Raw genomic sequence first — 109,618 nt, 5'->3', positions numbered from 1 at the left:
CGAAGCCCTGCTATGACGCCAACTCGGTCCAAGCCCCTGCCGGGACTGTCGGGCTCAGCAGTCAGCAATCCCTGGGCGACAGGGGACCTGGCGTCCCCAAAAGTGGATCAGCAGGCGCGATTTCCCCATAGCCCTCGCCCAACTCCCCCGCCGCTCCGGGCTTGTTCAACACCGCATTTCATCGGTGGGGGCTCCGTCTACCTGAGGCAGCCTCGCCCACGCCCCACCGACGAAATGCTCACTGTTTTCATCCTGCCTATCCTGTTCAGATGTTTTCCCGATTATCAGCTTGCTTCAGTCAAACTCAAGGGCTTGGAATGCCTCTCGGCAGGCCCCGAAATGACAAGAGATCAGCCAGGATGAAGGGGGTGAAGAGTGACTTCGAGCCCCGGATTGTGACTCGGGAAGGCTGATAACCTGGAAGATTTTCAACAGGATAGACAGGATGGCCAGGATGAAAGCAGAAGGATAATGGGCTGGCTGTAAAAGGGGCAATCACAATTCTTGGAAAAAAGGCTTACATAAAGCCAATGGCTTGCCTGGTAGAAACCAAAGGCACCAAGAACGAGGAAAAGAACGGAAAGAACAAGGATCTTTCTTGATCTTTTCTTCGAGTCTTGGTGCCTTGGCGGTGGCTCTTTTCAGCTCGCCTGCGCCTGCTGCACGAGCTTGAGGAACTTCTCGGGTACGAGGCTGGCGCCGCCCACGAGGCCGCCGGCCACGTCGGGGATGGTCAGCAGTTCTTCGAAGTTGTCGGGGGTCACGCTGCCGCCGTAGAGGATGGGGACCTCCTTGCCGGCTTCGCCCAGGAGGCGCACCACCTCTTCGCGGATGAATGCGTGGACCTCGCGCACCTGCTCAGGGGTGGCCACCTTGCCGGTGCCGATGGCCCAGACTGGCTCGTAGGCCAGCCAGAGGGGGCCTGCGCCGACCTCGGGGAGGATGGAGAGCTGCTGGCGCAGGACTTCCAGGGTCTGGTTGGCTTCCCGCTGGGCCAGGGTCTCGCCGATGCAGAGCAGGGGCAGGAGCTCGTTTTCGCGGGCGGCCCTGATCTTGGGAACCAGGGTGGCCTCGGTCTCGCCGTTGTACTGTCGGCACTCGCTGTGGCCCAGGATCACGCCATCACATCCGGAATCCTGGATCTGGGGCATGGAGACCTCGCCGGTGAAGGCGCCCTTGGCCTCGGCGTGGCCGTTCTGGGCGAAGACCTTCGCCCCGGAGGTGGCCACCCGGTTCTTGACGGCCCGGATCAGGGGGAAGGAAGGGGCGATGCCCACCTCCACCCTGCCCTTGGGCTTGTAGGCCTTGAGAAAGGCCTCGCAGAATGCCGCGGCATCCTTGCGGAGCAGGTTCATCTTCCAGTTGGCGACAACAATCTTCATGGGGACTCCTGTGATCAGAGGGCCAGGGCGGCGACGCCCGGGAGTTCGAGGCCGGAAAGGTATTCCAGGCTGGCGCCGCCTCCGGTGGAGACGTGGCTCATGCGGGGGGAGACCCCGGCCTTGTTGGCGGCGCTCACGCTGTCGCCGCCACCCACCACCACGAAGGCCCCCTTGTCGGCGCAGGTGGCCATGTGCTCGGCGATGGCCAGGGTGCCTGCGGCAAAGCAGTCCATCTCGAAGACGCCCATGGGGCCGTTCCAGAGGATGGTCTTGGCCTTGCTGAGTTCTTCAGCGAAGAGAGCTACGCTCTCGGGACCGATGTCCAGGCCCATCTGGCCCTCGGGCACCGTCTGGTCCTGGGTGATGGCGCACTGGGCGTCGGGTTTCAGTTCGGCGGCCACCACGTGGTCCAGGGGCAGGAGGATTCTGGTTCCCTTGGCCGTGGCCTCTGTCAGCAGCTGTGCGGCCAGATCCAGCTTGTCGTGCTCGCAGAGGCTTTTCCCGATGCCGATGCCCTGGGCCTTGAGCAGGGTGTAGCTCATGGCACCGCCAATGATGATGGCGTCGGCCTTACCCAGGAAACCCCGGATCAGGTCGATCTTGTCACTCACCTTGGAGCCGCCCATGACCGCCACCAGGGGCTTCTCGGGGGTGTGCAGGATGCGGCCCAGGGCCTTCAGCTCCCGTTCCAGGAGGAAGCCTGCGGCGGTGCGGTCCTTGGGGAAGTCCGCCACCATGCCCGCCACGGAGGCGTGGGCGCGATGGGCGCAGCCAAAGGCGTCGTCCACGTAGGTATCGGCCAGACGGGCCAGGGCCTGGGCGAACTCGGCCCTGTTCTTGGTCTCGCCCTTGTCGAAGCGGAGGTTCTCCAGGAGGAGGACCTGGCCCGGCTCCAGGGCCTTGGCCTCGGCCTCCACCGCTTCGCCGGTGACGCCACTTGCGAGCTTTACGTCCAAACCTGCCTGTTCTTTGAGGTAGGCCGCCACCGGGGCCATGCTGTAGGCCTCTTCATAGCCGATTCCCTCGGGGCGGCCCAGGTGGGAGGCCAGCACCACACTGGCGCCGCCCTCCAGGAGGTGCTTCAGGGAGGCCAGGGTCTCGGTGATGCGGGTGGCATCCGTGATCTTCCCTTCCTTGATGGGCACGTTGAGGTCGGCTCTGAAGAAGACGCGGTGACCCTTCACATCGAGTTCCTGCAAGGTTCTGAAAGCCATTGTTTCCTCCTCAAGATTGGACCCTGAAACCGTATCAGACCCGGGGCCTGTGGAAAATACCGATCCATCGGGGTGATGCGGTCGCGCGGAAGGGCAACCCATCATAGTCTCCCACTTCGCCGACGAGGGAAAGCCCGCAATCCCGGGCCATGGCCACCAGTTCCATCGGGTCGTAGACCCGTACGGATTCCTTCGCTTCCCGGATGTTCCCCGTGTCCAGGTGGGTCAGTTGGATGCGCTTGACGACTCTGGGCCCCTCCAGGTTGCGGCGGATGTGGATGCGGTAGCCGGACCGCTCCTCCCGTTCCTCCGGCACCAGATCCCGGCGCACGAGGTGGGCATTCATGAAGTCCAGGAGCAGGATGCCCCCGGGGCGGAGCAGGCGGGCGATGCGGGCCATGAGTGCTCGATTCTGCGCCTCGTCGAAGTACCCGAAGGGGGTGAACCAGAGGCAGACGCCCCACAGGCTCCCGTCCTTCACGGGAATGGCGCGCATATCTCCCCGCAGGAGCCAGCCCCGCAGCTCTTTCGGGGCCGCTTCCAGGAGGGTGGCGGAGAGGTCCAATCCGAAGGCCAGGGGGTTGTGCCTGCGCAGGGCCGCCAAGTGCCGCCCGCCGCCGCAGCCCAGATCCATGACTGGTCCTTTCCCCAGTTCCGGTGCGAGTCGCAGGGCTGTCTTCACGGCACGTACCGCCTCCCCCTCGTCGCGGTGGGCGTAGAGGGCTGCGTAGTCGGAATCGAACCAGCTGGAGAACCAGTCAGACATGGGGGGATTCTTTCACGATGCAAAGGAGGCTGGCTTTCACCTTTGTGTTTATCCTGCCAATCCTGTCCATCTTGTTTAATGCTGTTTTTGAACAGGATAGGCAGGATGCACAGGATGAAATGAAGGTTCTGGTTGAAGCTTGGAGTGCTGCCTGTCTGAAAACACTGCAGGCGCTAGGCGCCGCCCAGGGCCATCTCCTCCAGCAGGATCGACAGCCCGGCCTGGCTGCCGTACCAGCGGAGGTCGCTGCCCAGGGCTGAGATGCGGGTGAGGAAGTCCCGGAGGTTTCCGGCGATGGTCAGACGGTCCACGCTTTCCGCCAGTTCACCGTTCCGGATCCGGACGCCGCTGGCCCCCACGCTGAGATCGCCGGAGACGGGATCCACGGTGTGCAGCCCCATGATCTCGGTGATGAGGACGCCGTTCCCTGCCAGGGAGTAAAGCTGCTCCGGCGTCTGGCTCCCGGCCTTTGGGAAGAGGTTGAAGGTGGTCACGCCGGGGTTGCTGCCCAGGCCCCGGCCTGCGGTGCCCGTGGGGGCCACGCCCATCTCGGCGGCGGTCTTGAGGGTGTGGAGGTAGGTCTGGAGCACGCCGTCCTGGATCAGGACATTACGGCGGGTGGGCAGGCCTTCTCCGTCCCAGGGCTCGCTGCCCAGGCCCTCCGGGAGCCGTCCGTCGTCCACCAGGCTCAGGAGAGGAGAGGCGATCAGCTGCCCCAGCTTGCCCGCAAAGAGGCTTCGCTGCTTGAGGACGGACTCGGCGGAAAGCATCCCGGCGATGATCCCCAGGAGGTCCACGGCCACCTCGGGGTGCAGGACCACGGGGTATTTCCCAGCGGGGAGCGCCTGGGGACGGAGCTTGCGTTCGCCCTTGAGGGCGGCCTCGCGGCCGATGGCCTCCAGGCTGAAGGCGTCGGGGTGACGGCCCACATCGTAGTGCCAGGATGCCTGACGGTCGCCCTCCTCCTCCACGGCAAGCTCGATGGAGGCGCTGCAGGAGGAGCCCAGGTCGTAGGCCCGGACCCCGCGCTGGGTCAGGAGCAGGGAGACGCCCGCGCCATCGGACCAGGAGGCATCCCGCACGGCGCAGACCTTGGTGGATGCTTTCCGGGCTTCGGCTTCGAGGGTCAGGGCCCGCTGGATGCGCTCCTCGGAGCTGAGGGCCTCGGCCCGGGGATCATAGCGCTCGGGGAGATCGTCCACGCCGGAGGGATCCGCCTGCCGCAGCCAGGGATCGTTGTCCCCCAGGGCCGCCAGATCCCAGGCCTGCTGGAAGACCTCCCGGTAGTCGACCCGCTGGAGGTCCGTCGTGGTGGCGAGCCCGGCCCGGCCCCCCCGCAAGACCCTGATTCCCAGGCCGCCCCGCTTGCTGGACGTGAGGTCCTCCAGGACGCCGTTGCGGACCTTGGCCCGGCGGCTGCGGGACACGGTGAGGAAGGCCTCGGCGCCCTCGGCCCCCAGGGCCATGGCGTGGCGGATGCCCTCCTGCAGGCGATCTTCGAGGGAGGGTTGGATGAACTGGGCGAAGATAGGGTTCATGTTTTGAGCTCGAATCTGTTTGGTGAATCTTACTGGTACGGCTTCAGGTCTTTCCCGAATATCGGTTTTGCGCAGCCTAAAAAGACATGAGCTGGGATGTCCGGGATGAAAGGGATGAAAAACATCTGACAGGAGGTTCGGTGCTCTGGCCAGGTTCCGGAATGGCAAGGGGGCTATGGCATACTGGCGTGCCTCCGCCCCCTTGCCCTTCCGGAACGCGCGCGGCTTTGCCGCGCGCCCCCGCAAAGCGGGGCGGGCCAGAGCGCCTCCGTGGACCATCGTTGCCCGCTGATTGCTTTATCCTGTTCATCCATTTCATCCCAGCTGATTCTGTTTTTCGGGGCCCGCCAAAAGTCCTCCCAGCCCCTCGGCCTTGGCTGAAGCAATCCGATAACCGGGAAGTCTTTTCCCACATCACGGCAGCGCGGCCTTCAGCGCCTTCTGGTACGCCTGGAAGGTGTCCGTGTCGTAGCAGACCAGGACCACCTGATTGGGGTATTCGTGGCGATCCAGGAAGTTGAGGATGGTGCCCACGGCCACTGGGGCCGCTTCGTGGAGGGGGATCTGGGGCAGGCGTCCGGCGCCCAGGCTGGGGAAGGCAAGGCTGGACACGCCGCGCACCTCCGCCAGGCGGAGGGCGTTCTCGTAGCATGAGGCCAGGGCCTCGCGCTCCCCCTGGTTGCCGTCCAGCCAGGTGGGCGCCACGGTATGGATCACCAGTCTGGCAGGCAATCCGTGGCCGCTCGTGAGGCGGGCTTCCCCCACTGGGCAGTTACCCACCAGCTCGCACTCCATGGTGAACTCAGGGCCAGCGGCCTTGTGGACAGCCTGATGGACAGGACCTCCGTCCAGCATTGTCGTATCCGTGGAGTTGACGATGGCGTCCATCTCCATGGTGGTGATGTCGCCGAGCTGCAGCTTGAAGCGGATCATGACACCTCCAGGAGGGTAGATTCGATGACCCCGAGGGTATCTTCGTCGAAGGCTACCATCAGAATGCTGTCCGCATTCCATTCCGGGCCGTGAAATCCCGAACTTCCCGGATGGCGGCGATGTTGTGTTTCATCAAGCCTCTCCCTGGCTCGCGGTGCCTCCTACCACCAGGGCGGGGCAGAGGATCGTGGGCAGAGCGTCGCTGACGGGAACGCCCTGCCCATCCTTTCCGCAGGTGCCGATATCGAAGTGATTGAGATCGTTGCCGATGCGGGTGATGTCCCGGAGCACTTCGGGGCCGCAACCGCTGAGAGTGGCGTTCTTGACGGGAAACTGGGCCTCGCCCTTCTCCACCCAGTAGCCCTCGGTGACCTGGAAGACGAAGTTGCCGGTGACCGTGTCAACCTGGCCACCCCCCATGCGCTTCACCAGCAGGCCCTTGTCCAGGTCCCGGAGGATGCTTTCGGGGCTTTCGGTGCCAGGGGCCAGGAAGGTGTTCCGCATCCGGGGAATGGGCAGGTGCCTGTAGCTCTCCCGGCGACCGTTGCCGGATGGGGTGGTCGCCATCTTCCGGGCGGTCTTCCGGGACTGGAGATAGGCCTTGAGGACGCCATTCTCGATGAGCACCACCCGCTGGGCGGGCTGGCCTTCGTCGTCGATGGCGGAGCTGCCGCGCTTGTGGGGCAGGGTGCCGTCATCGATGATCGTGACGCCTTCTGAGGCCACCCGCTGCCCGAGCTTGCCCGCGAAGGCGCTCATGCCCGCCAGGGCCAGATCCGCCTCAAGCCCATGGCCGCACGCTTCGTGGATCATGGTGCCCCCGGCGCTGGAGCTGAGGATGACCGGGAAGGTCCCGGCGGGGGCCGGACGGGCGCTCAGGGCCTGGATGGCCAGGCGGGTGGCCTCCTTGGCGGTGTAGTCCACCGCATCGTCCGTGAAGAGCTCGAAGCCCCGGGTCTCCCCCAGGGGGTGGTAGCCCATCTGGAGGTTCTCCCCGTCGCCGGCGGTGACGCTCAGGCGCAGGACCCCCTGGGTGCGGCGATCCGAGTTCAGTTCGGCAAGCCACCCCTCGGGGCCGCAGTCCGCCGAGGCGATCCACACGCTCTGGGTGGAGTCCCCGTAGCCCACGGCCACCTGCTTGATGGCCCCGGGCTTGAGGGTTTCGCCGTGACTGCGGGCGATGGCTTCGGCGCGCCGCACCAGGGCCACCTTCTCGGGCAGGGGCACCCTGGAGGGGTCCCGTTCTACGGGGCTGGGGGTCGGGTGCTCCTTGATGGTCAGGGGGGGCAGGGAGGCCGCTTCGCCCTTTCCGGGGGCCGCCAGGGTCTGGGCGGCCTCCAGCAGCTCCTCGAAGCTGGGGGAGATGAGGTCTGCGAAGCGGGTGGCCTCGCCTTCCATCAGGCGCAGGCTCCCCCCGAAGGTCTCACTGGCCAGGACATCCTCCATGCGGCCGTCGTCCATGCCCAGGGCGCAGGCCCGGCGGTGCTCCAGGTAGAGTTCGCCGTAGTCTCCACCCCTGGACAGCAGGGCTCCCAGGATCTGGCCCATCTGCTCGGGGGTGAAGGGTGCGCTCATGCCGTGTCTCCAGCGTTCGGATCTTAGATGCTGCCAGTGTGACAGAAGCTCTGTCTCGGCCTTTTCGAGCTGTGGGGGCAGTTCCCGTCCATCGTTGAGGATGACGGCATCCGCATGGAGCGTCCGTTCCGCCGACTGCACCTGGGTCCGGAGGCGGCGGCGGGCCTCCGTCTCCTCCATCCCGTCCCGTCGGATCATCCGCTGGAGCCGCAGCTCCTCCGGGGCGTCCACCACCCACAGGGCATCGAAGCGGTGGGCCTGCCCGATCTCCACCCAGAGGGCGGCGTCCATGACTACCCCCAGCGTGTCCTCGGGCAGTTGTGCCGCCTCGGCCTCCATGTGGGCCAGGATCCGGGGGTGCAGGAGGGCTTCCAGGCGCCTCCGGCCCCCAGGGTCACTGAAGACTCTGGTTCCGAGGGCGGCCCGATCCAGGGCGCCCTCCGAAAGGATTCCCGGCCCGAAGGCCTCCACCACGGCCTTCAGCCCTTCGGAGCCTGGCTCCACAACCCGCCGGGCGGCTTGATCGGCGTCCAGCACCACCCAGCCCCGCTGGCGCAGGCGTTCCGAGACGAAGGATTTGCCGGAGGCGATGCCGCCGGTGAGACCAAGGATGGGGAAGGGGAAGCGCATACCTCAACTATCGCAACATTCGCTCAGATCCAGCGCTTCTTCCGGAAGATCACGATCTGCACCACGATGACCACCGCCAGCAGGCCCAGAAACTCGAAAAATGCCTTTTCGTTCCGGGAGCCGGGGATGCCGCCGATATTGATGCCCAGGAGTCCCGTGAGGAAGCTCAGGGGCAGGAAGAAGGCCGTGAGGAGCGAAAGGATGTACATGCGGCTGTTGAGCTGCTCTGAATAGCGGTGGGAGAGCTGCTCCTGGATGACCGCGGCCCGGTCCTTGAGGCTGTCCAGATCCTCCAGGTGCCGGATCAGGCGATCCATGGTCTCGTGCAGATCGGCCAGATTCCGGGTAGTGAGGAGGGGGCAGTTCCCGGATCCCAGTTTCATCAGGGCTTCCCGCTGAGGGGCCATGTAGCGGCGGAGCATGAGGGCTTGTCTCCTCATGGTGGAAATCCGGTTCCGGATCTCCGCGTCGCCTTCCTTTTCGACATCCTCTTCGATGGCTGTGGTCAGGTTGTCCAGATCATCCAGGGTGTCCTCAACCCGGGTCGTGAGGCGGTCCACCAGTTCGACGATGAAATCCCCAGGGCTCTTTGGCCCCCTGCCGTGCTGGATCTCAAAGGCGAGCTCCTCCACGGACTGAAGCTTCCTGCGCTGGGTGCTCAGGATCCGCCCCTCCTCGATGCAGACCCGGATGGAGACCATGTCCTCGGGATCGGCACCAGGGTTCAGATTGACGCCCCGGAGTGCCATGACGGCGCTTTCCCCCAGGAAGAGGGTTCGCGGGCGGGTTTCTTCGGCCAGGAGGGCCTCGGAGGCGATGCTGTCCAGCCCGCTTTCCTCCATGAGCCAGCGCTGGGCGTCCGGGTTCGTGTAGTCGAAGTGGAGCCAGATTACGCCCTGCTCAGGATCCCAATCCCGGATCTCGTCTTCCCCCAGGGCACGGGCGCCTCCCTTTCCATCCAGGAGGTAGGCATAGGCGGCAGCGGCCATAGGCTATCGCTCCAGGGTCTTGTGGGGCAGACTCTCGATCCTGCCCGCATGGGAGACCATGACATAGTTGAGCTTGCGCTGGAGTTCCCGGATGGTGTTGGCTCCGGCGTAGGTCAGGCCCGACCGCAGGCCGCCGACGATATCGGCGATGATCTCGTCCTCGTCCTCCCGGCAGGGGACGGTGGTGGCGACCCCCTCCGCCGTCTTCCAGCCGGTGAGGCCCCCCAGGTGATCGTCGGCGGCCTCCTTGCTGGCCATGCCCCGGTAGACCTTGCAGGGGCGGCCGTCCTTGCCGAGGACCGCCTCGCCTGGCGTGGGACGCGTGCCCGCCAGCATCCCTCCGATCATCACGAAGTCCGCGCCGAAGGCCAGGGCCTTGACGATGTCGCCGGGTGTGCGTATCCCGCCGTCCGCCACGATGGAGCGGTCCGCCCTGGCGCACTCCTGGATGGCCGTGAGCTGGGGCACACCGAAGCCTGTCTTGATGCGGGTGGTGCAGACGCTTCCGGGGCCGATGCCCACCTTCACGATGTCGGCCTTCACCGACGCCAGGTAGTCCGCCCCGGCGTAAGTTGCCACGTTGCCCGCCATGATGCAGGCCTCGGGGATCATCTGCCGGATGCGTTTGACCATCTTGCCGACGTATCGGGCGTGGCCATGGGCCACATCCACGCAGAAATAGTCGGCTCCCGCATCGCGAAGGGCCTCCACCCGCTCCATCTCGCCCTCCGCCGTGCCGACTGAGATGAAGGTGGGATGGCTGCAGCGCCGGAACATGGCCAGGTTCTCCTCTACGGAGCAGAAGCGGTGCAGAATGCCGATGCCGCCCTTCCCGCCGATGAAGTTGGCCATGGCGTCCTCGGTGACGGTGTCCATGTTGGCCGTCATCACCGGCAGTCCGAGTTTCAGCCTTCCGCTCTTGTCCGTCACGCTGGTGTCCACCAGCCTTCGGGATTCGTGATGGTTGTAGGCCGGGATCAGCAGGACATCATCAAAGGTGATCGCGGTCTCGGCCATGGGGCTCATCTCACGGGCTGGGGCAGGGGGATGGTGGGAAGAAGCTTCTCGCTGTATGGCACGCCGTTGTAGATCTTGATGTCGGTGGCCATATCCTGGCCCTCGGGCTGGAGATCGGTGCCCAGGCAGACCAGGAAGTAGGAATCCAGCTTGGTGTTGAAGCGCATGGCGGTGTTGCGGCCGTGGCGGACCTCTTCCGTGGGGCGCGAAACGAAGGCCCGGTAGTGGAAGGGGTGTCCCCAGGGCGTTTCCGGCACCTGCTCCAGGTAGTCCGGGGCCAAGACTTTCAGCTCCGTGGGGTACTCGCCGTGCTTCTCCCGGTAGCGGATGAGGGCGTCGGTAGTGCGCTTCATGATGCTGCGAACCTGCCTCTGGCGCTCCTCCAGTTCCCGCTTTACCTGGATCTCGATCAGGAAGACGTCCTGGTGGGCATGCTGGCCCGCAGGGGTGTCCGGGTACTTGGCCGAAAGCTCTTCCATCATGGTCTTGGCTTCCAGGAGCCTGCCCTGCTGGCTCATGGCCACGGCGTCGTCGTAGAGCTTCTGAGGGAGACGGGGATCCTCGGAGCTGCAGGCGGTCAGGAGGGCCAGGATGGCTGCGGTAAATAAGGGGCGCATGGCCGAACCATAGCACCAACCTGCCGCTGGAAAAAGGCTATGCCTTGTCTTCGGGGGCCTCTTTCGGTTCTTCCTGCTCCTCTTCGCGGTCAAAAACCAGGGCGATGTCACTGCGCAATCTGCACTTCAAAGCCTCCCGGCGAACCGGGCAGTAGCTGCAGATGGCCTCGCGGCAGCGAAGCACCTCCCGGCCGTCCGTCAAGCGATGCATTCGGATGCTTACCTTCATGAACCAGCTCCCGTGCTGACTTGGATGCCGGAGGGGCATTGGCGTTAAAGTCAAGGGATGCGACTGCTTGCCACCCACTCCCCCGGCTTCGATCCTGAGACCCCATGGGAGGAGCGCGATTCGAAGACCACCGCCGAATCCAGGCTCTTCAGCCAGATCGCCGCCCGGCGCAGTTCGCCCCACACTTCCCGGGAACATGTCTTCACCCGGCTCATCTGCCCGGACTGGGTCAATGTCATCGCCTTCACCGAGGAGGGGGAATTGCTGGTGGTGGAGCAGTTCCGGCATGGCATCGACGCCTCTACCCAGGAGATCATCGGGGGGGTCTGCGAGGCGGGGGAGGAACCCCTCTGCTCCGCCCAGCGGGAACTGCTGGAAGAGACCGGCTACGCCTCGGAGCGCTGGGTCAGCCTGGGCTTCTGCGAACCCAATCCTGCGGTTCAGAACAATCGCTGCCACTTCTTCCTGGCCCTGGGGTGCCGCTCCGTGGCTCCCCTGGACCTGGACCCCTCGGAGGAGCTGCGGGTCTGGGCCTACCGCTGGGAGGAGTGGCGGGATCGCATGCGTTCCGGCGGCGTCACCCATGCCCTGGTGCTGGCGGCCTTCCTCCGTCTCACCCTATGGGAGGGCTGGGAGGCATTCCGGCACGCTTCCCTGGTAGATTAGATCCATCCAGACGCTAGGGAGGACCGCATGGCCAGTGAATGCTCGTTTGATGTCGTATCCAAGGTGAACATGGACGAGGTGAAAAACTCCATCGTCCAGGCCATGAAGGAGATCGCCCAGCGCTATGACTTCAAGGGCTCCATCTCCGACATCGAGCTCAAGGACGACAGCGTCCTCGCCCTCAAGAGCGATGACGAGGCGAGGCTCACGGCCGTCATCGACGTGCTACAGTCCAAGCTCTTCAAGCGGGGCGTGAGCATCAAGAACCTGGAATACGGCAAGGTCGAGCCCGCCACCAAGGGGACCGTGCGCCAGGAGATCAAGATCCTCCAAGGGGTTCCCGGCGACAAGGCCAAGGCCCTGGTGAAGGTCATCAAGGATGCCAAGCTCAAGGTCCAGGCCTCCATCCAGGGAGATCAGGTGCGGGTCACCGGCAAGAGCAAGGATGACCTCCAGGAGTGCATGGCCCTCCTCAAGAAGAACGACCAGGGGCTGGAGCTCCAGTTCACCAACTTCCGAAGCTAGTGATGAAGAGAATCAGCCTTGCCCGCTACTTCGCCCCCATTCAGTCGAGGCTCTCGGCGGTGGAGGAGGAGCTCAAGCGCACGTTGCAGAGCGACGTGCCCCTGGTGCAGAAGCTGGCGGACCACATCCGGGAAGGACAGGGCAAGCGCCTGCGTCCCGCCCTGGTGCTGCTTTCGAGCCGTTTCTGCGGGCATGACTCGGATCTGGACGTGCGTTTCGGGGCGGTCTTCGAGCTGGTCCACACCGCAACCCTGATCCACGACGATGTGATCGACCACGCCGAGCTCCGGCGTTCCAAGCCCACCCTCAATGCCCTCTGGGGCAACACCTTGACGGTGCTTTTCGGAGACCTGCTCTATCTCCACTCCATGTCCAGTGCCATCCAGGCCAGGTCCTGGCGGATGATGGAGATCTTCGCAGAAGTCACCACCCGCATGATCGAGGGTGAGCTGATCCAGAACCATGTGCTCTTCCGCATGGACACCTCCCGGCAGGACTACTTCGACATCCAGGAGCGTAAGACGGCCCTCCTCTTCTCGGGCTGCACGGAGTCCGGAGCTGTACTGGCGCAGCGTTCCCAGGCTGATTGCGAGGCCATGCGCCACTATGGCCTGGAGGTCGGGCGGGCCTTCCAGCTGGTCGATGACCTTCTGGACTACACCGCCACCAGCGAACAGCTCGGCAAGCCCGCCTTCTCGGATCTGCGGGAAGGCAAGCTGACCCTCCCCATGCTCACCCTGTTGGAGCGGGTTCCCGAAGCCAGGGCCATTGTGGAGCGCATCTGGGCCGCCGGGGAATCCGCTCCCATCTCCCTGGCCGACGAGGCCGAACTCCGGAGCCTCATCCAGAAGCACGATGCCCTCTCCGAGACCCGCGCCCTGGCTCAGGCCGCCAGCCGGGCCGCCGTGGAGGCCCTCGCCGGGGTTCAAGGTGATGCAGGCATCCGCAAGCTCCTGGTGGAAATCCCGGAAGTGCTGCTGGAGCGGAGCAAGTAGGCGACGCTGGAATAAAACCGAAGAAATCCGGGAACGGGAAGGCATTGCGCCCATGATGGGGAAAGACCTGATCCTATGCGGACCGGTGTCGCCCAAGAGGACCTATGTCCAACGATAAGAAACCCAAAAAAGCCAAGCCTCCCGTGGTCCACGGAGCGACGCGAGGAGGAGGGGTCATGGACAGCAAATTGCTGGCACCTGCTGTAAAAACACCTTTAATGCCTGCCAAAAAGAAGAAGTGAACCCCGGATCGGGATGGCGTCCATGGATGGTTGAGGATGCCAATGTTTTGTTGGATGGTTTCCATCCTGTTTATACCCTTTATCCTGGCAAAAAATGAAAAGAAGAGCAGTGGCCAGGATGAAGGGGATTCAGGGGAAAAGGATTGCCAACAATCGATAAATCCAATGGCTATGTCCCCGTTGATCTGGGAACCTAGTGCCATGAATAGCCCAGCTTGATGGAGGCTTCGGCCTGGAGAGGCTCTGGTCGGCAGACCCTGCCGCCTGCGATGGCCTTTCTGTCTCCAGCGACTCGCTGGTGCAGGGCGCACCACGGATTCAAGGTGAATCCCCGCCCCAGTTCGAAGACCCAGCCGCCACCAAGGGTGGCTTGGATACTCTGGAGTCGCACTCTTTCCTGCCGACCTTCCGCTCGCAAACGCTCGTCCCACCGCTCAACCCCGCCGCCGATCCATGGGCCGACAAAGCCGGGGCGCAAGAAATGATCCACGAGGAGTGCTGTCGCCTGGGTGCGTGCCCCTTCCCAGCCCTTGGGTGCAAAGGTATCGGGCAAATGGACCTCCGCCACCACGCCGCGGAACCGCCAATGGCCCCTTCCTGCGGCAAGGGAGCCATACCAGCCTCCGGTTGCCACAGGCAGCACATCGACCTCCGTGCTCCATGAGAGCGGGGTTGGTGGCGCTTGGGCCGACAGGGTCAGGCCGAGGCTCAGGAGTAGCGTGGTGGTGCGACGGGACATTGGGATTCCCTTTCTGGTGAGTCACCAATTGGTGACATTTGGCCTGCGACGGGGCCTGTGAAGGAGGAGGGCAGCAAGGGCCAGATCACGGTCCATCAAGTGCATGAACAGGCATTCACGTGAGTGGTGCGAGGATCCGTGGCGGAACAAACCGGACTGCAAGGCTTATTTGGCGCCCCGATGCGTGCGTGGTTCGACTGGGAATATCCGCTCACAGAGAACATCCAGGGTGGCCTCCAGCCGCTGCCATCCCTCGGGAGAGCTGATGGGAATGCCACTGAAGACATTCACCGTGCGGGAGCGGAGCAGGAGGTGCTGCAGGCCTGCGCCGATGATGGCGGAGAGGGCCGGCAGATCGACTTCCGGGGAGAACATGCCGGTGGGGAGAGCAGCCATCAATTCCTCGGATCGGGTTTCGCGGATCCGCGCCAGAATGCTGGTCAAGGGATGGCGGGTCGTGGCCTCCCAGGCCAGCACCTCAAGGGTCTGGGGACGCTTGCGAAGGGCCTGGATGTGCCGTTTAAGCATGCCGGAAGCAAGGTTGGCGGCATCCTGCTCTGGCTCTTCCCCCAGGGTTTCCGCCACGGTGGGCCAGAAGTTGGGATCCTCCCCCCAGGCCTCCAGCAGGGCATCCATGCCGCCGAAGTACCGGTAGATGAGGACCTTGTCTACACCCGCTTCCCTGGCGACAGCATTCACCCCCAGGGCGCCGAAGCCCTCTCGGACCAGCAGGCGCCCCACCGCTTCAAGGATCAGGGCACGGGTGGCTTCCGCGTCTCGAGCACGAGGAGGGCTTTTCTTGGCTCGGGTTGACATGGGCATCTCCGTGTCTCGACCATAAGTCACCGTATGGTGACTTGTCAAGGAAATCGCCGGGAGGGATCCCGTCCACACCGGGTTCCGATGCCGAAGCGGTTAGGATCGCTGTAAGGCGGAATCATGAAGCTCGTGCTGGCGGCCCTTCACATAGAACCATCTCCCCGGGCCGTGCCCCTGGGGCCTGCCATGCTCGCCTCGGTGCTCAAACAGTCCCTGCCTACAGTCGAGACCCTGGTTCTGGACCTCTTTCTGGCCCAGCCCGCCCGCGAATGTGCTGAGCTGATCCTGGCCTCGGACCCGGAGGCCGTGGGGCTCTCCATCTACGTCTGGAACCGGACTCTCTTCCTGGAGATCGCGGCGATCCTGAAGGCCCGGAAGCCTGGCCTCGTCCTCTTCGCCGGTGGGGCCGAGGCCACGGCGGATCTGGAGGGGATATTGGCAGCTCCCGCCATCGATTTCGTGCTGCCCGGGGAGGGTGAGGCGCTCATCCAGGAGGCCATGGGAAGGCTCCTGGGTGGCGAGGAACTCCCGGTTTCCTTCAAGCCCGCGCCGGTGCCGGACCTGGCCGCACTGCCATCCCCCTACCTGGACGGAACCCTGGACCTGCGGAACTATACCGGGGCCCTCTGGGAACTCTCCCGGGGCTGTCCCTTCAAGTGCGACTTCTGCTTCGAATCCCGGGGCACCGCGGGCATCCGCCGGATCCCCATGGAGCGTGTCGAGGCCGAACTCTCGGTCCTCGCCGCCAGCGGGATCGGCGAAGTCTTCGTCCTGGACCCCACCTTCAACTTCCACAAGCCCCAGGCCAAGGCGATCCTGCGCCTCATTGCGGAACGGGCCCCCCACATCCACTTCTTCTTCGAGATCCGCAGCGAGTTCATCGATCAGGAGATGGCCGAGCTCTTCGCGGGGATCCGCTGCACCCTTCAGATCGGCCTCCAGAGCGCGCGGAACGAGGTGCTCCAGCAGATCAACCGCAGCTTTGATCCGGAGGACTTCGAATCCAAGCTCCTCCTGCTGCATCAGGCTGGGGTTCCCTACGGCTTCGACCTGATCTACGGGCTGCCCGGCGACTCCCTGGAGGGATTCTGCGCCAGTCTGGACTTCGCCATGAGCCTGGTGCCTAACCATCTGGACGTCTTCCGGCTTTCGGTGCTTCCGGGCACCCGCCTGGCGGAGACCGCCTCGAGCCTGGGACTGGAATACGAGGCCTGCAATCCCTACAGCGTCCTCGCCACGCCCGGCTTTCCGCCAGAGGATCTGGCCCGGGCCGGGCAGATCGCCCTGGGCTGTGATGCCTTCTACAACCAGGGCAGGGCCGTGCCCTGGTTCGGGCTCGTCCAGGAGGCCCTGGAGATGCCCGCATCAAGGCTCTTCGAGGCATTTGCCTTGTATATCGAAGGCCGGACTGCCGAGGATCTCACCCTGCTCCAGCGGGATTTCGTCCTCGCCCTCTTCGGGGAAAGGGGTGATGAACTCATGGGGGGGATCGCCGCTGACCTCATCAGCTACTTCGGTTACGCCGGAGAACTGATGGAATCACCGGAGCCCATCGATCGGATCGTGTTCTTCAACCACGATCCGCTGGAGCTCCTGGCCCAGCTCCAGGGTGGGGGGCCAAGCCTGGAGGAACTGGTCTTCAGTCTTCCGGCCCAGCGCTGCCGGGCCCGGCTTTTCGTGCAAGATGGAGAGGTGGACCTGGAGGTCCTGGGGGGATAGCCAGATCTATGGTGGACGAAAGCCAACCGCACAAACGACGGCCGCGCTACAAGGGCACCCACCCTCGTCGCTTCGAGGACAAGTACAAGGAGCTGGATCCCGCCAGCCATGCTGAGGAACTGCAGAAGGTGATGGAGCGGGGGCACACCCCGGCCGGGACGCATCGCTCCATCTGTGTGCAGGAGATCCTGGAGGTGCTGGATCCCAGGCCCGGGGAGATCGGCCTGGATGCCACCCTGGGTTTCGGGGGGCACACCCAGGAGCTTCTTGGGCGCCTCAGCCCCGGTGGGCGGCTCTTCGGGATCGATGTGGACCCCCTGGAACTGCCCCGCACCGAGGCAAGGCTAAGGGCCCTGGGATTCGGAGAGGACATCCTCACCGTCCGTAGGATGAACTTCGCGGGGATCGTGCACCTTCCCGCTGAGATCGGCGGTGGTTTTGACTTCGTCCTGGCGGACCTCGGGGTCTCCTCGATGCAGATCGACAACCCTTCCCGGGGGTTCACCTACAAGGCCGAGGGGCCCCTGGATCTCCGGCTGAATCCCCGGCGAGGTCAGCCCGCCTCGGCCCTGCTGCGAACAATCTCCCAGGAAGACTTGGCGGAGCTGCTCACCGAAAACTCGGATGAACCCTATGCGGAGGTCCTGGCGGAGGTCCTTCACGGGCAGGACATCGCCACCACCACCCAGCTGGCCAAGCTGGTCCGCCAGACCCTTCAGGACGAGTTCCCGGTGGAAGACCAGCAGGTGGAGATGCGCAAGGTCCTCCAGCGCACCTTCCAGGCCCTGCGCATCGCCGTGAACGACGAATTCACGGTGCTGGAGCAGTTCCTCTCCCTCCTCCCCACCTGCCTCAAGCCCGGTGGCCGGGTGGCGATCCTGACCTTCCACTCCGGGGAGGATCGGCGGGTGAAGAAGGCCTTCCAGGCAGGGCTCCGGGAGGGCCTCTATCGGGACGTTGCGCCCGAGCCCATCCGGCCTTCGGCGGAGGAGCGCCGGGCCAACCCTCGTTCGGCCCCGGCCAAGCTCCGCTGGGCAGTCAGAGCGTAAGTCGCTGTCCAGAAATAACCAGAACCAACATTCACAGGAGCGGCATCAGGGGCCGTCGCGGAATACCCCGTGCAGTTCGGGTTGTTCCGCGACGGCCCCTGATTGGTTACTCGCCCCCCCTGGGATCCCAGTTAATGTTGTTCCGCTTGAGGGTGGCGATGAAGCTCTCTTTGTCGGGGCACTTCATGTAGGCTTCAGCGGTGTCGATGGTGTTGCTGTGGATCAGGTCTACCAGGGCGTCGTTCATGAGCTTCTGGCCGTAGGCCCGGCCGGTCTGCATGGCCGAAACGATCTGGAAGGTCTTGCCATCACGGATGAGACTGGCGATGGCGGGGGTGATGAAGAGGCTTTCGATGGCCGCCACTCTGCCTCCGGTTCTCTTCTTCAGCAGGGACTGGCTGATGCAGGCCTTGAGGCAGTCCGCCAGCATGATCCGGATCTGCTGCTGCCGATCCGCCGGGAACTGGTCCACGATGCGGTCGATGGTGCCGATGGCGCTGTTGGTGTGGAGGGTGCCGAAGACCAGATGGCCCGTGATGGCGGTCTCCAGGGCAATGGCGATGGTTTCCAGATCCCGCATCTCGCCCACGAGGACGACATCTGGGTCCTCGCGAAGGGCCGCCCGCAGGCCGCTCTTGAAGCTCTCGGTGTGGGTACCCACCTCACGCTGGTTGACGAGGCAGTTCTTGCGGGGGTGGACGAACTCGATGGGGTCCTCAATGGTGAGGATGTGGTCCCGGCGGCGCTGGTTGACCAGATCGATGATGGCGGCCAGGGTGGTGGACTTGCCGGAACCCGTGGGGCCGGTCACCAGCACCAGGCCCTTGGCCAGGTCCGCGAGGTTACGGATGTGCTCAGGCAGCCCGAGGCGGTCCGGGTCGGGAATTTCATTGGGGATGACGCGACAGACCAGTCCAGGTCCCACACGGTCCATGAAGTAGTTGACTCGAAGACGGCAGTTGCCGCTTTTGAATGGGTAGGCGAAATCCGTGTCATTCAGGTCCATGAATCGCTGCCATGCGGGACCGGGAGCGACGGCTTCCATCATTTCCAGGAGCTGGGTGGGGCTCAGGATTCCGAAGTCCATCAGATCCTCCATGTCCCCATCGACTCGGATGATGGGGGCCTCGAAGGAGCTGCAATGAAGGTCCGAGCCCTTGTGGTTGAGAAGGGCTTGGAAAAGGCGCTCCGCCAGGGGGTGGGTGCCGCACTCCGGCTGGGTTTTGGCTGGAGTGGGAGAGGGGAGGGGGGCAGGCGCTGGGGCCGGGGGTGGCACAGATGCTTGGGTCACTGGGATGGACTCGGTGACAGGAGCAGCCTGGATGAAAGTCCCGAGGGGGGTGCGTCCCAGCTGGATGCGAAAGGTCTGGCTGCCCGTGATGTAGTCGAACGCAGCTTCGCCCGTCGTCTGCCAGGAAGCGAGTTCTGCCGCAGGCACCACTTCCCGGGCCAGGAGTTCGAGCATGGTGGCGGGGACGGGGTTGGCCAGGAGGGGGGACTGGATGCCCGATGGCATATGGAGCATGGGAGGTTTGTTCGCTTCCAGACGCAGGGCTTCTGCGCCCTTGGGCAGGATGTGGATGAGAAGCTTGTCCAGCTGGGCCATGTTTTCTCCATGGGGGAAACGAGTTGATTCTAGTCCACTGGGTGGCCTCTTGTCAGAATCCGATGCACGACACTGTCCGGATCGGCATCCCAGATCCTGGGGAGGGTGGGATGAACATTCACGAGTGGCAGGCCAAGGAGCTTCTGGCGGCCCATGGCGTGGCCATTCCCCGGGGCGGGCTCCCGGCGGACGCTGTGGAAGCGTCCGCCATCGCGGAATCCTTCGGAGGCAGGGCCGTGGTGAAGGCCCAGATCCATGCCGGAGGCCGGGGAAAGGGCGGTGGCGTGAAGCTGGCCGAGAACCCTGCCGAGGCGGCCGCGTGGTTCGACCGGATGATGGGCATGACCCTGGTGACGCCCCAGACCGGCCCCAAGGGGCGGGTGGTCCGGGCCGTCTACCTCTCGGAGGCCGTGGCGATCGACCGGGAGCTCTACCTGAGCCTCCTGGTGGACCGCGGCAGTTCCCGGGTGGCCCTCCTCGCCTCCACCGAGGGAGGCATGGAGATCGAGCAGGTGGCGGCCGAAGCGCCCCAGAAGCTCTTCCGACTGGCCATCGATCCCGCCACGGGCATCGGGCCCCACCACGCCCGGGATGTGGCCGCAGCACTGGGCTTCCACGGCGAGGTTTTCCGGCAGTTTCAGGTGTTTCTTTTGAATGTTTATAATTTGTTTATTAAAAATGACTGTTCTCTGGTGGAAATCAATCCGCTGGTGGTCACGAAGTCCGGTGAGCTCCTGGCCTTGGATGCCAAGATCTCCCTGGATGACAACGCCATGGCGAGGCATCCCGAGCTGGCGATCTACCGCGATCCCCACGAGGAGTCCCCGGAGGAGGTGGAGGCCAGCCGCTACGGCCTCAACTTCATCAAGTTGGATGGCACCATCGGCTGCATGGTGAACGGGGCAGGACTGGCCATGGCCACCATGGACATCATCAAACTCTGCGGGGGAGAGCCTGCCAACTTCCTCGATGTGGGCGGCGGGGCCTCGGAGGAGGCGGTGAAGAACGCCTTCGGGATCATTCTGCGGGACAGGGCGGTGAAGGCCGTTCTGGTGAACATCTTCGGGGGCATTGTTCGCTGCGATCTCGTGGCTCGGGGCATCATCAAAGCGGCCCGGGAGATGGATATCCATGTGCCGGTGGTGGTGCGCCTGGAGGGCACCAATGCGGATGAAGGGCGCCACCTGCTGGCCGAGAGCGGCCTGGATCTGAGGGTTGCGGAGGATCTGGGCGCCGCCGCCCGGATCGTCGTGGCATCCATCGCTTGAGGAGACTGGCATGAGCGTCCTGGTCGGCCATCACACCCGCCTGATCGTGCAGGGCATTACGGGCCGGGAAGGTCTCTTCCACGCCAAGGGCTGCCGGGACTACGGCACCCAGGTGGTGGGCGGCGTGTCGCCGGATCGGGGGGGATCGGAGGTGGAGGGCTTTCCCATCTTCGATACCGTGCATGAGGCCCGGGAGAAGGCTGGCGCCAATGCCTCCATGATCTTCGTGCCGCCGCTGGGGGCAGCGGACGCCATTCTGGAGTCCCTGGAGGCGGGCATCGAGCTCATCGTATGCATCACCGAGGGCATCCCGGTGCTGGACATGGTGCGAGTCAAGCGGGTGCTCATGGACTACCCCCTCTCCCGCCTCATCGGGCCCAACTGCCCCGGGATCATCACCCCCGGTCAGGCCAAGATCGGCATCATGCCGGGCCGCATCCACCGTCCCGGGCCCATTGGGGTGGTCAGCCGCTCCGGGACCCTGACCTACGAGGCCGTGGGCCAGTTGACGGCGCTGGGCATCGGGCAGAGCACCTGCATCGGCATCGGGGGGGATCCGATCAGTGGCACCAGTTTCGTGGATGCCCTGGTGCTCTTCCAGGAGGATCCCGGAACCCAGGGCATCGTCCTGATCGGGGAGATCGGGGGCAGCGCCGAGGAGGACGCCGCAGCCTTCATCCGCGCCCATGTCACCAAGCCCGTGGTGGCTTTCATCGCCGGACAGACGGCCCCGCCAGGGCGTCGCATGGGCCACGCCGGAGCCATCATCTCCGGGGGCAAGGGGACCGCAGCGGAAAAGGTGGAGGTTCTTCGGCTGGCCGGAGCGACCCTGGTGGAGAATCCCGCAGAGATGGGTCAGGCGATGGCCCGGTGCGTGCCCGGATGATCCGGGCCTTCAGTTCCTCTTGCCCGGATTGAAGGCGGCCGCCAGCATTTCGTTCTGGAGCCTGGCCAGCTCCGGCTGCCGTTTGTCCATGGTCTCCAGAGCCTCAGGGCTGTACTTCGACTGGAAGGCTTCGCGTGCCCTTTTCCTTGTTTCTGCGTCACCCGTGACCACCCCAGGGATGTAGTCGGCGATGATCCGAGAGATCTCCTGGTTCTCCGCCCTGGAAATCCCGGACTTGGCGATGGCCGATGCCTCCGCGTCCGCCACCCGTTTGACCCGCGGGTCCTTGGCCACTTCGGTCTCGATCTGCTTCTGATCGCCCCTGGACTTCTTCATGGCCATCAGGCTCACCTCCACGACGATTCCGGCCACGGGCATCATTTCCCTCTCGTACAGGATATGGCGGGTGATCTGGTCATCCGTGATGATGGGCCTGGGTGCCGGAGGCTCCACTGGGGCACCCTGGGGGAGTTGGCTGTTTTTTTTGACGGACTCCTGGGGCTTGGTGCTGCGATGGCCGCAGGCGGCGAGGAGAAGGGTGATCGAGAGTGTGAATAGCTTCTTCATGGTTGTGCGACTCCTTGGGCGGTGCGGGGCCATGATTGGAAAATCACTGATCAATATAGGCAAATGATTTGGTTTTGTACCCCAACGTGGCGGGATGAGTCCCGTTGGGGGTGGCCGATGCAATGATCAGAATATGGGAATCCCCTTGATGCCAGCCTGGGCCCGGGGATCTGGCTGGGTCCATTCCGGGAACCTTGAACCTAGGCGGCTGATCTATCATGTCGACATGCCTCTCCTCGCGATGCTCCTTCACGAACCCGCCGCCACTGTCGTGCGCGGGTGGTGGGATCTGCTGGAGCGGGAGTTGGGGCTCCAGGGGCTGCGCAGGGTGCCTTTCCCCCATGTCACCCTTCTGGGCTATTCAGGGTTGGACCACGGCCATTTCCGGAACGAACTGGAGGCCTGTGTGGAGCGCCTGGGTCCCATCACCCTGCGGACCTCGGGCCTCGGGCTCTTCTTCCAGCCCCATCCGGTGATCTACCTCCCCGTGGTCCGTTCCCGGGCCCTGACGGACTTCCACCGGGAGATGTGGGAATCCGTGGGAACCCGGGGGGGCCGCCTGGATCCCCATCATGCCCCCGACGCCTGGACCCCCCACCTCACCCTGGCCCAGGCCGACCTGACCCCCGAGAGCCAGCTTGATGCGGTCCGCATCCTTTCCCGCCTTGATCTGAGCCTGGAGTTCGAGGTGCGGAACCTCACCCTCTTCGAGTGGATCGGCCCCAGGTTCGAGCCCCTGGACCGGTATCCCTTGCTGGGGGAGAGGGCAGAAACTGTCGGATGAGGCCGCCCTGCGCCTTTCTCGCCGCGACTCCGGCTGAAGCCCTGTTGCAGGCGTTCAGGGCTCTGCCATGCTTTTCTCCCCGGGGGGAAACGCGATCCGTGGCTCTCGAACTGAACGCCCCGTTTTCTCCGGTATCCTGAAGGGCCTGTGGAGTACCCATGTCGGCCCTTGTCAAAGCACATCTGGATCATCGGCGCAGCTGGTGCCACTTCGATTACTGCTATCCCGTCATCTCCCGGCGCAGCAAGGGCGTGAGCCTGGGGGTGAACCTGAACCCCGACAAGGTCTGCAACTTCCATTGCGTCTACTGCGAGGTGGATCGGAACGCCCCGATCCGTCGCAAGGACGTGGACCTGGACCAGCTGGAGCAGGAAATGGCGGCCCTCCTGGATCTGGTGGCTTCCGGTGAGCTCTTCGGGACCTTTCCCTTCAGCTCCGCCCTTCCGGAGCATCGCCGCCTCAACGATATCGCCTTCTCCGGGGACGGGGAGCCCACCACCTCCAGGGGCTTCCGCGCCTGCGTGGAGCGTCTGGCGGCCCTGAAGCGGGCCCGGGGGATGGACGAGGTCAAGCTGGTGCTCATCACCAATGCCACCTGTCTCCAGGATCCGGAGGTGGTGGAGGGCATCGATCTCCTGATGGCCCATGGCGGCGAGATTTGGGCCAAGCTGGATGCGGGCACGGAAGCCTCCTATCGCACCTTCAACCGCTCCGCGGTGCCCTTTGCACGGGTCCTGGAGAACCTGAGCTTTGCTGTCTCCCGCTGGCCGGTCTTCATCCAGACCCTTTTTCAGGAGTGGCAGGGAAGGGGGCCTTCGGAGGAGGAACTGGCGACTTATGTGGAGCGGATCCGTGAGTTGCGCTCGGGCGGGAGGCTTCAGGGGCTCCAGGTCTATACCGTGGCGCGGCCCACGCCGGAACTGGCATCCAGGCCCTTGGGAGCGGCGACCATGGATGCCCTGGCCGAGCGCCTGCGGTCGGATCTGCCGGGCCTACCTGTGGAAATCTTCTACGGACCCGCCGCCTGATGCGCCGGGCTGTACTGTTCGCGACTGGGCTATTCCTCGCCCTGGGGTGTCAGCGCAAGGCGGCCCCGCCTCCTGCCTCTCCGGCCGCTCCTGTTGAGCTGCGACTGGTGGCTGTCGGGGACATCATGATGCACCAGGACGTCAAGGCGTCCGCCCAGGACGCTCCCGGGGGCTTTCCGGACCTTTGGCGGGACCTGGCTCCCCTCTTCCAGAAGGCCGATCTGGTTTTCGGCAATCTTGAGACGCCTGTGGCGCCCCGCAGCGGGGGGCCTGGCCGCCCCTTTCTGTTCAACGCCCCCGAAGTCCTGGTCCCGGCCCTCAAGCAGAGTGGTTTCCATATCCTGGCCACGGCCAACAACCATGCCTATGACCAGGGTCCCAAGGGGCTTGTGGAGACTCTGGAACGTCTCCGTCAGCAGGGCCTCCATGCCCTGGGCAGCGGTATGAGCCGCGCCGAGGCGGACTCACCCTGCATTCTCGAAAGGAACGGCCTTCGGATCGGCTTCCTGGGGGCCACGGATGTCTTCAACAGCAGGCTCAACCGCCAGGAGAGCGGGCCCTGGGTCAGCGCCCTGGACGAGGATCGGCTGGTGGAGACCGTCCGGCGCCTGCGCCCCCAGGTGGACGCCCTGGTGCTGAGCCTCCATTGGGGCAACGAATACCAGCACCAGCCCTCCCAAAGGCAACGGGAGATCGCCAGCCGTCTGGTGGAGGCCGGGGCAGACCTCATCCTTGGCCACCATCCCCACGTCCTCCAGCCCCTGGCCTGGGTGGAGGCGGGGGGGCGGAAGGGGGCTGTGGCGTACTCCTTGGGCAATTTCATCAGCAACCAGGACCGGACCTACGACCCGGGCTCCATGCCGGAGCAGGCCGGGGACAGCCGGGACAGCGTCGCCCTCATGGCGACCTGGGTCAAGGACGGAGCGGGAGCCCGCCTGGCGGAGGTCAAGGTGGAGGCTCTCTGGACGGAGAACAACTGGCGGAAAAGATCCGGTGATCGCGAGATCCGGGTGGTCCGGATCGGCCAGCAGGCGAATTCCTTGGCCAGGCTGCGGCAGCAGCGCATCCAGGCGACCCTGGATGGGCGTCTGCACACGGACACCTTCCGGATGGCGGCCTTCCGCCCCAAGCCCCGCCCCAAGCGGCGGCTGGCTCCTGTCACAGTTGAAGCGGAGCCGGTTGCCGAGCCATCTGTCGCGGTTCCGCCCCCTCCGGAGCCACAGCCATGAGCTTCCGGACCTGGACCCCCATCGCCCTCCTGGTGGTCTCCAACATCTTCATGACCTTCGCCTGGTACGGGCACCTCAAGAGCCAGCGCGACGCCCCCCTGATCCTGGCCATCCTAGCCAGCTGGGGCATCGCCTTCTTCGAATACGTCCTCATGGTGCCCGCCAACCGCATCGGCTTCGGCCGCTACAGCCTCCCCCAGCTCAAAGTCATCCAGGAGGTCGTGACCCTCTGCGTCTTCGCCGTCTTCACCGTCTTCTACATGCGGGGCAGGCTGACCCTCAACCACGCCTGGGCCGGGCTGTGCCTGGTGGGGGCGGTGTACTTCACGTTCAGGAAATGACAAGGCTTCCGGGTCAGCCCCCTCCGGAGGGAAAGTAAGGGGGTTGAAGGGTGCTAAAAAGGGTGCAAACTATAGTGCTAAGGGGTGTGCCCATGATCCCACGACTGGTTCCCATCACAGATATGAAACGCAATGGGGGTAGGATTCTGGATGCCCTGCGCCAGGACCGATCCCCGGTCATCATCACGGAGCATGGACGGGCTGCGGCTGTCCTGCTGGACGTGGCGAGCTATGAGGCGATTACGCGGCGTTTCGAGATCCTGCGAGGGATCGAGGACGGCGAGCGGGACATCGCGGAAGGGCGGACCCTAAGTTGGGAAGAAGCCAAGACTGAGCTTCGAAAATGGCGGCGCTGAAGCTGCATCTCACTCTCACAGCCTCCCGGCGGTTGGACGAGATCCTGGGTTTCATCGCCCAGGACAACCTGGAAGCGGCGGACAAGCTTTCAGAGACCATCGAAGCCGCGCTGGAGCGGGTAGCGGCTTTTCCGGCATCTGGAAGGCGGATCCCGGAGGCACCGGAGCGCCCGGAGCGGGAATTGGTGGTGCCTCCCTGCGTCCGGATCTTTTACCGGGTGGAGGGTGGGTTTCTCTGGGTCCCTTTCGCCACGCGGGCGGAGCAGGAGTTCCATGGCGAGGTGTTAGACGATTGATTCTGAGGGTGAGCGGACTTCCTCTCTTAGCCGCTATGAAAAGCAGCTCCCTGTCTATGTTTCAGAGGGAAAAGCGCGAAGAAATGCAGGAGGCGAGCCATATGCGGAAAACCGACTCATTGCAGTCGTCATCACCGCCACGGATGGTGGAATTGTCAGCAAGAGGTTCTATGCCCAACCCTTCCGATATTATGTATCCAGCCCAGGGAACTCCGGATTCTTGTAGTTACTCTACTGGATCGATAAAAAGTTATTCCGCATAAGCCAAGCCGCTTCGGCGTCGGGGGCATTCAGGGCCGTCAGGACCGACTGGCCCAGTTCCGCCGGAGCCATCGAGAGGCCCTCCTTTGCGAACAGCTCGACGGTGCTCTGGACCACCATGGACTCGAGCTGGCCCAGCAGTCCTATCTTGTAGTTCTTGCGGTGGACTCGGCAGGCTTCGTCATCCAGCGAGTGGTAGACCCGGCATTTGAAGGGGCGCACCTCATAGATCCGGCAGGCTCCCTCCTGGTCCATGAAGGTGCACTTCCTCTGGTAGTTCCTTTCCGATCGGCCCTTCGCGTAGTCTGCGTGGGCTTCCAGCTTCAGGATCCACTCACGGAGAGCCTCGTCCCCCAGGCTGCGCAGATGCTCTGCAATGCGGAGGGCTTCCATGGGGAGGGCCTCGACCCGGAACTCGCAACAGTGGGCGCAGCCCTTCCGGCACCTGAGCTTCACGCCATCAAGACAGGGCGTGACGATCTCGAGGAAGCGGTCGTTCAGGGCATACAGCACCTTCATGATCTCGACCTTGTTCGCCAGGGTGTGCCCGGCCGCGTTCAAGGCGTGGATCTGCCCGAAGGCCGTTTCCAGAGCCGTATTGATTTCAGCAACCATCTTCTCCTTGGTTGCTTCCAGAAGAACCGAATTGTCCACCGTGCTTCCCTGCGCCGTCCATCCCATCTCCCCCACACTCCGATGATCGGAGTTGAATCCCAGACTCGTACATCGACAGGAGAGGAAGAACTTGCGGACCCGCCAAGCCTTTCCAGATTGCCCTGGACCTTCTGAACGCGTCAATCCGGCGAATCTGCCTACCCGCCCGAGCAGATTCATGACAGCTTCTGTCGCATGTCCCGGCGGACAATAGGGGACTTCGCACCGCTCCGGCTCCCACGGGACGGGGCTTCATGTAAGAGTGGAGTGCCATGATCCACCTCGTCTTCAGCAACCACACTGAGCGGCTCCTCTCCCTCCTGGCTGGGGACCTGGCGGATTTCCGCGCACGGCGGGGGCCCTGGGAGGCCGCCCACCTGGTGCTGCCCAACCCGGGGGTGCGGCAGTTCGTGGAGAGCGGGCTGGCCCTCAGCGAGCTGAAGGTGGTGGCCAACCTGCGGATGAACTACCTGGAGGGCTTTTGGCGGCGCTTCCTCCCGGAAGGGGTGAAGCTCCTGGATCGCGCCTCCCTTCACGGCCTCCTGCTGGGGCTGCTCCAGGATCCGGACTTCCTGGCCCAGCCCGAACTGGGGCCCGTCCGGGCCTACCTCCAGGGCGAGCCCCGGGGCCTCAAGGCCCTCCAGTTCTCCGGGGCCATGGCCCGGCTCTTCGAGGCCTACCTCCTGGGCCGTCCCGGCTGGGTCCAGGGCTGGGCTGACGGCCTGGAAGTCGCCCAGGGGGCGCCTGCGGGGCTGGAGGTCTGGCAACGCAGCCTGTGGAAGGGCCTCAAGGGACGTCTGTCTGCGCTGCCGGAGCGCTGGCTCAGCCTCCCGGAGTTCTTCGCGGACCCCCTCTTCGACGCGGCGGCCTTTCCCGAGGAGATCTTCCTCTTCGGCCCCGGCCCCATGGCCCTGGCCTACCACCGGGCCTTCCATCGCCTGGGGCAGCGCAGTGAGGGCTTCAACGTCCACCTCTACGTCCACAACCCCTGCCAGGAGGAGTGGAGCGAACTCCGCCGGGACTGGGGGGGAGGGCAGGGGGAGGACCCCCTGGCCCTGGACACCCGCGCCCCGCTGGCGCTCCAGCGCTGGGGCAAGCCCGGCCGGGAGCACGTCTGCCAGCTCTGTGAACTGGTGGACTGGAACCTGGACATGGAGGGCGTGGAGTCCGAGGGGCGTGGTCTGCTCCAGGCCCTCCAGGACGAGATCCTGACCCTGGCGCCCACGGATCGCCTGGAAGCGGACGACACCCTGCGTATCCTGGCCTGCACCAGCCCCCGCCGCGAGGCCGAGGCCGTGGCCGACGAGATCTGGGAGACCCTGAGGCGCCACGAGGGGGCGATCCGCTTCTCCGACGTAGCGGTGGTGCTGCCCGAGGGGGTCAAGGCCGACTATCTCGATGCCCTGCGGGGGGCCTTTTCCGGGGCCCACGAGATCCCCTGGCGACTGGCGGACGAGGGGCCTCAGCGGGTGAAGGAGTTGGTGGAGGGCTCGCTGCTCCTCCTGCGCCTGGCCTTTGGCGATCTCAACCGGGCCGAGATCCTGCGGGCCCTGGGCCACCCGGCCTTCCGGCGTCGCTGGCCGGACCTGGCCCTGGACGAGCTGCCGGACTTCTGCGAGCGGGCGGGGATCGTGGCCCGTCTCGACGCCGGTGAAACCGAGGGCACCTACCTGGAGGGGGGCCTCTGGACCTGGGAACGGGGCCTCCAGCGGGCCGCCCTGGGGGCCTTCCTGGGGGAGGGGGCGCTGCCCCTGGGGGAACACGGCCTGCCTTCCGCTCCCCTCCCGGAGGGTGCCGCCGATCTGGCCCACCTCCTCCGGGCCCTCCTGGGGGACCTGCGGCGCCTGCGCTCGCTGCATCAGACGCCAGCGGCCTGGTGCGCCGCCTTCCGAAGCCTTCTCCAGGCCTACCTGGGCCAGCCCGAGGGGCGGGGGGAGGAGAGCGATCACCGGGCCATGGCGGAACTGTTGAAGGCCCTGGAACGCCTGGAGGCCCTGGAACTCCCGGGCATTGCAGCCCCCGCCATCGGGGGCCGGGAGGCCCTGGCCCTGGCGGAGGAGGCCTTCCAGGGGCTCACCCAGGAGGCCCTGGGCCCCTACGGCAAGGGGGTGGTGGTGGCCTCCCACGCCGCCCTCCGGGGGGTGCCCTTCAAGGCCGTCTTCTGTCTGGGCATGGGGGAGGGGGTGTTTCCGGGCGGCGATATCAAGGACCCTCTGGACCTGAAGGGCTTCCGCCGCATCCCAGGGGATGTGAGCCGCAGCGAGCAGGACCGCTACCTCTTCCTGGAGACCCTGGGCTCGGCCCGGGAGCGCCTGGTGCTGAGCTACACCTGCCGGGATCCCCTCTCGGGCGAGGAGCTTCAGCCCAGCCCCCTGATCCTGGACCTGCGGGACATCCTGCGGCCCAGCCTGGGGGAGGAGGGCTGGAAGGCCCTCTGGGTCCATCCCCCGCTCCACCGCCATGATCCGGAACATCCGGCCCTCCACACCCCCGAGGGCCGGGCCGAGGCCGAGGCGATGATTCTGGGACAGGCTTTGCGGGCGCGGGCGGGCCGCCCCGAGCTGCCGGAGGATCCGCGCCGCTGGGGGCTGTCCGGCCCATCTCTGGCGGCCCTGCAGGAGCGCCTCCACTTCTGCGGCCCCTTGGGAAGCGCGGGGCGGGACCACGGCGATCGTATCCTCCTGCGGGCCGGGGATCTGCGGAAGTGGCTGGAGTGCCAGATCCAGGGCGGCGCCAAGCTTCGCCTGGGTCTGCGCGGCGAGGCCGAGGGGGATCCCGCCGATCTGGCGGAGGAGCCCTTCGAGGCGGACTTCCTGGCCCAACGGGGCCTGGTGCGGGAGCTTTTCTGGGAGAGCCTCCAGGGCGGGCTCGATCTTGAGGAGGCCTACGAAGCGCGGGTCTGGGGCCTGCGGGAGGCGGTGAAGGCCCCGGCGGGCTTCCTGGGGGAGGGGGATCGCCGCAAGGCCTTGACCCTGATCGAGGGCTGGCGCTCCCTGCTGACGCCCGGAACTGAAGCGGTGGTCCATCGCTTCGGTTCGGACCGCTCCCGGGGCACCCTGGCCGCCGAGGCCCACCCCGCCATCTCCTGGCCCCTGGAGCTGGGAGGTCGCACCGTGACCCTGGTGCTGGAGGGGCAGACCGAGCCCCAGTGGGCTGAGGGAAGCCTCCTGCTCTCGGAGCGGAAGGCTCCGGGGAAGAAGGGCCCCGAGGTCAAGGACCGCCGGGAGATGCTGCGGGCCTGGTTCGATCAGCTCCTTCTGGCGGCGGCGGGGCTGAAAAGCGGCCCTCATCGGGCCCGGATCCTGTCCTGCTGCGATGACGCGGCCCAGGCCTGGCACGCGGATCTCCCCGAGGTGGATCAGGCTGCGGCCCGGGATTGCCTGGGTGAGTGGGTGCGGGAGGCCCTCCTGGAGCCCCGCTGGACCCTCATGCCCATCGAGGGCGTCCTGGAGGAATCGGCAAAGGACGGCGGCGATCTGGAGGACTGGGTCGAACGGCAGCAGGGCAGCGATCGCGCCAGCTTCAGCTCCCTTTACGGCCCCCTGAAGGGGCTGCTGGAGGCAGAAGTGGAGCCGGACTGGAAGGCCCTGGCCCAGGCCCGGTACGGGGACTTTCTGGAATGGAGCAATTCGTGGGGGGAAGGGCTGTGAACGGGCATCAGGCCGAATCTCATCCAAGGAACGCCGGGGAAAAAAGAGTAGGGGCCGGGGATGAACGGGGATGGACGGGGATGAAGGCATCCCTCCTGGGAAATTGCCGCACCCTCTTTTATCCCCGTGCATCCTGTTCATCCCCGGCCAACATGCTTTTCCTGATTCGGCACCCCCGCTTGGCGGGGTGTGAACACCCCCTCTCCCTTGCTGAACCAGCCCCAGGCGCCCAGGTAGACTTCTCTGATCTGTGTCCATCCCCACATCTGTGGTTGAAAACGTAATGAACAATATTGACAGTATTAGGGATAATAAATAGCAGCAAAGGATTAATTATGCGCATTATCAGACCAGTCTCGGACGGAGAACACTTAATGATAGTCCTGCTGGTAGCTAGATGGATTATTGTTTTCGCTAGTTATATTATTGGGTACTTTTTTAATGAAATATTTATAGGTATCGCATTGTTTGTCGGTGCTCCGTGGGCAATTATTTTAGAGCATATTCAGAAATATTGTCATATTCACATAAAGGCTAGCGAGAGGTTTTTGAATTTTTCTTTCTTATTACTATTCATTGTCATCTTGCCTGTTGCCATTGATTGGTTTGTATTTGCATTATACCAGTTTGCGAATAAGATGATAAATAATAGAAAACAGAGCGTGTAGTGTAATACTTTTATCTTGGTTTTACAAATGATTTGCCCCTGCGAAACCCTTGTCAAGCAACACGAAAGTTGACCCCCTTGGCGTGTGAACCTGTAGGGTGTCCACAGCGAAGGCCATAGGCCGAAGTGGAGAGCGCCCCACCGGGCGCGGTCGTCAACCGACCCTTTCAGGGCGTAGCACCGCCAGCTCGGCGTTTCTCTTTCAGGTGATAACTTTCACCCTTGATGGTTGATGTGATGGGAATATTTTTATTTTCTAGCCGGACATTGCCTGAACACAAGGATTGGAGTTGTGGTCAACATTGACTGAAACAGCTTTTGCTTTTCTCCCAGGAGAAAGCCCGATTCATGGCCCCCCAGCCATGATCCCCTTCCAGGTCCTTGCCGCATGACTCCTACGCAATCCTCCTCTTCAACGGCTGATCAAGTTTGCCGCTACCCCAAACCCGCCCTCCTGGCGGAGCTGCCCCCGCGCCGGGGCGTGATCCAGGCCAGTGCGGGCACCGGCAAGACCTATACCCTGGAGCGCATGGTGGTGGACTTCCTGCTCCAGGGCATCCCCCTGGAGCAGATCCTGGTGGTGACCTTCACGGACAAGGCCACCCTGGAGCTCAAGGCGCGGGTGCGGGCCATGCTGGAGACCCTGGCGGAGCTGGAGGCTGGAGAGGCCCCGGAGCCCTGCTGGGAGATCGGCCCCGGGCAGGCCAAGGCGCTCAGCCAGGCGCTGCGGGCCTTCGACCGGGCCACCATCGCCACCATCCACGGCTTCTGCCGCCGGGTGCTCCAGGAGAGCGCCTTCGAGGACGGGAGCCTCCTGCGGCGGGAGCTGACGGATGGCCGCGCCATCCTGGGCCAGGCCTGGCGGGAGCTGGTGCGCCAGAACGAGCACGCGGCCTTCCTGGAGGAAGCCCTCTGCCACGGCTGGAGCTTCGAGAAGATCGAGAAGCTCCTGTGGAGCGTCTACCAGGAGCGGGGTCGGCTGGTGCCGGGTCCCGAGGTCGATCCCGGGGCCCTGCTCCGGGATTTCGATCCGGCCTGGGGTGTCTTCTCCGATGAAATGGTCGCCGCCGGGGTCAAGACGGTCACCCGGAACAAGGACGAGCGGCGTTGGCAGGCCCTGAGCGCCCTGGTGGGCTCTGATCCTTCGCCCTGGGATTACTGGGGAGGCCATGTCCGGGAAAAGCTGGATGATCTGATGGAGGATTGCCTGACGGTGGATGGCGAGACCTGCCAGGCCCTGGGTTATTGGCTGGCGTCCCTCCGGGGCGCCAGCCAGCCCGAAGCCCTCCTGGCCCACCGTCTCCTGGGACCCCTCCGGGCCCGGGTCCAGGCCCTCAAGGCCGAAGAGGGGCTCTACGATCATGACGATACGGTGCTCCTGGTGCGGGAGGCCCTCCGGGGTCCCAACGGCCCGGCCCTGGCGGCGCGGCTGCGGGAACGCTACAAGGTGGCCCTCATCGACGAGTTCCAGGACACGGACCAGGTCCAGTGGGAGATCTTCCGCACCCTCTTCGGGGCCGCCCCCAGCCGCCTCTACGTCATCGGCGACCCCAAGCAGGCCATCTACGGCTTCCGGGGAGGGGATCTGGCCACCTACGAGGCCGCCAAGGCCGAGCTGACGGAGGGGGCCGAGGCCCTGGAGCTACGGGATAACTTCCGCTCGACGCCCGGTGTTATCGACGCCTACAACCACATCCTCAGGGGCTTCTTCGCCGATCCCGGCCTCTATCCGGAGGATCGGCAGGTGCGCTGCGGCAAGGGCGGGCTGCGCCTGGAGACCCGCTCCGGGGAGGCGGTGCCCCCGGTGCGCCTCCTCAGGCTCGAGCGGCTGGACGGCGGCAAGCGGCTCTGGCGGCGCATCGCCCGCCACCTGGCCCGGGAGATCCGGGACCTCATCGAGACCCGGGGCCTGCGCTTCGGTGAGACCGAGCTGCGGGAGCTGCACTACGGCGATGTCCAGGTGCTGGTGGGCAAGGCCAGCGAGGGACGCCTGGTGGCGGAGGCCCTGGCGTCCGCGGGCATCCCCTACGCCTTCTTCAAGCAGGACGCCCTCTTCGAGAGCCAGGAGGCCGAGGATCTCCTGGACCTCCTCCGGGCCATCCTGGAGCCCCGGGACCGCAGTTGCCTGGCCCGGGCGCTCCTGACCCCCTTCTTCGGCTACGGCCTGGAGGACCTGGATGCCCTGCCGGGCATGGCGGAGGACCACCCCGCCATCCTGCGGCTCCTGGACTGGCAGCGATTGGCCCGCCAGCGCCACTTCGTCCGCCTCTTCGAGGCCATCCTCCAGGAGAGCGGCCTTCTGCGGCGTCTGCGCCTCCAGACCGCCAGCGAGCGCGCCCTTACCAACCATCAGCACCTGGCGGAACTCCTGACCCGGGCCGCCCGGGAGGGTTCCCCGGATCTGGAGGACCTGATCCGCCTCTTCCGGCGCTGGCAGGCGGGTGATGAGAAGCCCACCGGGGAGGACGGCGACACCCAGCGCCTCGAAGGAGAGAAGCGGGCTGTCCAGATCCTCACCATGCACAAGAGCAAGGGCCTGGAGGCCCCGGTGGTGGCCCTCTTCGGCTTCACCCAGTCCGGGGGCGGCAACCTCCACCGCTACCATGAAGGCCTGGCCCGCTGCCTCTACCTGGGCAAGCCCCCGGCGGAGATCAAGGCCCGGGTGGAAGAGGAGGCCCTGGAGGAGTCCCGGCGCCTGCTCTACGTGGCCCTCACCCGGGCCAAGGCCCACCTGCTGCTGCCCTGCTTTGTGGTGGACAAGAAGACCAAGGAGGGCGGCCCCGATCATCCCAAGGGCAACTACGGGGTCCTGAATCCCCGTCTGCGCCAGGTCCTGGAGAGCGATCTGCGCCCGGAGTTCGAGGTGGTGGAGGTCACGGGGGAGCGCCTGGAGACCGCCGACGAACTGCCGTCCCTGGACCTGGGGGACTTCGAGGTGCCCCGCCCGGAGCCGATGGAATCCCTGGATTACGAGGCCTTGCGCATCGCCGCCCGCCCGGCCTTCACCACCTCCTTCACGGCCCTGAGCCACGGACGGGGCGAGGAGGGGCTCTCCCTGGACGGGGAGCGGGAGCGGCCCACGGTGAGCCTGCCCCCAGGGGCACTCCCCAAGGGGGCCCGGACCGGTCAGCTCATCCACGAGCTGATGGAGGACGTGGACCTGAAGAGCGCCGAAGGGGTTCCCTTCGAGGACTGGTGGCCCGGGCGACGGCCCTGGGTCGAGCGGGCCCTGGCCCGTCACGGCATGGACCTGTACCACGCCGAGGCGGCGGCCCGCATGATCCACGGCGGCCTGTGCCTGGATCTGGAGGGCGCGCCGCTCGCGGAGCACGACCATGCCCTGCGGGAACTGGGCTTCCTGAGCCGCTTCCTGGATTCGGAGGACCTCCTCACCGGAGCCATGGATCTGATCTTCGAGCGGGCGGGGCGCATCCACCTCCTGGACTGGAAGACCAATGCCCTCCCGGACTACGGCCCCGAAACCCTGGCGGCCTGCGTGGCGGAGGACTATCTGCTCCAGGTGAAGCTCTACCTCTACGTCCTGCTGGCCTATTTCGGCATCGAGGACGAGGCCGATTTCGAGGCCCGCTTCGGGGCCGTCCATTATGTCTTCCTCCGGGGGCCCGGGGTCTGGTCCCATCGGCCCTCCTGGGCCCAGGTCCAGGCCTGGCGCGAGGAGCTCTCGGCCCTGCACGCGGAGGTGGCCCATGCCTGAGTGTCTACTGCCCCCTCTGGCCGGTGTGCTCGGGGGGCCCGATGCCCAGCTGGAGCGCTGGCAGGGCACCCTTCAATCCCTGGCCCTGCCTGAAGGCTTCCTGGCCCTGGCCTGCGAGCTGGCGGGGCTGGTGCCCGGTCTTGACCCTGAAACCCGCCGGGAGCTGGCCCTCCTGCTCCTGCTGCTGCAGGTGAACCAGGCCCAGGGCCACGTCCTGCTCTCCCTGGAGGATCCCGCTCCTCTGTCGGCCTTCGGGGAGTCCCCACGGGACTGGCGCGGCCTCTTGGCGCGGGAGGAACTCCAGCTCCTCCTGGGGCCGGGGCGTCCCCTGGTGATGGGCGAAGGCGGGCTCTACAGCGGGCGCTTCTTCCGGGCCGAGGAGGGCGTGGCGCAGTCCGTGATCCGGCGGGAAGCCCTGGCGGGTTTCGAGGTGGCGGTGGACCCGGGGCTCTTCCAGCAGCCCGTGGCGCTTTCGGCGGAGCAGCAGGAGGCCGTGGAGGCGGCGGTCCGTGCCCCCCTGACCCTGGTGACTGGCGGACCCGGCACCGGCAAGACCTCCATCGTGGTGGCCATGTTGCGGGCTCTGGTGCGCAGTGGCCTCTCGCCGGAGGAGATCCTCCTGGCGGCCCCCACGGGCAAGGCCGCCCAGCGCATGGGCCAGGCCATCCGGGAGCAGCTGAACCGCCTGGGCGCCCTGGATGCCGTCGATCAGGCCCTTCTGGAGGCCGCCGAGCCCCGCACCCTCCATCGCCTCCTGGGCTGGCATCCCGGGCTGAACGGCTTCCGGCATCACGAGGGCAATCCCCTGTCGGGGAGGGTATTGATTGTTGATGAATCATCAATGATTGGCCTGGAGCTGATGGAGGCCCTCCTCAAGGCTGTGCCTTCCGGGACCCGGCTGGTGCTGCTGGGGGATGCGGATCAGCTGCCCTCGGTGGAGGCGGGACGGGCCTTCCGGGATCTGGCGGAGGCCCGCCCGGCGCTGACCCGCCGCCTGAGCCACAGCTACCGCATGGACAACCCGGCTTCCGGGGGACGCCACGTCCTCCTGGTGGCCCAGGCCATCAACGCCGGGGAGCCGGAGTGCCTGGGGCAGGGGGAGGCGGCGCTGGCCCTGCGGCAGAGCGTCAGCGAACTCTCCCGCTCCGGGGTGGAGCTGCTGGGGCCCGAGGCCCTGGAGGGCTTCCTGCAGGACTGGGACCGTCGCTGGATCCAGGGCCTGGGGGAGAGCCTCTACCTGCCCCTGAAGGCCGGACAGGACTGGAACCACGAAGCGCCCCGCATCCGCCGGATGGTGGAGCACTACGACCGGAGCCGGGTCCTGGCACCCCTCAATGAGACCGTGGAGCGCCTGAATGCCTTCTTCCACGGGCGGGCCCTGGAGCGCTCCCGAGGGCACCTGGAGCACGAGCTGGGCATCCTCCTGGGGGAGCCGGTGATGGTGCTGCGCAACGACTACCGCCGGGGCCTCTTCAATGGCGACCAGGGGGTGGTGCTCCTGGTGGAGCGGGAGGGGCAGCGGCGCCCAGAGGTCTTCTTCCCCCGGGGCCAGGGCTTCGTCAGCTTCCCCCTGGCGGCCATCCGGGACGATCTGGAGCTCTGCTACGCCATGACGGTCCACAAGTCCCAGGGCTCGGAATACCAGCGGGTGGCCCTGGTGCTGCCGGACCGGGATCTGCCCCTGCTCACCCGGGAGATCCTCTACACCGCCCTCACCCGGGCCCGGGAATCCGTGGTCATCGTCGGGGAACGGAGCATCCTGGATCTGGGCATCCGGAGGAAGACCGAACGTGCTTCGGGGCTGGGAGGACTTTTGGCAGGCCCCGAAAAGCAGAATCAGCTGGGATAAAAGGACCCGATTATCCATGTATCTCCGAAACCTCTGGGTGAGGCGGGTTTTGGACAGGATTTGTCGCGCCATGGGACCGAACCTTCGAGTCATGGAGGTGTTCCATGGCGATCAATCGGATCCAGTTCCAGAAGGGTCTGTCCTTTCGGGATTTCCAAGCCCGGTATGGCACAGAAGTGCAGTGCAGGGACGCAATGGTGAAGGCAAAGTGGCCACACGGGTTCCAATGCCCGAAGTGTGGTAGTGGCGGGGCTTACTTCTTGGTTCCTCGGCAGTTGTTCCAGTGCAAGGCTTGCCACCACCAGACATCTGTCACCGTGGGGACCGTCATGGAGTCCAGCCACCTCCCACTGAGGACCTGGTTCGAGGCCATGTACCGGCTTTCACACGGCAAACACTCGATTTCTGCCCTGGAACTCAAGCGTTATCTGGGTGTCAGATACCCCACTGCCTACTACCTGAAGCAGAAGATCCTTTGCGCCATGAGTGCTGCGGAATCGAGCCGGAAGCTCAAGGATCGGGTTGAGATCGATGATGCCTATGCGGGTGGAGCTACCCACGGAGGCAAGCGTGGCCGTGGGGCTCCCGGGAAGCAGCCCTTCCTGGTTGCGGTCCAAACAGCGATGGAGAACCACAGGCAGGTCATCTATACCGTGCTCAAAGCCGTGACGGACTTCAAAATTGAGACGATCGAGGCATGGGCCAAGAAGGCCCTGGACCCTGGAACTCACGTCGTATCGGATGGCCTTCACTGCTTTCGTGGCGTCGCCGCATCTGGAGCCTCCCACGAACCCATCAAAAGTGAAGGGGGTTGGAAGGGTTCCAAGATGGAGGCCTTTCAGGCCGTGAACACCGTCATCTCCAACCTGAAGGGCAACATCCTCGGCGTCTGTCGCTGGTGTAGCGCACGGCATCTGCCCAGATACCTTGCCGAACACCAGTTCCGTTTCAATCGCCGCTTCAACCTCCAGGCCATCTTCCCTGCCTTGTTCGCCGCAGTCACAAATACCCCGCCTCACCCTGTCCGCCTCCTGGTTTCGGAGGCATGTGGATAATCGGGTAAAAGGATGAAGCAGTCAGCGGACAACGATGGTCCACCAAGGCGCCCCGGCCCGCCCCGCGAAGCGGGGGCGTCCGGCTTTGCCGGGCGCGCTCCGGGAGGGTGAGCGGGTCATTCAGGCCAGAGGCTTTTCATCCCCTGTATCCATCCCAGCCAGCCTTTGCTTTTCTCTGCCATGAAAGGGGGGACCGCCTGCTCGCCGCGCTCGCGATGTCCCCCCTTTGACCCCCACGTGGTGGCCGGGCAAAGCCCGACCATCACGTCTGTGCCCTCTCTTTTGAACCTCTGTGCCCTCTGTGTTTACTCTTTTGCAAGCAGTTCTTTTCCATGGCAGGGGCCTTATGCTTACAAGAGCTGCTGGATTCCAAGTCCCAAGCGTTTCCCGTCGAAAGGGTGCATAGTTCCCTTTTCAACCTCCTCCGGAATGCTGCCCATGTCCAGACCCAGGCTCCTCATCGTGGATGACGATCCCGTCTCCCAGGCCGTTCTTGAACGCATCCTCGGGGACGCTGGCAATGAAGTCGTCCTGGCTTCGGACGGCCGGGCCGCCCTTGATGTGCTGGCGAGGGATCAGGGTTTCGACGCCATCCTCCTGGATCGCCAGATGCCCGGTATGAGCGGCATGGAGGTCCTTCGCTACTTGAAGGGGGTCGAGGCGCTCAAGGATATCCCCGTGGTACTCCAGACGGCGATGGACCGGGATGAAGAGATCCTGGGGGGCATGAGGGCAGGGGCCCTCTACTACCTCACCAAGCCCCTGGATGGCCGTCTGGTGCTCCAGGTGGTGGCGGCGGCGACCTCTGATTACGCATCCAGGCGGGCTGTCTGGGCTGAACTGGCCAGGATCCGATCGGCCATGGGCTTGATCGAGCGTGGCGTATTCCGCTATCAGACCCTGCAGCAGTGTCTTGATCTCGCCGCCCTGCTGGCCAAGGCTTCCCCCAACCCGAAACGTGCAGTCATCGGTCTTTCCGAGCTGATGATCAACGCCCTGGAACACGGCAACCTCGGGATCACCTACGAGGCCAAGAGCGCCCTCCTGGAGTCCCAGAACTGGAGGAACGAAATCGACCGGCGCCAGCGGCTTCCGGAGAATGCCGACAAGTGGGTGAGCGTCACCGTGGTGCGATCCGCCTCCAGGACCCGGTTCCGGATCCAGGACATGGGCCAGGGCTTTGCCTGGCAGGATTTCCAGGAGATCCATGCCGAGCGGATGTTCGATAGCCATGGCCGGGGGATTCTCATGGCCAAGTGGGAGGCCTTCGACCGGGTCGAGTATCAGGGGTGCGGCAACTGTGTGGTGGCGGAGATCGGCTATGCCAGCTCTTCTTCGCCTTCTTCCAAGGTTCCTGCTGCTGCGTCCGACAGGAAACGATCCACCGCCGCCAAGGTTAGCTGGTTCCCGTCTTGACGATGTCCGTTAAACGCCTGAACGAAGTCCGGCAGATCATAAAGAAATGCCTTCACAGCGTCGGGAGAGAACGCGTTGAACCGGCGACCGTAGCCCATTCGCTCCACCTGGGCTCCGTTCACGAATTGCTCGAATTGTCCGGTCAGGGGAAATGAGAGCACCGGCTTGTGGAGGTATACCGCCTCGCTGATCAGGCTGAAACCACCATTGGTCAGAACTGCCTTGCAGCTGGTCAGGTCGTCGATGAAACCCTCTTCGCTGAACGACTTCAGGACCACTTGGCCGTGAGCTTCGTTACGGTTGAAACCGTAAACCCGGAATTCTTGTCCCTTTACCTCCCTGAGCCCTTCGAGAAGGTCGCTTTGTGATGTGGCGGTCTGGTACACCAGGATGTGGTCAGCTTCGCAGGGCTTGGCAGCCAGGATTGCATCTCGCAGGATGGGCGGTACGACTTCCGTTCTGGGCTTGCAGGGCGGTGCGTCGAAGAATGACGTCACAAGGTAGCGGGCGCAGAATGGGACCTTGGCCTTGATGATGGCCTTGGCCAAGCGGTAGTTCTCGGTCTCGTGCTCGGGGATCGGAAAACCCAGATGGCAGCGATTGATCACCTGCATGTTGTCGACAGAGAGAATGGGCAGGCGGTAGGTCTTGGCGAAGTAATAGGTGAACGATTCAAAGTCCGAGATGACTGCTTCGGGCGCGAATCCTCGATGCACCCGCAAGAACTGCCGGACGTTGGTCACGAGGCTTTCGGGTGCTGCCGCCACGAGGTGCGAGAATGATTTCCAATGGTCCACGGTCCCCTTGTCGTAGCGAAGGTGGAAGCCTTCGATGGCGAACACGCGTCCTGGGAAAGCTTTCTCCATGAAATCCGCAGCTCGGTCACTGGTGGCGATTCGCACATCATGCCCCGATGCCAACAGATGGGTCACGATCACCTTGCTGCGGGTGGCGTGTCCCATTCCTTCGCTGGGAACGCCATAGAGAATCTTCATGGACGACCTCCGTGGGATGCATACAGCTTAAGTCGCTGTCCCGGAATGTTATGAATCTATGTTTTCGCAAGTGGCACCAGGGGCCGCAGCGGAGTCACTCTGACCGCACAGGTCATTCCGATCCGGCCCCATAACCGGGCGCGGCTCTGTTTCTTCTCATGCACCCCGCTCCTGGCTGTCTATGGAAGCTATCTCAGGCAGCGGTCCGCGAAATCCCCGAAGCCCTCCTCGGGGCCTCCCTCGCTGGCCCAGCGGGCGAAGAGGGGTTCCAGGGTGGCCTTGAGTTCGGCCAGGGGCACCCGCTCCGCCAGGCGGAAGGCTTGGCGGTCGCTGGCGGCACTGCCACCGGCGTAGAGGGCGAACTTGCCGATGCCCTGGCCGATGAGGGCCAGTTCGGCGGTGTGGGGCCGGGCGCAGCCGTTGGGGCAGCCCGTGAGGCGCAGCACCGGGGCGCGATCCGCGAGCCCGTGGCGGGCCAGGAGCTCCTCCACGTCCGCCAGGACCCCCGGCAGCACCCGCTCCCCATCCGTGATGGCCAGGGTGCAGAGGGGCAGGGAGATGCAGGCCAGGGCGCGCTCCTGGAGGCGACTGGGCCTGGCCAGATGCCCCAGCAGGCCTTCAACTTCGGCCCGCTCGCTGTCCTGGAGCCCCAGCAGGATCAGGTCCTGGTCGGCGGTGAGCTGGAGCGCCACCGGGAAGCGGCCCAGCAGCTCCCGGAGGGTGGTCTTGAGTCCTCCCGCGATGCGTCCGCAGAGCAGTGAAAGCCCCAGTGCCCAAGTGCCGTCCGTGCGGCGCTGCCAGCCGTGGTAGCGGAGGGTGCTCCAGGGGGGCAGGGGCCTCTCCTGGAATCGCAGGCCGGACCGGGCCTCCACTTCGTCCCGCAGCCAGGCGATGCCCCGGTCGTGGACCAGGTATTTGAGGCGGGCCCGCTTGCGGTCCGAGCGGTTGCCATGCTCCCGGAAGGTGGCCACCAGGGCCTCCACCACGGAGATGAGCGCGCCCTCGGGGATCCATCCCATGGCTTCCGCCAGGCGGGGGAAGGCGTTGCCGTTGAAGGACATGCTCTGCCCGCCGCCCGCGAAGACGAAAAAGCCTTCGAGCCCGCCCTCGGCATTGAGGGTGGCCGCCAGGCCCAGGTCGTTGCTGAGGATGTCCACTTCGTTCTCCCCGGCCAGGGTAAGGGCGATCTTGAACTTGCGGGGCAGGTAGCTGGAGCCCATGAGGGGCTCGGTTTCCGTGGCGGGATCCCGGGCGGGTTCCTCCAGCCAGACCTCTTGGTAGGCGTGGGCCCGGGACAGGAAGTGGCGGGAGAGGCGGTCCGCCACCTCATCGAGCTGGGCCAGTTCCGGACGTCCCAGGGGGTTCACGGCCTGGGTCACGTTGCGCACCACATCCCCGCAGGCTCCCTGGGTCGTGGCCCCGGCGCGATGGAGGGCCTGGACCACCGCGCGCATGTCCGCCTTGGCCAGGCCGTGGAGCTCGAGACACTGCCGGGTGGTGATCCGCAGGGTGCCGTCACCGTAGTGGTCGGCCAGCTCGTCCCAGACCAGGTACTGGGCGGCGCTCATCCGTCCCCCGGGGATGCGGCCGCGCCCCATGACCGTGGGGGGCAGGTCCTTCTGTTCCCGGTGCTTCTGGGTGTAGAAGCCATGGAGCTTGATGAGCTGCTCCCCTTCGGGGGAGAAGGCGGGGTCTGGGTTCACCAGCTCTTCGTTCAGGTGCCCCCGGAGAAAGCGGGAGTTGGCCTTGATGGCTTCGACGGGGCTGAGGGGGAGATCGGACATGGAGACACCTCGAGTGCAGAAGGTCCGGCGCGGAAGATGCAGCTAGACAACGGAAGCGGCCAGACCCGATTATCGGCTTCCCGTGCATCCGCACGGAAAGGGATCGGGTTGAAGGGATTGTAGGTATAAAAAGTTAATATATTTCTTGATTTGCTTCACTTGTCGGTCATCCCAATCTATTCCCTGGCCCCGGTTCCATAGTCTTCGAGGTAGAGCTTTGCCAGCAGCTTTGCCAGATCCACATGCCTTTCGGGTCGCGTGGTCGCCATGACGCCCTCCTGCTGGAGAATCCGGATCAGCTTCTCGGGGATCACCTGGCGATCCCCCACGATCTCCACATGGCCTGCCTTGACATCCAGTCCTTTCAGACGGGGTTCCCGGTCCACCTCGGGCTGGTTCTGCTCCTCCAGGGAAAAGGTGAAATCGGACTTGAGGCAATTTCCCTCGGCATCCACTGTGCGGCAGGAATCGCGCTCGTCCGTGTTGACCTTGAGGTGGGACTTCACCTGGGGCGACAACTGGCCCGGTCTGGTGATGAAGGGAGCATTGTAGGTGATCTCCCGCCATTTGGACCCAGTGACGATCTGACAGATGGGCATCACCATCCCCAGGCTGATGATTCTCGCGACGGGCGAGCCGCAATGCCGTGCCGCCCTGATCCCCGAGAAGGGCGTGGAGATGGTCACGAGGCGGATCTGGAGCTCGGGATCCCGGAGGGCATCGGGTCGCCCGGCGACCAAGGCTTTCCGGGCCACCAAACCACCCTGGCTGTGCCCGACAATGGTGATCTGCTTGTTCTGCATCCGGGCGCCCAGAGCCTCAATGGCCCGGGCCAAGGCGCCGGAAGTGGCCATCATTTCATCCCGATCGTCGTAGGTGAAACCCACGGTCTGCTGACCGTGGAAGGCGAAGACCTCGGCCAGGGCCTGGAAACGTCCCGCCGAGCCGTTGCAGCCATGGACCAGGATGGTCACCGGCTGCTGGGAATTGAGATGGATGGTGCTGTCCGCCGCTTCGGTGCAGGGACGGAGCCCCGGGATTTGCAGCGCCAGGTCCGGTTTGGAAAGAAACTCGGCATTCTTGAAGGGGGTGGGCACAGCCGGGACCCGTTCCGCACAGCCCATGGACAGGCATAGCAGCGTCACCATCAGGATCATCGTCGGGTTTTTGATGGCACACCCCCCCGGGGCCAGTCTAACGGGTATTTCATGCCGGGGCCTCCCAACTCCTGGGTGGGTGTACCATCCAGCCACGCGCGACGACCGGCGGGGAGGTGGCCTATGAGCGTCGGAGGCTTGGTGCTGCTTACGGGCGCCACGGGTTATGTCGGCGGCCGTCTGCTGACGAAGCTGAAGGAGCTGGGGGTGCCGGTGCGATGTCTGGCGCGGCGTCCGGAGGCGCTGCGGGGCACCTGTGAAGTGGTCATGGGGGATGTGCTGGACCCGGATTCTCTGCCGCCTGCCCTGGCGGGGGTCGATACGGCCTACTACCTCGTTCACTCCATGGCGGCGGACCGCGACTTCGAGGAGCAGGATCGCCTGGCGGCGGCCAACTTCGCCAGGGCGGCCCAGGCCGCCGGGGTGCGCCGGATCATCTACCTGGGAGGCCTCGGAGAGGCGGCCGATACCCTCTCCAAGCACCTTCGCAGCCGTCAGGAGACCGGCGGGATCCTGAGGGCGAACCATCCCCAGGTGATCGAGTTTCGGGCCAGCATCGTGATCGGTTCCGGAAGTCTCTCCTTCGAGATGCTGAGGTCCCTGGTGGAGCGGCTGCCGGTGATGATCTGCCCCAGATGGGTGAGAGTTCTGGCCCAGCCCATCGCCGTGGAGGACTTGATTACGTACCTGGTGGAGGCCTTGTCCCTGCCGGAGGGACCTTCCCGGACCTTCGAGATCGGCGGTCCGGAGGCGGTTTCCTACGGCCAGCTGATGGAGGAATACGCGCGTCAGCGGGGACTGCGTCGCTGGATGATCCCGGTGCCCCTTCTGACCCCGTACCTGTCCAGCCTTTGGCTGGGCCTGGTGACCCCTCTTTACGCTCGGGTGGGACGCAAGCTGGTGGAAAGCCTCCGCAATCCGACCGTGGTCACCAACGACCTGGCCGCCCGGACCTTTGACCTCCGGCCAAGGTCCGTATCCCAGGCCCTGGCCCGGGCCCTGGTCAATGAAGACCGGGCCTTTGCGGAAACCCGATGGTCCGATGCCCTGTCCTCCGGAAGTCACCCCCCCGCCTGGGGCGGGATCTCCTTCGGTTCGCGGCTGGTGGACTCCCGTGCGGTCTCTCTGCATGTTGCTCCCGAACAAGCCTTCGCCCCTGTCGGGCGGATCGGTGGGGATACCGGCTGGTACTTCGCCTCCTGGCTCTGGCGGCTCAGAGGCTTCCTGGACCTGCTGGTGGGCGGGGTGGGCGTGCGGCGGGGACGCCGGGATCCCGAGAACCTGCGGGAAGGGGACGCCCTGGACTTCTGGCGGGTTGAGTGTTTTGAACGGCCCCGCCTGCTGCGCCTTCGCGCGGAAATGAAGCTGCCGGGCCGGGCCTGGCTGGAGTTCGAGGTGACCGGGGAGGGGCTTCACAGCACCCTCCGCCAGACCGCCCTCTTCGATCCCCGGGGACTGGGGGGTCTCCTCTACTGGTACGGCATCTACCCGGTGCACCGGCTGGTGTTCTGGGGCATGCTCCGGAACCTCGCCAGGGCGGCCCGGGCCGAAGCACCGGCCCCGAAGGGGTGACGCCGCCCCAAGGCCTCAAAGGTATTCAGGCCCCAGCACCAGGCCCGCCGCCACGGTGTTGTGGGTGGCTTCATCGATGAGGATGAAGGAGCCACCGCTGCGCAGGACCGTGTGGGCGTCCGGGGCGATGGGCCCCTGGAGCTTGAGGGTGACCGTGACGATATCGTTCATGGCCACATCCTCCACCGGCACGGGTTCCAGGGCCTCCAGATCGAGACGGCTTTCGATCTCCCCCACCTTGGCCCGGACTTCCCGGGTGCCGTGGCGCAGGACCAGGCGGCCCGTGCTGCTGAGGGGCTTTTCGCCCAGCCAGGCCAGGGTGGCGGTGAGGGATCGGGTGGGCACCGGGGCGTGCTCGGCGGAGGCGATGAGATCGCCCCGGCTGATATCCACTTCGTCCTCCAGGAGGAGGGTCACGCTCTGACCCGCCACGGCCTCCGGCAGTTCCTTCCCGTAGAGCTCGATACGGCGGACTCTGGAGCGGGCCCCCGAGGGCTGCACCGTGATGGCGTCGCCGGGCTTGATGCGCCCGCTCTCCACCCGGCCCTGGTAGCCCCGGTAGTCGATGAGCTCCTCGGTGCGGGGGCGGCAGACCAGCTGGACCGGGAAGCGGAAGGGCTGGTCCTGCTCGGAGGAGTCCAGCTCGATGCTCTCCAGGAGTTCCATCAGGGTGGGGCCTTGGTACCAGTCCAGGCGCTCTCCCCGGTCCACCACCATGTCTCCCTTGAGGGCAGACAGGGGGATGAAATGAAGCTGGGGAATGCCCAGCTTGCTGGCGAAGGCTCCCACCTGGGCCTGGATGGTGCTGAAGACGGCCTGATTGTAGTCCACCAGATCCATCTTGTTCACGGCCACCACAATGTGGCGCAGTCCCATGAGGTGGGCCAGGGTCGTGTGGCGGCGGGTCTGGGGCAGCACCCCCTTGCGGGCATCGATGAGGACGATGGCGAGGTCGGCGGTGGAGGCCCCGGTGACCATGTTGCGGGTGTACTGCTCGTGGCCCGGGGCGTCCGCCAGGATGTACTTGCGGGTGCCGGTGCTGAAGTAGCGGTAGGCCACGTCGATGGTGATGCCCTGCTCCCGCTCGGCGGAAAGGCCATCCGTCAGGAGGCTCAGGTCCACTTCCTCCAGGCCGCGCTTGCGGCTGCTCTTGGCGAGGGCATCCATGGCGTCCGCCAGGATGGCCTTGCTGTCATAGAGGAGGCGGCCGATGAGGGTGGACTTGCCGTCGTCCACGCTGCCGCAGGTGATGAAGCGAAGAAGACCGTTGTCGGGAATTCCACCACCAAGACTCGAAGGCACAAAGGAATCACCAAGAAAAGCCTCTTTGTCTTTCTCTTGTTCCTTTCTTGGTGCTCCTTCGTGCCCTTGGTGCCTTTGTGGTGTAATTTGCTTTTCCATCAGAAGTACCCCTCTTTCTTCCGCTGTTCCATGGATGCCTCGCTGGTCTGGTCATCCAGGCGGGTGGCACCCCGCTCGGTGATCTCAGTGGTGGCGGTTTCCTTGATGATGTCTTCCACCGTTCTTGCCTCGCTGAGCACCGGTGCCGTGCAGCTGATGTCGCCCACGGTGCGGAAGCGCACGCTGCGGCGCACCGAGCTCTTCCCGGCGGGGATGGGGGTCAGGTCCGTCACCGGCAGCAGGGCGCCCCCCGGCAGTTCCACCACTTCCCGTTCGTGGGCGAAGTAGATCTCCGGCAGCTCCAGGCCCTCTTCGGCGATGTACTGCCAGACATCCAGCTCGGTCCAGTTGGAGATGGGGAAGGCCCGCATGTGCTCGCCCTTGTGGATGCGGGCGTTGTAGAGGTTCCAGAGCTCGGGCCGCTGGTTCTTGGGGTCCCACTGGCCGAACTCGTCCCGGAAGCTGAAGACCCGTTCCTTGGCCCGGGCCTTTTCCTCGTCCCGGCGGGCTCCGCCGATGAGGGCGTCGAACTCGAACTCCTCCACGGTGTCCAGCAGGGTCACGCTCTGGTGCCGGTTGCGGCTCTCGGTGGCACTGCGCAGGACGATGCGGCCCTTGGCGATGCTCTCATCCAGGGTGCGGACGATGAGCTTCTCCCCCAGCTCCGCCGCCCGGCGGTCCCGGAAGTCAATGACCTCGGCGTAGTTGTGGCCGGTGTCGATGTGGACCAGGGGAAAGGGGAACCTGCCGGGCCGGAAGGCCTTCTCCGCCAGGCGCAGGAGTACCACGCTGTCCTTGCCGCCGCTGAAGAGCAGGGCCGGGTTGGCGCATTGCCCCGCCACCTCCCGCAGGATGTGGATGGCCTCGCCCTCCAGGCGTTCCAGGTGGGTGAGTAATCGATTGGTCATGGGAACTCCGGGGCGCGCAATTAAAAGGAAAAAGAAGGGTTGGCCGAGGATGAATAGGATGAACGCGGATGGGACACCGCCGACTCCGGCATGCTGGCCAGGTTCTGGAGGGGCGCGACACGGGGACACGCGAGCGTGTCTCCCGTGCCGTGACCCTCCAGAACGCGCTCGGCTTTGCCGGGCGCCCCCGCGGAGCGGGGCCAGCCAGCCTGCCGTGTCTGGGCCATCAAATGTCCCTGATCGTCTTTATCTGCGTTCATCCCATTCATCCGCGGCTGATTGCTTTTGCTTTTACGAGCGCCGGTGCAGCCCGCACTCTTTGTGCTCGGGGTTCTCCCACCACCAGCGCCCGGACCTGAGATCCTCGCCGGGTTGGACGGCCCGGGTGCAGGGGGCGCATCCGATGGAGGGGAAGCCCTGGTCGTGGAGGCTGTTGGTGGGGAGCTTGTGCTCGCGGATGTACTCCCAGACCTGCTCCTCGCTCCAGTCCACCAGGGGGTTGAGCTTGAGGATGCCGCCGTGGGCCCCGTCCCGGTCCACCATGGCCAGCTCGATGCGGGTCTGGGACTGGGCGCGGCGCTGGCCCGTGATCCAGGCCTCGACACCCTCCAGCGCGCGGCCCAGGGGCTCCACCTTGCGCACGTAGCAGCAGGCCTTGCGGGCCTCCACGGACTCATAGAAGGAGTTGGGCCCCGATTCCGTCAGCAGACGCTCCAGGGGGCCGGCCTGGGGAGCGTAGACCTCGAAGGTGCGCCGGTAGCGAAGTCGGGTCCGCTCGATCAGATCGTAGGTCTCCTGGTGGAGCCGTCCCGTGTCCAGAATGAAGACCCGGGCCTTGGGGTCGTTAGCCAGCAGGAGATCCAGGAGCACCATGTCCTCGGCGCCGAAGCTGGAGGCAAAGGTGAGCTTCTGCCCGAAGTGCCCGACGGCCCAGGAGAGCAGGCTCTCGGCGGTGTCGAATGTCGGAAGTTGACTCATCAGATCCCCCAGGTTCCGGTGGCTTCGGTGGGCTGGTCCAGGAAGACCTTGGCCTGGCGAGGCGTTACGAAGACCACTTCCCCCAGGGTCAGGCGCAGGGCGCGCAGGCGCTCGAGGGGCAGGGCCGCTTCCAGGTCGCGTCCGGCCTGGTGGTCCCGGAGCTGGACCCGGGCCAGGGGGCCGAAGCTGTGGATGGAGGTGATCTCTGCCACCAGGGCCCCCGGCTCGGGCTCCCGGCTGAGCTCGACATCGTGGGGCCGCACGAAGGCGACGGCGGGGGCGTTCTCTGCGCCCTCATGCCCCGGCGCCGGGAGGCTGACGCCCGCCAGTTCCGCCTGGCCCTGGTGGACCCGGCCATGGAAGAGGTTCACATCCCCCAGGAAGTGGAACACGAAGGGATTGGCGGGGTGCTCGTAGACCTCCTCGGGGGTCCCTTCCTGCTCAAGGCGGCCCTGATGGAGGACCGCGATGCGGTCCGCGACCTCCAGGGCCTCTTCCTGGTCGTGGGTCACGAAGAGGGAGGTGATGCCGGTGTCGTCATGGAGCTTGCGAAGCCAGCGCCGCAGTTCCGCCCGCACCTTGGCGTCCAGGGCGCCGAAGGGCTCGTCCAGGAGCAGCACCTCGGGCTCCACCGCCAGGGCCCGGGCCAGGGCCACGCGCTGGCGCTGGCCGCCGGAGAGCTGGTGGGGGTAGCGGTCCGCCACCCAGTCGAGCTGCACCAGGGAGAGCAGCTCCCGCACCCGATCCGAGATGTCCTTTTTGGAGGGGCGCTGGGCCCTGGGGCGGACCTGGAGCCCGAAGGCCACGTTCTCGAAGATGGTCATGTGGCGGAAGAGGGCGTAGTGCTGGAAGACGAAACCGACCCGGCGCTTGTCCAGGGGGTCCTGGGTCGTGTCGCGGCCATTGAGGATCACAGTTCCCGCATCCGCCTGCTCCAGGTCAGCGATGATGCGCAGGATGGTGGTCTTGCCCGATCCCGAGGGGCCCAGGAGGGCCACCAGTTGCCCCGTCTCGACCTTGAGGTTCAGGTTCTCCAGGATTGTGTGCTGGCCGAAGCGCTTGTGGAGGTTCGCAATCTCGATGCTCATGAGGGGATCTCCAGGGCTCGTCGGGCCGCGGCGCGGATGCGCCATTCCAGAAGGGATTTCAAAAGCAGGGTCACCAGGGCCGTGAGGGTCAGGAGCGAGGCGCAGGCGAAGGCGGCGGTGAACTGATACTCGTTGTAGAGGATCTCGACGTGCAGGGGCAGGGTGTTGGTTTCGCCCCGGATGTGGCCCGAAACCACCGAGACGGCGCCGAATTCCCCCAGGGCCCGGGCGGAGCAGAGGACGATGCCCGAGAAGAGGGCCCAGCGGATGTTGGGGAGCGTGATTCGCCAGAAGGTGCGCCAAGAGGAGGCCCCCAGCATGCGGGCGGCTTCTTCCTCCTCGGTGCCCTGGGCCTGGAGGGTGGGCAGGATCTCCCGGGCCACGAAGGGCAGGCTGACGAAGGTGGTCGCCAGGATGATGCCCGGCAGGGCGAAGACGATGCGGATGTCCCGAGCGTCCAGCCAGGGGCCGAACCAGCCCTGGGCGCCGAAGAGGAGGACAAAGATGAGGCCCGCCACCACCGGCGACACCACGAAAGGGATATCCAGGAGGGTGGTGAGGAAGCCCTTGCCCCGGAATCGGAAGCGGGCCAGGAGCCAGGCCGCGGCTAGGCCGAAGACCGTATTGAGCACCACGGCCACGGTGGCGGCCACCAGGCTCAGGCGGATGGCCGCCCAGGCCTCGGGTTCCTGGAAGGCTGCGAAGTAGAGGGCCAGACCATCCTTGAGGGCCTGGTGAAAGACCGCCACCAGGGGCGCCACCAGGGCCACCGCCAGGAAGGCCAGGGCCACCAGGGTCAGGAGCAGCCTGACCCAGAAGGGTTCACGGACAGAGGCGGCGGACATCTAGGAACTCCAGGGGGAGGGGCGCAACTGAGTCAACGCGGAGGGCGCGGAGGAAAGAAAAGAGAGGGCGCAGAGAAAAACAGGAAAGAAGGGTGAGGGGCACTGGAAGAAGTAGGCCGGTCGGCGGTGAAGACGGTCGGAGGCCCTGGGCTCCTCCTGCTTTTCCTCAGCGCCCTTGTTTTTCCATCTCTGCGCCCTCTGCGTTGACTCTTTTGAAGCCTGCCCCCGACTACCCATGGTTCACCTTCCGGGAGATGCGGCGCTGCAGGAGGTTGATGCCCAGGAGCAGGACGAAGGAGATCAGCAGCATCACCACGGCGATGGCGGTGGCCTGGGCATACTCGTACTGCTCCAGTTTGGTGATGATCAGCAGCGGGGTGATCTCGGTCCGCATGGGCATGTTGCCGCTGATGAAGACCACGCTGCCGTATTCCCCGATGCCCCGGGCAAAGGCCAGGGCGAAGCCCGTCAGGAGGGCCGGGCCCAGTTCGGGAAAGACTACCCGGCTCAGGGTCTGCCAGCGGGAAGCCCCCAGGGTGGCGGCGGCTTCCTCCAGCTCGGTGCCCAACTCCTCCAGTACGGGCTGGAGGGTGCGGACCACGAAGGGCAGGCCGATGAAGAGCAGGGCGATGCTGATGCCCAGGGGGGTATAGGCCACCTTGAAGGGCAGCAGATGCCCGAACCAGCCCTCGGGAGCATAGAGCTTGGTGAGGGCGATGCCGGCCACAGCTGTGGGCAGGGCGAAAGGGAGGTCGATCACCGCGTCCACGAGGCGTTTACCCGGGAAGGGGTAGCGCACCAGGACCCAGGCCACCAACAGGCCCAGCAGGGCGTTCACCACAGCCGCCGCGAAGGCGGTGCCGAAGCTGATGCGGTAGGAGGCCAGGACCCGGGGCGAGGTGACGGTTTCCCAGAAGACGCGCCAGGAGAGGCTGAAGGTCTTGGCCCCCAGGGCGGCGAGGGGCAGGGCCACCATCAGGCTAAGGTAGGCCATGGTGATGCCCAGGCTGATTCCGAAACCGGGGCTGCGGCTGGAACTGGATCGACTCATGGTTTCCTCAGCGGGGCTGGTAGATCTGGTCGAAGACGCCGCCATCGGTGAAATGGGTCTTCTGGGCCTTCTGCCAGCCCCCGAAGACTTCATCGATGGTGAAGAGATTCAGCTTGGGGAAGGACTTGGCATAGGCCTTGGCAACTGACGCTTCCCGGGGGCGGTAGTAGTGCTTGGCGCCGATGGCCTGGGCCTCTTTGGTGTAGAGGAAGTCCAGGTAAGCCTTGGCTTCTGCTGCGGTGCCGTGGCGCTGGACGTTGCGGTCCACCACCGCCACCGGGGGCTCGGCCAGGATGCTCACCGAAGGGGCCACGATCTGGAACTTGTCCTTGCCTAGTTCCTTCTCGGCCAGGAATGCCTCGTTCTCCCAGGCCAGGAGCACATCCCCCAGGCCACGCTCCACAAAGGTCGTGGTGGCACCCCGGGCTCCGGAATCCAGGACCGGCACGTGCCTGAAGAGTTCCTGGACATAGGCCCGGGCCTTGGACGGGTCACCGTGGTTGGCCCGCAGGGCGTAGCCCCAGGCCGCCAGGTAGTTCCAGCGGGCGCCGCCGGATGTCTTGGGATTGGGGGTGATCACGGAGACACCAGGCTTGATGAGATCATTCCAATCCTTGATGCCTTTGGGGTTGCCCTTTCGAACCAGGAAGACGATGGTGCTGGTGAAGGGGGTGCTGTTGTAGGGCAGGCGCTTCTGCCAGTCGGCGGGAAGGAGGCGGCCCTTCTCCGCCAGGGCATCGATGTCATAGGCCAGGGCGAGGGTCACCACATCGGCCTGGAGGCCGTCCAGCACGGAGCGGGCCTGTTTGCCGCTGCCTCCGTGACTCTGGCTGATGGCCAGGTCCACACCGCTGCGGGCCTTGTGCTGGCGGGTGAAGACCTGGTTGATGTCCTGGTAGAGCTCCCGGGTGGGGTCATAGGAGACATTGAGAAGCTTCTTGGGGCTTCCGGCGAAGAGGCCCAGGGAAAGGGTGGCGGCGAGGGCGGTGAGGGCAAAGCGCTTCATGGCAGGAGTCTTTCAAAAATGGGAATAGACGGGGAGCTGTCCACGGATCGTGGAGCTTGGCTTCGATGGGTTCGGGAGGGGGAGGCTTCAGCGACAGCTTCGACAGCGTCGTGAGGGACGTCGGGGGCAGGTGGGATCGGGTCGGAGTCGCATGGTGTCTCTGGTGTGATTCTTACCAACAGAGTAAGAAGCATGGGAAATTATTAAGTCCCCACGAGGCTAAGTCAAGCATAAAATTTGACTATACAACATGTTTAATTGTAGTAATTGCGTTGGTATTTGTGGGTTTGTTGAGGTGTATTTCTTACTTTTTTTGTTAACATTGTCCAGGCCTGAGGGGGAATGATGGAACGCGACGAGATCCTGGGGTGGTTGAAGGAGTTGGATGAATCCCGGCTGGAGGCCCTCTGGGCTCAGGCTGATGCGGTCCGGGAGGCCCGTGTGGGGCCCGAGGTGCACTTCCGGGGGCTCATCGAGATCTCCAACCACTGCGTGCGCCACTGTCAGTACTGCGGCATCAGCGCCACGGCTGCGGGCATCCGCCGCTACCGCATGACTGAAGAGGAGATCCTGGCCTGCGCGGAGGAGGCCAAGGCCTACAGCTATGGAACCGTGGTTGTCCAGGCCGGGGAGGATCCGGGGCTCACCCAGGCCTTCATCGCTCAGCTTGTGGGCCGGATCAAGGAGCGTACGGGGCTGGCGGTCACCCTCAGTCTGGGCGAGCGCGAAGACGACGAGTTGCGCTCCTGGAAGGCTGCGGGGGCAGACCGCTACCTGCTGCGCTTTGAGAGTTCTGACCCTGAGCTCTACCGTCGCATCCATCCCTCCCGTCCGGGCGGATCCACCGCATTGGGCGGATACCGGGGAAGGGGACTGGAGGCAGGACATTTGCTGTCAAAAAGCTGTGATCCTGGTGCGGCAGGGAGGATGATGGGGGAAACAGGGGATCGGCCATGACGACAGGAAATGCCCCAGGGATTGCCGGGGAACTATTCAGGGTGCTCGCCTTCGCGGCGGATAAGCACCGCAACCAGCGGCGCAAGGATGCCGAGGCCTCTCCCTACATCAACCATCCCATCGCCCTGGCCAACCTGCTGACCAACGAGGGGGGCGTCGAGGAGCTCGAAGTCCTATGCGCGGCGGTGCTGCACGACACCATTGAGGACACCCAGACCACGCCCGAGGAGCTGGAGCAGGTGTTCGGACCCCGGATCGCCTCTATCGTCCTGGAGGTCACGGATGATAAGTCCTTGGAAAAGCACGTCCGGAAACAGTTGCAGGTCGAGCATGCCCCTCACTGTTCCCGGGAGGCCAAGCTTGTGAAGCTGGCCGATAAGATCTGCAACCTCCGGGACATGCTGGCCTCGGCCCCGGCTGGCTGGTCCATCGAGCGCAAGCTGGACTACTTCGATTGGGCGGCCCGGGTCGTGGCGGGCCTCAGGGGCACCCATGGGGGGCTGGAGGCGATGTTTGATGAGGTCTACGCCCGCCGCATGGATGTGGCCTGAGGCCCTGGGCCCTGGGGGCTACTTGAGGAAGGTGGGCTCGCCGATGATGATGCGCCGGGCCTTGTCGTGGTTGGTCTTCAATTCAGTGCCGATGTAGACCTGCTGGATGCCCGGGATCTCGACTTCGATTTCCTTGGTCTCGCCGGGGCTCAGGGTTTCGCTCGAAAGTACGACCCCGTTGTACTTCTCAGCCCGGATCTGGAACTGGAGCTCGGCCTTGATGTCAGGGTCTGCATAAAGGGTGGCCTTGAGGCGGGAGAACTTGCCCTTGGGTTTGAGGTAGGCGGCGAAGTAGGCCATCTCCAAGGGCTTCTCGTTGGTGATACCCCAGCCGAAGGTCCGGCTGCCGATGTTGAGGACCTTTCTGTCCAGGGTGAGCATGGTGCCGTAATAGTCCGCGTACTGGGTCCTGGCCTTCACGGGCAGCACTGTCGGCGCCTTTTTGGGGGCGGCCTGCAGCCCGAGGCTGGCCATCGTCAGGCAGATCGTCATGGGTAGAATCCAGCGCATGGATGCCTCCGTCTCTGTTTTGAACAGGATTGAAGGCTGATTCTACACGGAGAATGACCTTGGGCGGAACCGCAGGGGAATCAGGATGACGGAAGGGGATACTCGGTGGCATTGGCGGCGTCTGTGGTGAACGGGGGGACTGGGCGCAGGAACATCCTGATGGCTTCTGACTCCGGGAGACCGGCCGTGGGCCTGAAACCCAGGGTGCGGTAGAGCGCCATGGCCACAGCATTGTCGGGGTGGACGTTCAGGGTGATCTCGTCCGGTCGGTGCCCATGGATCGCCTGCTGGATCAGTCTCCGGCAGAGGATGAGCCCAAGACCATGACCGCGATGGTCAGGCGAAACGATGATGCGGGCCAAGTGGATGTTCCGGCCCCGGCGCAAGGCCTGGCCGAATCCAACAACCTCACGGTTCGCATCGACAAGAGAACGGGTGTTGTCCGGAGATGCTTCGATTTCCACCCAGATGGACTTGGGATTGCCAGGGAAGGCCAGGGATGGCCCGCCCCATCGTTGCAGGAGGTCCGCAGTTCCGGCCCAGGGCAGGACGATTTCCAGGTCATCAGGGTGCGCCGGGCGGAGTGTGTAGTCCATGGTGATTACAGGTTAACCGGCACGTAGGCGGCCTCCGTCACGGAATAGGACATGCAGAACCGTCCGTGGATGATGGGGTGAACGCGACTCAAAGCAGTTCACCTGGGCACCTGGGACTGGTTCTCAATCCACGTTCACCTTGTTCATCCGCGGCTACCATGCATTTCCCGTCGGCGGCCCTGCTTGGCGAGGTGTGGATTCAGGGGGATTTGTATTGGTATTATCATCCGCTCTTATGGGTATTCGATAAAAAAAGCTTGAATTGTTTTCGACAAGTGTTATCCATGTATGAGAACAAAAAACTACAGACGGGTGGACCCATGCTTCAGTCGCTGAACCGAGATTCTTTTTGCGAAGAGGTTCAAAGCTGCGCGCGCTGCAAGGCGATCAGCCTCGGGGGCGGTGCGACGCGATTCGTCACGGTTCACTACAAGCGGAACAAGGTCGGCGAACCCACGGAGATCGTGGATATGTGGGAGTCCGACGAGGCCTTGCCCTTCTGTCCTCCCGGTTTCGCGGAAGCCGTGGTGGAGCCTGTCAGTGAATCCTCGGATACGCTCTCGATCCTGTGGCAGCACGTGCCAGGGGGGCATTAGGAATCGAGGCCTTCGAAGAGGCCCACTGGGCGCCCGATAGGGTGATCCGCTTCCGGGGTGCGGGCCTGCCCCTCCTCCTGCCTGACCAGGGATCCCGCGCGTATCCCCAGAAGGCGCGGCTTCCGGTCCAGATGTTGAAACTGTCCAGCTTCGCGGTGGCTTTGGGACCGATTCCATTGATGGCGGAGCAGGAAAGCCCCGTCGCCTCCCGCACAGTGGCCTTGATCCTTTCCGCCAGTTCACGGGTCTCGCTTGGCACCTCCGTCAAGTCGATGTAGATCTCGTCGATGCCCGGTTGAATCCTCGCTGGAAATTGACTCCGGTATGCCGATGGCCGATGCAGATGGTCGGAAACGCCCTGCAAGGACTTCGTGTCAGGGGCCTCGGCTCTGCCGGGGAGGAGGTGCCATCATCAGTGCTCATCGCCGATTGATATGGATCACCGGGGCAGTGCTCCTCCTTGCAATCATGGCCCTGCTGGCTGTCTCTACGGCGGTGTGGCGGAGCTCTGCCTCCCGCATCGCGAGACCGGCGGTACCAGTAGCAGGTACCGGACCATTTGATCCGGCCCGAGAGGCCGATGCCATCCAGTCCGCTCTCCTCTCGGGCCGTTTTGAGCCCTTGCCCAAGCGGGCCAGGAACTATCGGATCGGAGTGATCATGAAGTTCCTCGGGAACCACTATTGGCAGTTGCTGGCCGCAGGGATGCAGTCCCGGGCCGACGAACTCGGCGTAAGGCTGGACATTCGGGCACCCAGCACGGAGTCGGATACATCAGGGCAGCTGGAGCTTTTCGAAGGCATGCTTTATCGGAATTACGATGCCTACCTCGTCTCCCCTCAGACGGATCTCAATCTCCGGTCGGCACTGCTCCAGGCCAGAAGCCGCGGGCAGATGGTGTTGAACGTCAACGACGCAGTCCTTTACGAGGCGGAGCATTGGATTGGCCCCAATCAATACGAGAATGGGGTCCGGGTTGCCCAGCACCTCAAGGCGATCATGCCGGAAGGGGGGGAAGTGGCCGTGATCATGGGCCTGGCTGGGAGTTACGCTGTCATCAACCGCACCGCTGGGTTCGTCGATACCCTGGAGGGCTCGCCATTCACGGTGGTGGCCAAGGAGGGGGCGGACTGGGACCTCCACCGGGCTCTCCAGGTTTCATCCGGCATCCTGGACCGCTATCCCAGGCTGCGGGCCTTCTACTGCAACAACGACATCATGGCCTTTGGCGTCGTGGAGGCCGTAAAGCGGAGGAACAAGCTGGGCAAGGTGCTGGTCTTTGGCACCGATGGCATCCCGGCTGCCTATGACTCTATCCGAAGGGGAGAACTTGCAGGCACCGTCGACTCCTTCCCGCAGGAGACCGGACGCATTGCGATGGAGGTGGCGGTGCGTCTGCTGGAGGGGCAGAAGCTCCCCCGCGTCATCTTCAGTCCCCAGGCTCTGATCACCCGCGAAACCCTGAACAGGGCCGATGCGTTGCCCAGGGGGAATGAGGCCAGATGAGACTCCGCTCAATCCGCACCCGCCTGCTGGTGGCGTTTCTGATGCTGCTGATCATCCCTTCGGGGCTGATCAGCCTCATTGTGGGGCGGGTGGGGCAGCATGACCTGCGGGAGCAGGTGAAGCGGAGGTTGAACTCGGCGGTCTGCTCGCGCAAGGCTTCGGTGGAGATGTGGGTCAAGAATCGGGAGCGGGATCTGGCCGCACTGCTTAGCTTTCCTGCGATCCGGGAAGATATGGCGACCGCCCTCGGGAGCCTGAGTCCGGAAAACGCTGCAGGGAATCCCCTGCAGACGCAGTTGCGCGACTACGCCCGGGCAAGTGGGCGAATCGACGAAATCTTCCTCCTGAACGCCCGAGGCTGGGTGGTGGCCTCAAGCGATCCCAATATCCTGGGCGAATTTCGGGGGCTGCAGGCCTATTTCACGGAGGGGTGCAGGCAGGCCGGCGCCCACGTGGTGACCTTTTCCTATTCCTCGGTTACGGAAGGCGCCAGCGCGTTGATTATTGTGATTCCGATCCGGAATGCGCGTGGTGAGAGCGTTGGCGTGTTGGCGAGCCAGACCCGCCTAGCCCAGCTCAGCGAGATCCTGAAAACCCCCCTCGGGCTGGGCAGGACCGCGGAAACCTATCTGGTGGGGGCCAACCATGTCCTCCTGACCGAGACGAGCACGCCTGGTTACGACCCCGGTGGAACCTATATCTCCACCATGGCGGTGAATGCCGCCATCGAAGGCCATGGAAGCGGCGACGGCATCTACACGAACTATTCGGGGGACCGGGTGATCGGGGTCTACTCGTGGATTCCGCAACTGAAGGTTGGGCTGGTGGGTGAGCAGGCCATCTCCGAGGCCTTCCAGCCCATCCGGCGGCTCATGTGGTTTTCGGCTCTGGTGACGGTGGTGGCCATCCTGGCCGCGGTGCTGGCCTCGGTGTTCCTCGCCCGGAGCATCACCCGCCCGCTGGAGCATCTCGTGGATACGGCTACCCGCATTGCCGACGGTGAACTTGATCTGACGGCGCGCGTGGAGCGCATGGATGAGGTGGGCACGCTTGCATCCACCTTCAACGCCATGACCGAGCAGCTGCGTGCCATGCTTGCGAGGCTCGAAGAGCGGGTCGATGATCTCCGGGCCACGGAAACCAAACTGTCATCAGCCTTGGGCTATCTCCAGAACCTGCTGGACGCGGCCACCCTGGTGAGCATTGTGATGACGGATTCCCGCGGCGTGATCCAGGTTTTCAACCGGGGGGCCGAGAGGATCCTGGGCTGGACGAGTGCTGAAGTGGTCGGCAAGGAAACCCCTCTCCTCTGGCATGACCTCGACGAGGTCGAGGAGAGGAGGAAGGGCATGGTTGCTGCCGGCTTGGCATTCGATGACTCCCTGTCTGTGTTCGCGAACATGGCCAGGGAGAACCAGATGGAGATGGTCCGCTGGCAGTGGATCACCAGGAAAGGAGATCGACGGCTGGTGGAGATGGTCCTCACCCCCGTGGATGTCCCGGGAGGCCACTTCCAGGGCTGCCTCGGCATCGCCGTGGATATCACCGAACAGGTGGCCGCCGAAGAATCCCTGCGGGTCCAGGAGGAGCAGCTGCGCCAGAGCCAGAAGATGGACGCCATCGGGCAGCTGGCCGGTGGCGTGGCCCACGATTTCAACAACATGCTGGCGGGCATCCTGGGCTCGGCGGAGCTTCTCGCGGAGGAGCTCCCGGAGGATGCTCCCCATAGGGCCCTGGTGAAGACCATCATCCAGGCCAGCGAACGGGCGGCGGAGCTCACCTCCAAGCTCCTGGCCTTCAGTCGCAAAGGCAAGCTGGTGTCCACAGCCCTGGATCTCCATCGCATCATCCAGGACACCTTGGGGCTTCTGTCCAGGAGCGTCGACAAGCGGATCGAGATCAGGCAGGCGCTCAATGCCAGGAATCCACAGGTGGTGGGAGACCCTTCCCAGCTGGAGAACGCCCTGCTCAATCTCTGCATCAACGCCAGGGATGCCATGCCGGAGGGGGGCGTCCTGACGGTCGAGACCGAAGATGTGCGACTCCGGGAACCCTTGTCGGATCCCGTGGGATTTCATATCGAGGCTGGTGCCTACGTCCGCCTCTCCGTCCGGGATACGGGCCACGGCATCCCCCCTGAGATCCGTGCTCGGATCTTCGAACCCTTTTTCACCACCAAGGCCGAGGGCAGGGGCACAGGTCTTGGTCTCGCCGCGGTGTACGGCATCGTGAAGTCCCATCGGGGGGCCCTTCAGGTGGAATCGGAACCTGGCCAGGGCAGTGCTTTCAACATCCTCCTGCCCCTGGACGAGGTGCCCAGGCCGGAGCCTGTTCATGAGTCCGTCCGGGAACAGCATCGGGGCGAAGGCACCATCCTCGTCATCGATGATGAGGACATGATCCGAAGCACGACCGCCCGCATCCTGGGCTCCATGGGATATCGGATTCTCCAGGCCGTCGATGGCGCGGAAGGGATACGGGTTTTTGAGGCACATCACCAGGAGATCAGGCTTGTTCTCCTGGATATGGTCATGCCCGGCCTCTCAGGCCGTGAAACCTTCCAGCGTCTCCGGAGCCTGGATCCGGAGGTGCGGGTCATCGCGGCTTCCGGTTTCGCCAATGATCAGTCCGTGAACGATATGCTTGCGGGAGGGCTCATGGGTTTCCTGCACAAGCCGTTTGGCATGAAGAGCCTAGTGGAGGCGATCCGCCAGGCTCTTGTGTGAAGGGGACGGTCATCATGGCTCCGTCCCTTCCCCTCCGGCCAGGGGGGGCCCACACTTGGCGCAGGAGGCTGAAATCGCCACGCGGACGCCAGCCTTGTTGAAACAAGGACTGGGATCAGATCTTCCTGAAAATTCCGGGGAACCCCTTTCCTCCGGGGCGCATGAACTGGGTAAGGTGGCCGTGTTCCTACTTCTCCTGGGGGCATTGGCAAGTGCCCTCGCAAGAATCGTCTGGTGAGGGGGCGGGTTGGGTTGAAAGACGAAAGGGGGCCAGAAATGGCCCCCTTTCCGTCGTCCAAGGCTTGTGGTGGGCCTACCTGATTGTGTTCAGGGCCCTCTCCTCAGTCCGCTCCCACCACCCATCGTCCCCCAAGCAGTCAAGGACCGCTTCTGCGGCGTGTTTCAGCTTGAACTCGTTCGAGCCATCAAGGTCACTCGACCTGGAGGCAAGTGTTGCTGCGATCTGAAGCACTTTCAGCTTCTCAGATCTATCCATGGGATCTCCCTGTCTGACTGGACTGACATCCCCATGATAGGCCCCACCCCGGAGAGGGGGTGGGGCTTGTTGTCAAACTTGGATTTTGCGGCTGCCTGGATGGCGCGCCAGGATCTCTGGCGGGTCAGAAGACCCAGTTCCAGAGCCAGGTAAAGGCCATATCCTCGATCGATTCCCAGGGCTTCTGGATGAGTTGCTCGTCACCAGGGATCCCGCCGAACTCGGCTTTCTTGACGGACCACGGCGTCAGCATGCCCTTGTCCCCCATCTCCGGTGCACCCTTGAGAACGGGTAGGGGCTCCATCGGCTTGGGTTTGAGGTTCCGGTCGTACCAGCCGTACTTCATGGCCGCATCGACCATGGCCTTGTAGTTCTCGGGCTTGGTGTTGGAGGGGATGTAGCAGCTCCCGCTCAGGATATAGCCTCCACCGGGCATGCACTCTTCGCAGAGCCGCTTCACCCGCGCATCCATTTCCTCGGGGGTGCCGAGGATGAACTGAGTGCTGGCGATACCGCCAGCCAGGCACATGTGGTGGCCGATCTCCTTCTTGGCCTTGAAGATGTTGTCGGCCGGGTCGTCAATGTCCAGGAGGATGCTCCCCTTGGGCAGTTCCAGGAAGTGGTGCCAGTGGGCCGACCAATCCCCCTCCAGGTAGCAGCGGACCTTGTGGCCAGCTTCGATGACCCCCAGGAGAGTCTTCTTGAAGGAAGGCCAGTAGAACGTGTCGAACTGCTTGGGCGACATGAAGGTCGGCTTGTGGGTCGGCACGAAGATCGGATAGCGACGGAAGGGGTCTGCCGTCGCCAGGGCGAAGCGGATCATGATGGGAGTCATGATTTCGCAGGCCTCAAGGAGCTTGTCCGGATTGCGCCGGGTGTCCTTCAGGATGCCCACCATGCCCCGCATGACATCCCCCAGGGCATCGAGGGGCGCAAGGAAGGCGCCCGTTGCGGGCTGAGGCATGCCGCACTGGGTCTGCAGCTGGATGCTTCGGTTCCGCATGACCTCCCCGAGCTTGGCCTGGGCCAGACCCGCTTTGAGGAAGGCAAAGTGGGAACGGGCGGGATCCTGCCCCATCTCCCCGAAGATCCTCGGGAGGAACTTCTCCATCATGTAGCGAGCCGGAGATGCGATGAAATCGTCGTACTCGTCCGCTCGCATGTATTCGTCCTCCACAAACTGGAGGGCACCATCCAGGGGCAGGTTGCGTCCCGGGAACTTATAGGTCTTGAGGTCCACCGCATCGTAGAGAGGGACCCAGAAACGGTTGTTCCGGAGCACATCCACTTCCGGGAAGTCCCGACAGAATTTTATCTCGCTCGACAGCCACTTGGCCGGGTCGTAGACGACCTCCTGCTTGGTGATTCCGCCGTAAGTTTCTGCGAAGGTGTTGGACCCCACCGCGATGGGCACGCGGTCCACAGGTTCAAGGGCGATGGCCCTCTGGTATCGGCCAAGCCGTTCCTCGAAGAGTTGTTCAGTAGTGAGTTCCATTTCGACTAGACTCCGGGTTTGCGTGGGGCTAGGCGGCCGATTTCTTCTTGAAGAAATCAGTCGTGAAGGTTGCCAGGATGGCCCCGATGATGAGGAAAATCGCGAAGAACATCATGTTGTAGCCCACCGGCAGCTTCTTGGCCACCAGGAAGCCTCCGATCATGGGGCCGATGGTGCCGCCGATACGACCGAGTCCGTAGCACCAGGTTGCGCCGGTTCCACGGAAGGAGGCCGGGTAGGACTGGGTCACGTAGGAGCCCAGGGCTCCGGAACAGCCATGCTGGCAAGCGCCGGTGAAGAAAAGGATGACCGTGAGGAGGTAGGGGTTGTTGATGAATCCGAGGGTCGAGATAAGGACTGCGAGGATCACCCAGCAGACCTGGAGCGTGCGCTTGCCGCCGAACTTGTCCTGAAGCCAGCCGAAGAGGGGGATGCCCAGAATGAATCCCAGGTTCCAGGTCATGGTGAAAAATAGGCCGCCGCGGATGCTGAAGCCCTTCATGGTCATGAGCTTGGGCAGCCATATCAGGACGCCGTAGATGAAGGTGTAGCTGCTCAGGAACATCAGCCAGAAGAGGATGGTGTTCTTGGCGAAGCCATCCTTGAACAGGTTGCTGACGCTGCCCTTGCCGGGATCTTTCTTGGCCAGCTGGTAGTCGTCCTCTTCGGTGGGGGTGAAGGAAGGGTCGATCCGATGAAGGATGTGGCCGATCTGCTTGTTGTGGCCCTTGCGCTTGAGGTAGGCGATGGACTCGGGAAGAAAACTCTGGGCCAGCAGCAGGAAGATGCCGAGGGCGGAGACGTAGAACATGGAACGCCACCCATAGGGGCCGATGAGGGCAATGCCCACAATGGCAGCGATGACCGTTCCGATGGCCATGCCAGAGGTGGCCCACACCGTCACACGGCTGCGGATGGCCTGGGGGGAATACTCCGAGGCGATTACGCCTGCCAGGGGAAACACGCCAGCGAGGGCGAACCCTGCAAAGAACCGCAGAATGGCGAAGACCGTGAAGCTGTGGACGAAGCCACAAGCGGTGGTCAGGATCACGTACATGGCTGTTCCAACCATGATCGAATGCTTCTTGCCGATGGCATCAGCCAGGGGGCCGAAGATCAGAGAACCGAAGATCATTCCGAACATGCCCCAGCTGGCGAGGAGGCCGATCTGGGCGGGGTGTAATTGCCAGTCCTTCATCAGGCTGGGGATGATCAGGCCGAAGATGTTTATATCAAAGCCATCGCAGATGGTGGTCGCCATGCATATGGCAAGGACGGATTTGAAAAAACCGTTGAATTTCGCATTGTCAATAATGTTACCAACAGCAACTTGCCTCATTTTCTGGGTCTCCATATGGGGCGTTCGGATGGTAATTGCTCAGCGATTGGGTTCGGGTCGATGCGTGGGATGGAGGGTCATTCCCTTGCTTATGGATGAGAAAATTCGGCATTGTAAGACCTTGGGATATTAAGTTAGGGCGTATGAGGACGAAGAACTGAAGGCCGACACTGGCGTACAGAGAAACCCCCTTCGGCGAAGTGGCCGGGAGTTGGACGCCCTTTTCCGCTCCCCTTTTTGGTGCCATGGGCTGTGGTCGCGAAGGGGCGGGCTGCTTTGTATTGAACCTACTTGATTACAGGACTGTTCTTTGGAAATTCCACGAAGTCCTTAATGATCTTGAGGCATGTATCGGCACTCATACTGCAGTCAGTAGTCTGGTCGCATGGGTCGCCTCCATGGGGAGCCTTGTTTTTCTGAGCGGAACGGATTCATCCGAACCATTCCTGGCATTGAACCTCACTATCCCTATCTCCCCTTTTCATCAGCCCGGTTATTGCATCGGGCTTGCATTGAGGCAGGAATGGACCCTGCTCGATGGAAATGGGCTACTGCACTGCTAGGCGGTTTTCATGTACCGAATCTAGAACGGGTCGCGCCTGATGGCAATAAGTTTTTTTCCCGCTCTTCGGGCAGGTCTGCCCACTCTTCGGGCACATTGAACGCTGATCACGCTGAAGTCGTGCGGGCCGGGTTGATGTATTTATGGCCAGTCGAGAGCCACGGAGTGCGTTTTTACCCCAGGAGAAGAGCATGTGGGCCGCGGAGACACCTGCGCGGACGCTGCGCACCTCGCGGCACGAAAAGGACCGAGGTAAGGGCTCATCCATCGTCTCGATCGGGTCGACCCGGGGATAGGCTTGGCTAGGCGGGCATGGGTGGACGATTCAGCTTTTCCCGCCGATCCCAATCCATTCGGCTTATGGTTCCCAGCGCAACGACTGAGTGCTCTTCCTGAGGATCTTGACGAGCTGTTCTTCCATGATATGAAAACGCTCTGTTGGCATTGGTATACTTATAGATGCGATTTCGCCACTTGGACCTTTGATCGGTACTGCGATGGCGCTGGTGCCTACCTGGTGCCCGTCATAATCCAGAGCGATCCCCGTGGTTCTGATCTTCCCGAGATCAATCCGTAGGTCATCCCAGTTGGTTATGGTATTTTCCGTGAATCGATTGAGCTTATGTTGAAGGCCCATGGCTTCCAGATCTGTTTCTGGAAGGGCGGCCAGTAGGGCTTTCCCACAGGCTGTTGCGTGGAGTGAAAGGGATGTCCCCATGGTGGTGACGGTCTGTATGGGGTGAATTCCACGAATAAGATCAACAACAACAGCCATTCCGTGTGCTATGACGCATAGATAGACGCTCTCGTCGGTCTTGCTTGCGATTTGCATAAGCATAGGTCGAGCAATTTTTGCGATATCAAAGGGTCGGACATTTTCCGCAAGAAGGGTCAATGTGGGCCCCAGTCGGTACAAACCGCTCGAAGGCGCGGTTATGACCGTATTCTGTTCTTCCAATGTGCCCAGAATCCGCTGAACCGTCGAGCGGGGAAGCTTGGTGTAATTACAGATTTCCCGCAGGGTCAAACCGTCCGGGTGGTGGTGAATTGCCATAAGGATGTCATGTGCCCGGGAGAGAACCCGGGTCTTCTCTTCATTCTGTTTTTCTGGTGCAGGAGCTTTTGGGCTTGTTTTCATTGGATTACTCATCTGAATATCTATTTTGATCCTACAAGATTTTTTACGATTCAGCGGAACAATTTTGAGCGCCTGCAAGGGCGTCCGTACGCGTGTCGGTTCTGAGGTCAATCTGCCCGTATGGGGCGGCGGATGATGTTTTTGTATTTCGAAAATTTCCGATGAGTCTATACTTTCTCTGGTTGAAGGCTATGAAGCCTTCGGGGAAGCCGGAAGAGGTGCGTTGAAATGTTGGACGATCTGAAAACCCTCGTGGAACGACTGAAAGCGGTGTCTCACCCGATTCGTCTGCGGGTACTGGCCCTGCTGCATTCAAGTGAACTGAGCGTGTGCCAGGTGGCGGAAATTCTCCAGGTGCCCCAGTCCTCCGTTTCGGAGGCCCTCCGGGAACTTCGCCGGGCGGGTTTCGTGAGCGAACGCAAGGAGGGGCGCTGGGTATTCGTATCCGTCATCCCAGGATTCGAGGGAGACCCTCTGTTGAAGGGCATCCTCATGGAAGCCCTGCGCCTCCCCGAAGTTGAGGCAGATCGCACCCGCGCTGGCATGGTAAAGGGGCAAGCTATCGCGGTTGTCTGCGGCAAGGTCCAAGCTGCCGAAACCAAGGAGGCGACCCGTGTCTGAGCAGCTTCCCTGCGCATGCTCGCCCCAGGGTGGGTCAGGAAAGCCTGAACACCCCGGATTCTTCAGGAAAGGTGGATGGCTGTGCCTGGCCTTGCCTGCCTGGGTCGTTCTCTACATGGTGATCCATCGCCTCTCCGAATGGATCGCCTTCGGCCTCTTTGGTCTCACCCCCAAGTCCCACCTGGGCGAGGCGGTCGCGTTCTTCTTTTATGACGTGCCCAAGGTGCTGCTTCTGCTCACCCTGGTGGTCTTCATCGTCACCTTTCTCCAGTCCTTCATCAGTCCGATGAAAGTCCGCGATGCCTTGTCCAAGCGTGGGACCGGCCTGGGCAACGCCTTCGCCTCCATCTTCGGCATCCTGACCCCCTTCTGTTCCTGTTCTGCCGTGCCCCTCTTCATCGGCTTCCTGCGGGCCGGGGTCCCCCTGGGGGTGACCTTCAGCTTCCTGGTGGCCGCCCCCATGATCAACGAGGTGGCCCTGGGCATGCTCCTGGCCATGTTCGGGTGGAAGATTGCTCTGATCTATGCGGGCACGGGCCTCGCCATCGCCTTCCTCTCAGGCCTGATCCTGGGGCGCCTCCGCATGGAGGCCCACCTGGAGGGCTGGGTGCAGGATGCCCTCAAGGCCCCAGCCATGGGGGACAGCGAGGAGGAGATACTCACCTTCCCCATGCGCATCGACCAAGCCATCCAGGGGGTGAAGGATATCGTCGGCAAGGTCTGGCCCTTCATTCTTGCGGGCATCGCCGTGGGCGCCCTCATCCATGGTTATGTGCCAGAGTCCTTCATGGCCGGGCTTCTAGGGAAGAAGTCTTGGTATAGCGTTCCCCTGGCCGTCGCTGTCGGGGTTCCCCTCTACTCGAATGCCGCTGGGGTCCTGCCCATCGTGGAGGCCCTGCTGGGCAAGGGTGCCGCTCTGGGTTCCACCCTGGCTTTCATGATGGCTGTCATCGGGCTCTCCCTCCCGGAGACCGTCATTCTCCGGCGCGTCATGCGCCCCAAGCTCATCGCCACCTTCATCGGCGTCGTGGCCCTCGGCATCCTGCTGGTGGGCTACCTCTTCAACGCCCTCTTCTAGGAGAAGCCATGCTCATCGAAGTCTTCGGTCCCGGTTGTGCCAAGTGCGAAACCCTCGCCAAGAACGCCAAGCTCGCCGTGGAGCAGTCCGGCGGCGCCCACGAGATCGTCAAGATCTCCGACTACGCGGCGATGGCCGCCCGGGGAATCCTCTCCACCCCCGCCCTGGCCATAGATGGCAAGCTCCGCATCCAGGGCAAGGCCGCCAGCCCCGACGAGATCCTCAAGCTTCTGCAGGCTTGATCCATACCACTTAGAGGAGTTCCCATGACCTTTCCGCGTCTCAGCGCCCTCGTGCTTGTCGCTTCAACCGCCCTTTCCGCCCAGAATTCGGTGCCCGCCCTCGACCCCGCCGGGCTGCAGCAGGCCCTCAAATCCGGCAAGTGGAGCGTCATCGAGTTCGGCGGCCCCACCTGCATTCCCTGCATGAAGATGCAGCCCATCCTGGGACAGCTCCAGCAGCAGTATGGAAACCGGGCAAACGTCCGGAATTTTTACGTGACCCAGTATCTTGAGGAAGCTCGTAAGCACCGGGTCATGGCCATGCCCACCCAGGTGATCTTCGACGCCAGCGGCAAGGAAGTCCTCCGCCATGTCGGTTTCTGGTCCAAGGACGAGTTCATGGCGGCCCTGGCCAAGGCTGGATTGAAGTAATGGGTGGCCTGGTCGAACGTCTCGCCGATGCGGTCGCCCAGGCCCCGGCCTACCAGCAGCTCGGCATCGTCTTCCTGGGCGGTCTGCTGACTTCGGCCAACCCCTGCGTCCTGGTGGCCGCCCCTCTGGTGGTGGGCTTCACCGGGGGCACCAGTGAGGGTCGCCACCACCCGGTAGTCCTTTCGGGGGTCTTCGTGCTGGGGCTCGCAGCAGCCTTCACGGCCCTGGGCCTTCTGGCGGCCATCTCGGGCTCCCTGCTGGGGGATATCGGCTGGGGCTGGAAGGCCATCCTCGGCCTGGTCCTGCTGGCCATCGGCCTGCACCTGCTCGGACTCTACTCGCTGCCCTTCAAGGCCCATGGCCATCTGCACCGCTTCCAGGGTGCGGGCCTGCTCGGGGCCTTCGCCCTGGGTGGGCTGACGGGCACCCTCTCGGCTCCCTGTGCCACCCCGGCCCTGGCCGCCGTGCTCACCTTGGTGGCCCTCCAGAAGCAGGTCCTCTGGGGCGGCGTGCTGCTCTTCGTCTATGCCCTTGGCCACGTCCTGCTCCTCTTCCTGGCCGGGGCTTCCTCGGGTTGGGCCAGCAAATACGCCCAGAGCCGCTTCTCCCGGGTCCTGGGCCGCTGGCTGCCCAAGGCCATGGGGCTTCTCCTCTGCGGCTGCGCCCTCTGGGTGCTCCTGCTCGCATGGCAGACCCGTTTCCCGGCCTGAGGCTTCCCAGGCCCATCCCCACAAGGAGATCCCATGAAGTGCAACTGCTCTGCATCCTCCAAGCACTTGGTTTTCGCCTGTTCTGGCGCAGCCAACACTGGCTACCTGGCTGATCAGGTGGCCCGCCGTCTCAATCTCCAGGGCGACGCCAAGATGTTCTGTCTGGCGGCCATCGGCGCTGAACTGGAGGGCTACCTCAAGAGCGCCCGGGATTCGGAACTGAACCTTGTGATCGATGGGTGCCCCACCGGCTGCGGGCGCAAGATCTTCGAACGCCTCGGGCTGCCCCACACCTCCTTCGTCCTGACAGAACTGGGCGTGGAGAAGGGGAAGACCTTGATCGACGAAGCGGTCATCGCGGATATGACCCAGCGGATCCAGAAAGAAGTCCCTCAGGTTTGAGCGCCTGCGCTCCGGAGACCGCCATGGAATGTGCCATCTGCAAGAAACCCCTACGGGAGGAAGACGCCTCCGACTACCAGGGGAAGAAGCTCTGCGAGGACTGCTACATCGAGGCGCTATCTCCTTCCCCACACTGGGGAACGGCATCGCCTCCACGGGAAGGCCTAGCCTGCCAGGTCCGGGCCGTGGCGGAAGGGCGGGATGATCCGGCTCATAGGGCTTGCAATCCCAGTCACGGCCTGGCGACTTGACAGGTTTCAGATCGGGGACATGTCATGAGGCCATCTGAACATCTCCAAGGCTGTATTCTGGCACTCGTTCTTCTGGGCGGTGTTTCACCGTTGGTGGCGACCCCCCCGCCAACGGCAACTGGCACTCCAACCGTCCCGATTGCCTCATTCGGCCAAACCCTGAGCGCTTTTCAGGAGGGCGTTCTCTTTCTGGAGGCCCGAGGCTTCTCGGGTATCCGGTGACGGAACTTCTGACGGGTGGCTCCCATAACAATGGTCAGGAGATCTCATGTGGCCCATCCATCTGAATATGGGATTCAAGACCGCCTACTTCTACGAGGGGTTCTACTTCTTCGTATCCATTCTGGTGGCTGCGGTCTGGATCGTCCGGCGTTTGGAGAGGGCCGTGGGCGCGGTCACTTTGCATGCAGGATCCGGCCGTCCCGACGAACCTGATTCTGCGCCCAAGATTGGCCAGCACTTCTTTCTCCTCTACCTGTGTAGCATCCCCAGGGCCGAAGTTCATTCTGCGTGGCGTCCGACAGTGGTATGGTGTCTGCTATAGTTTTAAAATGGTCGGTATGAGTATTTATGATTAAACCAAAGGCATCCATCTTGGCTGAACTGGTGCAGATTCGCCGGGCACTGGCGCATCGCTTTAGTCTGCTCGAAGACAAGGCGGACGACGCGGAAATCGAGTCAAGAATTCGCGACGGTTCGGAATTTCGCGGGGCGACCCCATGGATTCTGATATTCGCCATTTTCATCGCGTCGGTTGGGCTGAATGTTAATTCCACTGCAGTAATCATCGGTGCCATGCTGATTTCCCCCCTCATGGGGCCAATCATGGGAACGGGGCTCGGTGTCGCAGTCTATGACTTCGAACTCGTCAAGCGGTCCCTTAGAAATCTCGGAATCGCCACTCTGATTAGCTTAGTGGTGTCCGCAGGTTACTTTCTGTTGACGCCCCTGCAGCAGGCTCGGTCCGAACTACTCGCTCGCACCGCGCCGACGTTGTGGGATGTCCTGATTGCCCTGTTTGGCGGTTTGGCTGGGATTATTGGTGTGACACGGCGCGAAAGATCCAATGTCATTCCAGGCGTGGCGATAGCCACAGCGCTGATGCCACCTGTATGCACCGCAGGTTTCGGCCTTGCCACAGGGCAGTGGCATTTCGTGGGCGGTGCCGTGTATCTCTACACGATCAACTGTGTGTTCATCGCCCTGGCGACGGTGGTAGGCATCCGTGCCCTAAAACTCAAACGCCATAGCTTCGCGGATCCGATTTTGGCGAAGCGAGTTAAGACCATCCTGCTGGTCTTGGCACTCGGCACTACCCTGCCTAGCATTTACTTGGCCTTGAAGCTGGTCAGGCATGAGGTATTCAAATTCAAGGCTCAGGCCTTCGTCGTGCGGGAGTTTACATTCGAAAATAGCCATGTGGTTGCCACCAAGGTCGACCCGGATACACGTGTTATCACACTGTCACTGATCGGCGACCCGCTCAATGCGGATACGCTCCGCACGATACATGAACGCCTGTCTACGGTCGGACTTGTGGGCGCGCGCATCGTCCTGCACCAGATGGGTGACAACCGTGTAGACGTGACGGCGCTTAAGTCGAGTCTGCTGTCCGATTTGTTGCGCGACAGTCAGGCCGTGGTGGTGGAGAAGGCCAATCAAATTAATGTCTTGCAAAATCAGATCCAGGCTCTGAAGTCAGAACTGGCGGCCCGTGACGCCCCCCTTGGCAAGGTAGACGATGTGGCCAATGAATTGAGGCTCCTCTATCCTGATGTAACCAGCGTTGTGATTACGGATGGGGTGGAAGTGCTACCCAGTGGCGAAAAAAAGAGGTTGATGTTGTTTTATGTCATGTCTAAAAAAAGATTATCAAAAGATGCTCGTCTCCGCATTGAGGACTGGCTCGGAGTCAGAATGCAGGCGGATGCAGCGATGTTTCATTTTGGTATTGGCATAGCCTCTGTTGGCAAGAAGGCGTCGAAGGGGCATAAAAGCGGGCGGGGATAGAGAGGGGCGGAAGCTGAGGGAGTGGGGCGATTAGGAGCGCTCCTGTATCACCAGATAGGCTACTGCAGTCCCCACAAGGGCTGGAACCACCAGGGCTGCTTGGGCGGTCGTTTCTGCCAGAAAGACACAAGGCACGAGTAGGGTGTTATGGGTGGCCCCAGCAAACGCCGAAGCGCCGACGAGCGCCATGTACCCAGGCTGCCCCAGGCCGAGCACACCATCCAAGGCTGTGCCGATTGCAGCCCCCATGGTGACACTGGGAAGCCAGATGCCGCCAATTCCGCCACCAGCAAAGGTCAGCCCGGTCGCAAAGAGCTTCAAGGCGAAGAATAACAATGCGTACCTGGGCAGCGTCTGCTCTTCTAGCAAGTGGCGCACCAACTCAAGGCCGCCTCCCTGTATGACTGGAAGGCCATCCCAAAGGAAATGCCCTGGCAGAACCAGCAGGAGCAGCCCCAATCCAGCTATCAACCCCCTCACCATCAATGGATAGCGTCTTAACCAAGACCCGAGACGCGCCCTGACCCAGAGAAACAGGGAGGCTCCTAGTCCGCAGCATAGCCCAAGCAAAAGCGACCAGGCGACTTCACGCCCTCCCAGGGTGTACGGCCGAGCCAAAGGAAGCAGTGGCGCGTGGCCCATCCTGGCGGCAAAGACAATGTACCCCGCGGCAGCAGAGACCAAGCAGGGAACGAGTGACTCTGGGGAGATTCTTCCGTCATGCTCCGCCGCCATCAGTGCCCCTGACAAGGGGGCTCGAAAGACTGCGGCCAGAGCCGCCGCAGCTCCTGATCGGACCATGACCATGGGGGAAATCAGGAGGCGTCGTAGCGGTGAATAACGCTGAGCCCCGGCGCGGACGATTCGGTGGTATTGAAGCCCCAGGGCCGCACCGAACCACTTGCCTGGTCCTTCCACCCCTGCGCTACCTCCGAAACCAATGGTCAGGACGCAGCCCACGACTTTTGCCAAAGACGCCCAGAAAGGGAACACTTGGTAGGGATCCTTGCGGGCTAGGTCGAGATCTTTGAAGAGGGAGACTTCCCCTGCGCCTGACAGCTGGAGCCAAGCTGTGGCAAGTACCAGGCCCAGAGCTGGTAGCAGGATTAGGGAGTGCGTTCTTCCTCCAATTCGACTGACCCATGGCTCAAACAGCTCTAGGCCTCCAAGGGCCAGGGCCACACAGAGGCCGATTCCCAAACCAAGGGGTAGCATGACCCCGACGATCCGCCGCGTATGGGCAAGGAGCCGAAAGCGACGAGTGCGGGAGGGGAAAAGGCGTGCTGCGGGGTCTGACAAGACAATCCTCGATCCAGATTTCATGATCCCTCTCTCGGTTGTCGTGGAAAGGGTTGACGAATACGATTATCAATGCAAACTATGTCTACCACAAACCATTTCCCCAGGTCTCGCGCTTATGCCCCAGTCCACCCCATCTCCCGTGATTCAGGCTTGCATGCAGAGCCTTCGCAGGATTGTGAAGGCGCTTGAGGAATACTCCCGGTCTGTGGAGCGTCGGTTCGACCTGACTGGTCCACAGTTATGGGCTCTATGGGAGTTGGGGCGCAGTGGTCCCCTCTCCATGAAGGATCTTTCCGCTCAGATGCACCTGGATCCAAGCACCGTTGTGGGAGTGATTGATCGACTGGTTGCGAAGGGATTGGTAGAGCGCAAGCCGGACCCTGTGGATCGCCGCCGAATTTCCCTTTGTCCGACAGTAAATGGGCAGACCATCCTCACGTCTGCACCTCACCCTGCCCAGGGGCATCTGCTGGCAGGGCTCGCCGCAATGGAACCTGATCAGATCCAAGGCCTTCAAAACTCGTTGGCCATTCTGGAACGGGTCCTGGGTGCGGAGAAATTGGAGGCCCCCTTCTTCTTCCCCTGATCCTTCCCCTCCCTTGAGGACGGTTTCCGTTACCGTCCTCCTTTTGACAGCCCACAGACCCCATACAAAAGGGTGCACTGATAGCCAGTGCAGGGTTCAGGTGAAGGTCGGGCCGCCTTCCGCCAGTGCGAAAGATTCACTGACGGAGGAATTATGCATCTGATTTCCGACTTGGACGGAACTTGGCTACACCCCAGGAGCGCCCCAAGCTCTCTTAGACGCTTGGAAGCCCATCTCGCGGCCACCCCTGACATCACCCTCACCTTTGCAACGGGCCGGACCTTGGCTTCAGCACTGGGGGTTCTTGAGGGGCGGATCCAACGATGGCCAAACCACCTCATTACGGACGTTGGAACGGCCATTTACCACCGGACTATCCAAGGTGACTGGGATGAGGATCAGGACTACGCCGATTGGGTAAGAAAACGGTGGGATAGTGACTTTCTTGAGCTGATGGCCAATCGTTGGATTCCCGAGGGTGTTCAACGTCAGGAGGGAATAACGCCTCTTCGAAGGATTGCCCTTGAGGTTCTGCCCGGACGCAATATCAAATTGCTCTCCGAACATCTGAGAAAAAATCTGGAAGAAGCTGGAGCCCGGGTAGATGTCCTCGTGACGGGACGCTGTATAGACATACTGCCAAACGGGCTCCATAAAGGTACTGCTGCGGCATTTCTCCATTCGAGCCTACATCTCTCCGCCCCCATCGTAGCCTGCGGTGATTCAGAGAATGATCTAGGGCTTTTCTCTATTGCTGATGCGGTGGTGCTCATGCCAGATGGGGCGATTTGGACTAGCTCCAAAAGGCATCAAGTCCGAAACGCGTTTGTGCCGACCAAAAGCGGCCCAGTTGGGATCCTTCAGGCTATCCAGAGTCCCGTTTTGACCTATTCGAGGCTCACATGACACACAAGAAGCTTCGTATTCTCCTGATTAGCGTACACGGACTCATCCGCGCCTCAGCCCCTGAACTCGGCAAAGATCCAGACACAGGTGGACAGGTCCTCTATGTTCTTGAATTGGCGAAGGCGTTGAGTCGTCACTCAGGTGTGGCTTGCGTCGAACTCCTGACCCGCCTTATCAACGACCCGGCCCTGGATCGTGACTATGCCCAGCCTGTGGAAGTCATCAACCCCAAAGCCCGAATCCTGCGAATGCCGTGTGGGCCACAAGGCTACATCCGCAAAGAGAGACTCTGGAACCATCTTGATCAACTTGTAGAAGCCTATCTCGGCCTCCTCCGTCAAGGCGCTCAGCGCCCTGACGTGATCCATAGCCACTATGGGGATGCCGGATATGTGGCGATGCGCCTCTCCAAAATCCTTGGCATACCCTTCATCCATTCCGCCCACTCTCTCGGCCGGTACAAGAGAGCCACGATGCTCGCTGCTGGAGGTGATGAAAAGGAACTGGATCGTATTTTTAATTTCTCTCGCCGGATTGAGGTCGAGGAGGAGGTGCTAGAAAAGGCCTCACTAGTGATTGCAAGCACCGGCCAAGAATTGATTGAGCAGTATTCAACCTATGATCACTTCGATGAATTGAAGAGCCAGGTTATCCCTCCGGGCACTGACCTGACGCGCTTCTTTCCCCCAGGCCGGGATAAGAGCTTTCAGGGTGTGGCCGAGAACGCCGATCGGTTCTTCCAGGCACCAGGCAAGCCGCTGCTCATATCCATAGGGCGGGCCGCTCCTCGAAAAAATCTTCTAGGTCTCGTTCAAGCTTTTGGGGCAGACGCAGAACTGAGACGAATGGCAAACCTTGTCATCATCGCCGGGAACCGTGAGGAAATCCGAGGCCTCGATGACACATCGAGTCAGGCTTGGGAATCAATTCTGTTTGCCATCGATCAATACGACCTCTACGGCCATATCGCCATCCCCAAGAACCATACCCCCGACCAGATCCCCAACTTTTATCGCTTGGCCTATTCTCGGAAGGGGCTTTGCGTCAATCCGAGCATCTCGGAAACCTTCGGGTTGACCCTGATTGAAGCCGCAGCCACCGGCCTTCCCCTGATCGCAACTGACCAGGGAGGCCCAAAGGACATCCTGAATCATTGCCAGAACGGCCTTCTTGTCGATACCCGTGACCCAGCAGCCATGGCCCAGGCCATCAAGGTGGCCCTGTCGGACCCTGGACAGTGGAGAACTTGGTCCCGGAATGGATTGCGGGGTGTTCGCAAATACTACGCATGGGATGTTCATGCAGACAGTTACATCAAGTTCGTCACTACCTTTTGTGGGCGCAGAACAGAGCGCCGCCAAGGGAATAGGATTACGTCATGCAGACCATAGCGGGCATGCTGAGGGCCTCGATCGCACCGGTTACGGTCACCCTTGCGACTTGGGTGTTTCTATGGGTGGCTCGCAGAGTATTGACCAGCCGGATCACAGCTTTTGCCAAGCGCACCGAGACCGAGATCGACGATCTGCTGGCTGAGGTTCTGCAAAACACCAAGACATTCTCCATGGTTGCCACTTCTATCTACATAGGGAGCCGCTGGCTTCCGTTGACAGACAGGCTTGACGCGATTGCCTACAAGATCTTTGTCTTGATGATTCTTATTCAGGGGATTCTTTGGGCAAATCGCGCAATCGGTTTCGTTTTTGGGAGAATGCTGGAAAAGAGCGTGGAAGCCAATCCTGCGAACAGGACATCAATTCGGGCCCTTACGTTCGCCTCAAGGGTCGTTGCTTGGACTATCTTTCTACTGCTTGGCCTAGACAACCTGGGTGTGAATATTACTGGGCTGGTGGCGGGGTTGGGAGTTGGAGGCATTGCTGTTGCTCTTGCTGTTCAGAATGTCCTGGGAGACTTATTTGCCTCCCTTAGCATTGTGTTAGATAAACCAGTTGAAGTTGGTGATTTTATCATCGTAGATGAATTCCTTGGGACCGTAGACCACATCGGGCTCAAGACAACCAGAATCCGAAGTCTTTCCGGTGAGCAAATCATTTTCAGCAATAGCGATTTGCTGAAGAGTCGCATACGGAATTACAAACGAATGAATGAACGGAGGGTGTTGTTCACTATCGGTGTGACCTACCAGACATCCCATGACAAACTTACCAGAATTGTAGGAATCATAAAGGATGTTATCGAGGAGCAGGGTGGAACCAAATTTGATAGAGCCCATTTTAGCAAATTCGGAGATTTCTCCCTTCATTTTGAAGTTGTGTATTATCTTAGTGATCCAGATTACAATATCTACATGGATACGCAACAATGTATAAATATAGGTATTTACAAGGCGTTTGCAACTGAAGAAATTGAATTTGCATACCCAACCCAGGTGTTATATATATCCAAATTGCAAACAAAGATCTGTAGATGATGATTTATACAATAATAATATTGAACATCAGCGGACAATAACCACTCTATCAATCTCTAGACTAACTCCCGAATACGGGACAAGCTCCCTCAGAGCGCTCTGGAATCCCAACAGCCGCCAAGATTTGAGCCAGGGCTCAGCGAGTCTTGAGGACCCGTCCCAGGCCGATCGGTCCGGCAATCGTGGTGAGCAGAAGGGCGCCGACGATACCTGCCTGGACCTCCGGGGAAAGGAGTGGACTCCCCCCGAGTGTAAGGGCGCTGCCGGTGGCCACGAAGATCAAGCCGACCTCACCCCGTGGCACCATGCCCCAACCCACGACGATTGAGCGCAGCCCCTTCCCCGCTGCATAGCCCGCGACCAGCTTCCCAACAGTCCCAAGGACGGCCAGAAGTAGGGCGAAGCCGATGGTCCTCCAGGACAGGAAAGCGCGGGGATCGACCTTGGCACCCATCAGCACGAAGAATAGGGGGGAGAGGATGACGACCAGAGGATGGAGCAGGTGCTCCAGGCTGTGCAGTTCGCGTTCCTCCAAGGTGCGGATGGTGGCGGGTTCCAGGATGAGGCCTGCGGCATAGGCACCAACGATGGTGGCCAGACCCGCCTGGTTGCCCAGCCAAGCCAGGAGGAAGGCGAATCCCAGGCCCACGGGAAGCAGGAGTTGCTCACCCCGGAAGCGATTGGCCAATCTGAACAGGTGGGGCGTCAGGAATCGCCCCACAGTCAGGGCAAGGGCCAGAAAGAGCAAGGCCAGGCCCAGAGTCCGCCCCAGGGAGCCCCACGGCAGCCCAGAGCCTGTACCGGAGACCGCAACGACACCGCTGACGGCAACCAGCACCAAGAGGCCAAGCACGTCATCCATGACCGCAGCCCCTACGATGACCTTCCCTTCTGGGCTTTTGGCTGCGCCCTTCTCGCGGAGGACCTGGACGGAAATCCCGATGGACGTGGCACAGAGGCATGCACCGATGAAGAGGTCCACCGCGAAGTGGGTTCCCTTCGGGAGCATCAGCCATGCCCCCGCAAGCCCCATGGCCATGGGCACCAGTACGCCCACTATGGCGACCCTAAGGGCGGGGATGCCGACCCGTATCATCTGGGGCACGGTGCTTTCCAGGCCCACCGCGAACATCAGGACGACGACGCCGAGGTATCCCAGCAGATCTGCCGCAGGGAAGGAAGTGACAGGGGGGATGATCGGGAAGGCCATGGAGAGTGTGGCCAGGGCCAAGCCTGCCCCCAGTTCGCCGGCCACCACCGGGAGGCGGAATCGAATGGCGAGCTCGCCCCCTACCTTTGCCGCCAACCATAGGGCTGCCAGCAGAAAGAGAGTCCCCGCTTGAGGGTCCGCAACAAGGGCCGCGAAAATCATAGCTTCTCCAATGGAAAGGCGGCCCGACCTTTCCGGAGACCTGCGGCGTTGCCACCGCACCCATGAAGAGGGTTCCCGATCCACCCAACAGCTGTCAAGTCGTCCGGACGGGCCGTGGAGGCAGATGGAGCGTGCATTGCGTGGGAGATTAAAAGATACTGGATCCTGTAAGTGGGGCGTCTCGCTTACGATTTCTCGTACGGAGGATCGGAATGGTGCCTTGATGAAACGGTTTTGCCGGATCGGCCCCTGGCCTTTTCTGGACGTTTCTCAAACCTTCCGTACCCGTGTGCTCCCTCCCGGCGACCAGGGCGTCGGGCCAGACGCATTCGCATTCCTTGATTGGACATGGGAGTGGTGGGCGTTCGTGCCCGTGTTACCTCCTTGGTCGTCTGGCGATGCATCTACATCGCGATGACCAAGGATCCTTCATTTGCATGGGATTGCTAGATTTATTGCTGCGTGGACTCACCATACGGCGGCACCCCCCGCCGCGGAGCGGTCGTTCAACGATTCTCCGCCAACTGGAGGCCTGGCAAGAAGACTCTGCCAGTCAAGACTGAGGTCGAGAAAATGGCACGACAGGCCTCCACCACTCAGTCAGGTTTTGCCCACTGTTCTAGCGAAGCAAACGCGCTGTGATTGTGGATGCTTTCGAAATTCTCAGCATGGATGCGAAACCATGCGATGCGCGGGTCCTGCTGGAGCTGAACCGCCGCATTTCGGGCCATGTCCTCTACGAAGACCGGATTGTCATATGCTTGCATGGTGACGTGGCGTTCATCCGGTCTCTTCAAAACAGGATAGACCGGGGAGGATGCTGAAGATTCTGCCACAGCGATGAGTTCTTCTATCCAGATCATTCGTGGTTGGCCCGATTCCTCAAGGGTTGTGCGCACTTCGATGAAAAGGATACCTCTCTGATTGTGGGCTCCGTAATCACTGATCTCTTTGCTGCATGGGCAAAGGCTTGTGACGGGCACCTTCACCCCTAAAATGAAGTCAAGGGTCTCCCCCCTCATTTCGCCAACGAACTGACATTCGAAGTCCATGAGTCCCCCTGCATGGCTCTGGGGGGCTTTGCGCTCGAGGAAGTATGGGAAGGTCAGTTTGACCCGTGCGCTCTCTGCATTCAATTTGCTTCGCAGGGTATGGAGGAGTTTGGGCAGCGTTCTTATCGTGATCTCGCCGTGGTAGTGATTGAGCACTTCCACAAAGCGGCTCATATGGGTGCCTTTGAAGTGATGTGGCAGGTTTACGGACATGGTGATTTCAGCGACCGTTTTCTGTTTCCCGTGGGCTTGGTCAAGGACAACGATGGGATAGCGAAGCCCAGCCACCCCCACATGGTCAAGGGCTATGCCGCGATGGTCCTTGCGGGACTGAACATCGATCATGTTCATGATTCCTCTCTGGTGCAGGAGGCATAAGAGTGCGCTGCCCACTGTCTCATGGATGCGGCTGCTGGTTTTGGGACAATGAGGGGAAGTCTAGAGCAGGTTCTCGCTTCGCAGGGTGTTCACGATCTTGGCGGTGGTGTAACTGCGGTCCATGGTGTAGATATGGAGACCCGCAATTCCTGTTTTGAGCAGGCCACGGCACTGTTGCGTGGCGAAGTCGGCACCAAGATCGAGGACTGCCTGCTTATCGGAGGCGTCTACCGCATCCATGCGGGCCTGGAGGAATGGGGGGATGCTGGAGCCACAGACCTTTGCCAGGTTCTGGGTCATCTTGAGGGTGTATACCGGCATGACGCCGGGAATGATGGGGACCTGGATGCCTGCCTTGCGGCACTGATCCACATACCGGAAGAAGAAGTCGTTGTCGTAAAAATATTGGGTGACCACGTACTCTGCCCCGTTATCAACCTTCTGTTTGAGGTAGTCGAGGTTCTTTTCCGGGCTCTGGCATTCGAGGTGACCTTCGGGATAGCCCGCACAGCCAAGCGTGAAGGAGTAGTTTTTCTTGATGAAGGCGATGAGGTCCGAGGCATACGTGAAGCTATCTGGGTGAGCTGCGAAATCGGCTTCCTTCGGCTGATCTCCGCGGAGTACGAATATGGTCTGGATGCCCAGGTCGCGGTATCGGTCCAGCACTTGGATGATGGCTTCTGGAGCGAGTCCGTATCCTGCGATATAGGCAACGGTAGGTTGACCGTGATCTTTCACCAGTTGGCGGACTGTCTGGTACGAACCATCACAGGTGGAGCCTCCGGCTCCGAAGGTCACGGACATATAGTCCGGCTTGAGGGGAGCGAGGACACCGATGGTTTCGGCAAATGATTTGGCGCTGGCCGCATCCCGATAGGGGAAAAATTCGAAGGAAAGAGCTGACTTCTTGTTTCTGTAGAGATCGTTGGCCTTCATTGTCACTCCTGTGGTGTACGGCCAGCCCCGTTTGGGGAGCCGCCTATGTTTCCCAACTACCCCCAGCCCGCATCCAGCCATAGCCCATGGACAGGGCAACGCTTTCGCCTGTGCAGTGGCACGCTTGGACCTCCTGGACGCCAGCTTCCCGAATACGTTCTGCGGTGAATTCCAGGCGTTCCTGATCGGCCTTGGCCAGGTGAATGCCTCCAATGACGGCACGAATCCGGGATTCCCCTGTGATCTCTCGGATGTGGTCCAGGGTGTTGGCCACTCCGGCGTGGGCACAGCCCAACACGATGACCAGCCCCTCGGGAGTCTGGATCCACAAGGCCTGGTCATCCTCCAAGGGATCGGTCTGGCGCCCCTCCGGGTCCAGGAAGAATGGGCCTGAGCTGGATTCCTGGGGGTGGCGCCGGAGGATGGGGCCTGTGATGCCCATGTCTCGGGCCAGCCGCATGGGGGCAGTGCTCCACCGGAGGGCATCCGAGTATGGGGTCAATGCCTTCCATGAGGCCGAGGGTAGGCCGAGGGGACGGGGCCCCATGCCCGGGTGGAGGCTGTAGCGGGGCATTAGGGTCTTGGGGTGCATGTAGATCCGAGCCTCCGGGGAGGCCTGGAGGGCCTCGGGGATGCCTCCGGTGTGGTCCCGGTGACCGTGGCTGAGGACCAGGTGCTGGATAGTGTCTGTGGGCAATCCGAGGGTCTGGGCGTTGGCGGCCCAGGCCCCGGAGGCCCCGGTGTCGAAGAGCACCGTGTCGGCGTCCCGCTGGATCCAGAAACTGAGTCCGTGCTCCGTCTGGAGGCCCGGCATAGCAGCCTGATTGTCCACCAGGAGGGTGATCCTGACCTTATCCATGGTTGGATTGCCTCTTGCCCCGGAGTTGCGCATCTTGGGAGTCCACCTCCTCGGTCCATCCGCCCCAGGTACCCTCAGGACGATCGGCTTTGGGGAAATAGGGCTTGATGTCCAGGAGGGGGCTTCCATCCAGCATGTCCACATCCTCTACCACCAAGCGGCAACCCTCGACGCCCAGGAGGCGGACCACGCTGAGACCGATGCCGTTGGGGCGTTCGGGGTAGCGGCAGGCGAAGATGCCGGTGGGTTCGTCCGTCAGGAAGGGTTTGACCACCAGGGGGCCTGGCTCCGCCTGATGCAGGTGGTAGATCAGGTGGAGATGGGAAAAGCCCTCGATTCCCATTAGTCCCTCAGCAAATTCGGGGTTCACCTCGATCTCTCCCCGGATCTCCCGGGCAAAGCAAGGTTGGATGGGGGTCTTTTCTGCCTCCTTGTGAGGTGTGCGGATGACACCTATGGGGTGGATGGGCAAGGACCGGTCCTTCGTCATGCGGTGGCGCCTTCCAGTTGCGCGCTCAAGGACTGCAGCACGGGCCCGAAGTATTGCTCCTGGGCATAGAGCCTGGGGCGTCCTGCATCGCCATCGAGGCCCACCTTGGGGTCGAGGGGCAGGGAACCCAGGAAGGGGATGCCCATGTCGTCTGCCATGCGCCTTCCACCTTCGCTGCTGAAGATGGGCGTGACTGTGGAGCAGTGGGGGCAAGCGAAGCCGCTCATGTTCTCGATCACGCCCAAGACCGGGATATCGGCGGCTTTGCAGAAGGAGACGGCCTTGCGGGCGTCCAATACGGCGACCTCCTGGGGGGTCGTGACAATGACAGCCCCGTCCACGGCGCCAAGGGCTTGCTTCAGGGACAAGTGTTCATCCCCGGTGCCCGGGGGGCAGTCCACCACCAGCACATCCAATTCGCCCCAGTGGACCCGCTGGACGAACTGTTCCACCACGCCGGCTTTCATGGGGCCGCGCCAGATGGCGGGCTGATCCGCTCCCAGGGCGAAGCCCATGGACATGACCTTCAGATTCCCCAGTTCAACGGGGATCAGATTGGGGCCTTCAGTCAGGAGAGGCTCGTCATCAAGACCCAGGAGCTTGGGGACGCTGGGGCCATGGATATCCACATCCAGCAGCCCGGTCGTCAGGCCCTGGGAGGCGAAGGCCATGGCGAGATTGGTGGCCACGGTGCTCTTCCCGACGCCGCCTTTGCCGGAAAGCACCAGGATGCGCTGCTTGATCTTTCCCGCCCCGGCCAGAGTCGTCAGGCTCACGGAATCCTTGGGCGAATCGCAGGGGCTGCTGCAGCTTTCGCAGCATTCGGAGCTACAGGAATCCTGGGAACACCCCTGGGCTTCTTCCTCGGCCTTGAGGCGCGCCTCATAGTCCTTGATGGCCATGCCGATGGTACGCACCGCCAGGAGGGCGCAGTGATGGGACTCCTCCTGTTCCTGCCATCCCAGCACCTCGATGACCTCTTCTGGCTTGAAGGCCTTCATCTCGCCGATGGAGCGGTCGATGCAGAGATGGGCGGCCACGCTGCCGCAGGCCACGGAGGTGTCGCAGCCGTCGGTGGTGAAGCTGGCCTCCCGGATGTGGACGCCGTCCAGGTAGAGCCAGAACTCCATGGTGTCGCCGCAGGGGCCCTTGAACCGGGCGTGGGCGCTGGCGTCCTTCATGGGGCCGAAGTTTTCGGGACGGGTGCGGGTGGGGATGGGGTTCCAAGTGCTCATGGCTTGAATTCCTTGGTGAGGTGGGCGGCGGTCTCGACGCAGCCTGGGCAGGGAAGGATCCGGTTCTGGCGGATGGCTTTGCAAGTGATGGCCCCGGCCTTCTCCTGGAAGGCGTTGCGGATGGCTTCGGGGTTTCCGGTGAGGTGAGCGGCGGCGTAGGCTGCCCCGCACCAGCCTTCCGGGGCCTGCCCCCCGCCGAAGGCGGCGAAGCCCTGGGGATCCACCCCGAAGGCAGCGGCCACCGACTGGGCGCAGTTGAGGCGCGGACCCGATTTTCCTGTGTAGTTGTTGAGGGCTAGTTGGATTTCCATACTGGTCCTTTAGCGTTCGCGCAGTCGGATTTGTTTCTGCAGGTCTGTCAGGAAGGCATCCAAGGTCTGGGTTCCCAGGTTGCCGTCCCGGCGATGGCGCACCGAGACGGTGTCATCGGCTGCCTCTCGATCCCCCAGAACGAGCATGTAGGGGATCTGCTGGAGCTGGGCGTCCCGGATCTTGGCGTTCACCTTTTCGTTGCGCAGGTCCAGTTCGGCTCGGAAATCCAGGTCCAGGGCCATCGCATGGATCCGGCGGGCATAGTCGTGGGCCCGATCTGTTATGGGCAGGATGGCGATCTGGACAGGGGCCAGCCACACCGGGAAGGCCCCGGCGCAGTGCTCGATGAGGATGCCCAGGAAACGCTCCAGACTGCCGAGGATGGCCCGGTGCAGCATGACTGGGGTGCCTTCGCTGCCGTCCGGCTTCACGTAGGTGAGGCCGAAGCGGGCGGGCATGGAGTAGTCCACCTGGACGGTGCCGAGCTGCCAGGGGCGGCGCAGGGCGTCCAGCACCTGGAACTCGATCTTGGGGCCGTAGAAGGCCCCTTCGCCGGGGTTGATATGGTAAGCCATGCCCGCTTCCTGCAGGGCCTCGGCGAGAGCCCCCTCGGCCTCGTCCCAGATCTCGTCGCTGCCAAGACGCTGCTCGGGTCGCGTGGAAAGGGCTACCCGGACTTCGTCAAAGCCGAAGGTGGCATACACCTCCCTCAGAAACGTGAAGAAGGAGGCCATCTCTGGCTTCATCTGCTCGGGTGTGCAGATGATGTGTCCGTCGTCCTGGCAGAAGGTTCGCACGCGGGTAAGGCCTTGGGTGACCCCACTTCGTTCGTATCGATGGATGCGCCCGAAGTCCGCATAGCGGATGGGGAGATCCCGGTAGCTGTGCTTCTCGGTGCCGTAGATCAGGCAGTGGGTGGGGCAGTTCATGGGCTTGAGGGCATATTCCCGCTCGTCGACCTCGGTGAAATACATGCTCTCCTGGTATTTGTCATAGTGGCCGGAGGTTTTCCAGAGGCTCACATCCAGGGCCTGGGGCGTAATCAGCTCCTGGTAGCCTCGGCGGCGATAGAGGCTCCGGAGATAGGCCAGCAGCTCGTTGTAGACCAACGTCCCCTTGGGGTGGAAGAAGGGGGAGGCCGGGGCTTCAGGGTGGAAGGAGAAGAGGCCCAGTTCCCGGCCCAGTTTGCGGTGGTCCCTGGCTTTGGCCTCCTCCAGGCGTTTCAGGTGATCCTCAAGCTCCTTCCGGGTGTGGAAGGCGGTGCCGTAGATGCGGCAGAGTTGGGCGTTCTTCTCATTGCCCTTCCAATAGGCGGCGGCGGTCTGGAGCAGCTTGAAGGCCTTGAGCTTGCCGGTGTTGGGCACATGGGGCCCCCGGCAAAGGTCCAGGAAATCCCCCTGGCGGTAGAGGGTGATGGTCTCGCCCTCCGGGATGGCCTCGGCCAATTCCACCTTCAGGGGTTCGCTCAGGGCCCGGAATTGCTGGATCGCCATGTTCCGGTCCACTTCCTCCCGGGTGATGGGCAGATCAGCCTCCGCTAGGCGCACCATCTCCGCTTCAATGGCGGCCAAGTCCTCGGGGGTGAAGAAGGTCTCCACCAGGAAGTCGTAGTAGAAGCCATCCTCGATGACCGGCCCGACGCCTGCCTTGGCTTGGGGGAAGAGGCACTTCACAGCCTGGGCCAGGAGGTGGGCGGCAGAGTGGCGCAAGATCTCCAAGGATTCAGGATCCTTGGCCGTAAGGATTGCCACCTTTGAGCTCGCCTCCAGGGGGGTGTTCAGATCCCGGAGCACGCCGTCCATCCTGACGGCCAGGGCCGCATCCAGTAGACGCGGGCTGATGCTGCGGGCCAGATCAAGGCCCGTCGCACCGTCTGCAAGCTGGCGGATAGAGTCATCTGGAAGTTGGACGGAAATAGGCATAGGGCCCTCGAAAGTCAGTGGTTCGGGCTGGTGTGCTGATCGGGGCGGGGTGGGAGAAGATCCCTCCAACGTTGATGACCGACGCGGAAACTTTTCTCCTGCGAACTCCTGGAGGACACAGGATGCCTGTCCAGGGAGCCTGAATTACCTGGAAGGAATGAGTGGTAGATGTGCCGGAAGGCCTTCAATTGTAGGCCTCCATCACATCTGGGGCGTCCGACAGGAGGTCGTCGGCGAGCTCCTGCATCCGCGCATCTTTCCAGAAGGGGAGCTGGCGATGGGTCTCCATGTATTTCATGGGGATGGGATGGGTGCCTACCACGACCGGGAGGCCATAGTGTCCCTCGATGAAGCTCTTGAAGTTCCGGATATTGGGACAGGGGGGGTAACCCACCACCAGCCCAGTGGCGAGGTGGACGGCCTGACAACCGTTCTTCTGGAATTCGGCGGGAAGGTATTCCACATTGCCCCCGGGGCACCCGCCACAGGTTGAGTAGCCGACGACCTCCAAAGGCTCGTCCTTGGGGTACCGGGCAAAGCTGCCCAGGCGTTCCCGCAGGGCCCTGAAGCACTTGCCGCCTCCGCAGTCCTGATAGCGTCCGCAGATGATGATGCCGATCCTCATCCCACTCTCCCTTCAGAGTGCATGCCCAAGTTCCTCAGCAGCGCTTGGTCAGAATCGACCTCGCTACCGGGCGTGGTCAGGAGCTTCTCGCCGGTGAAGATGGAATTGGCGCCGCAGAGGAAGGCCAAGGCCTGGGCCTCTGGGCCGAGGCTGCTCCGGCCAGCAGCCAAACGGATGCGGCTGGTGGGGAAGAGGATTCGGGTGGTGGCGATGACCCGGATCACCTCCAGGGGCGGCACCGGCGGCATACCCTCGAGGGGCGTGCCGGGGATGGGCACGAGGATGTTGATGGGGATGGCGTCGGGGACGGGATCCAGGCTCGCCAACTCGTGGAGAAAGTGAATGCGGTCATTCACGCTTTCCCCCAGGCCCAGGATGCCCCCGCAGCAGACCTGGAGCCCGGCATCCCGGACCGCCCGGATGGTGGCCAATCGCTCATCGAAGGTATGGGTGGAGACGATGCGCTCGTAGACCAGGCGGCTCGAATCCAGGTTGTGGTTGTAGATAGCGCAGCCCGCAGCCTTGAGGCGCCGGGCCTGAGCGCTGTTGATGAGACCCAGGCTGACGCAGGGTTCCATCCCCAGGTCGCTCACGGCCCGCACGATGCCCAGCACGTGCTCGAAATCCGGCCCTTCCCGTAGAGCGCGCCCCGAGGTGGCCATGCAGTAGCGTGTGGCGCCCGCTGCCTTGGCCTGGAGGGCTCCGGCCAGGACACTGGCTTCCTCCTTGAGTGGATTGGGCTTGAGTTCCGTGGTGTGGTGGGCGCTTTGGGCGCAGTAGGCGCAGTCTTCGGAACAGTTTCCGGTCCTGAGGGCATCCAGGACGCAGAACTGGATTTCCCGTGGATTCCAGTGCTGGTGATGGCATTCCATGGCCCGGCGAACCAGATCAGGGAAGGGCTGATCGTGGATGGCTTGGATGGTCCCGGGGGTGGGTGCTTGCTTCATTCGTTGTCCCTCGCGACAGAGGAGCAACGCTGGAGGCGCTTGAGACCCTCGTCCAGTTCTTCCATGAGGTCCTGGTTGTCTCCAAAACCGACCAGGAGGTGGAGCGTGCCATGGGTGTCCACCCAGGGGTTGAGGCTGGGAAGCCTGGGCAACAGTTCCAGGGCGTCCTTCCTCCCTGTCTTCAATTCGAAGGAGACGCCTGGACCGGGCCCCCGCATCTGGTGGCGAGCCCGCTCGTGATGAGGATGCGTTTCCAGACTGAGGTGATGCACGGCCTGGATCTGGGGGTGACCCATGAGCCATTCCGCTACTTCCTTGGCGTTTTCCTGGGCGCGCTCCTCGCGCAGCGCCAGTGTTGACAAGCCTGGAGCCCGGAGCAACTCTTGGCGGTTCCCAAGGATTCGGCTCATTTCCCGAATCCGCTTATGGACAGCACCCTGGCGGGCCACCAGCAGAGCGCCTTCCTGTCCCGACTCCCCGATCAGGTGGGCGAGCGGATGCATGACAAGGTGTGCCCCCAGGGCCAGAGGGCTCTGGACGTAGGGGCCAGCCAGTGTGGAGTCGACCATGAGCAGGGCGTGAGCCTGACGCGCTGTGCGGCTGATCTCGGCGAGATCGGTAACCTTGAGCCCGCTGTGGGACGGGGTTTCTACGATGATCAGCCTAGTGTTGGGCTTCAGGGCCGCCCTGACTGCATCGGTATCCGAGGTGTCCACCTCGTCGACTTCGACACCGAAGCGCACCCGAAGATGTTCGCTGAGCCTCGCTTGGGAAGGACGTTCCCCGCTGGTGATCAGGACGTGCTCTCCCGGCGCCATCAGGGCCAGGAGGGCGGTGCTGAAGGCTGCCTGGGTGCTACCGAGTAGCGTGGCGCCGTATCCCCCTTCAAGGGTGGTCAGCAGGTTTTCAATGGTACACATGGGCTGGCCTTGTGGTTCAGCGCAATCGCTTGCGGGAATCCCGGATGAGTTCCTGGGCACCCTTCGCGGTTGGGAGGGGCTGGGGCGTCCCTTTGGGGTTCCCTGCAAAGAACTTGGCCCGGGCGGTGACCAGGGTTCTCCCTTCCTGGATGATGGCGGCCTGGAGTAGATGCAATGGTCCCTCGCTGCGGAGCCACTGCCCCCGGATGACGGCCTCGGTTCCGGCCATGACGGGTCCCCGGAAACGCAGGCGGAAATCGACGGTGTAGGCTTCCAGGCCTTTGGCCAGGATGCAGTTGGCCATGGCGCCATCCAGGAGGCTGGAAACGACGCCTCCATGGATGATGTCGCGGTACCCCTCGTAGGACTTGCCACAGGGAAAACGTCCCTCCACCGTGTGCTCATCAATGACCTGGTAGGGGACTTTGAGCCCGAAGGGGTGTCGATCCCAGCACACGACGCAATGCTCGTGGAGCCGGGACCGGCTTTCCTCCAACGTTTCCTGGGCGCTTTCTAAATCCCCGGATGGAACGGCAAGGCACATGGCCTCCTCCATAACAATCAGAAGCCCTGGATCTCCTGGAGCTTGCCCATCAGATAGTGGGCATGTTCCGCGTTGGGGGCGGGGGGAATGGATGTCAGAACGCCCAGGCCCTCGCTCTCCTCATGGAACTGCTCTGGGGGGATGGTGGTGATCACGGCCGTGTGGATCAGGGCGTTGGCCATCAGCAGGTCACTCAGGCAGGCCCTGAAATTCCCAGTTAGATCGTCGAGGATGACCATATCCCTCGGGTACATGCGGGCTTGGGCAACGGCATCCTGGGGGGCGGCGATCCAGTCGATCGTCACCCCGTGGGATGCCAGGCCCTCAGCGAAGGCGCTGAGGGCCTCCTTGCGTTGGGTAACAATGGCGATCCGCATCTCAGTGCTGTCCGCCGCCGCAGGTCTGCTCCTTGGTGTAGCGGGGCAGGGCGCCCAGGAGCCAGGACTTCACGGCGGTATCCACATCTGAGGCGCTACCGCCGTGGTAGACCTCGATGCCCACCTGGTTGAAGCCCATGAGGGGGCGGAGCCCCATGCCACCGGCGATGAGGGCGTTGACGCCATTCTTCGCGAGGTGGTTGACGGGGGCCATGCAGCCGCCCTGCTGGTGGGGAACATTGGGGAGGGTGCTCACCTGGGTGACCTTGCCGGCCTCCACATCCACGATGGTGTAGATATCGCAGTGGCCGAAGTGCTGGCCGAGTCCGGCTTCGAGGCCGCCGGGCATGGCGGAGGGGATGGCGATGCGTGCCTTGTTGTTCATGGGCTTTCTCCTTGGATCAGTGGTTGGGAAGCAGGGCTTCGATGCCCTTCCAGATCTGGCGCACCTGGAGGTTGAAGGGGTTTTCATCCAGTTCCGTCACAGCTTTGCGCTGGACCATGGCCTGGGCCACCTGGGTGTCATGGGGCAGGCGTCCCGCCATGGCATATCCCTTTTCCAAACAAAGGGACTCGATGGCGGTGGTGTTCTCAGGGTTCAGATCCCACTTGTTGACGAGCACGGCGATGCGGATCCGGAAGTGCTCGCACAGTTCGGCAATCCGCTTGAGGTCGTGCATGCCTGAGGGGGTCGGCTCCGTCACGATCAGGGCCAGGGTGGCCTGGGACAGGGAGGCGATCACCGGGCACCCGATGCCAGGGGAGCCATCGCTGATGATCAGATCGATGCCCCTCTGCTCGGCCAGATCCCGGGCCTGCTGCTTCAGGAGGGAGACCAGGCGGCCCGAGTTCTCCTGGCCCGGGAAGAGCTGGGCGTGGACCATGGGGCCGAAGCGGGTCTCACTCTGGTACCAGGTGCCACAGAGCCTTTCCTGGAAATCGATGGCCTGATGCGGACAGAGGGCTACACAGACCTTGCACCCCTCGCAGCGGGTGGGGTCGATCCGGTAGCTTCCCTCGACGGCCTGGATGGCTCTAAAGCGGCACTTCGCGGCACAGATGCCGCAGGCCTGGCAGAGGGCCGGGTCGATGGTGGCTTCGTGGCCTGACAGGAAGGCGCACTGGCGCGTGGTTTTGGGCTCCAGGAGGATGTGGAGATCCGGGGCGTCCACGTCCAGGTCGCAAAGGATCTTATTCTGGGCAAGATGGGCGAAGGCCGCCGTGAGGGAGGTCTTCCCGGTGCCACCCTTGCCACTGATTACGACGATTTCACGCATGGGCCGCCCCCTGATCCGGGGCGAGGGGGGACCGCCCGCTCGCGCTGCTCGCTCTTCGTCCCCCCTCGCACTCCCCCACAGGATCTCCAGGCTGAGCCCGGGGATCCTGTCCGTGAAGGCGATCCAGGCCCTCCTGGAGGCTGGCGAAGGTCCAGCGCATCTCGTTGTCCAGTTCTGCCAGAAGTCCACCCTTGGCATAGTGCTCGGCGATCTCCCTTCGATAGGGGATTTCCGCCAGGATGGGCAATCCCTTGGCCTTGCAGAAGGCATAGGCCCGATCATCCCCCAGGCCCGCCCGGTTGATCACCACCCCCATGGGTTTCTTTAGGGGGGTGAAGGCCTCCCAGGCCAGCTGGAAGTCGTGGAATCCGAAGGGGGTGGGCTCGGTGACCAGGAGGATGACATCGCTATCCTGCACCGCATTCATGGCGGGGCAGCTCACTCCCGGAGGGGCGTCGATGATGACATCGGCGCTCATGTCTGAAGCCATCTCGGCCATGCGATGGCGGATGTGCCGCATGAGGGGAGGACTCATGGATTCGCCGATGCGCAGACGGCCCGTGAGGCAGGGGATGGAGCCCCGGCTGTGGCCGATTTCCATGACCCCCAGTTCCCGGCTCCCAGGCTTGAGGGCACCCGTGGGGCAGACTTCGAAGCAGCCGCCACAACCATGGCACATCTCAGGCATGACCATGAGGGTTTTCCCGAAGATGGCCAAGGCCTTGAATTGGCAAAGCTCAGTGCATGCGCGACAGAGGGTGCACCGCTCCGCATCCAGTACCGGTACTTCCAGGTTTACGGTCTCGATGGAGACCAGGCTCGGCTTCAGGAATAGGTGGAGGTTGGGCTCCTCCACATCCAGATCGACGGCCACCAGGGGCCGCTCCCAGGTGGCTGCCAGGGAGGCGGACACGGTGGTCTTACCGGTGCCTCCCTTGCCGCTGGCAACGGCTACGATCATGAGTGGCTCTCGCGGTTGGGGGCGTCTGCGAAGCTGACGCTTCCTGCCTTGAAGCGCTCGATGGCCTCTCCGACGGAGAGGTTTTCCAGGTTCTGTCCCACCTTCACACCGGCCGCTTGGAGGGCCGCGAAGGCCTTGGGGCCCACGAAGCCCGTCAGCAGGATTTCGGCGCCCGCGTTGACGATGTTCTCGGCGGCCTGGATGCCCGCCCCTTGGGCCATGACCTGGGATGCGCCGTTGTCCACATAACTCGTGGCCATGGTGTCTGTGTCCACGACGATGAAGCCCCCGGCCCGGCCGAAGCGCGGATCCACGGCGTCCTGGAGGGTGGGGCCTTCACTGGTTACTGCGATCCTGGTCATGGGGTATCCTCGGATAGGGGTTGTGAGCAAAGGCTCGAATTGGAGTATTGAGCGAATGCTCTAAATGGTCAATGGCCTTTCTGCTCCAGCCTCCATGAGGTCCTCTGCTATGTCCCGTTCCAAACGATCCGAAGCTCTTTACTCATCCCCCACGGAAGCTATCCTGGAGAGCATCTCCGACGGCGTGTTCACCGTTGACCTGGAATGGCGGATCCTTTCCTTCAACCGCGCTGCGGAGGAGATCACTGGCGTATCCCGTTCCGAGGCCATCGGGCAATCCTGTTCCGATGTCTTCCGGTCGAGCATGTGCGGGGAGGACTGCCCACTCAAGAGCACCGTGCAGGGCGGGAAGCCCCGGATCGGGGTGTCCGGATTCATCGTCACCGCCGAAGGACAGCGCGTCCCCATCAGCATCAGTACTGCGGTGATGCGGGGGCTCGACGGGAGCGTCATCGGCGGCGCCGAGACTTTCCGGGATCTGTCAGAATTGGAGGCCCTGCGTCGGGAGTTGGGTGGGCACAGGGGGGTCGGCGACTTGGCCAGTCACAGCCCGGCCATGCGTAGGATTCTGGGCATGCTGCCAGCCCTGGCCGCCAGTCCCAGCACGGTTCTGATCCTGGGGGCGTCCGGAACTGGCAAGGAGCGGATCGCCCGTGCCCTGCATGCGATGAGCTCCAGGAGTCAGGGGCCCTTCGTGGCCCTGAACTGTGGCGCCCTACCCGATCCGCTTCTGGAATCCGAACTCTTCGGGTACAAGGCCGGCGCTTTCACCGGGGCCACCCGGGACAAGCCGGGTCGCTTCGCTCTGGCCAGGGGCGGGACCCTCTTCCTGGACGAACTCGGAGAGCTGTCCCCGGCTCTCCAGGTCAAGCTCCTGCGTGTTCTCCAGGAGAGGACCTACGAGCCCCTGGGGGGGACCCGGACCGAACAGGCGGATGTCCGGGTCATCGCCGCCACTAACCGGAATCTTGCCGAACGGGTGGCCCAGGGGACCTTTCGCGAGGACCTCTACTACCGCATCAATGTCATCCGCGTTGAACTCCCTTCCCTGCGCCAGCGCATGGAGGATCTGCCGCTTCTGGTGGACCAATTCATCGAGCGTTTCAACCACCTCCAAGGCCGGCGGGTGCAGGGAATCCGGCCCGAGGCGCTCTCGCTTCTCATGGCCCATGACTGGCCCGGCAATATCCGCGAGTTGGAGAATGCCATTGAGCGGGCCTTCATTCTCTGCGGCGAAGCACCCATCGGCATCGAGCACCTCCCGGATGAGCTCCTGGCCTTCCGTCCCTGGGACGGAACCAACAGGGCCAGTGCCCATGATGCCCTGGATCGCCAGGCCATTCTCCGGGCGCTGGAGACCCACCGGGGCAACCGGAGCGCCGCTGCCGCAGCCCTGGGGGTCCACAAGACAACCCTCCTCCGCCGGGTGAAGCGGCTTGGCATTCCCCTGCCGACTGAGGATGGGCGGAGCCGTTAGACCCGCATCCCTTGTGGTCAAGGGGCCCCCACGGGGCAGTCCCTGGTGTGCATACCGTAGTGCAAATGCTGCGGTCATCAAGGGATACCGTAGCGAATCGGCAGTGGTGTGAGCCCCCCTTGAGTGGACGTTTGATGGTTATAGCTTCTGTTTGCAGTTTTTGGTGATTAAGTGGTGGTGTGGCACGGAACTTGTTTTGAGCTTGGCTGCAAGGCAGGAATCCATGATGAAAATCGCTATCTCCACTCTCACCGACCGGATCGCCCCCGTTTTCGACACCGTCGGCGAGCTTCTGCTCGTGGACTGCGAGGTGGGCCAGGTTCTGGGGCGGAGGCGGGCGACTTTCGACTCGCTTGTGCCTGAGGCCAGGGCGGCGCAGCTGGCTGCCCTCGGCGTCCAGACCCTTCTTTGTGGAGCGATATCCACCCCCTTCCGGCTCGCTGTAGAAGAGCGGGGGATCCGGGTGGTCCCCTTCCTGACCGGAAGGGTGGAGGAGATCCTGCATGCCTGGGTCTTCGAAGGCCTGGATGAGAGCCGCTTCCGGATGCCCGGCTGCGGACGGGGGCCGCGGAATCAGGGGCAGGGGGGGGGCCGGGGGGGGCGGAACAGGAGCTGCCATGGCGTCTGCGTCTGCCCGGTATGCGGCCAGGAAGCGTCCCACGCCCCAGGAACCCCATGCAAACAACAGCTGTGTCCCAAGTGCGGAACAGCCATGGCGAGGCGATGAATTCGCCGGAAAGGAGCAATATCATGCCGAACAGGAACGGAAGTGGCCCCATGGGGGCAGGTCCCAGGACAGGACGGGGGCTCGGGCGTTGCGCGCCGGGCGCAGAGGCACTCCCGCAGGGGCGTGGAACCGGGCGTGGGGGTGGTCGGGGGCGCTGTGGGCGCTTCTTCGGGCGCCGTGCCTTCGATGAAACGGGCGGTCCCACCGCGGGAGACAGCGTCTCGATGCTGGAGCGGGAAGCGCAGGAACTGGAGGCCCGCCTCTCGGACCTGCGGCAGAGGCTGGACACCCTGAAGGGCCCCGGGGAAAGGTCGTGAGGACGGCATGATCCCGGGTCGCGTCTACGGTCCGGTGCCCTCCAGGCGCCTGGGGAGGTCCCTGGGCGTGGATCTGGTGCCCTGGAAGACCTGCACTTACGACTGCATCTACTGCCAATTGGGGTCCACCACCTGCAGGACGCTGGGGCGCCGTACCCACGCCCGTGCCGACGAGGTGCTCCCGGAACTGGAACATGCCCTCACCCATGGGCCTCGTCCGGACTTCATCAGCCTGGCGGGCTCCGGTGAGCCGACCCTTGACCTGGAGCTGGGTCCCATCCTCCAGGGCATCAAGAAACTGACGACGATCCCCGTTGCCGTCCTGACCAATGGCTCCCTCCTCCACCTTCCCGCGGTGCGGGAGGCCCTGGAGCCTGCGGATGTCGTGCTCCCCTCCCTCGACGCCGGGGATGAGGAGGCCTTCCATCGGATCAACCGCCCCCACCCCGGGCTAGCCTTCGGGGCCATACTGGAGGGGCTCGGAAGGTTCACCGCCCACTTTCCCGGGGAGGTCTGGCTGGAGGTCATGCTGGTGGCCGGTCAGAACGATGGGCAGGACGAGCTTCGGCGCATCGCCCATCTTGCAGGATCCATCGGACCTGCCCGGATCCAGCTCAACACGGTGGAACGCCCCGCTGCCGTCGAAGGGGTGGAGGCCCTCCCCGTGGAAGCCCTCCAGGCGGCACTGGCCCTCTTCCCGGGCGGGTCTGAAGTCATTGCCGGAACGCCTTCTCCGGTTCAGGATGCCGCTCTGTCCACCGACCCCGAATCGGCCCTGGTCGAGCTCTTGGGGCGCCGTCCGTGCAGGGCTGCGGATGCGTCACTCGGGCTTGGGATCGCGCCCCTGGAGGTCCTGAAATACCTCCACAGACTTCAAGCTGCCGGGCAGATCGAAAGCCTCCATCTGCACGGCGATCTCTACTACCGGGCCGCCCGGGGATAACCCCGAATCCGGCCGCCCCCACTCCCAAGGAGCCCCTATGAAGAATGCCGATATCGTGATCCTGGGCGGCAGTGCCGCCGGGGTCACGGCTGCCCTGACAGCCAAGAGGCACCACCCGCGGAAGTCCGTCCTGGTCATACGGAAGGAGAAGGAAGTCCTGATCCCCTGTGGGATCCCGTACATCTTCGGCACGGTGGGGAGTCCTTCCCGGAATCTCATCCCCGACGCGCTCCTGGAGAAGGCGGGTGTGGAAATCCTGCAAGCCGAGGCCCTGGCACTGGACTTGCAGCAGAAGTCCGTGGTGACCGACTGTGGGGCCGTTTCGTTCGAGAGACTCATCCTTGCCACGGGTTCCGACCCTTCTGTCCCTCCCATCCCAGGGACGGGGCTTCAGGGGGTGTTCCCCATCGTCAAGGACATCCCCAGGCTCCTGGAGCTCCAGCAGGCCCTGGAGAGTGCCCAGGATGTGGTCATCATAGGCGGCGGATTCATCGGCATCGAGTTTGCCGATGAAATCCGGAAACGCGGAATCCCCAATGTCACCATCGTGGAGATCGCTCCCCACTGCCTGAGTCTCTCCTACGACACGGAGTTCTGCGAGGAGGCGGAAGAGGCGCTGCGGGCTCGGGGGGTACAGATCCGGGCTTCCACCAGGGTCCAGGCCATCCTGGGGGAGGCCCAGGTGGAGAAGGTCCTGCTGGGGGATGGCGGTGAGCTGAAGGCGGATGTGGTGATCCTTGGGGCCGGGGCGCTCCCCAATGTCCAGATCGCCCAGATGGCCGGATTGGAACTGGGAACCAGTGGGGCGATCCGGGTGGACCGGGCCATGCGCACCTCTGAACCGGGCGTATTCGCGTGCGGCGACTGTGCAAAGAAGCACTCCTTTTTCGGGGGTCGCCCCTCCAGTCTCAAGCTCGCTTCCATCGCGACCATGGAAGCCCGCATCGCCGGGGCCAATCTCTATGGCATCACCCGGGAAAACAGCGGCACGATCGGTGTCTGGTCCACCGCCATCGGTGACCTGGCCCTCGGCACCGCAGGCCTGACCGAGACGGCTGCCAGGGGGGAGGGCTACGAGGTGGTTACGGCCACTGTGGAGGGCCCCAACCGCCACCCGGGCGGCATGCCCGGCGGGGCCCCCATGAAGGTTAAACTGGTCTTCGAGGCCAGCTCCGGGGTCATGCTCGGCGGGCAGGTCCGGGGCAACAGCGCGGCCGGGGAGCTGCTCAATGTCATGGCCGCCTGCGTCCAGCAACGCATGCACGCCGAGGACATCGCCATGTTCCAGATGGGAACCCATCCGGCCCTGACGGCCTCGCCGGTGGCCTACCCCCTCACCAATGCCGCCGAGATCGCCATCGGCGCCATGCGCAACCGCCCCTAGGACGCTCCCATGGAACCCACGCCTGGAACACCGAACCCTTGCCAGGGCTGCGCGCGCAACGACTGCCCGGCCCAGGAGCCGAAGCCCGGGGAGACTCCCGAGGCCTTCGAGGAGCGTCGGGCCATCCAGGCCCGGCTCTGCCGGATCCGCCACACCCTCCTGGTCCTGTCTGGGAAGGGAGGGGTGGGCAAGAGCACCGTTGCGGTAAACCTCGCGGTGGCCCTTCGGGATGCGGGCCACCGGGTGGGTTTGCTGGACGTGGACGTCCATGGGCCAAGCGTGCCCACGATGCTGGGGCTCGAAGGCTTCTCCATCTCCCGGGGCCCTGACGGCCTGAAGCCGCTTTCCGCCGGGGCGCTCAAGGTGATGTCCGTGGCCTTCCTGCTCTCAGGTCAGGACGAGGCCCTGATCTGGCGTGGGCCCATGAAGATGAAGCTCATCAAGCAGTTCGTAAGGGATGTGGCATGGGGTGACCTGGACTACCTGATCGTGGACGCCCCACCGGGCACCGGAGACGAACCCCTCACGGTCTGTCAGGTCCTGTCGCCCCAGGGCGCTGTGGTGGTAACCTCTCCCCAGCGGGTGGCCGCCGTGGATGTGCGCAAGGCCGTGACCTTCTGTCGGCAGCTCCGGGTGCCCATCCTGGGGGTGATCGAGAACATGAGCGGCTTCACCTGTCCCCGCTGCGGGGAGCAGGTGGCCATCTTCCGCAAGGGGGGGGGCCGGATCCTGGCGGAGGAGATGGGTCTCCCCTTCCTGGGCGAGCTGCCCCTGGACCCCGGCATCGGGGAGGACGCGGACCGTGGCCTTCCCTTCGTGGAGCACCGGCCCCAGGAGGCGCCCGCCCGGGCCATGGAGGGCATTATCGGGGCCATCCTAGAGCAGATGGCGGAGCAGGAGTCTCGGGGTTCAGGATTCTGAGCATGGGCTGAAAAAAAGGCTTGCCAAAGCCTTTTTGTTTTGTAAATCTGATGAGAACGCCTGAGGATTCAGGCCCTTCAAGGAGCTTTCCATGCCATGCGACGCCGGCCTGAGGCCCCGCAAATCCCCCCAACCCAAAGCGGATACCGCTTCTGGAACCCCCAAGGAGGTCGAACCCATGAGTTCCACCATGGTGCGCCGAGAGATGCCTGCGTTCACGATGGACGCCTTTGACGCCAGGACGGGCCACTTCAGAACCGTCTCGAGCGAGGACTATAAGGGGAAGTGGACGGTGGTCTGCTTCTACCCCGCCGACTTCACCTTCGTCTGCCCCACGGAGATTGCGGCCATGAACGCCAAGGCCGACGAGTTCACCAAACTGGGGGTGGAGATCCTGGCGGTCTCCACGGACACCAAGTTCTCCCACAAGCGCTTCGTGGAGACGGAACCCCTTCTGAAGGGCTTGGTGCTCACCATCGGCTCCGACACCAACCAGGAGGTGAGCCGGGCCTTCGGGGTGCTCATCGAGGAGGAAGGCGTGGCTCTCCGTGGGCGCTTCCTCTTCACCCCCGAGGGCATCTGCGTGGCCCAGGAGGTCCAGGCGGATTCCGTCGGCCGGAACGTGAACGAGTTCCTCCGCCAGATCGAGGCCTGGCAGCACGCCACCCGGACCGGCGAGGTCTGCCCCGCCAACTGGCGCCCCGGAAAGAAGACTCTGCCGGTGCGGACCGATGCCGAGAAGATGGCTGGCCACGTGGGCGACTACGTGACCCTGGAGGAGATCCTGAGCTGATCCATTGCCTTCAGTGTGGTGTGGAGGGGGCTCAGAAACTGGCGCTCAGGGTGGTCCGGCAGGACCTTCCCTGGGCCGGGAAATACTGCTTGTAGGTGTCCAGGAAGTCGACGTACCGCCTGTTAAAGAGATTGGTCACCGCCAGGTCCGACTTGAGGGTTGCACGCCCCCACTTCCATTGGGTTCCGGCACCCAGGTTCCAGACGAGATAGGAGCCGGTCTCGATCAGCTGCCCGTCGCGGCTTCCGAAGGGCTCGTCGATTCCGCTGGGGCTGCCGGTGCCGGTCCAGACGGCGTGGATGTCCAGGTGGCCCTGGCGGAGGCTCCTCTCCTGAAGGACCCAGGACCAGCGCCCCCCCAGGGAGGCGCGATCCGGAGGTGTGAAGGGGAGGGCATTGCCCGTGGATTCATTGTGGGTGCTCAGATGCTCGTAGGCCCCCCGGAGTTCGAAGCTGGTTCCCAGGGGCGTCCGGGCTTCCACTTCAATGCCCCGGGTCCGGGCATCGGACTGCCGGAAGGAAAGGACCGGCAGGCCCCCCACCGCGGGAAGTCCGGTCTCATATAGATAGATGTAGTCCTCGAACCGATTCTCGAAGATGCTGAGGCTACCCTTGAACCAGGGGTGATCCATTCGGAAGGATGCCTCGGCGTTCATGCTTTTCTCCTCCCTGAGGTTCAGGTTGCCCAGTTCGTACGCGGCCACGCCATCATGCGTCCCCGCTGCGAAGAGCTCATATTCCGAGGGGTGGCGCCACCCGCGTCCGAGGGTAGCGGCCAGGGAATACCTGGGAGTGAAGCGGAACACGGCTCCAACGGATCCGGTTGTGGCGCAGTAGCTTCGCTCCAGGCCATTCTCCAGCCCTGTCCGCAGGTCCGGCGATACGTCCAGCCGCCTGGCGTCGTGCCGGAGCCCCAAGCTGAAGATCCAGCCATGCTCCGCGTCCGCATCCTGTCGCCATTCCTCGAAGAGGGACATGCTCCAGGAACGGGTGCCGTAATCGGGGAGCAGGGTCTTCTGGCCGGAGGATGCGCGCGCAAGGGAGTCGTTCTCCTGCTCCACATATTCAAGAGATAGGTCGCCCTGGAGTCTGGCAGCGGGAAGATGCTTCAGGTGGGTCCTGAATGTGTGGGTGGTGAGGATGAGGTTCACGGTCGGTGCCGCGGAGGTTCCGGACGAGTAGGCCCTGCGGTGGTTCTCCTGGCGGGTGGCGTTCACTTCCAGGACGCCGATGGGCGTGTATAGGGAACCCTCGAGCCCCTGGAGTGCATCCTGGAGCCGCAGGCTGAAGAGCGGTGAACCCGGGACATAGAAGCCCAGCTTGTTCTCAAAGGACCTAGCCCTCGCCTGGATCTGCCCCCAGGCCCCCGAATACCCTCCGAGAAGCGACCAGGAGTCGGATCGGAACCCCGTGTCGGGAATATCACCATCGGGGGTGCGGGTGTCACCTCCTACTCTTTCGGTTCCGGACAGCCTCCATCCGAAACCCCCGTGGGCCCCTTCAAGCATGGCCTGGCCGACTCGGCTGTCGTTGGCGGAGGCATGCCCCAGGGACAGACGCCCCCCCAGGCTCGATTTTCCCTCCGCAGCAGTGGGGAGAAGTGCGCTGCTCAGGTTCACGGCCCCGCCCACGGCCTGTGACCCGTAGAGCACGCTGGCTGGTCCGCGGACCACATCGATGCGGTCCGCGTCCAGGGGTTCCAGGGTGGGCATGTGCCGACGGCTGAAGCCCTGGTAATTGACACCGACCCCGTTGTCCAGCACTCGGACCCGGTCGTTCACCATGCCCCGGATCATGGGAGTTCCGGAGCTCTCCCCGGTCGAGACATTCCTGACGCCGGGGAGGGCTGCTACGGCTTCACCGACGGACATGCCCGACCCCGCGAAGATGTCCTCATGGGGGACCGAAGCGGTCTGCTGAGCGGCTTCCATGGGATGGGTTGCCCAGGGGGTTGCCGTGACCGTTACCACCACTTCCGGGATCTTCGGATTGAGGGTGATCTCCAGGGGATCACGGGTGGGCAGGGTGACCCATACATGCTTGGATTCCAGCTGGTTCCCCTGGAAGGTGACCAGATAACGGCCTGCGGGGAGGTGGCCGAGCAGGAAGGCGCCACTGGCTTCCGTGAAGACCTTCCGCTTGAGCTCCGGGATCTGGACCAGGACCCTGTCCAGGGGCTTCCGGGTCGAGGCTTCGAGGGTCTTTCCGATGAGGGCGGATGCCTGGGCGCTATCGGCGCCCAGGCATGGCAGGGTGGACACCAACATGGCGTTTGCGATGCCGACTCGGTGAAACAGGCGCATGATCCCTCCGTGTGGCCGTATCCGTGTCTGCAGCACGTGCTCCCTGTGGAGCGGGGCCAGAGTGACTAGCTTAATAGAAATGAGTTCTATTAAGCATAGGCTCTTTTTAGGGCTGTCATGGAAACTGTTGGGTATCCACATGTCATGGATGTATGGTGATATGTTGAGAGCATGTGCTCATAACATGAAGGGGGTTGCGCTATGCAAGTGGTAATATTCGGGGGGTTTCTTGGGTCTGGAAAGACCAGCCTTATTCTCTCCCTGGCTCACTACCTAGTGGGAGAGGAAGGGACGGAGGGCTCGAAGCTGGTGATTCTCGAAAACGAGATCGGCGAGGTGGGCATCGACAACAAGGTGTTGCAGGCCGGGGGATACGCAGTGCGTGAGCTCTTTGCGGGCTGCATCTGCTGCACCCTTACGGCCGATCTGGTCACCACGCTCAATGAACTGAATGAGACCATTCATCCGGCCTGGGTCATCTTCGAGCCGACCGGCCTCGCCTACCCTGCCAAGATCATCGAGACTCTCCGTCAGTACGGCCAGGGGATCGAGCGCATTGTGGTGGTCTCGGTGGTGGATGCGGAACGCTGGGAGGAACTGACGGAGATCACGCCAGCCCTGGTGCAGGGTCAGGTTTCTTCCGGCGACCTAGTGCTCATCAACAAGTGCGACCTGGTCGGGGAGGAGTCCCTCGGTGCGATCAGGGAAGCCCTGCGCGAGATGAATCCCGGGGCGGAGATCCTGTCTGTGTCGGCCCTCAACCTTGATTCCAGCATCTGGAGGAAGATCGATGTCTGCCAAGAGGTCTGAAGAACACCCAGCTTCCCATGTCTGCCATGAGGGCTGCTCGCATGATCACGGGCATTCCCACGGGCACCATCCTCATGGCCAACCGTCGGCTGATCAACTCTTTCATGCCCCGGGGGAGAGCCCGGCCGTCTATTCGGCAACCCGCTCCGTGAGCTGCCCGAGCGAAGTGTCGGGCCAGGCCTTTTCGGCCGTCATGATGCGCTGTGTCGCCGGATTACGAGACTGGGCCGTGGCGCAGCGCCACATGGTCGGGCACATCAAAGTGTTTGTGGAGAACGGACAGAATGAGAACCTCTGGCTGGCTTCCACTGGCCGGAACATCCAGATGAAGAGCTCCGGGTGCTGGGATGCGGGGCTATCCCAGGAGTTCAAGATCCACTTCACCGCGATCATCTTCGGGCCGGATCCCTGCCATCTCAAGGGTATCGCCATGGAGCGGCTGGACAGCGAGCTCGGAACGCTGGCGGGCTGAGGCGGCAGAGCTCCCTACCGGCTCTCCTTCACGGTGTAGCTGCCCCCCTCGATCCGCAGGGCGCAGCCGTCGACCAGAGCCTTGGCCACCTTCCGGTGGGCGGCTTCCAGCACCCGCCCGAAGGTGGCCCGGGAGACCCCCATGGATTCGGCCCCGGCCTTCTGCTGGAGTCCCTCGATGTGGGCCAGCCGCAGGGCCTCCAGTTCCTCCATGCCGAGAATGACCTCTTCGAGTTCGGACAGGGGGACGGCCCGCGGCTTGAAGTAGCGGACTTCCGGCAGGGCTTCGATATGTTTGCAACAGGGACGGCGGGCCAAGGATTCCTCCACTCCCAGTTGTGAATGAAAACGCTTGTGAATGCAAGGTGATTGATTGTGGGTATTACCCGCAACTGATCTTTGCGGGTGCCGGTGCAAACAGGCCTGGGAGCCGGGCTTTGGCTTGCAGCCGCAGCTCAGTTGGGCTTACTCCACCTTTGACCGCAAGAAACTGAGAGCCTTGGTGGGGCAGGTGGCGACGCAGGGGGGTTCATCAGCGTCCAGGTCGAGCCTCCCCAGGCAGAGATCGCATTTCTGCATCTTGCCATCCGCACCGAACTGCGGGATGGCATCAGGGCAGGCCCCAAGACAGGCTTGGCAGCCGCTGCAGGCCTCTTCATTCACGACCACAATGCCATCCTCAAGGCGCTTGTTGATGGCGCCTTCCGGGCAAACGGCAACACAGGGCGGGTCGTCGCATTGCTTGCAGGCTATGGTGCTGGAGACGCACCGGATTTCGGGATAGCTGCCCTGCCAGATATTCTCGACCCAGCGGTATCGCACCTTGGGTTCGAGCTCCCGCCAGCTCTTGCAGGCCACCGCACAGGCGTGGCACTGGATGCATTTCTCCGGGGCAAAGGAAAATCCACGTTCCACGCTCATGCCCTCCTGACTTCCACAAGGGTTTGGCTGGTCATGGCCGTGATGAGGGGGTCGTAGGCCTTGCCTTCCTCGACGCTGTACATCGCGTTCACGTTGGCACCCCCCGCGAGGAGCGGCATGTCCTCCATCCCCAACTCCCCGCATCCCTGCCACCAGCCGTGCAAGACCATGACCGTATCGGGTCGGATGCCTGGAAAGAGTTCCGCCTTGACCCGGATGGACCCATGGGGGGAGTCCACGATCACCCAGTCCCCCTGAGCGATGCCCCGAACGGAGGCGGTCTCGGGGTGGATGTGGAGGAGGGGATGGGGCTCCAGTTCCCGCAAGAGGGGGAGATTCCGCTGCCAGGATGCGGTGTAGTTCTTCGAGGTGTGGTAGTCGGAAAGGATCAGGGGGTATTGCCCGGTCAGTTCAGGCGTTCCCGTCAGACTTTCGGGGGGTTCCCGCCATTCGGGCAGTGGACTGAATCCCTCGGCCTCGAAGGAGGTGTTGTAGATCGCCACTTTCCCCTGGGGCAGGAAGGGAGCCCCGGAAAGGCGGGGGCTGCGGCGTTGGAAGACCTTTGCGTAGTTCTCGTAGGTTCTGGGGAGGGGCTCGTAGGTGATGCCCACGGGGTGCTGCCTCAATTCGTCGAGGGTCATCCCGAAGGGTTGCATCTGGGCCTCCATGGCCTCCCTCATGCTGCCGTGCCAGAAGTCCGCGCCGTACCCCATGGCCACGCCGAGATCCAGAAAGAACTCGTAGGTTGATTTATAGTCTCCCAGGGGCTCGATGATCTTGTTCCGGGCCATGAGCCAACCCCCTCGGCCATCAAAAGGGTGGTCCGATTCGTAGGGGGTGGCGGTGGGGATCACGATGTCGGCATAGGCCATATCGGCGGTGCGGGTCACATCGACGACCACGTAGAATTCGAGCTTCTTGAGGGCTTCGAGGACATGCTTCGAACCCCGGGTGCTCACGGAGGGTTGGGTGCCGGGGGCGATGATGGTTCGGATGGGATAGGGCTTTTCCGTAAGAACGCTATCCAGGATCCGGTAGTAGGCGGAGGAGAGTCCCTCCACGAAGGGTTGGAACGGGCGGGGAAACTCGGGCCCCACCAGTTTGTCCACCATCTCCTGAGTGAAGCGCTCCCGCAGAGAGATGTCCTGAGGCAGGGGCATGGTGGAGGGGACGCCGAAGGGGCCCCCGAAGAGATTCCCACCGGGGCGGTCAAGGTGGCCGGTAATGGCGATGAGAATCGCAACCGCCCGGATGGCGTCATTGGAGGAGGGTGCATGCTCCACGCCGTTGCCCAGATCGATGGAGGCCCGGGGGGTGGTCGCATAGAGGCGTGCTACATCCCGGATCTGCTGGGCGCCGACGCCGGTGATGCCCTCGGCCCATTCCGGAGAGAATTTTTGAACATGGGCCTTCAACTGGGGGAATCCGAAACACCACTGCTCCACGAAGGCAGCATCGATCAGGTCTTCGCCCACCACCACGTGGAGCATGGCCAGGGCCAGGGCTGCATCGGTGCCGGGCCGGAGGGGCAGCCAGATATCCGCCATGCCCGCATCCGGCTCCATTGAGGGCTTGATGGCGATGATCTTAGCCCCCCTCGCCTTGGCTCCCACGAGCAGCTTGGGACTGGGGGCGGCGGCGCCGGAATAGATGGGCTGCCGCCCCCAATAGATGATGAGATCGCTTTTCCCTAGTTCGGGACCGGGCCAATCCCCTAGGGTGTACATGAAGGCAAAGGCCCGTTGCATGGCGCAGATGCCGCTGTGACCATAGTTGGGACTGCCGTGGACGGTCAGGAAACGGCGCAGGTAGTCGCTGTAGCTCCGGAGGGCCGGGGAGAGGATGGCCAGGGACTCCGGCCCGTAGGCCGCCTTCTGGCGCTTCAGGGTATTCGCGACGATCTGGATGGCTTCATCCCAAGAGATGCGCTCGAACTTGCCCTCACCCTTCTCGCCGATGCGCTTGAGGGGATATTTCAGGCGATCCGGCGAATAGACCCACTGTGGTGCCGCGTGGGCTTTGGGACATAGCCCTCCCCGGTTCACCGGGGATTCCGCCATGCCCGCGGCGCGAACGAATCGACCATCTTTGACAAAGGCGTAGATGCCGCATGCCTGGGGGGCAGGTCCGCACATGGCGCAGAAGCCTGGAATGACCTCCTCTCCGTTGCGCGCGGCAACGCGTCTGGCCTGTTCCAGCGTGAAGGGGTCGGACTGGTTGTTTTGAGCCATGGCTCTACTCTAGCCTCTCTGAAAAGGGTGTGGTGGAAAGAAAATCCAACTCGCACCGGCTCACCATTCCTCACGCATTTTATCGGCAACCTTGTTGAAATAGCGTTCTGGGCTCGTCAACTTCTTGATTTCCTTCGAGGTGTAGCCCACTTCCTGGAAATTCAGATTCCCATTGGGGGCGTGGGGTAGGTCCACACATCCCCGGCGTGTTTTAGCAACCCGGTCAGGTAATCGCTTGCGGGATCGAATCTCAACGCATCCTCCTGGCACTCCATTCGGCAGATTTCCCGGAAGATCTCCTCCATGCGGGGCAGGGCCGGTTCACCCCATGCCACGATGTCTAGATCTCGGGTCGGCCGGGGAAAGGCTTTACTCCAAAGGTGGTGGAGGGCTGCGCCTTTGAGGGCGAAATCCGCATGGTATGTGCGATGCGCATGGGTAATTGTTGTCGTCACGTGGAGCCCCCTGCAGGACGACCGTGAGTGGGCCCAGGAGCACCTTGCCGGGCGGGAAATCCCCCCGAACCTGTGGGACTCCTGTGGGACTGCTGTGGGAAACGGAATCTCCAGGTTATTGAAAATGCTGGATTTTCTAAACCGAGAATGGGAAACCCAGGGGATGCCATTTGGTGAGCATATGCCAAAAACAAAAACCCCGAAGTCTTGAAACTTCGGGGTTTAAGTGTGGTGGCTGGAGACAGACTCGAACTGTCGACCTAGGGATTATGAGACCCTAAGTCATACATTTTCTAGACTTGCTATAGTTGCTTTTAAAGCCTATATGATACAGCAAGAATAGCCACTTATTATTTTCTATTCCACGCCTTGGATGCGTTTGGCCCGGATAAGTGAAGCAGCAAAAAGGGGGTTTGCGACCTTGAAAACCCTACGCTAAGACCCTACGCTAAATACGACCTGTTTTAGGGGCCTAATATGACGAAAACATCATCATTGGGTGCGAGCTCCCTGGGGGTTGGCTACGGGGGGAAGGGAGGACGGGGAACCGGGGTGACCTGGAACAAGCCCAAGCGGGCTCTGCTGACGGATTCCTTTGTGGAGTCCCTGCCGCGCCCGCCCGCGGACAAGAGGGACTACTGGATGCGGGACCCCCGGATCCCCGGTTTCTCGGTCCGGGTCTATCAACCGGACGAGCATGGAGAGATTCCCAAAGTCTTTGGGTACACCTTTGCGATTGACGGTAAGGAGAAATATTTCCGGATCGGACAGTTTGGCATCATGACTGCGACAAAGGCGCGTGAAGAGGCTCAGAAAATCAACCAGAATATCCGCGACAAAAAGGATCCTTTTGCCCACCGCCAGCCGGTCTCGCTTACTACTGTGAAGGATCTCTTCGAGGACTGGAAGTCGCATTTCTGGCCCAAGGGCCTAGCTAAGTCGACTAGGGAAAGGTACCAGAGGTTCTGGGACCGATTTATTCCGAAGAGCTTCAAGTCGCTCCAGCTTTCCCAGGTCGCCATGAGCCATATCCAGGACATTCAGGAGAAGGTGTCAAAGGGGGGAATCGAATACACCCGTCGGCGCAAGGTCAACTTCGTCAAAGCCGAATCTGTCCCATCGGACATTCAGGCCAACCGGGTCATATCGATGCTCTCGGGGATGTTCAAGTACCAGCTGGGCAAGGAATCCAAGCATTGGCAAGGACTTGAACACAACCCCTGTCGGGCGATCCCCTTGGAGCCGGAATCCGAAGATTTCGTCTACCTGGGGCGGGAGGACCAACTCCGTCTGCGTGCCTTCCTGGAGTCCGAAACCAGTCGCTGCAAGCCCCACTCTCGGAGCGAGGAACAGTTCGCCGGAATCGCGTTGGATGCCATCGATCTGATCTTTCACACGGGTCTTCGCCACCGCGAGGCCCTTCGGCTTTCCTGGGGTGCTGTCGATTTTGAACTTGGGCTGTTGAAATTCGCGGTGACCAAAACAGGCGCAAAGAGGCCGAGAGTCAAGCGGACAAAGTACATTCGGATGACCTCGCCGGCGAGGGCCCTGTTGGTCCGGCTTTGGGAAGCCGCCGGTCGTCCCAAGGCTGGTTGGGTGTTCCCCGGTTACCTGGATCCCGAAAAGCCCTGGAGCAATATCCAGGATACCTGGGAAGCGATCCGGGGCCTGCTTCACCTCCCGGAGGAGACGAGGTTGCACGATCTGCGTCACACCATGGCCACCGATCTGCTCCGTTCCGGGTTGGAGCGAGGTGAGGTCCAGCACTACATGGGTTGGGTGAGCCTGGACTCTGCGAACCGATACATGCATGTCGTCTCGAAGGACACGCATATGAAGGCGGAAGTCATCATCGCCACTCGCGGGATTGGCCAGAAGGACCCGGAGGATGGACAGGCCAGCACGTCGGTCCGATCAAGGATCAAGCCCCAGGCCAAGGGGATGCTGCAGACGGTGGTCGATCAGGCCCGTGAGGTCTTGAGTGGTCTGTATGGCCAAGTGGACGCACTCCCGCCTGATGTTAAGACCCATCTGAAGGCCCTGCGGGTCGCTTTCAATCCTGACTTGGCAGGGGAGGATGCCTGGACCCCTGAGGAACAGTTCGAGGCCGCCAGCAAGGCTACTATCCTGGTGGAGGCCCTGTTTGACGAAGAGGCAGATGCCTCGCTGAAGGCCCTTCCCGAGCAGGTGCAGGGATCCGTGAATGCACTTCTTGGCCAGTTGAGGAGGCTGGGGCTGATGGAGGCATGACCGATGCCCATGCCTCCTCGGTATTCCCTTGGGGGTATCATGTGGGTCGACCTTCGCCTCTCCTGATGAAAATGTTGGTAATTTGATATAAGTAGCCGACACTATCGTTATGTCCGGTCCAAGCCCCATGGTCACCCAGGTAATCGCGCTGATGCGTGAGCGGGGGGTTCTTCGGCCCATGGACCTGGATCAGTTCGGACTTCCTCCTGGATGCCTGGCCCAGATGTACCGTCGAGGCCTTCTGGAACGCTCAGGGCGCGGGCTGTACACCCTGGCGGACGGTGAATGGACAGAGCACCATACGCTTCTGGAGGCCTCCCGTCGGGTTCCCAACGGCATCATTGGCCTGCTCTCTGCGCTCCGCTTCCATGAGCTCACGCTGGAGATGCCCCACGAGGTGTGGATGCTGGTGAGTCGCAAGGCTCGTCATCCCGGGGTGGACTATCCGGTTCTCCGGGTCTTCCGCTGTGAGCCGGAGCGGCTGGCAACGGGTGTGATCCATCCGGTCATTGAAGGGACCCCCGTGCCAGTCACCGATGTGCCGAGGACTGTGGCCGACTGCTTCAAGCATCGTCGGCAGGTTGGCCTGGATGTGGCCGTCCAGGCTCTGAAGGAGGCCCTTCAGCGCAGGCTGAGCACCCCAGCGGATCTAGCCGAGGCTGCAAGGCAGGGGCGGGTCTGGAACCTGATGCGGCCCTACATGGAGGCGATCCTGTGAGTCCGGAACCCAAGAAGGACCTGGTGGCCTCCGTCCGGGCGCGCCTGTTGAACCTCGCCGAGAGCCGTGGCGAGGATCTGGACTTGGTCCTTAAGCGGTATGGCATCGAGCGTCTGCTCCATCGCTTGAGCCGTTCGGAATACCGGGATGTCTTTGTGCTCAAGGGGGCCATGCTCTTCGAGCTGTGGTTGGGGAGGGGTCACCGTCGCGTCACGATCAGGGGGCCGCGGTCACCCCTTGCCGGATCAACCCAGCCTTGTGTCTCTCCTTTAGGCGGTAGCTCTCACCTTTGATTGTGATGACGTGGCTGTCATCAAGTTCGGAGAACTGCGCCTGGCTGTTCTTAATGGTCATGTGGGTCTTGGGGTGGGTCATGGGAGCCGCCTTGCCCGGTGTGGGCACCTGGGGGGAGTCCGCGTCAGCTCCCGAGCTCCCCGAACCGGTCAGACCGCCGAAGCGGGTAGATCGGGCAGGGGAAGCCAGGGCGCGCCAGCGGACGACCTGTGCCGCACCGGGCAAGGAGGATCCATGCACCGCAAGTATCCAGATGGGCAGCGTAGATGACCAATTGGGGGGTGTTCACGTCGATCACGACGCCCTGGCGCCCTGCAGGGGAGAAAATTGGTTGGTCAATGATCGCGGCGCTGTCCGTTTGCTTGGGGAGTGGTTGTTTTGCCTGTGGTTTGCCTTGTGACAAGGTGTATTTTGAGTATTGACGACGTGAAACATTCACACTATTTTTTGAGTGTATGGAAACGAGCGATTACGATGCAAAAGAGGCAGCCAGAACTTAGAAGAGATGTTGTTCGTCTCTCCTCCGCAAAGCGTCGGGGAAGGGGGACGGCCATTTTGAGGATGGCTCAGGATGGCCGCCTTCAGAAGCTGCGTCCTGGGGTCTACCGCTCTGCTGCCAAGGGTCATTGGCTGCATCAGGATTTGGCGGACGCCTGCCTCGCTGTTCCCGATGGGGTCATCTGCCTCCTATCCGCCCTGTCCTACTACGGGTTGACGACCACCATTCCTTCGGAAACCTGGGTTGCCATTCCCAATACCTCTTGGGTTCCGCGCATGGCCTTTCCCGCACGGTTCATTCGTCTTGGAGAGGCCGCTCATGCGGCGGGGATAGAAACGGTCAAGATCAATGGGACCAGAGTTCGGATCTACAGCAAGGCCAAGACGGTTTGCGATGCTCTCCGGTTCCGGGATAAGGTCGGGGTTGAAGTCGCCTTCGAAGCCTTGAAGACCTTCCTTCGGCAGGGTGGACTGCCTGATGACCTGATCCAGTGGGAAAAGGTTTGCCGGGTCCGGACGACCCTGCGCGGCTATCTTTCGGTCATCTTGGCATGAAGAAGCCGCGCGATACCAAGAGTCCCGATAGTGTGCTCAAGCGATTGAGCAACCAACGCGTTGTTGGGCAAAGCGTCGAAAATGCCCAAGTCCTTTTCGTTCTTGAACGTTTTCTGGCCCGAGTCGCCGAAAGTCGTTATCGGGACCAGTTGGTCCTCAAAGGTGGCATCCTACTGTACTTCCTCACTCGCCAATGGAATCGTCCAACGGAGGATCTAGACTTTCTTGCCATCAGGCTTTCCAGCGATTCTATGGACTCTGTCCTCCGGGAGATCTTGGGCATCGATGTTGGTGACCGTCTGGAATTCCTGGCAGACCTGATGACTTGGCAAGATATCCGCGAAGACACTGGATATCCTTGTCGGCGTTACACGATCCCCTTTCGTTTTGGTCCCAAACACTCCCGCAGCATCAAGCTGGATCTCAGTTTTGGAGATCCCATCACCCCTGGCCCAAGTCTTGTCGAAATCCATCCGATCCTGGAGGGTTTTCAAGGGGGACTTGTTCAGGGCTATCCGGTGGAGACCTTCCTGGCTGAAAAGGTGGAAACGGTCTTGGTGCGAGGCTTGGCCACTACCCGCGCCAAGGACATCTTCGATCTTTGGGTGATCTCCAGGGTTGGCAAGGATCTCCATTTGAATATGGTTGCCGAAGCTCTCAAAGTTACGGCAGATTATCGGGATGGGGTGGCTGGACGCACGGTAAGTGTGCGGCGAATGGATGCAAGTGTCTTGGAACCGGGTTATGGGACGGATCCAAACCTCAGGCGCATCTGGGATTCCTATGTCCGTTCCAGGCACATTGTCACCCCCCTGTTTGGAGATGTCGTTTCCGAGGTACAGGCGTTCATCCGGCCTATGGTGGAAAGAAGCCTGGGGACTGGGCCAGAGCTGTCGTGGGATCCGGTAAGAAAGCTCTGGTCATGAGTATTCGTACCAGAGCTCATTGCCAATGCGCCCGATCCCGGGATGGCGTAGAGAGCATAGAGAAACACAGTATCCAGCATCTATTTATCAATATGAAGAAAATGAGGTTGTCTGCGGGGGGGGCGCGTCAGCCAATCGCTCCCGGCCTATCCGACTGAACAACTAGTTTGGCGGGTAAATATCGGCGCCGACAGGCCTTCAGGAACCGGCTGGGGCCATTCTGTGCCACGGCGGATAAAGGTGGCCTGGATCGCCCCCGCCAGGCTTGATGCCTCGAAGGTATGGTTCTGGGCCAGGTGCCATAGGTCGAAGTAGTCCTTGGCGCGGGAGTTGTCGAGGCCAAGGAGTGCCATCGTGTGCAATTTCTCTGCGATTGCGGTTGAACGAAGCCGCTCCGCGGCGGGGGTGGCGCCGTGTGGCGGGCCCGCGCAGTAAGAAAGCTAGCAATTCCATGTAAATGAAGGCTCCTTGGTCATCGCGATGTTGACGCATCGCCAGACGACTGTCAAGCGACATGAAAATTAACCCACCCGGCGACACGAATATTGACCCCCTTGTTGTATGAGCCCGTGGGGTG

At 62.9% G+C, this 109,618-nt stretch carries 108 protein-coding genes; 51 read left to right on the top strand and 57 right to left on the bottom strand.

Annotated elements, in window-relative coordinates:
- Positions 1-641 precede the first annotated feature (641 nt).
- The 10 genes from tpiA to HOLFODRAFT_RS0204300 all read right to left on the bottom strand — a co-directional run bounded on the left by tpiA (position 642) and on the right by HOLFODRAFT_RS0204300 (position 10,890).
- Entirely contained in the window at positions 642-1,382 is a 741-nt protein-coding gene (gene tpiA / locus HOLFODRAFT_RS0204345; RefSeq protein ID WP_005032333.1) for a triose-phosphate isomerase, read from the bottom strand.
- Between the two features lie 14 nt (positions 1,383-1,396).
- Positions 1,397-2,596 carry a phosphoglycerate kinase gene (locus HOLFODRAFT_RS0204340; protein WP_005032335.1) on the bottom strand — a complete coding sequence of 400 codons (1,200 nt, stop codon included), beginning with the start codon at positions 2,594-2,596 and terminating at the stop codon, positions 1,397-1,399.
- 34 nt (positions 2,597-2,630) lie between these two features.
- On the bottom strand, positions 2,631-3,362 hold the full coding sequence (locus HOLFODRAFT_RS0204335; protein ID WP_005032337.1) for a class I SAM-dependent methyltransferase: 732 nt from the start codon (positions 3,360-3,362) through the stop codon (positions 2,631-2,633).
- A 173-nt stretch (positions 3,363-3,535) separates the two neighbouring features.
- Complete coding sequence (locus tag HOLFODRAFT_RS0204330; protein ID WP_005032339.1) at positions 3,536-4,900, bottom strand: TldD/PmbA family protein; 1,365 nt, start codon at positions 4,898-4,900, stop codon at positions 3,536-3,538.
- A 414-nt stretch (positions 4,901-5,314) separates the two neighbouring features.
- The gene (locus tag HOLFODRAFT_RS0204325) at positions 5,315-5,833 is read right to left on the bottom strand and encodes a macro domain-containing protein (RefSeq protein ID WP_005032341.1); all 519 of its coding nucleotides are present in this window, start codon (positions 5,831-5,833) and stop codon (positions 5,315-5,317) included.
- Positions 5,834-5,965: 132 nt separating this feature from the next.
- A complete protein-coding gene (gene coaE / locus HOLFODRAFT_RS0204320; RefSeq protein ID WP_005032344.1) occupies positions 5,966-8,038 on the bottom strand; it encodes a dephospho-CoA kinase in 2,073 nt (690 codons plus the stop codon).
- A 23-nt stretch (positions 8,039-8,061) separates the two neighbouring features.
- Positions 8,062-9,027 carry a zinc transporter ZntB gene (locus tag HOLFODRAFT_RS0204315; protein ID WP_005032346.1) on the bottom strand — a complete coding sequence of 322 codons (966 nt, stop codon included), beginning with the start codon at positions 9,025-9,027 and terminating at the stop codon, positions 8,062-8,064.
- A 3-nt stretch (positions 9,028-9,030) separates the two neighbouring features.
- Entirely contained in the window at positions 9,031-10,044 is a 1,014-nt protein-coding gene (locus HOLFODRAFT_RS0204310; protein WP_026939038.1) for a guanosine monophosphate reductase, read from the bottom strand.
- A 5-nt stretch (positions 10,045-10,049) separates the two neighbouring features.
- A complete protein-coding gene (locus HOLFODRAFT_RS19280) occupies positions 10,050-10,661 on the bottom strand; it encodes a hypothetical protein (RefSeq protein WP_005032351.1) in 612 nt (203 codons plus the stop codon).
- A 37-nt stretch (positions 10,662-10,698) separates the two neighbouring features.
- On the bottom strand, positions 10,699-10,890 hold the full coding sequence (locus HOLFODRAFT_RS0204300) for a hypothetical protein (RefSeq protein ID WP_005032354.1): 192 nt from the start codon (positions 10,888-10,890) through the stop codon (positions 10,699-10,701).
- Positions 10,891-10,947: 57 nt separating this feature from the next.
- Here HOLFODRAFT_RS0204300 and HOLFODRAFT_RS19275 point away from each other — a divergent pair, with 57 nt between their 5' ends.
- Genes HOLFODRAFT_RS19275 through HOLFODRAFT_RS19270 form a run of 3 tightly spaced genes read left to right on the top strand, consistent with a single transcriptional unit; the run spans position 10,948 to position 13,076 of the window.
- Positions 10,948-11,556 carry an NUDIX hydrolase gene (locus HOLFODRAFT_RS19275; protein WP_005032356.1) on the top strand — a complete coding sequence of 203 codons (609 nt, stop codon included), beginning with the start codon at positions 10,948-10,950 and terminating at the stop codon, positions 11,554-11,556.
- 27 nt (positions 11,557-11,583) lie between these two features.
- Positions 11,584-12,081, top strand: a complete 498-nt coding sequence (locus HOLFODRAFT_RS0204290; RefSeq protein ID WP_005032357.1) for a YajQ family cyclic di-GMP-binding protein — start codon at positions 11,584-11,586, stop codon at positions 12,079-12,081.
- 2 nt (positions 12,082-12,083) lie between these two features.
- Positions 12,084-13,076 carry a polyprenyl synthetase family protein gene (locus tag HOLFODRAFT_RS19270; protein ID WP_005032359.1) on the top strand — a complete coding sequence of 331 codons (993 nt, stop codon included), beginning with the start codon at positions 12,084-12,086 and terminating at the stop codon, positions 13,074-13,076.
- A 435-nt stretch (positions 13,077-13,511) separates the two neighbouring features.
- Here the strand turns inward: HOLFODRAFT_RS19270 and HOLFODRAFT_RS24770 are convergent, their stop codons facing one another.
- Together HOLFODRAFT_RS24770 and HOLFODRAFT_RS19265 are read right to left on the bottom strand one after the other, a co-directional pair.
- Positions 13,512-14,057, bottom strand: a complete 546-nt coding sequence (locus HOLFODRAFT_RS24770; protein WP_005032361.1) for a hypothetical protein — start codon at positions 14,055-14,057, stop codon at positions 13,512-13,514.
- A gap of 165 nt (positions 14,058-14,222) precedes the next feature.
- On the bottom strand, positions 14,223-14,873 hold the full coding sequence (locus HOLFODRAFT_RS19265; protein ID WP_005032364.1) for a TetR/AcrR family transcriptional regulator: 651 nt from the start codon (positions 14,871-14,873) through the stop codon (positions 14,223-14,225).
- 123 nt (positions 14,874-14,996) lie between these two features.
- Here HOLFODRAFT_RS19265 and HOLFODRAFT_RS19260 point away from each other — a divergent pair, with 123 nt between their 5' ends.
- On the top strand, positions 14,997-16,595 hold the full coding sequence (locus HOLFODRAFT_RS19260; protein WP_005032366.1) for a B12-binding domain-containing radical SAM protein: 1,599 nt from the start codon (positions 14,997-14,999) through the stop codon (positions 16,593-16,595).
- A gap of 8 nt (positions 16,596-16,603) precedes the next feature.
- Positions 16,604-17,644, top strand: a complete 1,041-nt coding sequence (rsmH, locus tag HOLFODRAFT_RS0204265; protein WP_005032369.1) for a 16S rRNA (cytosine(1402)-N(4))-methyltransferase RsmH — start codon at positions 16,604-16,606, stop codon at positions 17,642-17,644.
- Between the two features lie 106 nt (positions 17,645-17,750).
- On the opposite strand, the gene HOLFODRAFT_RS19255 is transcribed toward rsmH, so the two are convergent.
- Positions 17,751-19,250: a type IV pilus twitching motility protein PilT gene (locus HOLFODRAFT_RS19255; RefSeq protein ID WP_005032371.1), complete on the bottom strand. Its 1,500-nt coding sequence runs from the start codon at positions 19,248-19,250 to the stop codon at positions 17,751-17,753.
- Between the two features lie 110 nt (positions 19,251-19,360).
- Here HOLFODRAFT_RS19255 and sucC point away from each other — a divergent pair, with 110 nt between their 5' ends.
- Positions 19,361-20,518, top strand: a complete 1,158-nt coding sequence (gene sucC, locus HOLFODRAFT_RS0204255; RefSeq protein WP_005032372.1) for an ADP-forming succinate--CoA ligase subunit beta — start codon at positions 19,361-19,363, stop codon at positions 20,516-20,518.
- A 10-nt stretch (positions 20,519-20,528) separates the two neighbouring features.
- Positions 20,529-21,404 carry a succinate--CoA ligase subunit alpha gene (gene sucD, locus HOLFODRAFT_RS0204250; RefSeq protein ID WP_005032373.1) on the top strand — a complete coding sequence of 292 codons (876 nt, stop codon included), beginning with the start codon at positions 20,529-20,531 and terminating at the stop codon, positions 21,402-21,404.
- Positions 21,405-21,413: 9 nt separating this feature from the next.
- On the opposite strand, the gene HOLFODRAFT_RS0204245 is transcribed toward sucD, so the two are convergent.
- The gene (locus tag HOLFODRAFT_RS0204245) at positions 21,414-21,971 is read right to left on the bottom strand and encodes a hypothetical protein (protein WP_005032375.1); all 558 of its coding nucleotides are present in this window, start codon (positions 21,969-21,971) and stop codon (positions 21,414-21,416) included.
- 226 nt (positions 21,972-22,197) lie between these two features.
- On the opposite strand from HOLFODRAFT_RS0204245, the gene HOLFODRAFT_RS0204240 reads away from it, so the two are divergent.
- The 6 genes from HOLFODRAFT_RS0204240 (at position 22,198) to HOLFODRAFT_RS0204215 (ending at position 26,005) form a co-directional block, all read left to right on the top strand.
- Positions 22,198-22,755, top strand: a complete 558-nt coding sequence (locus HOLFODRAFT_RS0204240) for a 2'-5' RNA ligase family protein (protein WP_158412914.1) — start codon at positions 22,198-22,200, stop codon at positions 22,753-22,755.
- 158 nt (positions 22,756-22,913) lie between these two features.
- Positions 22,914-23,783: a radical SAM protein gene (locus HOLFODRAFT_RS0204235; protein ID WP_005032378.1), complete on the top strand. Its 870-nt coding sequence runs from the start codon at positions 22,914-22,916 to the stop codon at positions 23,781-23,783.
- The gene (locus tag HOLFODRAFT_RS22585; RefSeq protein ID WP_005032380.1) at positions 23,783-25,012 is read left to right on the top strand and encodes a CapA family protein; all 1,230 of its coding nucleotides are present in this window, start codon (positions 23,783-23,785) and stop codon (positions 25,010-25,012) included. The genes HOLFODRAFT_RS0204235 and HOLFODRAFT_RS22585 overlap by 1 nt, the downstream gene beginning before the upstream one ends.
- Complete coding sequence (locus HOLFODRAFT_RS0204225; protein WP_005032382.1) at positions 25,009-25,353, top strand: DMT family protein; 345 nt, start codon at positions 25,009-25,011, stop codon at positions 25,351-25,353. The genes HOLFODRAFT_RS22585 and HOLFODRAFT_RS0204225 overlap by 4 nt, the downstream gene beginning before the upstream one ends.
- Before the next feature lie 92 nt (positions 25,354-25,445).
- Positions 25,446-25,709, top strand: a complete 264-nt coding sequence (locus HOLFODRAFT_RS0204220) for a type II toxin-antitoxin system Phd/YefM family antitoxin (protein ID WP_005032385.1) — start codon at positions 25,446-25,448, stop codon at positions 25,707-25,709.
- A complete protein-coding gene (locus tag HOLFODRAFT_RS0204215; RefSeq protein ID WP_005032386.1) occupies positions 25,697-26,005 on the top strand; it encodes a type II toxin-antitoxin system RelE/ParE family toxin in 309 nt (102 codons plus the stop codon). The genes HOLFODRAFT_RS0204220 and HOLFODRAFT_RS0204215 overlap by 13 nt, the downstream gene beginning before the upstream one ends.
- A 231-nt stretch (positions 26,006-26,236) precedes the next feature.
- Here HOLFODRAFT_RS0204215 and HOLFODRAFT_RS22580 read toward each other — a convergent pair whose 3' ends face one another.
- A complete protein-coding gene (locus HOLFODRAFT_RS22580; RefSeq protein ID WP_158412913.1) occupies positions 26,237-26,881 on the bottom strand; it encodes a YkgJ family cysteine cluster protein in 645 nt (214 codons plus the stop codon).
- A 311-nt stretch (positions 26,882-27,192) separates the two neighbouring features.
- On the opposite strand from HOLFODRAFT_RS22580, the gene HOLFODRAFT_RS0204205 reads away from it, so the two are divergent.
- The 6 genes from HOLFODRAFT_RS0204205 (at position 27,193) to HOLFODRAFT_RS19235 (ending at position 39,272) form a co-directional block, all read left to right on the top strand.
- A complete protein-coding gene (locus HOLFODRAFT_RS0204205) occupies positions 27,193-30,570 on the top strand; it encodes an exodeoxyribonuclease V subunit gamma (protein ID WP_005032390.1) in 3,378 nt (1,125 codons plus the stop codon).
- Positions 30,571-30,944: 374 nt separating this feature from the next.
- The gene (locus HOLFODRAFT_RS0204200) at positions 30,945-31,238 is read left to right on the top strand and encodes a hypothetical protein (RefSeq protein ID WP_148300356.1); all 294 of its coding nucleotides are present in this window, start codon (positions 30,945-30,947) and stop codon (positions 31,236-31,238) included.
- Between the two features lie 387 nt (positions 31,239-31,625).
- Positions 31,626-34,952, top strand: coding sequence for a UvrD-helicase domain-containing protein (locus HOLFODRAFT_RS0204195; RefSeq protein ID WP_005032392.1), 3,327 nt, complete (start codon positions 31,626-31,628; stop codon positions 34,950-34,952).
- Positions 34,945-36,801, top strand: coding sequence for an exodeoxyribonuclease V subunit alpha (recD, locus tag HOLFODRAFT_RS19240; protein ID WP_005032393.1), 1,857 nt, complete (start codon positions 34,945-34,947; stop codon positions 36,799-36,801). Before HOLFODRAFT_RS0204195 ends, recD begins: the two co-directional genes overlap by 8 nt.
- Positions 36,802-36,905: 104 nt before the next feature.
- Positions 36,906-37,856 carry an IS1595 family transposase gene (locus HOLFODRAFT_RS0204185; protein ID WP_005036503.1) on the top strand — a complete coding sequence of 317 codons (951 nt, stop codon included), beginning with the start codon at positions 36,906-36,908 and terminating at the stop codon, positions 37,854-37,856.
- 438 nt (positions 37,857-38,294) lie between these two features.
- Complete coding sequence (locus tag HOLFODRAFT_RS19235; protein WP_005032398.1) at positions 38,295-39,272, top strand: response regulator; 978 nt, start codon at positions 38,295-38,297, stop codon at positions 39,270-39,272.
- Here the strand turns inward: HOLFODRAFT_RS19235 and HOLFODRAFT_RS19230 are convergent.
- The 3 genes from HOLFODRAFT_RS19230 to HOLFODRAFT_RS0204165 all read right to left on the bottom strand — a co-directional run bounded on the left by HOLFODRAFT_RS19230 (position 39,176) and on the right by HOLFODRAFT_RS0204165 (position 43,199).
- Entirely contained in the window at positions 39,176-40,267 is a 1,092-nt protein-coding gene (locus HOLFODRAFT_RS19230; protein ID WP_005032400.1) for an MJ1255/VC2487 family glycosyltransferase, read from the bottom strand. The genes HOLFODRAFT_RS19235 and HOLFODRAFT_RS19230 overlap by 97 nt on opposite strands.
- A 188-nt stretch (positions 40,268-40,455) precedes the next feature.
- Entirely contained in the window at positions 40,456-42,051 is a 1,596-nt protein-coding gene (locus HOLFODRAFT_RS0204170; protein ID WP_005032402.1) for an NADPH-dependent assimilatory sulfite reductase hemoprotein subunit, read from the bottom strand.
- Positions 42,052-42,227: 176 nt separating this feature from the next.
- Complete coding sequence (locus HOLFODRAFT_RS0204165) at positions 42,228-43,199, bottom strand: esterase/lipase family protein (RefSeq protein ID WP_158412912.1); 972 nt, start codon at positions 43,197-43,199, stop codon at positions 42,228-42,230.
- A gap of 132 nt (positions 43,200-43,331) precedes the next feature.
- Here HOLFODRAFT_RS0204165 and HOLFODRAFT_RS0204160 point away from each other — a divergent pair, with 132 nt between their 5' ends.
- Complete coding sequence (locus HOLFODRAFT_RS0204160) at positions 43,332-44,780, top strand: SDR family oxidoreductase (RefSeq protein ID WP_005032406.1); 1,449 nt, start codon at positions 43,332-43,334, stop codon at positions 44,778-44,780.
- Positions 44,781-44,795: 15 nt separating this feature from the next.
- On the opposite strand, the gene HOLFODRAFT_RS0204155 is transcribed toward HOLFODRAFT_RS0204160, so the two are convergent.
- The 7 genes from HOLFODRAFT_RS0204155 to HOLFODRAFT_RS0204125 all read right to left on the bottom strand — a co-directional run bounded on the left by HOLFODRAFT_RS0204155 (position 44,796) and on the right by HOLFODRAFT_RS0204125 (position 52,057).
- Positions 44,796-46,181 carry a sulfate adenylyltransferase subunit 1 gene (locus HOLFODRAFT_RS0204155; RefSeq protein ID WP_005032408.1) on the bottom strand — a complete coding sequence of 462 codons (1,386 nt, stop codon included), beginning with the start codon at positions 46,179-46,181 and terminating at the stop codon, positions 44,796-44,798.
- On the bottom strand, positions 46,181-47,089 hold the full coding sequence (cysD, locus tag HOLFODRAFT_RS0204150) for a sulfate adenylyltransferase subunit CysD (RefSeq protein ID WP_005032410.1): 909 nt from the start codon (positions 47,087-47,089) through the stop codon (positions 46,181-46,183). The genes HOLFODRAFT_RS0204155 and cysD overlap by 1 nt, the downstream gene beginning before the upstream one ends.
- A 291-nt stretch (positions 47,090-47,380) precedes the next feature.
- On the bottom strand, positions 47,381-48,067 hold the full coding sequence (locus HOLFODRAFT_RS0204145) for a phosphoadenylyl-sulfate reductase (protein WP_005032414.1): 687 nt from the start codon (positions 48,065-48,067) through the stop codon (positions 47,381-47,383).
- Entirely contained in the window at positions 48,067-49,155 is a 1,089-nt protein-coding gene (locus HOLFODRAFT_RS0204140) for a sulfate/molybdate ABC transporter ATP-binding protein (protein WP_005032416.1), read from the bottom strand. Before HOLFODRAFT_RS0204140 ends, HOLFODRAFT_RS0204145 begins: the two co-directional genes overlap by 1 nt.
- Positions 49,152-50,000, bottom strand: a complete 849-nt coding sequence (cysW, locus tag HOLFODRAFT_RS0204135; protein ID WP_005032418.1) for a sulfate ABC transporter permease subunit CysW — start codon at positions 49,998-50,000, stop codon at positions 49,152-49,154. Before cysW ends, HOLFODRAFT_RS0204140 begins: the two co-directional genes overlap by 4 nt.
- Positions 50,001-50,229: 229 nt before the next feature.
- Positions 50,230-51,051: a sulfate ABC transporter permease subunit CysT gene (cysT, locus tag HOLFODRAFT_RS0204130; RefSeq protein ID WP_005032419.1), complete on the bottom strand. Its 822-nt coding sequence runs from the start codon at positions 51,049-51,051 to the stop codon at positions 50,230-50,232.
- Between the two features lie 7 nt (positions 51,052-51,058).
- Positions 51,059-52,057, bottom strand: a complete 999-nt coding sequence (locus HOLFODRAFT_RS0204125; protein WP_005032421.1) for a sulfate ABC transporter substrate-binding protein — start codon at positions 52,055-52,057, stop codon at positions 51,059-51,061.
- A gap of 345 nt (positions 52,058-52,402) precedes the next feature.
- Between HOLFODRAFT_RS0204125 and HOLFODRAFT_RS19225 the strand changes: the two genes are divergently transcribed.
- Positions 52,403-53,014 (top strand): biotin synthase BioB, encoded by a 612-nt coding sequence (locus HOLFODRAFT_RS19225; protein WP_005032423.1) that lies wholly within the window; start codon positions 52,403-52,405, stop codon positions 53,012-53,014.
- Positions 53,011-53,565 carry an HD domain-containing protein gene (locus tag HOLFODRAFT_RS0204115; RefSeq protein WP_005032427.1) on the top strand — a complete coding sequence of 185 codons (555 nt, stop codon included), beginning with the start codon at positions 53,011-53,013 and terminating at the stop codon, positions 53,563-53,565. Before HOLFODRAFT_RS19225 ends, HOLFODRAFT_RS0204115 begins: the two co-directional genes overlap by 4 nt.
- An 18-nt stretch (positions 53,566-53,583) precedes the next feature.
- Here HOLFODRAFT_RS0204115 and HOLFODRAFT_RS0204110 read toward each other — a convergent pair whose 3' ends face one another.
- The gene (locus HOLFODRAFT_RS0204110) at positions 53,584-54,075 is read right to left on the bottom strand and encodes a uroporphyrinogen decarboxylase/cobalamine-independent methonine synthase family protein (RefSeq protein ID WP_005032429.1); all 492 of its coding nucleotides are present in this window, start codon (positions 54,073-54,075) and stop codon (positions 53,584-53,586) included.
- An 80-nt stretch (positions 54,076-54,155) separates the two neighbouring features.
- Positions 54,156-54,671, bottom strand: coding sequence for a GNAT family N-acetyltransferase (locus HOLFODRAFT_RS22575; protein ID WP_005032432.1), 516 nt, complete (start codon positions 54,669-54,671; stop codon positions 54,156-54,158).
- A 320-nt stretch (positions 54,672-54,991) separates the two neighbouring features.
- Between HOLFODRAFT_RS22575 and HOLFODRAFT_RS24975 the strand changes: the two genes are divergently transcribed.
- On the top strand, positions 54,992-55,267 hold the full coding sequence (locus HOLFODRAFT_RS24975) for a hypothetical protein (RefSeq protein ID WP_005032434.1): 276 nt from the start codon (positions 54,992-54,994) through the stop codon (positions 55,265-55,267).
- On the opposite strand, the gene HOLFODRAFT_RS25740 is transcribed toward HOLFODRAFT_RS24975, so the two are convergent.
- Complete coding sequence (locus HOLFODRAFT_RS25740) at positions 55,209-55,526, bottom strand: hypothetical protein (RefSeq protein WP_425280008.1); 318 nt, start codon at positions 55,524-55,526, stop codon at positions 55,209-55,211. The two genes, HOLFODRAFT_RS24975 and HOLFODRAFT_RS25740, sit on opposite strands and share 59 nt — an antisense overlap.
- 191 nt (positions 55,527-55,717) lie before the next feature.
- On the opposite strand from HOLFODRAFT_RS25740, the gene HOLFODRAFT_RS0204090 reads away from it, so the two are divergent.
- Entirely contained in the window at positions 55,718-56,773 is a 1,056-nt protein-coding gene (locus HOLFODRAFT_RS0204090; RefSeq protein WP_158412911.1) for a sugar ABC transporter substrate-binding protein, read from the top strand.
- Complete coding sequence (locus HOLFODRAFT_RS22570; RefSeq protein ID WP_005032439.1) at positions 56,770-59,499, top strand: ATP-binding protein; 2,730 nt, start codon at positions 56,770-56,772, stop codon at positions 59,497-59,499. The genes HOLFODRAFT_RS0204090 and HOLFODRAFT_RS22570 overlap by 4 nt, the downstream gene beginning before the upstream one ends.
- A gap of 313 nt (positions 59,500-59,812) precedes the next feature.
- Here the strand turns inward: HOLFODRAFT_RS22570 and HOLFODRAFT_RS0204080 are convergent, their stop codons facing one another.
- The 4 genes from HOLFODRAFT_RS0204080 to HOLFODRAFT_RS0204065 all read right to left on the bottom strand — a co-directional run bounded on the left by HOLFODRAFT_RS0204080 (position 59,813) and on the right by HOLFODRAFT_RS0204065 (position 64,607).
- Positions 59,813-59,995 carry a hypothetical protein gene (locus HOLFODRAFT_RS0204080; RefSeq protein ID WP_005032443.1) on the bottom strand — a complete coding sequence of 61 codons (183 nt, stop codon included), beginning with the start codon at positions 59,993-59,995 and terminating at the stop codon, positions 59,813-59,815.
- Positions 59,996-60,119: 124 nt separating this feature from the next.
- Positions 60,120-61,490, bottom strand: coding sequence for a uroporphyrinogen decarboxylase family protein (locus tag HOLFODRAFT_RS0204075; protein ID WP_005032445.1), 1,371 nt, complete (start codon positions 61,488-61,490; stop codon positions 60,120-60,122).
- Positions 61,491-61,518: 28 nt separating this feature from the next.
- Positions 61,519-62,751, bottom strand: a complete 1,233-nt coding sequence (locus HOLFODRAFT_RS0204070) for an MFS transporter (RefSeq protein ID WP_148300352.1) — start codon at positions 62,749-62,751, stop codon at positions 61,519-61,521.
- A gap of 998 nt (positions 62,752-63,749) precedes the next feature.
- Positions 63,750-64,607: an IclR family transcriptional regulator gene (locus tag HOLFODRAFT_RS0204065; RefSeq protein WP_244432600.1), complete on the bottom strand. Its 858-nt coding sequence runs from the start codon at positions 64,605-64,607 to the stop codon at positions 63,750-63,752.
- 174 nt (positions 64,608-64,781) lie between these two features.
- On the opposite strand from HOLFODRAFT_RS0204065, the gene HOLFODRAFT_RS19210 reads away from it, so the two are divergent.
- The 9 genes from HOLFODRAFT_RS19210 to HOLFODRAFT_RS0204020 all read left to right on the top strand — a co-directional run bounded on the left by HOLFODRAFT_RS19210 (position 64,782) and on the right by HOLFODRAFT_RS0204020 (position 70,254).
- Positions 64,782-65,150, top strand: coding sequence for an ArsR/SmtB family transcription factor (locus HOLFODRAFT_RS19210; RefSeq protein WP_158412910.1), 369 nt, complete (start codon positions 64,782-64,784; stop codon positions 65,148-65,150).
- Positions 65,143-66,228, top strand: a complete 1,086-nt coding sequence (locus tag HOLFODRAFT_RS0204055; RefSeq protein ID WP_005032453.1) for a permease — start codon at positions 65,143-65,145, stop codon at positions 66,226-66,228. Before HOLFODRAFT_RS19210 ends, HOLFODRAFT_RS0204055 begins: the two co-directional genes overlap by 8 nt.
- An 8-nt stretch (positions 66,229-66,236) precedes the next feature.
- Entirely contained in the window at positions 66,237-66,470 is a 234-nt protein-coding gene (locus tag HOLFODRAFT_RS0204050) for a thioredoxin family protein (protein WP_005032455.1), read from the top strand.
- A gap of 24 nt (positions 66,471-66,494) precedes the next feature.
- The gene (locus tag HOLFODRAFT_RS0204045; RefSeq protein WP_005032457.1) at positions 66,495-66,881 is read left to right on the top strand and encodes a TlpA family protein disulfide reductase; all 387 of its coding nucleotides are present in this window, start codon (positions 66,495-66,497) and stop codon (positions 66,879-66,881) included.
- Entirely contained in the window at positions 66,881-67,591 is a 711-nt protein-coding gene (locus tag HOLFODRAFT_RS19205) for a cytochrome c biogenesis CcdA family protein (RefSeq protein WP_005032459.1), read from the top strand. Before HOLFODRAFT_RS0204045 ends, HOLFODRAFT_RS19205 begins: the two co-directional genes overlap by 1 nt.
- A 33-nt stretch (positions 67,592-67,624) precedes the next feature.
- The gene (locus HOLFODRAFT_RS0204035; RefSeq protein ID WP_005032461.1) at positions 67,625-67,993 is read left to right on the top strand and encodes a putative zinc-binding protein; all 369 of its coding nucleotides are present in this window, start codon (positions 67,625-67,627) and stop codon (positions 67,991-67,993) included.
- A 23-nt stretch (positions 67,994-68,016) separates the two neighbouring features.
- Positions 68,017-68,244, top strand: a complete 228-nt coding sequence (locus HOLFODRAFT_RS0204030; RefSeq protein WP_005032463.1) for a hypothetical protein — start codon at positions 68,017-68,019, stop codon at positions 68,242-68,244.
- A gap of 268 nt (positions 68,245-68,512) precedes the next feature.
- Complete coding sequence (locus HOLFODRAFT_RS0204025) at positions 68,513-68,788, top strand: hypothetical protein (RefSeq protein WP_005032465.1); 276 nt, start codon at positions 68,513-68,515, stop codon at positions 68,786-68,788.
- A 26-nt stretch (positions 68,789-68,814) separates the two neighbouring features.
- The gene (locus HOLFODRAFT_RS0204020) at positions 68,815-70,254 is read left to right on the top strand and encodes a DUF389 domain-containing protein (RefSeq protein WP_005032467.1); all 1,440 of its coding nucleotides are present in this window, start codon (positions 68,815-68,817) and stop codon (positions 70,252-70,254) included.
- Positions 70,255-70,284: 30 nt separating this feature from the next.
- Here the strand turns inward: HOLFODRAFT_RS0204020 and HOLFODRAFT_RS0204015 are convergent, their stop codons facing one another.
- Positions 70,285-71,469, bottom strand: coding sequence for a chloride channel protein (locus HOLFODRAFT_RS0204015; protein WP_026939026.1), 1,185 nt, complete (start codon positions 71,467-71,469; stop codon positions 70,285-70,287).
- Between HOLFODRAFT_RS0204015 and HOLFODRAFT_RS19200 the strand changes: the two genes are divergently transcribed.
- The 4 genes from HOLFODRAFT_RS19200 (at position 71,468) to HOLFODRAFT_RS0203995 (ending at position 75,479) form a co-directional block, all read left to right on the top strand.
- A complete protein-coding gene (locus tag HOLFODRAFT_RS19200; protein WP_084053741.1) occupies positions 71,468-72,142 on the top strand; it encodes a MarR family winged helix-turn-helix transcriptional regulator in 675 nt (224 codons plus the stop codon). The genes HOLFODRAFT_RS0204015 and HOLFODRAFT_RS19200 overlap by 2 nt on opposite strands.
- Before the next feature lie 153 nt (positions 72,143-72,295).
- Positions 72,296-73,048 carry an HAD-IIB family hydrolase gene (locus tag HOLFODRAFT_RS23805; RefSeq protein WP_005032472.1) on the top strand — a complete coding sequence of 251 codons (753 nt, stop codon included), beginning with the start codon at positions 72,296-72,298 and terminating at the stop codon, positions 73,046-73,048.
- Positions 73,045-74,439: a glycosyltransferase gene (locus tag HOLFODRAFT_RS19195; RefSeq protein WP_005032474.1), complete on the top strand. Its 1,395-nt coding sequence runs from the start codon at positions 73,045-73,047 to the stop codon at positions 74,437-74,439. Before HOLFODRAFT_RS23805 ends, HOLFODRAFT_RS19195 begins: the two co-directional genes overlap by 4 nt.
- The gene (locus tag HOLFODRAFT_RS0203995; RefSeq protein ID WP_005032476.1) at positions 74,427-75,479 is read left to right on the top strand and encodes a mechanosensitive ion channel family protein; all 1,053 of its coding nucleotides are present in this window, start codon (positions 74,427-74,429) and stop codon (positions 75,477-75,479) included. Before HOLFODRAFT_RS19195 ends, HOLFODRAFT_RS0203995 begins: the two co-directional genes overlap by 13 nt.
- A gap of 136 nt (positions 75,480-75,615) precedes the next feature.
- Here HOLFODRAFT_RS0203995 and HOLFODRAFT_RS19190 read toward each other — a convergent pair whose 3' ends face one another.
- From HOLFODRAFT_RS19190 to HOLFODRAFT_RS0203910, 17 genes are all read right to left on the bottom strand, one after another.
- Positions 75,616-76,851: a cation:proton antiporter gene (locus HOLFODRAFT_RS19190; protein WP_005032477.1), complete on the bottom strand. Its 1,236-nt coding sequence runs from the start codon at positions 76,849-76,851 to the stop codon at positions 75,616-75,618.
- A 596-nt stretch (positions 76,852-77,447) separates the two neighbouring features.
- Positions 77,448-78,248 carry a GTP cyclohydrolase FolE2 gene (gene folE2, locus HOLFODRAFT_RS0203985; RefSeq protein WP_005032479.1) on the bottom strand — a complete coding sequence of 267 codons (801 nt, stop codon included), beginning with the start codon at positions 78,246-78,248 and terminating at the stop codon, positions 77,448-77,450.
- Positions 78,249-78,341: 93 nt separating this feature from the next.
- Positions 78,342-79,217 carry a methylenetetrahydrofolate reductase gene (locus tag HOLFODRAFT_RS0203980; RefSeq protein WP_005032481.1) on the bottom strand — a complete coding sequence of 292 codons (876 nt, stop codon included), beginning with the start codon at positions 79,215-79,217 and terminating at the stop codon, positions 78,342-78,344.
- Between the two features lie 43 nt (positions 79,218-79,260).
- Entirely contained in the window at positions 79,261-80,076 is an 816-nt protein-coding gene (locus HOLFODRAFT_RS19185; RefSeq protein WP_005032483.1) for an MBL fold metallo-hydrolase, read from the bottom strand.
- Positions 80,069-80,566 (bottom strand): tRNA (N6-threonylcarbamoyladenosine(37)-N6)-methyltransferase TrmO, encoded by a 498-nt coding sequence (gene tsaA / locus HOLFODRAFT_RS0203970; RefSeq protein WP_005032485.1) that lies wholly within the window; start codon positions 80,564-80,566, stop codon positions 80,069-80,071. The genes HOLFODRAFT_RS19185 and tsaA overlap by 8 nt, the downstream gene beginning before the upstream one ends.
- On the bottom strand, positions 80,563-81,801 hold the full coding sequence (locus HOLFODRAFT_RS19180; protein WP_005032486.1) for a P-loop NTPase: 1,239 nt from the start codon (positions 81,799-81,801) through the stop codon (positions 80,563-80,565). Before HOLFODRAFT_RS19180 ends, tsaA begins: the two co-directional genes overlap by 4 nt.
- Positions 81,798-82,112: a hypothetical protein gene (locus tag HOLFODRAFT_RS19175; protein WP_005032490.1), complete on the bottom strand. Its 315-nt coding sequence runs from the start codon at positions 82,110-82,112 to the stop codon at positions 81,798-81,800. The genes HOLFODRAFT_RS19180 and HOLFODRAFT_RS19175 overlap by 4 nt, the downstream gene beginning before the upstream one ends.
- Positions 82,113-82,121: 9 nt before the next feature.
- Positions 82,122-84,035, bottom strand: coding sequence for a threonine--tRNA ligase (gene thrS / locus HOLFODRAFT_RS0203955; protein ID WP_005032491.1), 1,914 nt, complete (start codon positions 84,033-84,035; stop codon positions 82,122-82,124).
- Between the two features lie 184 nt (positions 84,036-84,219).
- The gene (locus HOLFODRAFT_RS0203950) at positions 84,220-84,660 is read right to left on the bottom strand and encodes a CGGC domain-containing protein (protein WP_005032493.1); all 441 of its coding nucleotides are present in this window, start codon (positions 84,658-84,660) and stop codon (positions 84,220-84,222) included.
- On the bottom strand, positions 84,657-85,607 hold the full coding sequence (gene bioB / locus HOLFODRAFT_RS0203945; protein WP_005032495.1) for a biotin synthase BioB: 951 nt from the start codon (positions 85,605-85,607) through the stop codon (positions 84,657-84,659). The genes HOLFODRAFT_RS0203950 and bioB overlap by 4 nt, the downstream gene beginning before the upstream one ends.
- Positions 85,604-86,527 carry an aminotransferase class V-fold PLP-dependent enzyme gene (locus HOLFODRAFT_RS19170; RefSeq protein ID WP_005032497.1) on the bottom strand — a complete coding sequence of 308 codons (924 nt, stop codon included), beginning with the start codon at positions 86,525-86,527 and terminating at the stop codon, positions 85,604-85,606. Before HOLFODRAFT_RS19170 ends, bioB begins: the two co-directional genes overlap by 4 nt.
- A gap of 16 nt (positions 86,528-86,543) precedes the next feature.
- The gene (locus HOLFODRAFT_RS22560; protein WP_005032500.1) at positions 86,544-87,071 is read right to left on the bottom strand and encodes a PaaI family thioesterase; all 528 of its coding nucleotides are present in this window, start codon (positions 87,069-87,071) and stop codon (positions 86,544-86,546) included.
- A 17-nt stretch (positions 87,072-87,088) separates the two neighbouring features.
- Complete coding sequence (locus HOLFODRAFT_RS0203930; RefSeq protein WP_005032501.1) at positions 87,089-87,448, bottom strand: response regulator transcription factor; 360 nt, start codon at positions 87,446-87,448, stop codon at positions 87,089-87,091.
- Position 87,449: 1 nt separating this feature from the next.
- Positions 87,450-87,833 carry a NifB/NifX family molybdenum-iron cluster-binding protein gene (locus tag HOLFODRAFT_RS0203925; RefSeq protein WP_005032503.1) on the bottom strand — a complete coding sequence of 128 codons (384 nt, stop codon included), beginning with the start codon at positions 87,831-87,833 and terminating at the stop codon, positions 87,450-87,452.
- A gap of 16 nt (positions 87,834-87,849) precedes the next feature.
- The gene (locus HOLFODRAFT_RS0203920; RefSeq protein ID WP_005032506.1) at positions 87,850-88,725 is read right to left on the bottom strand and encodes an ATP-binding protein; all 876 of its coding nucleotides are present in this window, start codon (positions 88,723-88,725) and stop codon (positions 87,850-87,852) included.
- Entirely contained in the window at positions 88,718-89,686 is a 969-nt protein-coding gene (locus HOLFODRAFT_RS0203915) for a nucleotide-binding protein (protein WP_005032508.1), read from the bottom strand. The genes HOLFODRAFT_RS0203920 and HOLFODRAFT_RS0203915 overlap by 8 nt, the downstream gene beginning before the upstream one ends.
- A complete protein-coding gene (locus tag HOLFODRAFT_RS0203910) occupies positions 89,683-90,048 on the bottom strand; it encodes a NifB/NifX family molybdenum-iron cluster-binding protein (protein WP_005032510.1) in 366 nt (121 codons plus the stop codon). The genes HOLFODRAFT_RS0203915 and HOLFODRAFT_RS0203910 overlap by 4 nt, the downstream gene beginning before the upstream one ends.
- Before the next feature lie 109 nt (positions 90,049-90,157).
- Here HOLFODRAFT_RS0203910 and HOLFODRAFT_RS0203905 point away from each other — a divergent pair, with 109 nt between their 5' ends.
- The 7 genes from HOLFODRAFT_RS0203905 to HOLFODRAFT_RS0203875 all read left to right on the top strand — a co-directional run bounded on the left by HOLFODRAFT_RS0203905 (position 90,158) and on the right by HOLFODRAFT_RS0203875 (position 96,610).
- Positions 90,158-91,525 carry a sigma-54 interaction domain-containing protein gene (locus HOLFODRAFT_RS0203905; protein WP_005032513.1) on the top strand — a complete coding sequence of 456 codons (1,368 nt, stop codon included), beginning with the start codon at positions 90,158-90,160 and terminating at the stop codon, positions 91,523-91,525.
- A 226-nt stretch (positions 91,526-91,751) separates the two neighbouring features.
- The gene (locus tag HOLFODRAFT_RS23800; RefSeq protein ID WP_005032516.1) at positions 91,752-92,252 is read left to right on the top strand and encodes a NifB/NifX family molybdenum-iron cluster-binding protein; all 501 of its coding nucleotides are present in this window, start codon (positions 91,752-91,754) and stop codon (positions 92,250-92,252) included.
- Between the two features lie 23 nt (positions 92,253-92,275).
- The gene (locus tag HOLFODRAFT_RS23795) at positions 92,276-92,569 is read left to right on the top strand and encodes a DUF5320 domain-containing protein (RefSeq protein ID WP_005032518.1); all 294 of its coding nucleotides are present in this window, start codon (positions 92,276-92,278) and stop codon (positions 92,567-92,569) included.
- Positions 92,570-92,576: 7 nt separating this feature from the next.
- A complete protein-coding gene (locus tag HOLFODRAFT_RS0203890) occupies positions 92,577-93,512 on the top strand; it encodes a radical SAM protein (RefSeq protein WP_005032521.1) in 936 nt (311 codons plus the stop codon).
- Between the two features lie 37 nt (positions 93,513-93,549).
- Positions 93,550-94,896, top strand: a complete 1,347-nt coding sequence (locus HOLFODRAFT_RS0203885) for an FAD-dependent oxidoreductase (protein ID WP_005032523.1) — start codon at positions 93,550-93,552, stop codon at positions 94,894-94,896.
- 9 nt (positions 94,897-94,905) lie between these two features.
- Positions 94,906-95,817 carry an Mrp/NBP35 family ATP-binding protein gene (locus tag HOLFODRAFT_RS0203880; protein WP_005032526.1) on the top strand — a complete coding sequence of 304 codons (912 nt, stop codon included), beginning with the start codon at positions 94,906-94,908 and terminating at the stop codon, positions 95,815-95,817.
- Positions 95,818-96,037: 220 nt separating this feature from the next.
- Positions 96,038-96,610 carry a peroxiredoxin gene (locus tag HOLFODRAFT_RS0203875; protein ID WP_425280007.1) on the top strand — a complete coding sequence of 191 codons (573 nt, stop codon included), beginning with the start codon at positions 96,038-96,040 and terminating at the stop codon, positions 96,608-96,610.
- 31 nt (positions 96,611-96,641) lie between these two features.
- Here the strand turns inward: HOLFODRAFT_RS0203875 and HOLFODRAFT_RS0203870 are convergent, their stop codons facing one another.
- Positions 96,642-98,912, bottom strand: a complete 2,271-nt coding sequence (locus HOLFODRAFT_RS0203870) for a TonB-dependent receptor (protein ID WP_005032530.1) — start codon at positions 98,910-98,912, stop codon at positions 96,642-96,644.
- A gap of 201 nt (positions 98,913-99,113) precedes the next feature.
- Here HOLFODRAFT_RS0203870 and HOLFODRAFT_RS0203865 point away from each other — a divergent pair, with 201 nt between their 5' ends.
- Both HOLFODRAFT_RS0203865 and HOLFODRAFT_RS19160 read left to right on the top strand, forming a co-directional pair.
- Entirely contained in the window at positions 99,114-99,722 is a 609-nt protein-coding gene (locus tag HOLFODRAFT_RS0203865; protein ID WP_005032532.1) for a CobW family GTP-binding protein, read from the top strand.
- Positions 99,723-99,951: 229 nt separating this feature from the next.
- Positions 99,952-100,194, top strand: coding sequence for a hypothetical protein (locus HOLFODRAFT_RS19160; protein ID WP_148300351.1), 243 nt, complete (start codon positions 99,952-99,954; stop codon positions 100,192-100,194).
- Positions 100,195-100,208: 14 nt separating this feature from the next.
- Here HOLFODRAFT_RS19160 and HOLFODRAFT_RS0203855 read toward each other — a convergent pair whose 3' ends face one another.
- The 4 genes from HOLFODRAFT_RS0203855 to HOLFODRAFT_RS25735 form a co-directional block, all read right to left on the bottom strand.
- Positions 100,209-100,511, bottom strand: coding sequence for a DUF134 domain-containing protein (locus HOLFODRAFT_RS0203855; protein WP_005032539.1), 303 nt, complete (start codon positions 100,509-100,511; stop codon positions 100,209-100,211).
- Positions 100,512-100,658: 147 nt separating this feature from the next.
- Complete coding sequence (locus HOLFODRAFT_RS19155) at positions 100,659-101,114, bottom strand: 4Fe-4S dicluster domain-containing protein (RefSeq protein ID WP_052572436.1); 456 nt, start codon at positions 101,112-101,114, stop codon at positions 100,659-100,661.
- Positions 101,111-103,345: a molybdopterin-containing oxidoreductase family protein gene (locus tag HOLFODRAFT_RS0203845; protein WP_005032543.1), complete on the bottom strand. Its 2,235-nt coding sequence runs from the start codon at positions 103,343-103,345 to the stop codon at positions 101,111-101,113. Before HOLFODRAFT_RS0203845 ends, HOLFODRAFT_RS19155 begins: the two co-directional genes overlap by 4 nt.
- A gap of 161 nt (positions 103,346-103,506) precedes the next feature.
- Positions 103,507-103,800, bottom strand: a complete 294-nt coding sequence (locus tag HOLFODRAFT_RS25735; protein WP_005032545.1) for a nucleotidyl transferase AbiEii/AbiGii toxin family protein — start codon at positions 103,798-103,800, stop codon at positions 103,507-103,509.
- Positions 103,801-104,352: 552 nt separating this feature from the next.
- Between HOLFODRAFT_RS25735 and HOLFODRAFT_RS0203835 the strand changes: the two genes are divergently transcribed.
- Both HOLFODRAFT_RS0203835 and HOLFODRAFT_RS0203830 read left to right on the top strand, forming a co-directional pair.
- The gene (locus tag HOLFODRAFT_RS0203835; RefSeq protein WP_043485764.1) at positions 104,353-106,050 is read left to right on the top strand and encodes a tyrosine-type recombinase/integrase; all 1,698 of its coding nucleotides are present in this window, start codon (positions 104,353-104,355) and stop codon (positions 106,048-106,050) included.
- A gap of 127 nt (positions 106,051-106,177) precedes the next feature.
- Entirely contained in the window at positions 106,178-106,768 is a 591-nt protein-coding gene (locus tag HOLFODRAFT_RS0203830) for a type IV toxin-antitoxin system AbiEi family antitoxin domain-containing protein (protein WP_005032549.1), read from the top strand.
- Between the two features lie 216 nt (positions 106,769-106,984).
- Here HOLFODRAFT_RS0203830 and HOLFODRAFT_RS24350 read toward each other — a convergent pair whose 3' ends face one another.
- Entirely contained in the window at positions 106,985-107,287 is a 303-nt protein-coding gene (locus HOLFODRAFT_RS24350; RefSeq protein ID WP_148300350.1) for a hypothetical protein, read from the bottom strand.
- A gap of 336 nt (positions 107,288-107,623) precedes the next feature.
- Here HOLFODRAFT_RS24350 and HOLFODRAFT_RS0203815 point away from each other — a divergent pair, with 336 nt between their 5' ends.
- Both HOLFODRAFT_RS0203815 and HOLFODRAFT_RS22545 read left to right on the top strand, forming a co-directional pair.
- Positions 107,624-108,115: a type IV toxin-antitoxin system AbiEi family antitoxin domain-containing protein gene (locus HOLFODRAFT_RS0203815; RefSeq protein WP_052572433.1), complete on the top strand. Its 492-nt coding sequence runs from the start codon at positions 107,624-107,626 to the stop codon at positions 108,113-108,115.
- Positions 108,112-109,041 carry a nucleotidyl transferase AbiEii/AbiGii toxin family protein gene (locus HOLFODRAFT_RS22545; RefSeq protein ID WP_005032556.1) on the top strand — a complete coding sequence of 310 codons (930 nt, stop codon included), beginning with the start codon at positions 108,112-108,114 and terminating at the stop codon, positions 109,039-109,041. Before HOLFODRAFT_RS0203815 ends, HOLFODRAFT_RS22545 begins: the two co-directional genes overlap by 4 nt.
- A gap of 146 nt (positions 109,042-109,187) precedes the next feature.
- On the opposite strand, the gene HOLFODRAFT_RS23790 is transcribed toward HOLFODRAFT_RS22545, so the two are convergent.
- Positions 109,188-109,394, bottom strand: a complete 207-nt coding sequence (locus HOLFODRAFT_RS23790; RefSeq protein WP_148300349.1) for a nucleotidyl transferase AbiEii/AbiGii toxin family protein — start codon at positions 109,392-109,394, stop codon at positions 109,188-109,190.
- Between the last annotated feature and the right edge of the window lie 224 nt (positions 109,395-109,618).

The sequence above is a fragment of the Holophaga foetida DSM 6591 genome, assembly GCF_000242615.2.
Lineage (GTDB): Bacteria > Acidobacteriota > Holophagae > Holophagales > Holophagaceae > Holophaga > Holophaga foetida.
This window is presented reverse-complemented; position numbering and strand designations above follow the sequence as displayed.

Bases quoted from the DNA above. Each gene is read 5' to 3' on its own strand.
- tpiA (WP_005032333.1), bottom strand. From the start codon at position 1,382: ATGAAGATTGTTGTCGCCAACTGGAAGATGAACCTGCTCCGCAAGGAT.
- HOLFODRAFT_RS0204340 (WP_005032335.1), bottom strand. From the start codon at position 2,596: ATGGCTTTCAGAACCTTGCAGGAACTCGATGTGAAGGGTCACCGCGTC.
- HOLFODRAFT_RS0204335 (WP_005032337.1), bottom strand. From the start codon at position 3,362: ATGTCTGACTGGTTCTCCAGCTGGTTCGATTCCGACTACGCAGCCCTC.
- HOLFODRAFT_RS0204330 (WP_005032339.1), bottom strand. From the start codon at position 4,900: ATGAACCCTATCTTCGCCCAGTTCATCCAACCCTCCCTCGAAGATCGC.
- HOLFODRAFT_RS0204325 (WP_005032341.1), bottom strand. From the start codon at position 5,833: ATGATCCGCTTCAAGCTGCAGCTCGGCGACATCACCACCATGGAGATG.
- coaE (WP_005032344.1), bottom strand. From the start codon at position 8,038: ATGCGCTTCCCCTTCCCCATCCTTGGTCTCACCGGCGGCATCGCCTCC.
- HOLFODRAFT_RS0204315 (WP_005032346.1), bottom strand. From the start codon at position 9,027: ATGGCCGCTGCCGCCTATGCCTACCTCCTGGATGGAAAGGGAGGCGCC.
- HOLFODRAFT_RS0204310 (WP_026939038.1), bottom strand. From the start codon at position 10,044: ATGGCCGAGACCGCGATCACCTTTGATGATGTCCTGCTGATCCCGGCC.
- HOLFODRAFT_RS19280 (WP_005032351.1), bottom strand. From the start codon at position 10,661: ATGCGCCCCTTATTTACCGCAGCCATCCTGGCCCTCCTGACCGCCTGC.
- HOLFODRAFT_RS0204300 (WP_005032354.1), bottom strand. From the start codon at position 10,890: ATGAAGGTAAGCATCCGAATGCATCGCTTGACGGACGGCCGGGAGGTG.
- HOLFODRAFT_RS19275 (WP_005032356.1), top strand. From the start codon at position 10,948: ATGCGACTGCTTGCCACCCACTCCCCCGGCTTCGATCCTGAGACCCCA.
- HOLFODRAFT_RS0204290 (WP_005032357.1), top strand. From the start codon at position 11,584: ATGGCCAGTGAATGCTCGTTTGATGTCGTATCCAAGGTGAACATGGAC.
- HOLFODRAFT_RS19270 (WP_005032359.1), top strand. From the start codon at position 12,084: ATGAAGAGAATCAGCCTTGCCCGCTACTTCGCCCCCATTCAGTCGAGG.
- HOLFODRAFT_RS24770 (WP_005032361.1), bottom strand. From the start codon at position 14,057: ATGTCCCGTCGCACCACCACGCTACTCCTGAGCCTCGGCCTGACCCTG.
- HOLFODRAFT_RS19265 (WP_005032364.1), bottom strand. From the start codon at position 14,873: ATGTCAACCCGAGCCAAGAAAAGCCCTCCTCGTGCTCGAGACGCGGAA.
- HOLFODRAFT_RS19260 (WP_005032366.1), top strand. From the start codon at position 14,997: ATGAAGCTCGTGCTGGCGGCCCTTCACATAGAACCATCTCCCCGGGCC.
- rsmH (WP_005032369.1), top strand. From the start codon at position 16,604: ATGGTGGACGAAAGCCAACCGCACAAACGACGGCCGCGCTACAAGGGC.
- HOLFODRAFT_RS19255 (WP_005032371.1), bottom strand. From the start codon at position 19,250: ATGGCCCAGCTGGACAAGCTTCTCATCCACATCCTGCCCAAGGGCGCA.
- sucC (WP_005032372.1), top strand. From the start codon at position 19,361: ATGAACATTCACGAGTGGCAGGCCAAGGAGCTTCTGGCGGCCCATGGC.
- sucD (WP_005032373.1), top strand. From the start codon at position 20,529: ATGAGCGTCCTGGTCGGCCATCACACCCGCCTGATCGTGCAGGGCATT.
- HOLFODRAFT_RS0204245 (WP_005032375.1), bottom strand. From the start codon at position 21,971: ATGAAGAAGCTATTCACACTCTCGATCACCCTTCTCCTCGCCGCCTGC.
- HOLFODRAFT_RS0204240 (WP_158412914.1), top strand. From the start codon at position 22,198: ATGCCTCTCCTCGCGATGCTCCTTCACGAACCCGCCGCCACTGTCGTG.
- HOLFODRAFT_RS0204235 (WP_005032378.1), top strand. From the start codon at position 22,914: ATGTCGGCCCTTGTCAAAGCACATCTGGATCATCGGCGCAGCTGGTGC.
- HOLFODRAFT_RS22585 (WP_005032380.1), top strand. From the start codon at position 23,783: ATGCGCCGGGCTGTACTGTTCGCGACTGGGCTATTCCTCGCCCTGGGG.
- HOLFODRAFT_RS0204225 (WP_005032382.1), top strand. From the start codon at position 25,009: ATGAGCTTCCGGACCTGGACCCCCATCGCCCTCCTGGTGGTCTCCAAC.
- HOLFODRAFT_RS0204220 (WP_005032385.1), top strand. From the start codon at position 25,446: ATGATCCCACGACTGGTTCCCATCACAGATATGAAACGCAATGGGGGT.
- HOLFODRAFT_RS0204215 (WP_005032386.1), top strand. From the start codon at position 25,697: ATGGCGGCGCTGAAGCTGCATCTCACTCTCACAGCCTCCCGGCGGTTG.
- HOLFODRAFT_RS22580 (WP_158412913.1), bottom strand. From the start codon at position 26,881: ATGGTTGCTGAAATCAATACGGCTCTGGAAACGGCCTTCGGGCAGATC.
- HOLFODRAFT_RS0204205 (WP_005032390.1), top strand. From the start codon at position 27,193: ATGATCCACCTCGTCTTCAGCAACCACACTGAGCGGCTCCTCTCCCTC.
- HOLFODRAFT_RS0204200 (WP_148300356.1), top strand. From the start codon at position 30,945: ATGATAGTCCTGCTGGTAGCTAGATGGATTATTGTTTTCGCTAGTTAT.
- HOLFODRAFT_RS0204195 (WP_005032392.1), top strand. From the start codon at position 31,626: ATGACTCCTACGCAATCCTCCTCTTCAACGGCTGATCAAGTTTGCCGC.
- recD (WP_005032393.1), top strand. From the start codon at position 34,945: ATGCCTGAGTGTCTACTGCCCCCTCTGGCCGGTGTGCTCGGGGGGCCC.
- HOLFODRAFT_RS0204185 (WP_005036503.1), top strand. From the start codon at position 36,906: ATGGCGATCAATCGGATCCAGTTCCAGAAGGGTCTGTCCTTTCGGGAT.
- HOLFODRAFT_RS19235 (WP_005032398.1), top strand. From the start codon at position 38,295: ATGTCCAGACCCAGGCTCCTCATCGTGGATGACGATCCCGTCTCCCAG.
- HOLFODRAFT_RS19230 (WP_005032400.1), bottom strand. From the start codon at position 40,267: ATGAAGATTCTCTATGGCGTTCCCAGCGAAGGAATGGGACACGCCACC.
- HOLFODRAFT_RS0204170 (WP_005032402.1), bottom strand. From the start codon at position 42,051: ATGTCCGATCTCCCCCTCAGCCCCGTCGAAGCCATCAAGGCCAACTCC.
- HOLFODRAFT_RS0204165 (WP_158412912.1), bottom strand. From the start codon at position 43,199: ATGGTGACGCTGCTATGCCTGTCCATGGGCTGTGCGGAACGGGTCCCG.
- HOLFODRAFT_RS0204160 (WP_005032406.1), top strand. From the start codon at position 43,332: ATGAGCGTCGGAGGCTTGGTGCTGCTTACGGGCGCCACGGGTTATGTC.
- HOLFODRAFT_RS0204155 (WP_005032408.1), bottom strand. From the start codon at position 46,181: ATGGAAAAGCAAATTACACCACAAAGGCACCAAGGGCACGAAGGAGCA.
- cysD (WP_005032410.1), bottom strand. From the start codon at position 47,089: ATGACCAATCGATTACTCACCCACCTGGAACGCCTGGAGGGCGAGGCC.
- HOLFODRAFT_RS0204145 (WP_005032414.1), bottom strand. From the start codon at position 48,067: ATGAGTCAACTTCCGACATTCGACACCGCCGAGAGCCTGCTCTCCTGG.
- HOLFODRAFT_RS0204140 (WP_005032416.1), bottom strand. From the start codon at position 49,155: ATGAGCATCGAGATTGCGAACCTCCACAAGCGCTTCGGCCAGCACACA.
- cysW (WP_005032418.1), bottom strand. From the start codon at position 50,000: ATGTCCGCCGCCTCTGTCCGTGAACCCTTCTGGGTCAGGCTGCTCCTG.
- cysT (WP_005032419.1), bottom strand. From the start codon at position 51,051: ATGAGTCGATCCAGTTCCAGCCGCAGCCCCGGTTTCGGAATCAGCCTG.
- HOLFODRAFT_RS0204125 (WP_005032421.1), bottom strand. From the start codon at position 52,057: ATGAAGCGCTTTGCCCTCACCGCCCTCGCCGCCACCCTTTCCCTGGGC.
- HOLFODRAFT_RS19225 (WP_005032423.1), top strand. From the start codon at position 52,403: ATGGAACGCGACGAGATCCTGGGGTGGTTGAAGGAGTTGGATGAATCC.
- HOLFODRAFT_RS0204115 (WP_005032427.1), top strand. From the start codon at position 53,011: ATGACGACAGGAAATGCCCCAGGGATTGCCGGGGAACTATTCAGGGTG.
- HOLFODRAFT_RS0204110 (WP_005032429.1), bottom strand. From the start codon at position 54,075: ATGCGCTGGATTCTACCCATGACGATCTGCCTGACGATGGCCAGCCTC.
- HOLFODRAFT_RS22575 (WP_005032432.1), bottom strand. From the start codon at position 54,671: ATGGACTACACACTCCGCCCGGCGCACCCTGATGACCTGGAAATCGTC.
- HOLFODRAFT_RS24975 (WP_005032434.1), top strand. From the start codon at position 54,992: ATGCTTCAGTCGCTGAACCGAGATTCTTTTTGCGAAGAGGTTCAAAGC.
- HOLFODRAFT_RS22570 (WP_005032439.1), top strand. From the start codon at position 56,770: ATGAGACTCCGCTCAATCCGCACCCGCCTGCTGGTGGCGTTTCTGATG.
- HOLFODRAFT_RS0204080 (WP_005032443.1), bottom strand. From the start codon at position 59,995: ATGGATAGATCTGAGAAGCTGAAAGTGCTTCAGATCGCAGCAACACTT.
- HOLFODRAFT_RS0204075 (WP_005032445.1), bottom strand. From the start codon at position 61,490: ATGGAACTCACTACTGAACAACTCTTCGAGGAACGGCTTGGCCGATAC.
- HOLFODRAFT_RS0204070 (WP_148300352.1), bottom strand. From the start codon at position 62,751: ATGGCGACCACCATCTGCGATGGCTTTGATATAAACATCTTCGGCCTG.
- HOLFODRAFT_RS0204050 (WP_005032455.1), top strand. From the start codon at position 66,237: ATGCTCATCGAAGTCTTCGGTCCCGGTTGTGCCAAGTGCGAAACCCTC.
- HOLFODRAFT_RS0204045 (WP_005032457.1), top strand. From the start codon at position 66,495: ATGACCTTTCCGCGTCTCAGCGCCCTCGTGCTTGTCGCTTCAACCGCC.
- HOLFODRAFT_RS19205 (WP_005032459.1), top strand. From the start codon at position 66,881: ATGGGTGGCCTGGTCGAACGTCTCGCCGATGCGGTCGCCCAGGCCCCG.
- HOLFODRAFT_RS0204035 (WP_005032461.1), top strand. From the start codon at position 67,625: ATGAAGTGCAACTGCTCTGCATCCTCCAAGCACTTGGTTTTCGCCTGT.
- HOLFODRAFT_RS0204030 (WP_005032463.1), top strand. From the start codon at position 68,017: ATGGAATGTGCCATCTGCAAGAAACCCCTACGGGAGGAAGACGCCTCC.
- HOLFODRAFT_RS0204025 (WP_005032465.1), top strand. From the start codon at position 68,513: ATGTGGCCCATCCATCTGAATATGGGATTCAAGACCGCCTACTTCTAC.
- HOLFODRAFT_RS0204020 (WP_005032467.1), top strand. From the start codon at position 68,815: ATGATTAAACCAAAGGCATCCATCTTGGCTGAACTGGTGCAGATTCGC.
- HOLFODRAFT_RS19200 (WP_084053741.1), top strand. From the start codon at position 71,468: ATGACCCCGACGATCCGCCGCGTATGGGCAAGGAGCCGAAAGCGACGA.
- HOLFODRAFT_RS0204015 (WP_026939026.1), bottom strand. From the start codon at position 71,469: ATGCTACCCCTTGGTTTGGGAATCGGCCTCTGTGTGGCCCTGGCCCTT.
- HOLFODRAFT_RS23805 (WP_005032472.1), top strand. From the start codon at position 72,296: ATGCATCTGATTTCCGACTTGGACGGAACTTGGCTACACCCCAGGAGC.
- HOLFODRAFT_RS19195 (WP_005032474.1), top strand. From the start codon at position 73,045: ATGACACACAAGAAGCTTCGTATTCTCCTGATTAGCGTACACGGACTC.
- HOLFODRAFT_RS0203995 (WP_005032476.1), top strand. From the start codon at position 74,427: ATGCAGACCATAGCGGGCATGCTGAGGGCCTCGATCGCACCGGTTACG.
- HOLFODRAFT_RS19190 (WP_005032477.1), bottom strand. From the start codon at position 76,851: ATGATTTTCGCGGCCCTTGTTGCGGACCCTCAAGCGGGGACTCTCTTT.
- folE2 (WP_005032479.1), bottom strand. From the start codon at position 78,248: ATGATCGATGTTCAGTCCCGCAAGGACCATCGCGGCATAGCCCTTGAC.
- HOLFODRAFT_RS0203980 (WP_005032481.1), bottom strand. From the start codon at position 79,217: ATGAAGGCCAACGATCTCTACAGAAACAAGAAGTCAGCTCTTTCCTTC.
- HOLFODRAFT_RS19185 (WP_005032483.1), bottom strand. From the start codon at position 80,076: ATGGATAAGGTCAGGATCACCCTCCTGGTGGACAATCAGGCTGCTATG.
- tsaA (WP_005032485.1), bottom strand. From the start codon at position 80,566: ATGACGAAGGACCGGTCCTTGCCCATCCACCCCATAGGTGTCATCCGC.
- HOLFODRAFT_RS19180 (WP_005032486.1), bottom strand. From the start codon at position 81,801: ATGAGCACTTGGAACCCCATCCCCACCCGCACCCGTCCCGAAAACTTC.
- HOLFODRAFT_RS19175 (WP_005032490.1), bottom strand. From the start codon at position 82,112: ATGGAAATCCAACTAGCCCTCAACAACTACACAGGAAAATCGGGTCCG.
- thrS (WP_005032491.1), bottom strand. From the start codon at position 84,035: ATGCCTATTTCCGTCCAACTTCCAGATGACTCTATCCGCCAGCTTGCA.
- HOLFODRAFT_RS0203950 (WP_005032493.1), bottom strand. From the start codon at position 84,660: ATGAGGATCGGCATCATCATCTGCGGACGCTATCAGGACTGCGGAGGC.
- bioB (WP_005032495.1), bottom strand. From the start codon at position 85,607: ATGAAGCAAGCACCCACCCCCGGGACCATCCAAGCCATCCACGATCAG.
- HOLFODRAFT_RS19170 (WP_005032497.1), bottom strand. From the start codon at position 86,527: ATGTGTACCATTGAAAACCTGCTGACCACCCTTGAAGGGGGATACGGC.
- HOLFODRAFT_RS22560 (WP_005032500.1), bottom strand. From the start codon at position 87,071: ATGTGCCTTGCCGTTCCATCCGGGGATTTAGAAAGCGCCCAGGAAACG.
- HOLFODRAFT_RS0203930 (WP_005032501.1), bottom strand. From the start codon at position 87,448: ATGCGGATCGCCATTGTTACCCAACGCAAGGAGGCCCTCAGCGCCTTC.
- HOLFODRAFT_RS0203925 (WP_005032503.1), bottom strand. From the start codon at position 87,833: ATGAACAACAAGGCACGCATCGCCATCCCCTCCGCCATGCCCGGCGGC.
- HOLFODRAFT_RS0203920 (WP_005032506.1), bottom strand. From the start codon at position 88,725: ATGCGTGAAATCGTCGTAATCAGTGGCAAGGGTGGCACCGGGAAGACC.
- HOLFODRAFT_RS0203915 (WP_005032508.1), bottom strand. From the start codon at position 89,686: ATGATCGTAGCCGTTGCCAGCGGCAAGGGAGGCACCGGTAAGACCACC.
- HOLFODRAFT_RS0203910 (WP_005032510.1), bottom strand. From the start codon at position 90,048: ATGACCAGGATCGCAGTAACCAGTGAAGGCCCCACCCTCCAGGACGCC.
- HOLFODRAFT_RS0203905 (WP_005032513.1), top strand. From the start codon at position 90,158: ATGTCCCGTTCCAAACGATCCGAAGCTCTTTACTCATCCCCCACGGAA.
- HOLFODRAFT_RS23800 (WP_005032516.1), top strand. From the start codon at position 91,752: ATGAAAATCGCTATCTCCACTCTCACCGACCGGATCGCCCCCGTTTTC.
- HOLFODRAFT_RS23795 (WP_005032518.1), top strand. From the start codon at position 92,276: ATGCCGAACAGGAACGGAAGTGGCCCCATGGGGGCAGGTCCCAGGACA.
- HOLFODRAFT_RS0203890 (WP_005032521.1), top strand. From the start codon at position 92,577: ATGATCCCGGGTCGCGTCTACGGTCCGGTGCCCTCCAGGCGCCTGGGG.
- HOLFODRAFT_RS0203885 (WP_005032523.1), top strand. From the start codon at position 93,550: ATGAAGAATGCCGATATCGTGATCCTGGGCGGCAGTGCCGCCGGGGTC.
- HOLFODRAFT_RS0203880 (WP_005032526.1), top strand. From the start codon at position 94,906: ATGGAACCCACGCCTGGAACACCGAACCCTTGCCAGGGCTGCGCGCGC.
- HOLFODRAFT_RS0203875 (WP_425280007.1), top strand. From the start codon at position 96,038: ATGGACGCCTTTGACGCCAGGACGGGCCACTTCAGAACCGTCTCGAGC.
- HOLFODRAFT_RS0203870 (WP_005032530.1), bottom strand. From the start codon at position 98,912: ATGCGCCTGTTTCACCGAGTCGGCATCGCAAACGCCATGTTGGTGTCC.
- HOLFODRAFT_RS0203865 (WP_005032532.1), top strand. From the start codon at position 99,114: ATGCAAGTGGTAATATTCGGGGGGTTTCTTGGGTCTGGAAAGACCAGC.
- HOLFODRAFT_RS19155 (WP_052572436.1), bottom strand. From the start codon at position 101,114: ATGAGCGTGGAACGTGGATTTTCCTTTGCCCCGGAGAAATGCATCCAG.
- HOLFODRAFT_RS0203845 (WP_005032543.1), bottom strand. From the start codon at position 103,345: ATGGCTCAAAACAACCAGTCCGACCCCTTCACGCTGGAACAGGCCAGA.
- HOLFODRAFT_RS0203830 (WP_005032549.1), top strand. From the start codon at position 106,178: ATGGTCACCCAGGTAATCGCGCTGATGCGTGAGCGGGGGGTTCTTCGG.
- HOLFODRAFT_RS0203815 (WP_052572433.1), top strand. From the start codon at position 107,624: ATGGCTCAGGATGGCCGCCTTCAGAAGCTGCGTCCTGGGGTCTACCGC.
- HOLFODRAFT_RS22545 (WP_005032556.1), top strand. From the start codon at position 108,112: ATGAAGAAGCCGCGCGATACCAAGAGTCCCGATAGTGTGCTCAAGCGA.
- HOLFODRAFT_RS23790 (WP_148300349.1), bottom strand. From the start codon at position 109,394: ATGGCACTCCTTGGCCTCGACAACTCCCGCGCCAAGGACTACTTCGAC.